Source organism: Curtobacterium sp. GD1 (assembly GCF_020882855.1).
Classification (GTDB): Bacteria; Actinomycetota; Actinomycetes; order Actinomycetales; family Microbacteriaceae; genus Curtobacterium.
In genome coordinates, this window is sequence record NZ_JAFEVQ010000018.1 from 1 (window position 1) to 86,471 (window position 86,471).

Here is an 86,471-nt window from a genome sequence, read left to right on the forward strand (position 1 = left end):
GGGGGCGACGGGGGTGGTGGCGCGCATCAGAACCACGTCGCGATCGTGTCGAGGACGGTCTCGTCGTCGTCGATGACGGTCACCTGGCGCCACTTGTCGAAGACGGTGCACGGGTGCGAGATGCCGAACACGACGACGTCGCCGGGCGTGAGCCCGGGTGCCCCGTCCGCCAGCGCGAGGTAGCAGTGCTGGTCGTCGAGGCGGGTGACGGTGACCGCCCCGGGGTCGGGTGCGACGGGGACGACGCCAGCCGCGCCTCCTGGGCCGACGTGCCGGACGGAACGGACGGAACGGACGGAACGGACCACCGGCAGCCCCTCGTCGAACGAGATGTCCCGCTTGCCGACCGCGACGAGCGCGAGCCCGGGCTCGGGGCACGACGTGACGCGTCCCCAGACCTCGATCGCGGCCAGGAGCGAGCCCTCGTCGGGGTGGCGGCCGAAGGGGGTGCGCTCGGCGTAGAAGCCGTCGTCGTGCGTGAGGGACGCGCCGGACCGGAGCAGCACGTCGAGGTCGTCGGGGCGGGTGGCGACCGCGTGGACCACGCCGTCGAACCAGGCGCTGCCGCCCATGCTGAGCAGGGCGCGCGGGGCCTCGACCAGCGGGCGGACGGCCGCCGCGACGGCGAGCACCCCCTCGACGTAGGCGCGGGCGGCGTGCACGTCGGGCAGGCCGCCCTCGTACCCGGCGACGCCGCGGAGGGAGAGCCCCCGGTCGTGGGCGAGCTGTGCGAGGTCCCGTGCCTGCTGCGCGGTGCGGACGCCGGTGCGACCGCCGGGGAAGCCGACCTCGACGACCACGTGCAGGGCGCCGTCGACCGCGTCCTGTGCCGCGCGGCCGGCCTCGACCCCGGCGGGGGAGTCGACCCAGCAGAGGACGTCGGCGTCCGGGTCGGCGGCGCGGCGGGAGGCGAGCCAGGCGAGACCGGCGGGGTCGAGGACCTCGTTCGCGACGACGATCCGGTGGACGCCGTGCTCCCACGCGACCATCGCCTGCTGGACCGAGGCGACCGTGACGCCCCAGGCGCCGGCGGCGATCTGTCGTGCGGCCAGCGCCGGTGCCATGTGCGTCTTCATGTGCGGCGCGAAGAGCAGATCGTGCCGCTCGACGTACGCCTGCATCACGGCGGTGTTGTTCGCCAGTGCCGACTCGCGGAGGGTCATCACCGGCAGGTACGCGTGCTCGAGGACGTGCCGGCGTGCCGGTGCTGCCGGGTCGGGCGCGCCCTTCGTGGTGACCGTGCCGGGTGTGGTCGTCATCGATCCTCCTGTGCGTCTGCGGTGCCTCCACGCTCCCGGTGGCCGGGTGTCGGGGGCAATGCGCTCGTCCTCCTCATTCTGCGGTGCAGAACACCATCCCGTCAGCGCCGTCCCCGGACGTTGCGGAAACCGATCGGGCATAGCATTTGTCCTGCCATGACGACGACGATGACGACACGACGACGGGGGAGCACCGCGGTGGCCGTGCTCGTCGCAGGGACCTTCTTCATGGAGCTCCTCGACGGCACCATCCTGGCCACGGCCGCTCCCGCGATGGGCCGGGACCTCGGCGTCGACTCGGCGGCCATCGGCGTGGCGATCACGGCGTACCTGGTCACCCTCGCGGTGTTCATCCCCGTGAGCGGATGGTTGACCGACCGGATCGGCTCGCGGACGGTGTTCGCCGGCGCGATCGTCCTGTTCACCGTGGCGTCGGGGCTGTGCGCCCTCTCCACCGGGCTCGTCGACCTGACGATCTGGCGCATCGTGCAGGGGCTCGGCGGCGCGCTGATGGTCCCCGTCGGGCGGCTCGTCGTCCTGCGGAGCGCCGGACGCGAGCAGCTCGTCACGGCCATCGCGATCCTGACCTGGCCGGCCCTCGCCGCGCCGATCATCGCGCCGTTCGTGGGCGGCGTGCTCGTCGACACCCTCACGTGGCACTGGATCTTCCTCATCAACATCCCGCTCGGGGTCATCGCGTTCGTCGCCGCGCTCGTCCTCGTGCCGCAGGAGCGGGCGTCCGAGCGGGTGCCGTTCGACTGGTTCGGGTCGCTGCTCGCCTGCTTCGGCCTCGGGTCGCTCGTGGTCATGGCGTCCCTGCTCGCCCTCGACCGCGTGCCCGTCCTGGCGGTCGTGCTCTCCGGCGTCGTCGGGGCGGTCGGCTGCTGGCTGGCGATCTGGCACTTCCGCCGGGCACCGCACCCGATCATGGGGCTCGACTCGTTCCGGCTCGAGACCTTCCGGGTGTCGCACGCCGGCGGCAGCCTGTTCCGCCTGGCCGTCTCCGCCGTGCCGTTCGTCCTGCCGCTGCTGTTCCAGGACGCGTGGGGGTGGAGCGCCGTGCTCGCCGGGTCCGCCGTGCTGTGGGTCTTCGTCGGCAACCTCGGCATCAAGCCCATGACGACGCCGTTCCTCCGCTGGTTCGGGTACCGGCCGGTGATCATCGTGTCGAGCGCGGTCGCGGCGCTGAGCGTCGTCGCGATGGTGTTCATGACCGAGGACACCCCGTTCTGGCTCCTCGCCGTGCTCCTCGTCGTCAGCGGTGCGGCGCGGTCGGTGGGCTTCACGGCCTACAACACGATCGCGTTCGCCGACGTCGAGCAGGCGGACATGACCCCGGCGAACACGCTCTCGTCGACCCTGCAGCAGACCGCCGCCGGGTTCGGTGTCGCGGTCGGCGCCGTGGTCATCCGGGCCGCGTCGGGCCTCGGTGGATCCGGTCCGTACGACGCCGCGTTCTGGGTCATCGCCGCCCTGCTCCTGGTGGCCTGCGTCGAGGGCGTCCTGATGAGCCGTACAGCCGGCGAGACCGTCCGCCCCGCCCGTCGCGTCCGGGCCTGAGCGCGCATCGTCCGTTTTCCCCGCGGTCACACGCACGAAACCGAGGCCGCGCTACAGTCTCAGCAACAGTCCGCGAACGCCGAGTACGGTTGCCGCGGCAGGGCGACCGGAAACGCCCGGAACAGGAAGGCAGCATGGCCGCGCCAGAGCAGCAGGGGACGATCACAGCCGAGACGGCCGTGGAACCGACCGGGTTGCGCGTCGTCAGCTACAACCTCCGCGAGCACACCGCGAACGGCGAGCTCGCCTCCCTGGCTGAAGCGTCCCAGGCCGACGTCATCTGCGTGCAGGAGTGCGACAGTAACGACCTCGCCCCCTCGATCGCCGGCCTCTCCCTCGCCGCGTCGACCAAGGCGAACCGGCTCGGCCTCGCGATCTACAAGCGCGACGACCGGTTCGAGGTCGAGGACTTCAGCATCCACTCCCTGCAGAAGTCGCTGCACGACCGCGTCCTCGCACCCGCGCACGAGCGCCTGATCGCGATGCACCTGCGCGACAAGGAGGTCGACGCCGAGGTCATCGTCGCGTCCTTCCACGCCTCACCCCTCACCGCCACGAACTCGCTGCGCCGCAAGCAGATCGAAGCAGCGCACCAGTTCGTCCGCGAGCTCTCGAACGACGCCCCGGCGATCATGGTCGGCGACTTCAACTACCCCTGGTTCCAGACGAACCTGCGCCGGAAGATCGAGCAGCACGGGTTCGCGCTGTCGCTCTCCGACCAGCCGACGTACCTGCGCTACCGCAAGTTCACGGGGCACTTCGACTTCGCCACGAGCGTGGGGCTGCACATCGCCGGCGTGGAGACCCTGCCCGCGGGCATCTCCGACCACCGTCCGATCCTGGTGCGTGCGCACTACGAGCACCCGGGTGCGACGGGCACCGTCGCCACCGTGGAGTCCCCGGCCGCCTGACGCGCCCGCCGAGGTCGCGCGACACGCCGCAGATGGGTCGCCGAGGTCGCGCGACACGCGGCACGTGGGTCGCCGAGGTCGCACGAACCGCCGCGCGCTCGAGGCAGGGACGGCAGAACGTGCGACCTCGGCCCGCGCGGTGACGGACGCATGCACAGGAGGCGCGGTGCCGGTCTCGTGGACCGGCACCGCGCCTCCAGGCTGTCGCAGTCGCAGGACATGCCGCCAGCGTGACGCCGAAGTCGCACGACGTGCCGCTGCGCGGCGCGGACGGCGGCACTTCGTGCGACCTCGGCCCCGCCCGGCGCGCGCGGGCGCGCGCGCCGGGCGCGGGCGCGCCCGCGCGTCAGCGACGCAGGGTCGCCCGCGCCAGCCGGTTGCCGATGAACTGGCCGAGCTGCACGATGATGACGATCGCCGCCACCGACACGTACACGATCCACCAGTCGTACCGCTGCGACCCGTACGTGATCGCGTACTCGCCGAGCCCACCGCCACCGATCAACGCCCCCTGCGCCGTCATGTCGACGATGCCGATGTAGATGAACGTGTAGCCGAGGATGAGCGGTCCGAGGCCCTCGGGGATGAGGACCGTGAGCAGGATCGACAGCGGGTGCGCTCCCGATGCCCGTGCCGCCTCAACGACGCCGGGGTCCACCGACAGCAGGTTCTGCTCGACGATCCGGGACACCGCGAACGACGCCGCGAGCGAGATCGCGAAGGTCACCGCGGGGACGCCGATCGTGGTCTGCACGACCACGCGGGAGAGCGGGGCGATCGCCGCCAGGAAGATCACGAACGGGATCGGCCGGACGAGGTTCACGACCACGTTGATGATCGTGTACGCGGCCCGGTTCCCGAGCAGGTTGCCCGGGCGGGTGGCGTACAGCGCGAGGCCGAGCGCCAGACCGATGATGCCGGCGATGACGAGCGACACCAGGGACATCACGATCGTGTCGCGGATGGACGCGACGAAGACGTCGAACGTGTCGATCACGCTCTGGAACGAGTTGTTCACGCTGCGCCCTCCTCGTCGGTGGTGATGCGCGCGGCACGGAGGGCCGCGACGGCCGCGTCGATCTCGGACGGACGGGCCGCGGTCAGCTCGTAGGTGAGCGACCCGATCCGGCGTTCCCGGATCTCGCCGACCCCGCCGTAGACGAGCTCGGCGGTCACCCCGGCGGAGCGGAAGACCTGGTCGATGCGGTTCTGCAGCCCGGCCTCGTCGGTGATCTGGACCGTGACGAGGCGACCGGGGTGCCGTTCGCGGAGCCGTGCGACGGTCTCCGCAGAGGGCCGGTCGTGCAGGGCGGTCCGGACGAAGCGCTGGGCCGCGCCGGTCTGCGGGTTCGCGAACACGTCGTAGACGTCCCCGACCTCGACGACACGCCCCTGCTCCATGACGGCGACGCGGTCGGCGATCTGTCGGACGGCGTCCATCTCGTGCGTGATGACGATGATCGTGACGCCGAGCTCCTTGTTCACCCGGCGGAGGAGCCCGAGGACCTCGGACGTGGTCTCGGGGTCGAGCGCGCTGGTCGCCTCGTCGGCGAGGAGCAGGTCGGGCGACGCCGCGAGCGCCCGGGCGATCCCGACGCGCTGCTTCTGCCCGCCGGAGAGCTGTTCGGGGTAGGCGTACGCGCGGTCGAGGAGCCCGACGAAGTCGAGCAGCTCGGCGACCCGGCGGTCCCGTTCCTCCTTCGGCACGCCCGCGACCTTGAGCGGGTACGCGACGTTGCCGGCGATGGTGCGGGACCGGAAGAGGTTGAACTGCTGGAAGATCATCCCGATGTTGCGCCGTGCCGTCCGGCGGTCCCGCTCGGGCAGCGCCGTGAGCTCGTTGCCGGCGACCGTCACCGACCCGGACGAGGGCAGCTCGAGTGCGTTGACGAGCCGGACGAGCGTGGACTTGCCGGCACCGGAGTACCCGATGACGCCGAGGACCTCTCCCTGGTGCACGTCCAGGGAGACGTCCTCGACGGCCACCACGGTCTCGCCGGTGTCGGCGCGGCGGTAGTGCTTCGAGACGCCGCGGAGTTCGACGAGGACCGGCACTACTGCTTGGCCGCCTTCGCGTCCTGCTCGACCTTCGCGAGTTCCTCTTGCAAGGAGGACGCGCTCTCGTCGCGGCTGACCGCCTCGGGCAGGTCCTTCTTGAAGACCTTCTGCACGGACTCGTCCTGGAAGAGCTTCGCGAGGTCGAGGTAGGTCGTGTTGTCCTTGTCGGCGTTGCGCACGGCGAAGACGTTGACGTACGGTGCCGCGCTCGCGCTCGAGGGGTCGTCCTGGTAGATCGCGTCGGAGATCGGCAGGCCGGCGGCGGTGGCGTAGTTGTTGTTCACCACGGCGGCCGCGACCGAGCCCTGCTGCAGGGCGTTCGCCGTCTGCGAGGCGTTGAGCGGCTGGACGTCGACCTTCGACGACTCGATGTCGGTGGTCGTCGAGAAGGCCGACCCGCCGTCCTTGAGCGTGACGAGCTTCGCCGCCTGCAGGATGAGCAGCGCGCGGGCCTGGTTGATCGAGTCGTCCGGGATCGCGACCTTGGCGCCCTCGGGCAGGTCGGCGACGTCGTCGTACTTCGTCGCGTAGAGCGGCAGCGGGTAGACGGCCGTCGAGCCGATCGGCTGCAGGTCGTCGTTCGAGGTGACGTTGTAGTCGGCCAGGTACTGGATGTGCTGGAACTGGTTGAGGTCCAGCTGCTTGTCCTTGAGCGCCGGGTTCGGCAGCGAGTAGTCCGAGAAGTTCGTCAGCTTGACCGTCACGTTGAGCTTCGACTTCGCGAGCTTCGTGTAGGTGCTCCAGTAGGAGAGCGACTTGTCCGCGACGCCGATCGTGACGGTCTTCGGCGAACCACCGGCGGCAGCGCCGTCGTCGGACCCGCCGGAGCGGACGGCGCCGACGATGAGGGCGACGACGATCGCGACGACGACCACCGCGGCGGCGATGATCCAGCCGATCGGGCGCTTGCCCTTCGGCTTCTCGGGCAGAGCGGGTGCAGCGGACATGACGGAGCTCCTCGTGGGCAGTGCTGTGGGGGTCCGCGGTGGTCCGCGGCGTGCAGTCGAGTGTGACGGGCCGCCCGGCACGGTGCGAGTTCCGTTCCGCCGTGTTACATCGCTGTCACACGGTTCATTGGTTCACTCGGTACGTGCGCAGTCTCGAACTCGTCCTCGATCCGTCGTCGGACGCCGCCGTGCGCGCCGCGTGGGACGCGCTGGTCCGTGCGGACCTGCCGAGCCTCGGACGGTCGGACACCAACAGCCCCCACGTCACGCTGGCCGCCGGCGACGACCTCCGGATCCCGAGCGGGTTCGGCGTGCCGGTGCCGTCGCGGCTCCGGCTCGGTGGCGTCCTGCTGTTCCCCGCGGGACCCGGGCGCTCGGTGCTCGCCCGGGCGGTGGTCGTCGACCCAGCGCTCGCCGCGTTCCACGAGGCGGTGCACCGGGCGTCCCCTGGAGGCGTCGAGACCACGTCGCCGGGCGCGTGGTCGCCGCACCTGACGTTCGCGCGACGGGTCCGGGACGAGGACCTCGGTGCGGCCGTCGCGGCGCTCCGCGGGACCCCGCTCCCCGATCTCGTGGTCGGTGGCGTGCGGTTCTGGGACGGAGAGTCCAGGACGGTCACGCCGGTCGGGTGACGCGGCACGGCTCACGTCAGCGTCGTGACGATGGTCCAGGAGGCATGGCTCACGTCCCCAGGACCCGCTCGCCGAACGACGACGCGAACGTCCGCTCCGGGTCGGCCGCCGCGACCAGGTCGCGGAAGTCGCCCAGCCGCGGGTACAGCCCGGCGATGGCGGCCGCGTCGAGGGAGCTCATCTTGCCCCAGTGCGGTCGTCCGTCGAACGGTGCGAGGAGCGCCTCGAGGTCCGGGAGCAACGCGGCCACCTCGACCGGGTGCTTCTGCCACGTGAACGCGATGCAGAGCACGTCCTCGCCCTGCGTCGGGCTCAACCAGAACGGGTCCGCCGCCATCGTGCGGAGCTCGCAGACGTGCAGGTGCGGCTGGATGCGGGCGGCCATGGTCCGGACGGCGTCGAGCGCCGCACCCGCGTACCGGAGGGGGACGAAGTGCTCGCTCTGCACCTCGGAGCCGTGACTCGGCACGGAGTCGATCGGGAAGTGCGGCAGCCGGTCCCACCACGGCCCGACCGAGCCGTCCCGGGCGGTGTGGTGTCCGTCGCCGGGCGAGCCGGGCAGCCGGGGCGCGCCGAACAGCTCGTCCGGGACGGCCACGTCCTCGTCGCCGTCCGGCACGCGCGACTTCAGCAGGACCTCGCTCACCGTGTCGCCGAACACCGTGTACGAGCAGACGGACGTCGCAGCGGCGTGGACCTCGGCGACGTGGGCGGTGAAGGTGTCCCACGGGATCGGCCCGTAGGTGTCCTGACGCATCCGGTAGCTCGGCTGGACGTCGAGCGTGACCCGGGTGAGGACACCGAGCAGGCCGAGGTGGAGCACGGCGCCGTCGAACGCCGGGTCGTCGCGGGCGATCGTCCGTGCGGACCCGTCGGGCCCGAGCACCTCGAACGACCGGACCGCGGTGCTCAGCGACCCGAGTGCGGTGCCGGAACCGTGCGTCCCGGTCGCGATGGCGCCGGCGATCGAGATGTGGGGGAGCGACCCCGTGTTGTGCAGCGCGAACCCGGCGCGGTCGATCTCGGGCGCGACGACGCCGTAGCGGGTGCCGGCGCCCATCGTGACCGTCCGCCGCTCGGCGTCGACTGCGAGGTCGGTCGGGATCCCGGTGAGGTCGAGCAGCACGCCGGGGGCGTCCGGCGCGTCGTTGAACGAGTGCCGGGTGCCGAGGCCGTGCACCCGGGGCGACCGGGCGACGATCTCGGCGGCCTCGTCGATCGACGACGGGCGGAGGACCCGTTCGGCCGTGTAGGTGACCGTGCCGGACCAGTTCAGCTCGCTCATCGTCGACCGCATGACGCCCACGATGCCACGCGCACCCCGGCGCGTGCGGTTCCGGTCAGTGCATCGACGGCGCGGGGGCACCGTCCGGGGTCGCCGGGCGACGCACGAGGGAGCACATCACGATCCCGAACAGCGAGATCACGGCGCCGACGAGGAACGCCGTCCGCACGCCGGAGGCCGTGGCCTCGGCGAGGCCCGCGGCGCCGCTGCCGGCCGCCGCGCCCGAGGCACCGATGGTGAGGAGCGTGACGAACAGCGCCGTGCCGGCGGCTCCGGCCAGCTGCTGCGCCGTGCCGAGGACCGCGCTGCCGTGCGAGTAGAGCTTCGGGGGCAGCCCGCCGAGCGCCGCGGTGAACAGCGGCGTGAAGGTGAGGGCGAGCCCGATGCTCAGGACGACGTGGGCGCCGAGGACGAACCACACGCTGGTGTCGACGCCGACGGTCGAGAGCGCCCAGAGGACGGCGCTGACGATGATCGAGCCCGGGATGAGCAGCACCCGCGGACCACGGCGGTCGTAGACGCGACCGACGATCGGGGACAGCAGGCCCATGATGAGGCCGCCGGGCAGCAGGAGCAGGCCGACGTTCAGGACGTCGAGCCCGAGGACCCGCTCGAGGTAGATCGGCAGCAGGATCAGCGTGCCGAACATCGCCATGAAGCTCAGGCCCATCGCGACGATCGGGACGGTGAAGCCCTTCGTCTGGAAGGTGCGGAGGTCGAGCAGGGCGCGGTCCGCACGCTGCAGCCGGGTCTGTCGGAACACGAACAGGGCGAGGGCGAGGGCGCCGACGACGAGGGAGACGATCGGCACGAGCGGCCCGGTGGTGCCGGCCTCGCCGATGCTCGAGAGGCCGTAGACGATGCCGCCGAACGCGAAGGCGGACAGCACGACCGAGAGCACGTCGAGCGGGGCCTTGCGGGGCGTCGACACGTTGCGGACCTTGACCATGCCGAGGATCAGCGCGGCGATGGCGATGGGCAGCACGAAGCCGAAGAGCCAGCGCCACGAGAACGCGTTGAGGATGAGCCCGGAGATGGTCGGGCCGATCGCCGGGGCGACGGAGATGACGATCGAGATGTTGCCCATCACGCGGCCGCGGTGCGCCGGTTCGATGAGCGTGAGGACCGTCGTCATGAGCAGCGGCATCATGATCGCGGTCCCGCTGGCCTGCACGATGCGCCCGAGCAGCAGCATCGAGAACCCGGGCGCGAGCAGCGCGATCAGGGTGCCGGCCGAGAACAGGCTCATCGCCCAGACGAACACCGGCCGGGTGTTGAAGCGCTGCAGCAGGAACCCGGTGATCGGGATGACGACCGCCATGGTGAGCAGGAAGCCCGTGGTGAGCCACTGCCCGGTCGCGGCGCTGATGTCGAGGTCGTCCATGAGCCGCGGGAGCGCGACACCCATGATCGTCTCGTTGAGGATGACGACGAACGCCGAGACGAGCAGCAGCCCGATCACGAGTCGGGTCTCGCCGGCGGAGGGCTGCGCGACGCTCCCGGTGCGGGGTGCGGAATCGACGGCCTGGGTCATGCGGGGCTCCTGGTGGATCACGACTGGTGGAACGAGGGGGCGCCATGGGCGCAGACAGGGCAACCGCCTGAGTGGATTCGATTATTCCGCTTCGGTCCGACATCCGTCGACGTCGGGCGGCGACCGGGTCAGTGCAGGATCGCGAAGCCGTCGACGTCGCCGTGCGGCACCACCGCGCGGCAGGTCACGTCGGTGACCTCGGCGGACGGCGGGCCGGTCCGGATGAACGTCATCAGGGCGTCGACCGCGGGGGCCGGACCCTCGGCCTCGACCTCCACCGTGCCGTCGAACAGGTTCCGGGCGTACCCGGCGAGTTCGAGCCCGTCGGCCTTCCGTGCGGTCCAGTACCGGAAACCGACCCCCTGGACCGTCCCCGACACGACGGCGTGCATCCTCGTCACCGTAGTCATGCGGCTCAATGTAGGCGCGCGGTCCGACCAGGAGTTTTCGACGCTGTTTCCGTCTCGTGAAACCCGGTGATAGTGTCATCCCAACCCGAACACTTCGAGTCATCATGACACTTACTCCCGAGCTCCCCATCCGCGTCGCGGTCTCCACCGTGATCGTGGCGCTGCGCCCGCACCCGGACACCGGGGCACCGGCGCTGTGGATGCCGCTCGTGCGTCGGGTGGCCGAGCCGTACGAGGGGGCGTGGGCGCTCCCGGGCGGTTGGGTACGGCCGGACGAGGGGCTCGAGGACTCCGCCGCGGCCCGCCTCCGCGAGACCACCAACGTCCAGCCGCGCTACCTCGAGCAGCTCTACGCCTTCGGCGACGTCGACCGCTCGCCGAGCCGCGTCGTGTCGATCGTGTACTGGGCCCTCGTCCACCCGGACGAGGCGAGTTCGGTCCCCGACGACTGGAACGTGCGGTGGTTCCTCGCCGACGAACACCCGCCGCTCGCCTTCGACCACGACCGGATCGTCGCGTACGCGCTCTGGCGGCTCCGCAACAAGATGTCGTACTCCCGGATCGCCCAGGCGTTCCTGGGGGACCGGTTCACCCTCGCCGAACTCCGCGGGGTGTACGAGGCGGTGCTCGGGCGTGCGCTCGACCCCGCGAACTTCCGTCGCCAGGTCGAGAAGACCGACGCGATCCTGCCGACGGACGAGACCACGAGCGGGGACCGGCACCGGCCGGCCCGGCTGTACCGCTCGAACCCCGACCTGGCCTACGCGGACAACGGTCCGCTGCAGCAGGGCAAGAAGCCGTAGAACCGAAGGAACACCCGTGTCCATCGCCACCACCATCGAACTGATCTCCAACGGTCAGGCCGCCGGCAGCACCTGCACGCCCGACCTGGCGATGCCGACGTGGGACTTCGACTCCCGGCCCGGCTACGGCCCCGGTTCGTCGATGTCGGACGTCATCCCGACCTCGGCGCCCCGGCAGGGCGTCATCCCGGACGAGTACCGGAACGCCCCGGACGACGAGCTGCACGAACGCATCGAGCGGGCGAAGGCCACCCTCGGCGACCGCGTCGTGGTCCTCGGGCACTTCTACCAGCGCGACGAGGTCGTGCGGCACGCGGACTTCCTCGGCGACTCGTTCCAGCTCGCGAACGCCGCGCTGACCAAGCCCGACGCCGAGGCCATCGTGTTCTGCGGCGTGCACTTCATGGCCGAGACCGCGGACATCCTCGCCCGCGACGACCAGCGCGTGATCTTGCCGAACCTCGCCGCGGGCTGCTCGATGGCCGACATGGCCGACATCGACAGCGTCGAGGCGGCGTGGGCCGAGCTCGAGCAGGTCTACGGCACCGAGCCCGACGCCGACGGCCGCGTGCCGGTCATCCCCGTCACGTACATGAACTCCGCCGCCGACCTCAAGGCGTTCTGCGGGCGGCACGGCGGCATCGTGTGCACGTCGTCGAACGCCGCGACCGTCCTCGAGTGGGCGTTCGAGCGGGGGCAGCGCGTGCTCTTCTTCCCCGACCAGCACCTCGGCCGGAACACCGCCAAGGCGATGGGCATCAGCACCGACCTCATGCCGATGTGGAACCCGCGGAAGCCCCTCGGCGGCAACGACGAGCAGACCCTGCAGGACGCCAGGGTCGTCCTCTGGCACGGCTTCTGCTCGGTGCACCGCCGCTTCACCGTCGACCAGATCGACCAGGCCCGTCGCGAGCACCCCGGCGTGCAGGTCATCGTGCACCCCGAGTGCCCGATGGCCGTCGTCGACGCCGCCGACCACGCCGGCAGCACCGACCTCATCCGGAAGACCGTCGCAGCCGCCACCGAACCGACCACGTTCGCGATCGGCACCGAGATCAACATGGTGAACCGGCTCGCCGCCGAGTACCCGCAGCACACGATCTTCTGCCTCGACCCCGTGGTGTGCCCCTGCTCGACGATGTACCGCATCCACCCCGGCTACCTCGCCTGGGTCCTCGAGGCGCTCGTGCGCGGCGAGGTCCTCAACGAGATCGTCGTGCCGGCCGACGTCCAGGCCGACGCCAAGGTCGCACTCGAGCGCATGCTCGCCGCCCGACCCACGGTCTGACCGTGCACGTCGTCATCGTCGGCTCCGGCATCGCCGGACTCACCGCAGCGATCCGCGCGAGTGCTCGTCACGACGTCACCCTGGTGACGAAGGGCGCGCTCGCCGACGGCGCGACGGCGTACGCGCAGGGAGGCATCGCCGTCGCGCTCGGCGCCGACGACTCCGCGTCGCTCCACCAGGCGGACACCCATGTGGCGGCAGCGGGCAGCGCCGACGCCCGCGCCGTCGAGGTGCTCTGCACCGACGGCCCCGCGCGGGTGCGGGACCTGCTGTCGCTCGGCGTCCCGTTCGACCGCACCACCGACCCGACGAGCCTCGACCGGTACGGCGACGACCTGGCCCGCGGGCGCGAGGCAGCGCACGGCCGGTGGCGCGTCGTCCACGCGGACGGCGACGCGACCGGGGCCGCCATCGAGCGCACCCTCATCGCCGCCCTGCACCGCCGGCACGTCACGATCCTCGAACGGACCTGCCTCGTCGACCTCGTGGTGCGGGACGGCTCGGTCGTCGGGGTCGACGTCCTCGACCTGCTCGGCGAGCCCCGACGGATCGACGCGGACGCCGTCGTGCTCGCGTCCGGTGGCGCCGGACACCTGTTCCGCGAGACCACCAACCCGCTCGTCGCGACGGGCGACGGGCAGGCAGCCGCCTGGCGTGCCGGTGCCGTGCTGGCCGACCTCGAGTTCGTGCAGTTCCACCCGACCCGCCTCGCGGTCCCCGGCGGCGGGCTCGTCTCCGAGGCGGTCCGCGGCGAGGGAGCGGTGCTCCGTGACGCACGAGGGCACCGCTTCATGGTGGACGTCCACCCCGACGCCGAGCTCGCCCCCCGCGACGTCGTCGCCCGGGGCATCGCGGCCGCCGTCCGGGAGCAGGGAGGCGAGCCCGTGCTCCTCGACGCGACCGGCCTCGACCCCGCCTTCCTCGTCCGGCGCTTCCCCGGGCTCACCCGTGCCACCCGGACCGCCGGCTTCGACTGGACCCGCGAGGGCGTCCCCGTCTCCCCGGCCGCGCACTACTCGATGGGCGGGGTCGCCACCGACGCCGAGGGACGGACGAGCCTGCCCGGCCTCCTCGCGATCGGCGAGGTCGCCTGCACGGGCGTCCACGGCGCCAACCGGCTCGCGTCGAACTCGCTGCTCGAAGGACTCGTCTTCGCGGTCCGCGCAGCGGACGCGCTCGACGTGCCGCGACCCGGCAGACTCCGCCTGCGCGGCGACGCGGGTCTCCCCGTCACCAGCGTGCCGAGTGCGACCGACGCGAGCCGCGCCTCCCGTCCCCTGCTGCCAGGAGGCGCGGCTCGACCCACCGACGACGCCGACGTCCGCCAGGCGGTCCAGTCCGTCATGACGGACCGGGTCGGGCTCCTCCGCGACGCGAGCGGTCTCGCGAGCGCACGACGCGACCTGGCCGCCCTCGTCGCGCCCGAGCCGACCGGCGTCCGTGACCTGGAGGACCGGGCACTGCTCGACCTCGCCCGGGTCACGGTGCTCGCCGCCGAGGCCCGGACCGAGTCCCGTGGGGCCCACGCCCGCACCGACCACCCCGACACCGATCCAGCAGCCCCCGCGTCGACCGCGTGGGTCGCCCAGCACACCGCCGTCCCGCAGGAGGTACCCGCATGACCGTCGACCCCGGAACGATCCCCCCGCACGCCCTCCGACGCGTCATCGACACCGCGCTCGAGGAGGACGCCCCCTGGGGCGACGTCACGAGCGAGACGCTCATCCCCGCAGACGCCACGGCGACCGCGACCCTGGCGGCGCGCGAGCCCGGCGTCCTCAGCGGGGGCGACGTGTTCGTCGCCGTGATGCACGCGGTCGACCCGACGATCGACGCGGTCCTGCACGTGCCGGACGGCAGCCGGTTCACCGCGGGCGACGTCCTCGCGACCGTGAGCGGTCCCGCCCGGTCGGTCCTCCGTGCCGAGCGGGTCGCACTGAACCTCGCCCAGCGGATGTCCGGCATCGCCACGGCGACCGCGACCTACGTGGCGGCCGTCGCCGGCACCCGTGCCCGGATCGTCGACACCCGCAAGACCACGCCCGGTCTGCGGGCCCTGGAGCGGTACGCCGTGCGGTGCGGCGGCGGGCACAACCACCGGACCTCGCTGTCCGACGCCGTGCTCGCGAAGGACAACCACCTCGCCGTGCTCCTCGCCGGCGGGATCGGCATCGGGGACGCGATCGTCGCGGCCCGCGAGCGGCTCGGGCACACCGTCCACCTCGAGGTCGAGGTGGACCGCATCGACCAGATCGAGCCCGTCGTGGCGGCCGGCGTCGACACGATCATGCTCGACAACTTCACCACCGACCAGCTCGAGGCCGGCATCCAGGTCGTCGCCGGGCGAGCCCTCGTCGAGGCCTCCGGCGGGGTGTCCCTCGACACCGTCGCCGCGATCGCCGCCACCGGTGTCGACGTGATCTCCGTCGGGGCGCTCACCCACTCGGCGCGGGCACTCGACCTCGGGCTCGACGTCGACGTGGCCGTCGGTACCGGCGTCTGACGTGTTCTACCTGGACCGCGCGGCCACGACGCCCGTGCGCCGCGAGGTGCTCGAGGCGATGTGGCCGTACCTCACCGGGACCTTCGGCAACCCGTCCTCCACGCACGGGGTCGGCGGCGCCGCAGCCCGGGGCCTCGCCGACGCCCGGGCCAGCGTCGCCGCGGTGCTCGGGTGCCGCCCGGCCGAGGTCGTGTTCACCACCGGCGGGACCGAGGGTGCGAACACCGCGGTGAAGGGCATCGCCCTGGCGTCCCCCCGCGGTCGCCACGTCGTCACCAGCGCGATCGAGCACGAGGCGGTGCTCGAGAGCTGCCGGTACCTCGAACGGTTCCACGGGTTCGACGTCACGGTCCTGCCGGTCGACCGCGACGGTGTCGTCGCCCCGGACGTCCTCGCGGCAGCGCTCCGACCCGACACCACCCTCGTCTCGATCGCGCACGCCGACAACGAGATCGGGACGGTGCAGGACGTGCCGGCGCTCGCCGCGGTCGCGCACGCCGTCGGGGTGCGGTTCCACACGGACGCCGTCCAGTCGGCGCCGTGGCTCCCGGTCGGGCTCGACGTGCTCGGCGTCGACGCGGTGTCGGTGTCCGGGCACAAGCTCGGCGCACCGAAGGGCACCGGCGTGCTCGCCGTCCGGTCCGGCGTGGCGCTCGAACCGCTGCTGCACGGTGGGGGACAGGAGCGGGGGAGACGCTCCGGCACCGAGGACGTCGCGGGTGCCGTCGGCGTCGCCACGGCCTTCGCGCTCGTCGCCGCGGGCCGGGACGACGCGGTCCGGACCGCGACCGCCACCCGGGACGCCGTGCTCGACGGGGTGCTCCGGTCGGTGCCCGGGGCGTTCGTCACCGGGTCGCGGACGTCGCGGCTGCCCGGCCACGCGTCGTTCTGCTTCCCCGGGGTGAACGGCGAGACGGTCCTGCTCGAGCTCGAGGAGCGCGACGTCGTGTCGTCGTCCGGGAGCGCCTGCGCGGCCGGCAGCACCGAGGCCTCGCACGTGCTCACGGCGCTCGGCCTGTCCGACGAGGTCGCCCGGACGGCGCTGCGCCTGACGTTCGACGCCGGCCTGACCGCGGCGGACGTCCCGGTGGTCGTCGATGCCGTCGCCGCAGCCGTCGCGACCGTCCGCGCGCTCGCCTGACACCCGACGCGGGTGTACTAGACGTTCTACTCCATGAGTGGGGTCGTGTCCCCCCTTTTGCGGACCGGCGAAGTGCGCCAGAGTGTTCACATGGCAAACGCGATGACGACTCGGGTCCGGCAGGAGGACCACTTCCGGGCGGTCCAGCTCCTCCCCGCACCCGCGACCGTCCTCGCGCTCGTCCTGGCCGCGCAGCACGACCTCGGCACCGCCCCGCTCGGGCTCATCGCCGTCGTCGGAGCACTGGCGACCATCGGGAGTGCCCTGCTCCCCATGGTCCGACCCGCCGCGGCCCGACGGTCGATGCCCGCACCGACCGAGACGGACCGGTACCGAGAGGACACCGAACACCCTTGAGGACCAGCACCGTCGAGTCCGACCCCTGCGGACTCGCCGGTGCGACGAGCCGGACCAGGTTCCCTGACCTGCGTCCGGCGCGGGGCACGACACCCCCTGATCCGTCGTGCTCCGCAGCACCTGTGACCCGTCGTGGGCGCGGGCGTCGCTTCCCCTGTGCGATGCCCGAACCCCCTGTGCCCACGGCGGGTCCCGGTGCGCTGCTCCGCGCCCACGAGCCCGGGCGCTCGCACTAGCGTGGGACCGTGCCCTCCTACCGTGTGACCCTCGCCGTCGGAGCGCTCGCACCCGGCACCGCCCCGGACGCCGTGCTCCCCGAGGCCGCCCGGCTCGTCGCCGAGCTCGTGGTGGTCGAGGCGCGGGACGTCCGGCTGCTGGGCGGTGTCCCGTGCCCAGTGGTCCGGTTCGAGTCGCCGTCGGACGACGTGGCCGATGCCGTCGCCGAGCACGCGGCCACCGGGCTGCGAGCGACGGCCGAGGTGCGGTCCGTCGTGGTCACCCGCCGTGACGGCGGTCGATGGACCCCGATCGCCTGAGGCGACGAGGAGGACGCGTCGTCAGCGCGGCACCGGCGCGACCGTCCCCGGCCAGACGTAGTCGAGGTCGTCCGGCACGTCGGGGAACAGCGGCCGGTAGTGCTCCGGCGCCTTCTGCACGAGTTTCGACCGGTGCGAGCGGTGCACGGCGGGGTCCGCGTTCCACGGCGGCACCGGGTAGTCGGCCCGCTCGTACGCGTCGAGGTCCTCGGGGACGAGCGCGAGGTCGGCGAGCGTCTTCTCCAGACAGGTGTCGGCGTACCCGCGCTCGGTCCACGCGCGGCACGTGGCCTGCTGGTACGCCATCAGCGCCGGACGGTACCCACGCCACATCGCCACGACGGGGTGGTGCTGCCAGCCGTAGTCCGGCAGCGTCAGTGCCCGCATCACCTGCAGCGTCTCGACCCGTTGCTTGCCGAGCCGCCGGTCGTCGAGCACCTCGGCCGAGGCGCGGAAGTCCGGGTACGGCAAGAACGTCTGCATGGCGCGGACGGTACGCGGCGGCGCTGGAACCCGACACATGCCGTCACACGCCGACCGCCGGGAGTCCAGGCGTGTGAGCATCGAGCACATGAGCGGAGAACTCGTCGTCGGCGTCAGTGGCAGCCCCTCGGACCCCTCGCGGACGTCCACCCTGGTGGCTGCGACGGTGGCGCGCCTCGGGCAGGAGATCGACGACGCGCGCACCGAGACCGTCGAGATCGGGCCGCTGCTCGCCGACCTCGGCGCGGCACCGTCCCGCGAGGCGATGTCGGACCGCACGCGACGCGCGCTCGAGACGGTCGAGGCGGCGGACGTCCTCGTCGTCGGCAGCCCGGCGTTCCGTGCCGCGTACTCCGGTGCGTTCAAGCTCTTCTTCGACTGGATCGGGCAGTACGACCTCGTCGACACCCCGGTGCTGCTCACCGCGACCGGCGGGAGCGATCGGCACGCCCTGCTCGTCGAGCACCAGATGCGCCCGCTGTTCGGCTTCTTCCAGTCGACGACGCTGCCGCTCGGCGTCTTCGGCAACGAGCGGGACTTCGCCAAGCGCGAGGGCGGCTACGACATCGCGAACGTCGACCTCGAGCTCCGCATCGACCAGGCCGTGCAGCGGGCGCTCCCGATCATCCGCGGGGGCTTCGCCACCGCTGCCACCACCGAGGTCCGGCGCCCCGCCGACTTCTGACCCGGAGCCCGCCGTGCGGCGGCGCAGCGCACGCGTCAGGGCGCGGGGACCGCGATCGTCTCGCCCGATGCCGCCGAGCGACGCGCTGCGTCGAGGACGTCCACCACGTGCACGGCGTCATCCGCGGGCACCGGTACCGGCCCGAGTCCCCGGACCGCACGCGCGAACCGCTCGTAGTAGTCGGTGTACGAGCTCTGCGACGACGGGACCTCGACCGATCCCGCCGCCGTCGTGAGCGTCCCGCCGGCCGGCTCGACGCCCCACCCGGCACGGTCGTCGGCCGGTGCGTGCCCCGCGACCGCGGCCTGCGCCTGCACGTCGGTGCTCGAGGCCTCGTACGTCCCGTCGACCCCGTCCACGCGCAGGCGACGAGTGCCCAGCCAGCCCGCCTTGTTCGACGTCAGGACGGACTCCACGCCGGAGCCGTGCGTCGCCGCCAGGGTGAACCCGGCATCGATGTCGCCGTCCTGGTCGCGTCCGAGCGCGCGGGCGTGCCGGACGTCGAGCGTGCACGACACCCGCGAGATCGGTCCGAACAGCGACACCGCCTGGTCGACCAGGTGCGACCCGATGTCCGAGAGCACGCCGCCCCCGACGCCGGTCGCGATGCCCTCGCGTTCGACCAGGTCGAACCGCGACCAGAACCGCAGCGGCGTGCCGACCCGTCCGTCCTCGAGGACCCCGCGCAGCGTCACGAGGTCGGTGTCCCACCGGCGGTTGTGGAAGGGCGCGATGACGACCCCGGCCTGCGCGGCGGCGTCGCGGAGCTCGCGTGCGGTCGACGGATCGGGTGCGAACGGCTTGTCCGCGACCACGGCGACGCCGGCCGCGACCGCTTCGAACACGAGGTCGCGCCGGGTCGACGGGGGAGTGGTGATCACGACGGCGTCGACCCCGGCCGCCAGCAGGTCGCCGAGCGAGTCGTGCACGGGGACGCCGGGCAGGTCGGACGCGAGCTGTTCCCGCTTGTCGGACGAGCGGGCCACGACGCCCACCAGGTCGGTCCCATCGGCGTCCGTCAGGAACGGCCGGTGGAAGGCCCGCCCGCCGATGCCGTAGCCGACGAGCCCGATGCGCACTTTGTCCATACATACGAACATAGCGCGCGGTCCGCACGGAAGGAACGTTCCAGCGCTCGGACAGGAGGCGCGGTGCGGGCCCGACCCGCGCCTCCTGGAACTGACTCAGCCAAGCAGGGACGCGACGTGCGCGACCGCCAGGCGGTAGCCGTCCGCACCGGCGCCGGCGATGACGGCCGTCGCGGCCGTCGCGACGTGGTCGACGTGCCGGAACGGCTCCCGCTTCCACGTGTTCGAGAGGTGCACCTCGACGACCGGCACCGACAGTGCCTCGACCGCGTCGTGCAGTGCGACCGAGGTGTGCGCGTATGCGGCGGGGTTGATCACGACGCCCACGAAGTCGTCGAGTGCCTCGTGCAGCCACTCGACGAGCTCGCCCTCGCGGTTCGTCTGCCGGAAGTCCGCCTCGAGCTCGTGCACCGCGGCCTCGGTGTGCACGATCGCCTCGATCTCAGCGAGCGTCACCGTGCCGTACTGGTCCGGGTCGCGCCGTCCGAGGATGTCGAGGTTCGGGCCGTTGAGGACGAGGATGCGCGGCTGCTCGGTCATGCCAGGAGCCTACCGAGCGCCCGCAGTCGCATTGCGGGTGCGATGCATACCTCGGCTATGTGAACGGTCACAATTCGGTGTAACGTTCCCGTCCGGGTCGGCGGAGTTGTCGATCGCAACACACTGACGTGGAGTTTGAATGGTTCTCGCTGCAGCGAACAACGGGATCCGGCTCGATCTGGGCTGGGTCGACTACCTGATGATCATCGTGTACTTCGCGGTCGTCATCGGGATCGGTTTCACCGCCCGGAAGCAGGTCCGGACGAGCATGGACTTCTTCCTGTCGGGCCGCTCGATGCCCGCGTGGATCACGGGCCTCGCGTTCGTGTCCGCGAACCTCGGCGCGACCGAGATCCTCGGCATGGCCGCCAACGGTGCCCAGATCGGCATGGCGACCCTGCACTACTACCTGGTCGGTGCCGTGCCAGCCATGGTGTTCCTCGGGCTCGTGATGATGCCCTTCTACTACGGGTCCAAGGTCCGCAGCGTGCCGGAGTTCATGCTCCGCCGCTTCGGCAAGGCCCCGCACCTGGTGAACTCGATCGCGTTCGCGGTGTCGAACGTGCTCATCGCCGGCATCAACCTCTACGCCATGGCCATCGTCATCGAGGCGATGCTCGGCTGGCCGGAGTGGCTCGCGATCATCGTGTCCGCGGGCTTCGTGCTCGTCTACATCACCCTCGGCGGGCTCTCCAGCGCGATCTACAACGAGGTCATGCAGTTCTTCGTGATCATCGCCGGCCTCATCCCGCTGACGATCGTCGGTCTGCACCGCGTCGGTGGCTGGAGCGGCCTCTCGAAGGCCATCACCGAGACCCAGGGCGTGCAGCACCTGCAGGCGTGGGCCGGCACCGGCTTCGGCGACGTCACGAACCCGATCGGCGCGAACTGGCTCGCGATCGTGCTCGGCCTCGGGTTCGTCCTCGGCTTCGGCTACTGGACGACGAACTTCACCGAGGTGCAGCGCGCGTTCTCGGCGAAGAACATGTCCGCCGCCCGCCGCACCCCGCTCATCGCCGCGATCCCGAAGCTCTTCATCCCGGCGATCGTCGTCATCCCCGGCCTCATCGCCGCGGCCGTCGTGGGCAACCAGTTCGCCTCGGGCGCCCTCGACTACAACGACGCGATCCCGAAGCTCATCCAGATGTACCTGCCGACCGGTGTGCTCGGCGTCGCGGTCACGGGCCTCCTCGCCTCGTTCATGGCCGGTATGGCGGCGAACGTGTCGTCGTTCAACACCGTCTTCACGTACGACATCTGGCAGCGCTACATCAAGCCGAACATGCCCGACGTGCACTACCTGAAGACCGGGCGCTGGGTCACCGTCGTCGGCGTGCTCGTCGGCATCGCGACCGCGTTCATCGCCGCGCAGGCGTCGAACATCATGACGTACATGCAGACGCTGTTCTCGTTCTTCAACGCGCCGCTGTTCGCCGTGTTCATCCTCGGGCTGCTCTGGAAGCGGATGACCACCGCCGGCGCGCTGTGGGGCTACATCCTCGGCATCGTGACGCCGACGATCACGTGGATCGCGTACCTCGTCAACCCGGACCTGTTCGCCACCGCGACCGCCGAGACCCTCTACGGCGCGATCATCTCGTTCGTCACCGTGCTCGTCGTCGGGTTCGTCGTGTCGATGGTCACGAAGCCGAAGGACGAGAAGGAGCTCGGCGGGCTGGTGTACGGCGTCGGCAAGATCGACCTGCACAGCGACTCCGTCGCGACCGACACCGCCTGGTACCGCTCCCCGGCGCTGCTCGGCACCGTCGCACTGATCCTGTGCGTCGTCCTCTACCTCCCGTTCCTCTAGGCCCGCGAAGACCCGCGAAGGAGATCTCCCATGAGCGACACCAACACCGCCATGACCGAGGAGCAGAAGGCCGCCCTCGTCCGCTCCACCCGCCGACTCGACCTGCGTCGCATCCTCGGTGGCCTGTTCGTCCTGTACGGCGTCATCGTGACCATCGTCGGCATCGTGCACTGGAACACCGACCCCGAGAAGACCGGTGGCATCCACATCAACCTGTGGGTCGGGCTGTCGATGCTCGTCGGCGGGCTGCTCTTCTTCCTCTGGGACCGGCTGAACCCCGTCCCGGCGGAGGACATCATCGGCCAGGCCGAGGCCGAGGAGCACCAGAAGGCGGCCGGCGAGGGCCGCGAGCTCGCGTGACCAGCTGAACAGACCGACGGACGGGAGGCGCGGTGCCGGCTGGCACCGCGCCTCCCGTCCGTCTCGGTGCCGGTTGACGGCAGATCCGCGGCGGTCCTAGTATTGATATGTCGACCGCGTGCTGCTCGGTCGGAAGTGAGCCCCGGAGCATCCTGCAGCCAGCGCGGGACCGGGGTTTTGCGCTGTCCGGCTGCGTTCACGGCACGCGGACGACCGATCCGTCGAACTCGTGGTCGAGCGCGGCGACGTGTGCGCCGCACGCCAGGTCGGCCAGCGCGACCAGCGGCTCGTCGTCCGGGCGCACGTGCTCGTGGCGGACCGAGCGCCCGACCCCTCGACGTCGGAGCGCATCGAACATCGATCGGTCTGCGTCGTCGTGGGCCCGTCCGCGGGACTCGATGACGATCTCCCCGACGCCGCGTTGTTCGAGTTCCCACACCAGGCGTTCGAGACAGTGGCGCCGTCGGCGTTCGACGCGCGCGGCCGCCCCGTCGTAGCGGACGACGACGACCGCGACCGCGCGACGCAGGAGTTCGAGCCACGAGATCCGCTGCGCGTGCAGCGCTTCGTACCAGTGCAGCTTCCGCATCCGACGGGGCGTCGCGGCTCGGATCCCGGCGCGGACGTCGTCGCGCTCCCGGTCGCGCACGACCACCGCGGCCATCACGTACGCGGTGTGGTCGCGACCGCCGCCGGGCTCGGACTCGTCGACGTACGCCGTCTCCATCGGCCCAGTATATTGCGTACCGGTTGCTTCGCCGATGAAACGGTTGCGCTCCGTCCGCGGGCGCGCCAGGTTGAGCACGACGAAAGGATCCTCCCCATGGACACGATGGTCTTCATCAACCTGCCCGTCGCCGACCTCGAGCGCTCGAAGGCGTTCTACGAGGCCCTCGGCTACTCGATCAACCCGGCGTTCAGCGACGACACCGCGGCGTGCGTCGTGGTGAGCGACACGATCTACGTCATGGTGCTCACCCACGCCAAGTTCGCGGAGTTCACCACGAAGACCATCGCCGACGCCGACACGATCGAGGTCATCAACTCGCTCAGCGCCGACTCCAAGGACGAGGTGCACCGGATCGTCGACGCAGCGGTCGCCGCCGGTGGCTCCGAGGACCGCCCCGAGATGGACCTCGGGTTCATGTACCAGCGGAGCTTCGTCGACCCCGACGGGCACCGCTGGGAGTACGTGTGGATGGACCCGCAGGCAGCGCAGGACGGTCCGCCCGCCGAGTGATCGACGACGGGTGTCGGCGGCGGGTGTCTGTGGCGACGGCCAGGATGGTGCCATGAGCTCCGAGCCCGTCGCCGCTGCCCCGTCCGACCTCGTCATGGGTGACGACGGCCTCGCCCGGCCCGTGTGGGCATCGAGTGACGAGCTGTTGCGCGACTACTACGACACCGAGTGGGGCATGCCCGTGCGCGACGAGCGCGGAGTGTTCGAACGCCTGTCGCTCGAGGCGTTCCAGTCCGGGCTGTCGTGGCGGACGATCCTCGCGAAGCGTCCGGCGTTCCGGGCAGCGTTCGCGGACTTCGACGCCGACACGGTCGCGGCGTTCGGCGAGGACGACGTCGCACGGCTCATGGCCGACGCCGGCATCGTGCGGAACCGGGCGAAGATCCTCGCGACGATCACCAACGCGAACGCCACGATCGCCCTGCGCGAGGACGGCGGCCTGGCCGACTTCGTGTGGTCGTTCCGGCCGGCGACGACGCCCGAGCCGGTCACGTACGCCGACGTCCCGACGAAGTCGGACGAGTCCGTCGCACTGTCGAAGGCGCTCCGGAAGCGGGGCTTCGCCTTCGTCGGGCCCACGACGATGTACGCGCTGATGGAGGCGCTCGGCATCGTCGACACGCACCTCGTCGGCAGCCACCGCCGGGGGACCTCCGGCGTCTGGAGCTGACCCCGACGGTGCCGACGGTGCAGGGCTAGGGTCGCGGCATGAGCTCCGAGAACCCGCGCGTCCGCCCCGTCCACCCGGTCGAGGCCGAGGTGGTGGAGGTGCCCCTCGACGCCGAGGTGCCGACGCCCGAGCCGTCCGACGACCCCGGTGCCGGCACCCCCGAGCACGACCCGGCCGAGATCCGGATCGCGTTCCTGTTGTTCCCCGGCCTGACGCAGCTCGACCTGACCGGGCCGGCGCAGGTGCTGTCCCGCGTCCCGGGAGCCCGCGTCGAGTACGTCGCGGCGACGCTCGACCCGGTACCGAGCGACTGCGGGCTGTCCCTCGTACCGACCACGACCATCGCTGATGCCAGCCCGGCCGACGTACTCGTCGTCCCCGGCGGCGACGGCGCCTTCGACGCGATGCTCGACCCCGCAGTGATCGCGTTCGTCCGGCGCGAGGCCGAGCGCGCCACCTGGGTGACCTCGGTGTGCACCGGCGCGTTCGTCATCGGCGCGGCGGGGTTGCTCGCCGGCAAGCGCGCGACGACGCACTGGGCGTCGAAGCCGATGCTCGCGGCGTTCGGCGCGCAGCCGGTCGACGACCGTGTCGTGGACGACGGGGCCGTCGTCACCGCGGCCGGGGTGAGCGCCGGCATCGACATGGCGCTCTGGCTCGCGGCCGAGCTGGCCGGGCAGCCTGCAGCCGAGGCCATCCAGCTCCAGATCGAGTACGACCCGCAGCCCCCGTTCGACGCGGGTTCGGCCGTCCGGGCGGACACCCGGATCGTGACCGAGGCGCGTGCCGCAGCGGAAGCGGCACGTGGTGACCGGGTGGCGCGGGCGGCCGCGGCCGTGATGCGCTGAGTCAGTCGAGCGGGAGCTGCATCTGCGTCGCGGTGACGCCGTAGCCGAGTCGCTCGTAGAGGTCCTGCGCGCCCGTGTTGTACCCGAACACGTTCAGGCCGATGGTCCGGGCACCGTTCGCGCGGGCGACCTCGTGCGCCTGCTCGAGTGCTCGGCGGGCGTGCCCCCTGCGTCGGTTCGGCTCGTCGATCTCGACGTCGAACACCCACCAGTCGGTGCTGCCCGGTGCGAACGGGCCGATCCAGAGGTACCCGACCACGGCGTCGGCGTCGTCGAGGACGTCCCAGACGAAGTGCTCGGGCAGCGGCGTGCCGTCAGGGAACCACTTGTCGAGGGACTGCTGCTTGTTCGCCTCGGCGCGCTCCCGCGTCTCGCCCGCCCGGATGCGTGACTCGACGTACTCCGCCATCGTGCGGTCGAGCCACCCGGGCAGTCGCTCGGCCGGCATCGCGACGAGGTGCGTGTCCGTCACCGGTTGCCCTTCGACCCGCGCTTCGGCTTGCCCTTCATGCCGCGCTGCACACGCCCGCGACCGGTCGAGTTCTTCCCGCCGCCGCTCTTGCCACCGGTGCCCTTGGTGGCGCCGCGCTTGGCGACCGTCTTCGCGTTCGACGGTGCGGCCTTGCCGCCGCCCTTCGCCGGACGCGACCCGTCCTTCGGGTCGGGAGCCGCGCCTCCTGGCTGGTCCTGGTCACCCCGCGAACTGTTCGCGGTGCGCCCGCGGACCACGCCGATGAACTCCTCTGTGGTCTCGGTGGCGTCCTCGGAACGCCAGACGAGCACGATCCGGGTGCCGGGCGAGCCCGCGAGCGTGCGGCTGACGAGCTCCTTGCGGCTCGCGGCACGGAAGAGGGACTGGGGGAGGACGGCCACGCCGACGTTCGCCTCGACCAGGTCGAGCGTGGCGTCGACGTCCTCCGGGACCGGGCCGGGGTCGACGACGTGCACGTCGGTCGCGGCGAGGTCGACCTCGGCGAGGTCCGCGAGCGGGGAGTCCTTCGGCATCGCGACGACGGCGGTCTCGGTCCAGAGCGGGATGGCGTTGTGCGCGTCGGAGACGGGGACCCGGGCGAACACCATGTCGGCCTCGCCGGCGAGTGCGTCGTCGACCTCGTCCGCTCCGATCGGGCGGAGTCGGAGCTCGGTCGTGGGGAAGCGCTCGCGCCAGACGCGGGCCCACTTCGCGGGGGACACCCCCGGCACGAAGGCGATGGTGAGTGCCGCGGTCATGCAACCGAGCATAGGGGCCGTACCCTTGTGTCCATGGCGCAGGAACAGACCATGAAGCCCGAGACGGCCGCGAAGAAGCTCGGCATCCTGCTGGCGGCCGCCCCGGAGACCTTCCGGGACGCGCCGATCAGCCGGACCGCGTTCGACGAACTCCGTACGGAACCCCCGACCTGGCTCGAGGACCTCCGTCGCGACGGACCGCACCCGCGACCCGTCGTGGCGCAGAAGCTCGGCGTGTCGATCTCGGGGCTGACCCGTGCGGGCATCGACGAACCGCTCACGACGGCGGAGATCAAGACGCTGCTCGAGCAGAAGCCCGAGTGGCTCGTCCGCGAGCGCGCGACCCAGGCCGCGGTGCACGCCGAGAACGCCCGCGTGAAGCAGGAGCGTGCCGCGAAGGCCGCTGGCCGCACCGAGGACTGACCCCGACCCGCACCACCCCGCCGCCCGAGGACACCCCGTGCACGAGACCGTCGCCGACGCCATGCTCGTCGTGCCGCAGTTCGCGTCGGTGTGCTGCATCGTGGGGGACCGGTACCGGCCCCGCCCGGGCGTGATCGTCCCCGCGGCGGTGATGCTCGTCGCGATGCTCATGCCCGTCGTGCACGCCGGAGCGGTGTGGACGCTCCTCGCCGCCACCGTGCTCCTGCTCCTCGCGCCGCTGCCCGTCATGCGGCGGCGCCGCGCCGACGGTCGCCGTGCCGAGCCGATGGACGTCCACCGGGCGCTGTCGGCGGTCGTGATGTCCGGGATGCTCCTGATGGGGCACGCCACGGGCATCGCCGACGGACACGCGGGCCACAGCATCGCCCTGACCGCGGTGCTCGGCGCCGGAGTGATCGGCTACGCCGCGTTCAGCGGGTGGCTGCTCCGCCACGAGTGGGCACGAGAGGACCGGCGTGCCGTCCGGAGCGGCGAGGTCTTCGCGATGACGGTCGCCGTCGTCGGCATGACGCTCGCGATGTAGTCAGCGGTTCGCCACGCGCTCCTGCACCTCGTGGATCGTGTCGGACGGCACCGGCGGCACACCCCGACGGATGCCGGCGATGCCGACGACCGCGAGGACCGCGGTGACGACGCCGAACACGACGAGCGTGATGCCGGTCGCCGCCCAGAGCGGGAGCACGAGCGCGAGCAACACCACCACGAAGCCGGCGAGCAGGACGAGCGTCGTCAGCGCGAACGCCACCGCGACACCGGTGAGCACGAGCCCCGTCTTCGCGCCGCTGACGCGGTCGCCGATCTCGCGTCGTGCGGAAGCGACCTCGTCGCGGACGGCGCGGAGCACCGGCTCGAGCGCCTTCTGCACGAGCCCGGCGGTGACGGTGTCACGGAAGGACGGCTTGCCGGTCGTGGTGTCGTCGTGGTCGGTGCTCATGGTGTCTCCTCTTCCTCGGGCGCGGTCGTCCGCACCCACCAGGGTGACGCGTCGGGGACGGGAGTCGTCACGCCTGCGACGCGCATGCTCGGCGGGTTCCCAGGACCGCCGGCGACGAGCAGGTTCCGTCCGGCGCGTGACCGTTCTGGTTCGCGGATGCCGGGGATCGCGAACCGGAACGGTCACGCGCCGAGAAGAACACGGGCTTCGGCGCGTCCGCCGCGGGGACGAGCGGGTGACGGACTGGAGGCCCGGCTCGCGTCGACGACGCGGGCCGGGCCTCCGGAGACGGTCGGGTCTCGACCGCCGTGGTGCGCTAGGACGCGATCTCGTCCAGGTCGTCGATCCCGCGTGCGGCGGCAGCGGCCCGCCGCGCGCGCATCGACGGTGCCGCGACGGCGGCGAGGACCGCGAGGACGGCCACGCCCGTGCACGCCCAGAACCCGATCGTGAACGCGTCGTCGGTCGGCAGCCCCTGCGCGGTGGTGTGCGACGTGATCAGTGCCGCGATGACCGCGGTGCCGACGCTGGAGCCGATCGTGCGGACGACCGTGTTGGCGCTGATGGCCTCGCCGGTCTGGTTCGCGGGGACGCTCTCGATGATCGCGTTCGAGCACGCGGCGAGGGCGAGGCCGATGCCGATGCCCGTCAGGACGCCGGAGACGACGACCTCGGCGATCGCGGCGTGCGAGATCGCGGGGATGAGGAACGCGGCGACGATGGCGACCCCACCGAGCAGCATCGGCGGCTTCGGGCCGACCTTGCGGACGAGGATGCCGGCGATCGGCCCGGCGATGATCATCATGACGACGGTCGGGAGCAGGAAGAGCCCTGCTTCGGTCACGTCCTTGCCGAACCCGTACCCGACGGCGGTCGGGAGCTGGAGGAGCGTCGGGACGAGGACGAACGTGCCGAACATCGCGAAGCCGAAGACGAGCGCGACCACGTGGGCCGTCCAGACGCCGCGGACCGCGAACAGCCGGACGTCGATGAGCGGTTCGGCGACGCGGAGCTCGACGAGCACGAAGGCGACGAGTGCGACCGCGCCGAGGATCAGCAGACCGACTGTCTTGCCGTCGCCCCAACCCCAGGTCTCGCCCTCGCTGATCGCCAGCAGGATCGCGACCAGGGAGACCGCGAGCACACCGGTGCCGAGCATGTCCAGGCGACCGGGCTTCCGGACCGGGGACTCGGGCATGCCGAAGACCGCGCCGAGCAGAGCGATGACGACGAGCACGGCGGGGAGCCAGAACAGCCAGTGCCACGAGAGGTGTTCGACGATCGGGCCCGCGGCGACGATCCCGACGCCCGCGCCGATGCCGAAGATCGCCGAGAGCAGGCCGATCGTGACGCTCACCTTCTCCTTCGGGAGCTCGTCGCGCACGATGCCGATCGACAGCGGCATCACGGCACCGGCGGCACCCTGGAGCGCGCGACCGACGATCAGCGTGCCGAGGTTCGGTGCGAGAGCGGCGAGGACGGCGCCGACGAGGAGGATCGACAGGACGACGATGAGCACCTTGCGCTTGCCGACCATGTCCCCGAGCCGGCCGAGGATCGGCGTGAGCACCGACGCCGACAGCAGGTACGCCGTGAGCACCCAGCTCGTCGCGCTCGTGGAGGCGCCGAGGTCCTGTCCGATGGTCGACAGCGCCGGTGCGACGAGCGACTGCAGGACGGCGAAGGACAGGCCGCCGAGCGACAGGTAGACGATGATCGCCGTGCTGTTCGGTCGGCGCGCACCGGTGGTGGGGTGGGACCCGGTCCGCGGGGTCTCCATGGTCTCGGTCATCGTGCTCCGTACGCTCGGATGTAAACAGTTGCTGACTTGACGAGGGTACGCGGTTCCGGGCTGATGTCAACACTTGCTTACATCCGTCCCCGAACCGCTACGCTCGGAGCATGAGCAAGGACGCCGAGGCAACCCGCCGACTGCTCGTGCAGGCCGCGCGACGTCGGTTCGCCTTCGACGGCTACCGGGCCACCACCGTGCGCGACATCGCCGCGGACGCCGGCGTGAACGTCGCCCTGATCAATCGGTACTTCGTGTCGAAGGAGGGGCTCTTCCGGGAGTGCCTCGACCGCGTCGCCCGCGACCTCGGCGCCGAGGAGCGGCCCGTGCCGGACCTCGAGCGGTCCCTCGCCGGCATGATCGAGCACGCCGTCCGGTCCCCGACCGACGACGACTCGCTCCAGCTCATGCTGCTGCTGCGCTCCTCGGGGGACGACGGCGCGGACGCCATCCGCCGCGAGACACTGCGCCGCTACGCCGAACGACTCGCCGGGGCCGTCCACGACGAGGTCACCGACGACCTGCTCCTCCGCGCCGAGATCGCCCTGGCGGTGGTGCTCGGCATGACCATGCTCCGGACGTCCACGAAGGTCGAGCCGCTCGCGTCGGCCGACCACCAGGCGGTCTCGGACGCGCTCACCGGGGTCCTGCGGCAGCTCCTCGCCGGGCCGCGGTAGCGTCGAGCCGTGTCCGATCGCCACGTCCGTCGCCCCGATCCCGCGCCGCGCCTCGACGAGGTCGACGAGCGGATCCTCTGGACCCTCGCCGCCGACGCCCGGATCCCGAACAACCGCCTCGCCGCTGCGGTCGGCATCGCCCCGTCGACGTGCCTGACGCGCGTCCGTGCACTCGAGGACGCCGGGGTCATCCGTGGCTACCGGGCCGACGTGGACGTCGCGCGGCTCGGCTTCGCGATCGAGGCGATGGTCTCGGTCCGGGTGCACGCTGCAGCACGCCACGAGCTGCGCGACTTCGCGAAGCGGCTGCTCCGGGTGCCCGTCGTGCAGGACGTGTCGTTCCTGGCCGGCGACAAGGACTTCCTCGTGCACATCGCGTGCACGTCCACCGAGCAGCTCCGCGACTTCGTGGCCGACGAGCTCAGCGGCGACCCCTCGGTGGCGACGACGCAGACGAACATCGTGTTCGAACGGCTCGTCGCCGACCGTGCACAGCAGGGGCGGTCGTTCGACGAGCTCCGGCGCTGGCGGGCCTGACTCAGCGCGTGCGGGTCATCGGGAGGTGGGGGATCCCGTCCTCGTTGAAGTCCTCGCCCGAACGCACGAACCCGAACCGGGCGTACCACTGCTCCAGGTGCGCCTGGGCGTCGATCGCGATGCGCGGGGAGCGTGCCTCGGCGATCGCGGCTTCCATCAGCAGCGACGAGAGTCCCTGCCCCCTGGCGGCCTTCGCGGTGGCGACGCGGCCGATGCGCTCGGTGCCGTCGCCCTCGCGGAGGAGCCGGAGCGTGGCGTCGACCGAGCCCTGCCCCGCCCAGAACTGCAGCGTGCCGGGCTCGAGGTCGCGCCCGTCGATGTCCGGGTAGGCGGCTGCCTGCTCGACCACGAACACGTCCTGCCGGAGTCGCAGGATCTCGTGCAGGGTGACGACGTCCAGGTTGCGCGTCGGGGCGTTGAAGATCGAGACCAAGACCGGCCTTTCCTGACGATTTCTTCCGAAACAGGGTGCGTTCCGGAACGGAGCGGCGTACATTGCCGGACAACCACTCTACGTGCGCAGCCGAGATCAGGAGGTGAGCGCATGGACCAGCCGTTGCGCGCACCCTGGCGCGCGATGATCCGGTACGTCGTGTTCGGCGTCGGCATCGCCGCTGCCCTCGTGCTGCTCTCGTTGGTGCTCGGCGCTCGTCCGGCCGCGGCGGCCCCCGCGGCGGCACCCGCAGCGACCAGCGCGACCCCCGCAGCACCGCAGGCCGGACCGGCGGAGGCGAGCAGCGCCTCCAGGCCCGTCACCGGCACGGTCGCGACCGTCCTCCGTCCCGTCACCGGCGCCGTCCAGACCTTCACCGACGCTCGCCCCGTGACCACCGTCGTGCACTCGCTCGACCAGGTGGTCGGCGGCCTCCCGGTCGTCGGCACGGTCCTCGGCGACGACACCCTCGGCACCGTGACCGACCCGGTCAGCGGGCTGGTGGACGACACCCTCGGCGGCGTCGGCACGGTCGTCGGATCGGTGCCGGACGTGCTCACCGGCCTGCCGCCGACGGTCGGCGGCGACCTGCCAGGAGGCACGGATCCCGTCGTCGGCCTCCCCACCGCTCCGGTGGGCGGCACGTCCACGGCCCCGGTCGCGTCGACACCGTCGCTCACGTCCCCGGGCGCCGCCAGCGCTGTCGCGCCGGCAACCGTGGCGCCGGGCAGCGCTGCCGAGCGGACGGACGCCGTCGCCACCGTGCGGGCCTCCGTGCTCGCCGGAGGCGCGAGCGCCGCCGCTGCACCGGGCGTGCAGGACGCGACGTTCGGCGGCCGGGCACTCCTCGTCCCCGAGGGCCACGGCGTCACGTTCGGCGGCCCCGCGGACGGTTCCGCCACCGGTGCCCTCGGTGGCAGCGCTGCCGGTTCCGCCGGGTCGGCAGCAGCCGTCGGCATCGTCGGTTCCGACGACCAGGTCTCCCTCGCCGCGGGGTCACGCGGCACCATCGCCGACGACACGGTCCCCGCGTCGATCGTCGGCGAGCACGACGTCGCCCCTGACTGAGATCGGTGCGCCTGTCCGACACGGCAGGCACGCACCACCGGCCGCCATCGCGGTCGGTCCGCATCTCATCTCGATCAGGGAGCAACGATCATGAACAAGTACGTCTCGAGAGGGCTCTGGTTCGCCCTCTTCGTCGGCGGTCTGACGCTCGGGGGTGCAGTCGCGGCGAACGCGGCGACGACCTCCGGAGCGGACGGCACCGCCTCGGGCACACAGGTGGCGCCGTCGATCGACGCGCCGGTGTCCGCGACCGGCAACGCACTCGGGGTCCTCGGCGACGCGGTGTCGTCGGTCACCCGTCCCGCAGCGCCCGCGGCTCCGGCAGCACCGTCGTCCTCGGCTCCGGCCGCGACACCGTCCACGTCGGGTGCCGACGGCATCGCCTCGGGGACGCAGGTCGTGCCCGACGTCGCGGCGCCCGTGCAGGTCGCGGGCAACGCGATCGCGGTCGGTGGCGACGCTGCCGCGGCATCCGCACCGGCACCGGCCCCGGCAGCTTCGGCTGCTCCGGCGGCCCCTGCTGCTGCGCCCGCTGCGGCGCCGACGACCTCCGGGTCGGACGGCGTCGCCTCGGGGACCCAGGTCGCCGGTTCTGTGACCGCGCCGGTCTCCGCCACGGGCAACGCGGTGGCGGTCGGCGGCGACGCCGTGTCCGCTGCCGCCACTCCTGCCGCGTCGGCGCCCGCTGCCTCGACGCCTGCTGCTCCGGCCGCTGCGCCGACGACCTCCGGGTCGGACGGCACGGCCTCGGGCACGCAGGTGTCCCCGGTGGTGTCGGTTCCGGTGACGGTGTCGGGCAACGGTATCGGGCTGCTCGGTGACGGCACCTCGACGGGGGCAGCTGCCCCGGCGACGGGGCCGGCCGCGGGTGGTTCGACCTCCGGCAGTGACGGACTGCTCTCGGGGACGCAGGTCCTCGGTGCGGTCTCGGTGCCGGTGACGGTGTCGGGCAACGGCATCGGGCTGCTCGGTGACGGTGCCAGCTCGGGGTCGACGGCCCCGGCGACCGGCACCACGACGCCGGCCGCGGGTGGTTCGACCTCGGGGTCGGACGGCACGGCCTCGGGCACGCAGGTGTCCCCGGTGGTGTCGGTGCCGGTGACGGTGTCGGGCAACGGCATCGGGCTGCTCGGTGACGGCACCTCGGCGGGGGCAGCTGCCCCGGCGACCGGCACCACGACGCCGGCCGCGGGTGGTTCGACCTCGGGGTCGGACGGTACGGCCTCGGGCACGCAGGTGTCCCCGGTGGTGTCGGTCCCGGTGACGATCGGTGGGAACGGCATCGGCCTCGTCGGTGATGGCACGAGCACCGGTTCCACGGCCCCGGCGACCGGGACCACGACGCCCACCACGGGCGGCTCCACCTCGGGTGACGGGGGACTGCTCTCGGGCAGCCAGATCACACCCGTGATCAGCCTCCCGATCACCATCGGCGGCAACGGGATCGGCATCGTCGGCGACGGCACCAGCTCGACGACGACGCCCGGTGGCGGCACCACTCCCGGTGACGGCACCGATCCCGGCGACGGCACGGACCCGGGCGACGGCACCACCCCTGGTGACGGCACCGACCCCGGTGACGGCACCACCCCTGGTGACGGCACCGACCCCGGCGACGGGAACGGCGCCGGCGACGGCACCACGCCCGTCTCGGTGACCACCCCGGCCACCGGGGCCGGCGCGGCCGTGGCGACCAGCGCCTCCCGGCCCGCGACGGTCGTCGCGACGACCGCCGGCGCCTCGACGGCCGTCCAGGCCGCCGTCCGCACGGTGGCTGCGTCGAGCAGCCAGCCGGCCCTCGCCTACACGGGAGCGTCCTCGCCGGTCGTCCCCGCCGGCATCGCCCTTCTGCTGCTCCTCGCCGGAGCGGGGACCCTGGTGCTGCGCAAGCGGCACTGAAGTCCGACGGGCTCGAGGGGCACCGCGCCGCGGTGCCCCTCGCACCCGTGCCCGCCGTCGGCCGGACCTGTGTCCGCCGTCCGCCGTCCGCTGGACGAACGCCGAAGGCTCTCTGGGAGCCGACCATGGCGAACCTGTGCGGAGCAGAAGCGCCTCCGAGGCCGCCCGGCAGCAGGGCAGCGCCACGATGAGAGCGTGCTCCACGACCTCCTGCGCATCCCCATCACGGGCTCGACCGTCCTCGTACCGGTCGACGTGCTCGCCGCCGTCCTCGTCGTGTGGGCGCTCCTCGTCCGGCCGCGGTCGCTCGGCCGCGTCCTCGTCCGGATCGCCGCCCTCGGCGTCGGTGCGGTCGCCGGCCTGGCGCTCGTCTGGTGGTTCGGCGACGTCCAGGACGCGTTCGGTGTCGCGTTCACCTCGGTGACCCGGATGTGGGTCGCCCTGGCGTGCGCCGGGATCCTGCTGCTGGTCGTGCTGCTCGTGCAGGGCGGCTGGACGGGCCGGGTGGTCGCCGGGGCCGCTGCCGCGAGCCTGCTGCTCGCAGCGGGTCTCGGCATCAACGTCGACTTCGGCTTCTACAAGAACGTCGAGCAGGCCATCGCCACGAACCCCTACAAGACGCGGACCCTGGCGGAACGGGACCCCGCGGTCGAGCGGCTCGTCGACCTGCACGACTGGCACGCCCCGGCGGACATGCCGAAGGCGGGCGAGACGTTCAGCGTGACGATCCCCGGCACGATCTCGCATTTCCACGCCCGGAAGGCCGTGGTGTGGCTCCCGCCGGCCGCGCAGGTCCGGAACGCCCCGGCGCTGCCCGTGCTCGTCGCACTCTCCGGGCAACCCGGCGAACCGGCCGACCTCTTCCAGACCGGCGACATCGGCCGCTACCTTGACCGGTATGCAGCAGCGCACGACGGCCTCGCCCCGATCGTCGTCGCCCCGGACCAGCTCGGCGCTCCGAACCGCAACCCGATGTGCGTGGACTCCCGGCGGCTCGGGCGCAGCGAGACCTACGTCATGACGGACACCGTCGACTGGATCCGGAAGCACCTCGCGGTCGCCACGGCACCGACGGGCTGGGGCGTGCTCGGCTTCTCCGAGGGGGCCACCTGCGCGATGCAGTTCTCGTCCGCCCACCCCGACGTCTTCGGGTCCGCGCTGGCGATCTCGAGCGAGATCGCCCCGAAGAACGGCAGCCTGCAGCACACCATCGCCGTCGGCTTCGGCGGTTCCCGCTCCGCCTACGACGCCGCGACGCCGGTCGCCGAGATGCGTGCCCACGGCCGGTACGCCGACCACCTCGTCGTGTTCGGGGTGGGCGGGGACGACGCCCCGTACAAGGCGTCCACCGCCACGCTCCGTGCGGCGGCCGCGCGGGAGGGCATCGCCACGCAGCTGGTCGTCTCCCCAGGGTCGGCGCACGACTGGAACACGGTCCGCTACGTGCTCGCGCACGGCCTCCCACCGGTGCTCGAGCACCTCGGGCTCCCCGCGAGCGGACCGCTGTGAGCGGCGTCGCATCGGCAGTGGCGACGGTCCGCCGGGTCGTCGTCACCCGCCCGGTCACCACGGCGATCGTCCTGCTCGTGCTGGCGACCTCGACGCTCGCGTTCGTCCTCCGGCTGGAACACGGGGCGCACGCGACCGTGTTCGGTCCGTTCCGGGTCTTCGCGGCGTCGACCGGCGTGCTCGCCCTGCTGCTGACGCTCGCCGGGGTGGTCGTGCTCGTCGGGGCCTCGGAGCGGCTCATGGGGTCCTGGCGCACGGCACTGGCCTTCGTGGTCACGACCGTCGTCGGCACGGGCATCGCCGCGTTCGCCGTGCTCGTCGACCTCGACGGCAAGGGCGCCGTGCCGATGGTGCTCGGCCGGGCGACGAGCTTCGACCCCTGGACCGCCATCGTCGGCACGGTCGTCACCGCCAGCGCCTTCGCGGGGACGCTGTGGCGGCGGCGGATCCGGGTGAACGCCCTCGCCGTGGTCGCCGCCCTCCTGCTCTACGCCGGGCACGTCTCCGACCTGTCCGCCGTCCTCGCCGCGGCCGCCGGGTGGCTGCTCGGCGAACTCCTGCGCCGCACGCCGAAGCGGCAGGGCTGGGTGCGCAGCTCGCACCGCGAGATCCGGGTGCTGCTCGGTACCGCGGTGCTGGTGTCCGCCGTCGGCCCCGTCATCGCGCTGGTGTCCCGCGCGCGGGTGGGACTCCTCGCACCGATCGCCGCGGTCGTCGGCGCCGGCCCCGTCACCCCGGTGCGGGGCTGCCGTGCGGACGCGGTCGCGGGGGAGTGCCTCCGCGGGCTCCTGTCCTTCCGTGCGACCGACCCGTGGACCCTCGTGCTCGCCGTCGCGCCCCTGCTCGTGCTCGTCGTCGGCGGACTCGGACTCTTCCGCGGCAGTCGCTTCGCGGTGTGGCTCGTGGTCGTCGTCGACACGGTGACGGCGATCGCCGCCGCGATCACCTACGGCCTCGTCCAGGGGCGCGTCGTCGCGCAGCACGGCCTCGAGGACCAGTTCGTCACCGACGTGTCCATCGTCGCGTCGATCGTCGTCCCGCTCGGGACCGCGGTCGTCCTCGTCGTGCTGCGGCGGTCCTTCACGGTGCTCACCAGCCGCCGCCGCGTCGTCGCCTTCGCGGTCACCGTCGGTGCGGCCGCGGTCGGCATCGTCGTGGTGGTGCTGGTCGTCGCCGCGTCCTCGGCGCACCACGTCGAGGACCCCCTGCGGTTGGCGCTCGCCGCCCTCGGCCCGCTCGCACCGGTGAGCTTCTGGGACCGGCTCCCGTCGCTCGACCACGCGCTCCGGCTCGTGCTCGGGCTGAGCGGACCGGTGCTCTGGCTGGTCGTGGCGATCGCCGCCGTCCGGCCGACCGGGGCCGTCGAACCCGACACCGACGCCGACGCTGCACACGCCGACCGCGAGCGCGCCCGCGCCCTGCTCGTCGCCGGTGGCGGGGACGCGTTCGGCTGGATGACGACCTGGCAGGGCAACGCCTACTGGTTCGCCGAGGACGGTCGCGCCGGCGTCGCCTTCCGCCGGAACGGCCGCGTCGCGGTGACGGTCGGCGGGCCCTTCGGCTGGCCCGACGCCCGCACGGCGGCGATGACCGCGTTCGCCCGGTGGTGCGACGACAACGGCTGGACGGCGGTCTTCTACGGCATCGGCGCGGAGACCGCCGGGGTGCTCACCGCGCAGGGCTGGGCGACGCTCCCGGTGGCCGAGGACGCCGACTTCGACCCCCGGACGTGGACGACGAGCGGGAAGAAGAAGCAGGACGTCCGGACCTCGGTGAACAAGGCGGCGCGCGAGGGCCTCACCGCGACCTGGTCGAGCTGGCAGCAGCTGCCCGCGTCCACCACCCGGCAGATCGAGGCGATCTCCGAGGAGTGGGTCGCCGAGCGCGAGCTGCCCGAGATGGGGTTCACCCTGGGCGGGGTCGACGAGATGCGCGACCCGGCGGTGCGGACCCTCGTCGCGCAGGACCCCGAGGGCACGGTGCTCGCGGTCACGAGCTGGTTGCCGGGGTACCGGGACGGCCGGGTCGTCGCCTGGACGCTCGACGTCATGCGACGCACGCCCGCGGCACCGAACGGCGTGATGGAGTTCCTCGTCGCGAGTGCGGCCGACCGGATGCGCGAGGACGGCGTCGAGCGACTCAGCCTGTCCGCGGCCCCGCTCGCGCAGGCCGCCGAGGGCCCGCAGGCGAACGACGGCGTGCAGAGCCTGCTGGACCTGGTCGGCGGGGTCCTCGAGCCGGTGTACGGGTTCCGGTCGCTGCTGCGGTTCAAGCAGAAGTTCGGCCCCGAGCTGCACCCGCTGGTGCTCGCCTACCCGGACCCGGTCGCGCTGCCGGCGATCGGGATCGCGGTGGTGCGCGCGTACCTGCCGGACCTGTCGCTCCGGCAGGCGGTGGCGTTGGCGCGCGGGCGCGGCTGAGCAGACGGACCGACGGACGGTTCGGGAGGCGCGGCGCACCTCCGCCCCGCGGCCAGCGGGACCGGGTGGCGGACGCGGGTCGCGGGGTCGGCCGCACCGCGCCTCCTGGCCCGCAGCGCGGTCACGCGACGTCCGGTTACGCCCACGGAACCGGCGCAACGTGTCCGTCACCTGGGTGGGGTATCGTTCCCGGTACGCAAGCGCTCCGGGGTCGGTGCAAGTCCGAACCGGTGGTGACAGTCCACGAACTGATGACGGGTGCGAACCCGGCAGAGGTTGACCCGGTGGAACTCCGGGACCGACGGTGAAAGTCCGGATGGGAGGCGCGCTGGCGGACGAGACGTCCCACGATCCGTGGGCGCGACCCGTCCGTCGATGCCGACGATCGTCGAACGCCCCCGGAGTCCCGTTGAGAGGACACCAGTGTTCACCGGCATCATCGAGGAACTCGGCACCGTCACCGCCGTCGAGCAGCACGGCGACTCCGTCGCGCTCACCGTCCGCGGGCCCGTCGTCGTGCAGGACGCCCGGCACGGCGACTCCATCGCGACGAGCGGCGTCTGCCTGACCGTCGTCGAGCAGACCCCGGAGACCTTCACGGCCTTCGTCATGAAGCAGACGCTCGACATGAGCGCGCACGGGTCGCTCGCGGTCGGCGACCGGCTCAACCTCGAACGCGCGGCCTCGGTCGGCGACCGGCTCGGCGGGCACATCGTCCAGGGCCACGTCGACGGCACCGCCACCGTGCTCGAGACCGCGGACGGCGACGGCTGGCGGCGCGTCCGGTTCTCGCTCGCGCCGGACCTCAGCCCCCTGGTCGTCGACAAGGGCTCGATCGCGATCGACGGCGTCTCGCTGACGGTCAGCGCCGTGTCCTCTGAGGACACCCCGACCGCGGACGCCTGGTTCGAGGTGAGCCTCATCCCCGAGACGCTCGAGGCCACCACGCTCGGCGCCCGCGTGCCGGGGGACCGGGTGAACATCGAGACCGACGTCCTGGCCCGGCACGTCCGGCGGATGCTGCGGCTCGACGCGGCGGTGCGGCCGCTCGAGGGTGCCACGGGTCCGCTCGAGGGCGACGCGCGTCCGCTCACGGGTGCCACGCTCGGCCAGGAGGCACGGTGATGGTCGCCGGGGCACGCCCCGCCGCGCAGGCGGGTGCCTCCGGTGCGGTCGTCCCGGGATCGCTCGGGTTGTCGAGCGTCGACGAGGCCATCGCCGCCATCGCCGCCGGCCGCCCGGTGATCGTCGCCGACGACGAGGACCGCGAGAACGAGGGCGACGTCATCCTCTCCGCCGAACTCGCCACCCCCGAGTGGATCGCCTGGACGGTGGCGCACTCGTCGGGGTTCATCTGCGCACCGGTGAGCGTCGAGATCGCCGACGCACTCGATCTCCCGCCGATGGTCGCCCACAACGAGGACGTCCGTGGGACGGCCTACACCGTGACCGTGGACGCCGCCGTCGGGGTCACCACCGGCATCAGCGCCCACGACCGAGCGCACACGTTACGCGTCCTCGCCGACCCGGCGTCCGTGCGCGACGACCTGCACCGGCCCGGACACGTCGTGCCCCTGCGGGCCCGTCCGGGCGGGGTCCGCGAGCGTGCGGGCCACACCGAAGCCGCGATCGACCTGGTCACCGCCGCAGGGCTCCGGCCCGCCGCGGCGATCTGCGAGATCGTCGACGAGGACGGCGGCATGATGCGTCTGCCGGGACTCCTCGGACTCGGGGCACGCGCCGGCGTGCCCGTCATCACCATCGCCGCGCTCGCCGAGTGGCTCGACGCGGCAGACCGGGCAGCGGCGGAGTCCGCGCCCACGGAAGGAACGGCACGATGAGCGGAGCAGGCGCGGCGGACCGCGACCACGTCGACGGCAGCGGCATCCGGGTGGCGATCGTCGCCGGGCAGTGGCACGACGAGATCGCCGGGGGCCTCCTCGCCGGGGCGCAGCGCGAGGTCGAGCGGCTCGGGGCCACGGCGGAGGTCATCCCCGTCCCCGGGAGCTTCGAGCTGCCCGTGGTCGCGAAGGCCGCGCTCGAGGCCGGGTTCGACGCGGCGGTCGCCCTCGGCGTGATCATCCGCGGTGGGACCCCGCACTTCGAGTACGTCTCGGACGCGGCGACGAGCGGCCTCACCCGGGTCGCGATCGACGCCGGCAAGCCCGTCGGCTTCGGCGTGCTCACCCTGGACGACGAGCAGCAGGGCCTCGACCGTGCCGGGCTGCCCGGTTCGAAGGAGGACAAGGGAGCCGAGGCCGTGCACGCCGCCGTGTCGACCGTGGTGACCCTGCGCCGGCTGCGCGTGCTCGCGTAGTCGACCCGCGCCTCCTGGGCCGCCGCGCGTCAGCGCGTCGCTCCTACGTTCGCACAACCGAAGTCACCCCGCGCCACGCGATCACGTGGTGCGGGGTGGCTTCCGTTGTGCGAACGGCCCCGCACCTCTTCAGGTGCGGGGCCGTTCGTGAGCGGTGGTGCTGACTACCGCTTGCCGAACACGTGGATCGGCAGGAAGAAGGAGAGGCACATGAGCACGAGACCGCCCATGAAGATGAACGCCTGACCCGAGCTCACCTGGAACGCGAAGCCGAACAGGTACATCGAAACCAGCAGCAGCAGGATCGAGAAAACAGCGGCGATGACGCGGCCCACAGTGGTACCTCCGGAATCAGGCGGGTGGATCGGATCCAGTCTATCCCCAGGAGCGACGAACTCGGTTCACGCGCCGGGGCGGGTGGCGATCAGCCGGTCGACCACGGCGAGGAGCGGTTCCATGTCGACCGAGGCGCGATCCGGTCGGACCTCGCTGGCGGCGCCGAGGGACGCCGCGTGGTACAGCCCGTCGCCCATGAGCTTGATCGCCTGCGCCGTGGGGACGTCTCCGAGCGAGTCGACGAGCGTGGCCAGCCAGGCGTTCTCGGTCTCGTCGAGGGTGCGGCCCGCTTCTTCGTAGCCGGCCTGCTGCAGACGGCTCGCCGCGAGGAGGGCGAGGTCGAGCTCGCTGCCCACGAACTGGCAGTTCCGCACGAAGTAGCGGGCGGCGCCGTCCTCGGCGTCACGCATGCGCTCGACGTCGATGGCGGAGAGGTCGGACAGGCGCTCGCAGAGCCCCTCGACCAGGGCGGCCTTCGAGCCGAAGTGGTAGAGCAGTCCGCCCTTGGACACCCCGGCCCGGGCGGCCACGGCGTCGAGGGTCGCCGGACGCTCTCCTTCCTCGCACACGATGGCGACGAAGCTGTCCAGGACACGATCGCGGGCGCTTGCCATGCCGGAAGTCTGCCATGGGACGCGGGCGTGCCGCGTCCGGCGGGCGCGGAGCGGGCGCGGAGCGGGCGCGAAGCGGGCGCGGCGCAGGCGCCGTGGGCCATCCTCCACGGCGCCTGCGGGTCCGGTCAGCCCTTCAGCGCCCCCGCCGCGATGTTCGCGATGAAGTGCCTTGAGCCGATGATGAACACCCCGATGAGCGGGAACACGCTGATCACGGCGCCGGCCATCACCGAGCCGAGGTCGGTCGCGTTCACCGAGCTGAGCGAGGCGAGTGCCACCTGGAGCGTCTGCCCCTTCGGGTCGATCAGCACGATCAACGGCCACACGTAGTCGTTCCACGCCGTGATGAAGGTGAAGATGCCGAGGAACGCGAGGCCTCCGCGGAGCATCGGGACCGCGATCGACCACCAGGTGCGGAAGAACCCGGCGCCGTCCACGCGCGCGGAGTCGATGACCTCGTTCGGGATCGACCCGGTGGCGAACTGCCGCAGGAGGAAGATGCCGAACGCGTTCGCCGCCCCGGGGACGATGAGCGCCTGGAGTCCACCGATCCAGCCGAGGTGCGCCATGAGCACGAAGCTCGGCACGAGCGACAGGCTGCCGGGGACGAGGAACGTCGCCAGCATGACGGTGAACAGCGAGCGCTTGAACGGGAACTCGTACTTCGCGAAGGCGAACGCGGCCAGCGAGTCGAACAGCATGACCAGGACCGCGGTGCCGCCGGCGACGATGACGGTGTTGCCGAGCGCCCGCACCATGTCGACGCTGCTGAACACCGTGGCGAGGTTCTGCATGGTGTGGTCGCTGAACCACAGCGACGGCGGGTAGCCGAAGATCTGCGCGTTCGACGACGTCGACATGACGAGCAGCCAGTAGAACGGGAAGATCGACAGCACGACGCCGACGATGAGGCACAGGTGCGTGACGAGCCGTCCGACCCAGCCGTGCCTGAACCCCCGGCGGTGGTCGTCGGGCCGGTCGGTGACGGCGTTCGGCCGGCCGAGTGCGGCGGCGGTGTTCGTGGTGCGGGGTGCGGTGTCGGCGCTCATGCGCGGGGTCCCTTCGCGCTGGTCGTGACGGTGCGCGGGGTGCGCAGTCGCCGTGGGGTCTTGAGCCCGTCGCGCTCGCTGAGCAGTCGCCAGTTGATGATCGCGAAGACCACGGAGAAGAAGAACAGCACCCAGGCGATCGCCGAGCCGTACCCGAAGTCGAACTGGTTGAACGCCTGGTCGTACTGGTAGAGCACGATCGTCATGCCGGCCTCGTCAGGGCCACCGACCGCCTGCCCGTTGAACAGGATCTGCGGCTCGGTGAAGAGCCCGAGGCCACCGATGGTCGACGTGATGACGGTGAACAGGATGACCGGCCGCAGCATCGGGATCGTGATCCGCGTGAAGATCTGCCAGGTGTTCGCGCCGTCCACCTTCGCCGCGTCGTACAGCTCGGTCGAGATCGACTGCAGGCCGGCGAGGTAGATGATCGCGTTGTACCCGGTCCAGCGCCAGATGACCATGACCGCGATCGTGACCTTGATGCCCCAGTACGACGAGAGCCAGCCGACCGGGTCGGCACCGACGGCTCGGAGCGCGGCGTTGACGAGCCCGAACCCGTCCGAGAACACCGATCCGAACACGATCGCCATCGCGACCATGCTCGTCACGTTCGGGATGAAGAACGCGACCCGGTAGAACCCCTTCGCCCGGATGTTGCCGTGCAGCAGGAACGCGAGCACGAGGGCGAGGAACAGCATCGGGACGGTCGAGATGATCCAGATGATGAAGGTGTTCGAGACGGCGTTCCAGAACCGCGGGTCGGTCAGCAGGTACTGGTACTGCGCGAGACCGACGAACGCGGGGGAGCCGACACCGTCCCAGTCCGTGAACGACAGCACGATCGAGAAGACGATCGGGAACAGCCCGAACACGAGGAACAGCACGTAGAACGGCGCGATCGCCACGTACTGCGGCCAGAACCGGCGGAGGCTGAAGCGGTGCCCGGTCGCCGCGGTGGAGATCGAGGCGGTGGGGGCGCCCCCGACGACGGGGTTCGCGGTGGTGGCGGTCTTCTCGCGGATCGGCGCGCTCATGCCGACACCCCGCGCTTCGCCAGGACGCGGTCGGTCTGGTCGATGGCGTCCTGCCAGGCGCGCTCCGGGTCCTTGCCGCCGGACTCCACGTTCGTGATCTCGGTCGCGAAGGCACCGATGAACCGCTCCGAGTTCGAGATGTACGTCACGGGGACCTCCGGTGCGGCCTTGCTGAAGAAGTCGAGCGGGTTCTGGTCCCCGAAGAAGTCGCCGGGGTTGCGCATGATGCCGTTCTCGAACGACGCGGGTGTCGACGGGAAGAGCTGGATGTCGTTGTAGGTGTGGGACTGCACGTCCGCGCCGGTGATCCACTTGGCGAACGCCACCGCGGCCTCGGGGTTCTTCGACGTCTTGGGCACGGCCAGGAACGAACCGCCGCTGTTGCCCGGTCGTTCGGGCTGCCGGGCGATCCGCCACTTCCCGGACAGGTCCGGTGCCGTGTCGTGGATGATCTGCGTCCACCACGCCCCCTCGATCTGCCCGGCGACCCGACCCGCGACCCACCCGGCGTTCTGGTCGGTCCCGGACTGCAGGTTGCCGGTGATCCCGGCGTGGATCGACTCGACCGCGTTCTCCCAGGCCTTCCGGATCGAGCTGTCGTCGTCGTGGTAGAGCGGCTGGTCGTCACGGTCGAAGTACCGCGTGGGGCTCGCGGAGACGAACTGGTTGAAGAGCTGCGTCGCGGTGATGATCGTCGCGGCACCGGTCTTCTGCTTGATCTGCTTGCCGAAGGTCCGGAAGTCCGCCCAGGTCTGGATCGCCGCGCTCACCTCGTCCGGGTCGGTGGGGAGGTCGGCCTTCTGCAGCACGTCCTGGTTGTAGAAGAAGCCGGTGGGGCCGGTGTCGACGGGCCAGAAGCACTGCCGCCCGGACGGGGTCCGGCCGAGCGAGAGCTTCCAGTCGTAGTAGGCGGACTTCTCGGTGGCGGAGGGATCGAAGTCGGTGAAGAGGTCCTCGTCGGGGAAGTAGAGCCAGCAGTTCGAGTTCACCATGAGGACGTCGGGGATGAACGCGTTCCCGGCGAGGGCGGTCCGGAACTTGGTGTCGTACGACGCCCCGCCGATGAGGTCCGGCCGCAGCCGCATCGGTTCGTGGCCGCTGATGCCCCCGGCCGCCTGCTTCAGGAACTTCGGGTCGAGGGACCGGTTCCAGTACCAGAGGACGAGTTCGTCCGGGTCCTTTGAGATCGCGGTGCCGGTGGAACACCCGGCGAGGAGGGCCGTGGTGGCGAGTGCGCCGAAGGCGCCTGCGCCGGCGAGGAACCCCCGCCGGCTGAGACTGTGCGTTGCTGCTGTCACTGGTGTGCCTGCTCTCGTCGTTGAGATGCGGAACCGTTGAGCGCTCGACCGTGAACGCTCACGAAGTGGTCAGAGCATGCCCCGGCCGACACGCCGTGTCAAGCATCTGCATCGTTGCAGGTGCGGAGACGGACGGGTACGGTCGTCGGGACCGTGAAGGTTCACGACACGATAGGGATCCGCATGTCAGCGCAGACCGCGACCACCGCCAGCAGCACCTCCTCGACGGGGCACGACGCCCCCGGCTGGGCCGTCCTCGGCCCCGGTGGGATCGCCCGCCGCTTCCTCTCCCAGCTCCCCTCGAGCGGCGTCGGGGCCACCCTCGTCGCGGCCGGCAGCTCGTCGGCGGAGCGAGCGGGAGCGTTCGCTGCCGAGGCTGCCGAGCACGGGTTCGCCGACGTCGCCGCGGCCACCTACGACGAGGTGCTCGCCGACCCGCGCGTCGACGCCGTCTACGTCTCGACGGTCCACACCGGGCACGCGGCGCTCGTCCTCGCGGCGCTCGCGGCGGGCAAGGCGGTCCTCTGCGAGAAGCCGCTCTCGCCGAACCACGGCACGTCCATGGCGCTCGCCGATGCCGCACGCCAGGCCGGCCTGCCCCTCGTCGAGGCGTACATGTACCGCTTCCACCCGCAGACCGCGGCCCTGCTCGACCTCGTCCGGCAGGGTGCGATCGGTACCGTCACGCACGTCGACGCCTCGTTCGCGTTCCGGGCGGGCAGCCGGTCCGGCCGACTCTTCGACGTCGACACGGCCGGCGGCGGGATCCTCGACGTGGGCGGCTACCCGGTGACGATGACGGCCGCGATCGTGCAGGCCGCGACCGGCGTGGCCGTCGCCGAGCCCACCGAGCTCACCGCCACCGGGACCGTCGGCCCGACCGGCGTCGACGAGTGGACGGTGGCACAGCTCAGCTACACCGGCGGGATCACCGCGAACCTCCGGACCGGCGTCCGGGTGCAGGACGACAACGCCGTGGTCGTCCACGGCACCACGGGGAAGATCACGCTCACCGACCCGTGGACCCTCGGCGACGACCCCACGATCGAGATCAGCACGGTGGACGAGGACCCGCGCACGCTGTCCTTCGCCGGGGCGCACCCCTACGCCCTCGAGGCCGACGCCACCACGGCGGCCCTCGCGGCCGGTCGTGTCGACGCCCCCGAGTTCACCCTCGACGAGTCGCTCGCCACCGCCCGGACGCTCGACAAGTGGCGTGCCGCGATCGGTCTGCGCTTCCCGTTCGAGGCCGAGACCGCCGACATCCCGACCGTCAGCGGCCGACCCCTCACGGTCGCCGCGCACGAGCCGGACCGTGCCGACAACCCGATGCGCTACGGCGAGGTCGCGGGTGTCGGCAAGCGCATGTCCCGACTGGTGATGGGTGTCGACAACCAGCCCGACCTGGCGCACGCGAGCGCGATCTTCGACCTGTTCGTGGAGCAGGGCGGCAACGTGTTCGACACCGGCTACATCTACGGCGGGGGCGTGCTCGAGGGTCGGCTCGGCAAGTGGATCCAGAACCGCGGCGTCCGCGAGGACGTGGTCGTGATCACCAAGGGCGCGCACACGCCGTACTGCGACCCGGAGTCCCTCACCCGGCAGCTGCTCGAGAGCCTCGAGCGCCAGGGCACCGACTACGCGGACATCTACATGATGCACCGCGACAACACGGACATCCCGGTGGGGGAGTTCGTCGACGTCCTCGACGAGCACCGTCGTGCCGGCCGCATCCGCGTGTACGGCGGCTCGAACTGGACCCCTGCCCGGTTCGACGAGGCGAACGCCTACGCCCGCGCGAACGGCAAGCACGAGTTCGAGGTGCTGAGCAACCACTTCGGGCTGGCCGAGGCGTACGACGTGCCGTGGGCCGGCTGCGAGCACGCCACCGACGCGGCGTCGAAGCAGTGGCTCGAGGAGCGCCAGGTGCCCCTGCTGCCCTGGTCCTCGCAGGCGCGTGGGTTCTTCACCGGCCGGGCCAAGCCCGAGGACACGAGCGACGCCGAACTCGTGCGCTGCTACTACAGCGACGAGAACTTCGAGCGGCTGCGCCGTGCGTCGGAGCTCGGCGAGCGGTTCGGCGTCCCCGCGACGGCGATCGCCCTGGCGTACGTGCTGCACCAGCCGTTCCCGACGTTCCCGCTCTTCGGACCGCGTACGATCGCGGAAGCCCGGTCGTCCATGACCGGCCTCTCCGTCGACCTCACTCCGGAACAGGTGGCATGGCTGGACCTCCGCGACTGACCGAACCCGTTCCCGCACCCGGCGGCCGGGCGACGATCATCGACGTCGCCGCGGCCGCCGGGGTGTCCCGGCAGACCGTCACCCGGGCGATGAACGGCATGTCCGGCATCAGCGCGGCGACGAAGGAACGGGTCCTCGCCGCCGCGGAGCGCCTCGACTACCGGCCGTCGCGCTTCGGCCGCGGGCTCGTCACGGGTGGCGACCACCAGCTCGGCCTCGTCGTGAACGACCTGCGCAACCCCTACACGCCGCAGCTCGCCTCGGCCGTCTTCCGACTCGCCGCCGAGCAGGGCTGGAACGTCATGCTCGCCGACGTCGACCTCGCGAGCGACGCCGACCGGATGGTGCAGGCGCTCGGGTCGCAGACGGACGTCGTCATCGGGTACCTCGGCTCCCGTCGCGACCGGTGGCGCGAGCTCCTCGGCACCGTGCCGATGGTCGAGCTCGACCCGTACTCGGAGCCACCGACCGCAGCCGTCTGGATCGACCCCGCCGACGCGATCGAGGTCCTCGCCGACCACCTCGTCGCCACCGGGGTCCGGCACCCGGTCGTGCTCGACAACTCCTCGCCGGAGCACACGAGTGTCCGCGGCATCCTCATGATGGACGCCCTCCAGCGGCGCGGGTACCTGCCCGAGCTCGTGCACGCGGAGCACGGCACGGCGGAGTGCGGCGCCGAGGAGACGACACGGATCCTCCGGCGACGCCGACGACAGGACGCGATCCTCGCCTTCAACGACGTGATGGCGCTCGGTGTCCTGCAGGCCTGTCGGCGGGCGGGCGTCGACGTCCCGCGGGAGCTCCGGGTCGTCGGCGTCGACGGCCTGCCGCTCGGCTCGCTCGTCTCGCCGACGCTCACCACGTTGGCGGTGGACCTCGACGAGGTCGCGCGTGAGGCGCTCGACCTCGCCCTCGGCATGCTCGCCGGCGAGCTGCCGCGGCAGGGTGACGCGGTGCAGCGCACGGTGCGGCACCGCCTGCTCCTGCGCGAGTCGGCCTGACGACGCGGCCCACGAGACAGCGCGACCGGAGGACGGACGGGAGGCGCGGTGCGGGCCCGCACCGCGCCTCCCGTCCGTCTTCAGTTGCATTTGCAACCATTACCGTCCAGACGGTACACTAACGGAGTCCTGACGGGATGCGTGCACACCCCGCGTCCCGTCCGGTCCGTTCGTCAGTTCCGCCGTCGACCTGGTCCGGCTCGAAGTCCCTGGAGTCACCGTGTCCGCCCTGCTCACCAGCCCGATCCCCACTGCCGCCACCGGCAGTCGCGCCCGCCGGTTCGCCGCCCTCGCGGTGCTCATGCTGCCCGTCCTCCTCATCTCGGTGGACAACACGGTCCTGAGCTTCGCGCTGCCGTCGATCTCGCGCGCGCTGAACCCGGACGCCACCACGCAGCTCTGGATCGTCGACGCGTACCCGCTCGTCCTCGCCGGCCTCCTCGTCGTGATGGGCAGCATCGGTGACCGCATCGGCCGCCGTCGGATCCTCGTCGTCGGCGCCACCGGCTTCGCGCTCTTCTCCGTCGCCGCGGCCTTCGCGACCGACGCCTGGATGCTCGTCGCCGCACGGATCGTCATGGGCGTCTTCGGCGCGATGCTCATGCCGGCGACCCTCTCGATCATCCGCAACGTCTTCGTCCACGCGGGGGAGCGGCGGATGGCGCTCGCCGTCTGGTCCACCATGTTCGCGGCGGGCAACGCACTCGGGCCGCTCGTCGGCGGCGTGCTGCTCGCGCACTTCCACTGGGGCGCGGTGTTCCTCGTCGCGGTGCCGATCCTCGTCGTGATGCTCGTCGCCGTGCCGTTCTGCGTGCCGGAGTCCCGTGACCCGAACCCGGGGCCGGTCGACGTGCCGAGCATGTTCCTGTCGCTCGGCGCCCTCGCCCCGATCGCGTGGGCGATCAAGTCCGTCGTGCACCCCGAGGAGCGCGGCTTCGCGATCGCGATGCTCGCCGTCGGCGTCCTGTGCGGCATCGCGTTCGTCCGTCGGCAGCTCCGCTCGCGGACCCCGATGCTCGACCTCCGGCTGTTCCGGAGCACGGCGTTCACCGGCAGCGTGCTCATGAACATGGCGGCGATGTTCTCGCTGACCGGGTTCCTGTTCTTCATCGCACAGCACCTGCAGCTCGTCGCCGGCCTCGACCCCTTCGCGTCCGGCATGGTGCTGGTGCCGGGGTCGGTCCTCACGATCGTGGCGGGGCTCGTCGTCGTGCCGATCGTCGCCCGGGTCGCTCCGCGCTGGGTCGTCGCCGTGTCGCTGCTGTTCTCGGCGGCCGCCTACGCGATGGTCGCGGTCCTCGGGCACCACGCCTCGATCGTGGCGCTGGCGTTCGCGTTCGTGCTGCTCGGGATCGGGATCGGTGCCTCGGAGACGGTGACGAACGACCTCATCATCTCGACGGCGCCGGCGGACAAGGCCGGTGCGGCGTCGGCGATGTCCGAGACGGCGTACGAGATCGGTGCCGTGCTGGGGACCGCGGTGCTCGGGACGATCCTGGCCACGGCCTACCGGGCGCACGTCGTCGTGCCGGACGGGCTGTCCTCGTCGGCGCACACCGCCGCGCAGGAGACCCTCGGCGGAGCGGTGTCGGCGGCGTCGTCCCTCGGCGGGTCGGCGGGGCAGGCGCTGCTCGAGTCGGCGCGGGCCGCGTTCGACTCCGGCGTCACGGTGACGGCGGGGGTGGCCGCGCTCCTGATGGTGGTCGCGGCCGCCGGTGCCGTCGTCATGCTCAAGCGCCGGTAGCGCCGCGCCGCGCCGCCGCGGGCGCCGCCGCGCCGCGCCGCGCCGCGGCGCCGCTTGGTGAGCAGAAATGGTCGGGTCGCCGCGAGCGACCCGACCATTTCTGCTCACGAAGTCGGGCCCGCACCGCCGCACCCCGCGTCACGCGGGGTCACACGGCACGCCCGGGATCGACCGAACCTGGGAATCGTTGACCTCAACCATGGTTCAGGTCATACGTTGGGACATGGCCGCGGAGCCGCGGCCCTCCCCATCGAAGGAACGACCACGACTCCCATGCCCGACGCAGCACCGGCGAACATCGCGGACGCCTACAAGGCCGCCTTCCGTGGACACCCGGCCGGTGTCGCCGTCATCACCGCCGAAGGCCCCGACGGTCCGACCGGCCTCACCGCATCGAGCGTCGCGAGCGTGGCGATCGACCCGCCCGTGCTCGTGTTCTCGCTGTCCACGAACTCCGGGTCAGCCGGGGTCGTGCTCGGCGCCCCGATCTTCGTGGTGCACCTCGTCGACTCGCTCGGCGTCGCCCTCGCCCGTCGCTTCGCCTCCACCGGCAGCCCCGCCGCGGACGACCCGATCTGGGGCACCCTGCCGTCGGGGGACCGCTACCTGCCGAGTGCCGCGAGCGCCCTGCGCTGCCGGCCCCTCTCGACCACGCCGATCGGCTCGTCGACCGTCGTCGTCGCCGAGGTCCTCGACATCGTCGTCGGCCTCGAGCGGGGCGAGCCGCTGGTCTACCACAACCGGGAATTCCACTCCCTCACCGATCGTTCCCGGCTCTCGTGAGCCGCGGAGCACCATCCGCACACCACTGATCGAAAGGAACTCACATGGCTGAGTACACCCTGCCGGAGCTGCCGTACGACTACGCCGCACTCGAGCCGCACATCAGCGGCAAGATCATGCAGCTGCACCACGACAAGCACCACCAGACCTACGTGACGGGTGCGAACACCGCGCTCGAGCAGCTCGCCGAGGCCCGTGAGTCCGGCAACCTGGCGAACGTCAACAAGCTCGAGAAGGACCTCGCGTTCAACCTCGGTGGCCACGTCAACCACTCGATCTTCTGGACCAACCTCGGCCCGGACACGAAGGTCCCCGAGGGCGAGCTCGCCGCGGCGATCGACGAGTTCTTCGGCTCGTTCGAGAAGTTCCAGGCCCAGTTCACCGCCGTCGCCACGGGCATCCAGGGCTCCGGCTGGTCCGTCCTCGCCTGGGACACCGTCGGCCAGAAGCTGACCACGTTCCAGCTGTTCGACCAGCAGGCCAACGTGCCGTTCGGTCTCGTGCCGATCTTCATGCTCGACATGTGGGAGCACGCCTTCTACCTCGACTACCTCAACGTCAAGGCGGACTACGTCAAGGCCGTGTGGAACATCGTCGACTGGGAGAACGTCGCCGCGCGTTTCGCGAACGCGAAGTCGCAGAGCTTCGTCACCCTCTGAGGCGGGCGCAGCGGGTCACGGTGGTGACCCGGTGAACGACGGGAGGCGCGGTGCCGGCTGGCACCGCGCCTCCCGTCGTTCGTCGGTGCGCGTCGACTGCTCAGGCCGACTGGAAGTGGGCCCCGGCGACCAGCTTGTGCGCGATCGCGCGCAGCGCGGCGTCGGGCGTCGCCCGCTCGCGGTCGACGATCGTGCCCCACTGCACGCCCCGAGCCGCGAGGACGGCACCGCGGGCCGCCCGTTCGGCATCCACCGCGCCGTAGCCGTGTTCGGCGCACCAGGCGGCGATCGCGCTCACCTGCGCGCGGTGGAAGGTGCGCTCGCGATCACGGCCGTCGAGCGACTCGACCGATCCGAGCTCGAAGGTGAGCCGGGCGGCGAGGGAGCGCTCGGGGTCGTCGAGTCCGCCGAACACCGCGATGAGGTAGTCGGTCAGCCCGAGGTCGTCGGCGCCGGGGTCGAGCGTGACGTCGGAGACCGATTCCGCCAGGTGGTCCACCACGGCGTCGATCAGGGCTTCGCGCGTGCCGAAGTGGTACACGATCGGGTACGCGCTCGTCCCGAGCACCCGGCCGAGGCTACGGACGGAGACGTCCTCGAGCTTGGTGTCCTGCAGGTGCTCGGCCACCTTCGCGATGATCGCCGGCTTGAGTGTCGGGTCGGGCTTGCGGGGCATGGCGTCTCCAACGAGCGTGATGGGCAGTACGCGACCGTTCACATACGATCACAGAGTATATTACTGGCGATCGCCGGGAAACAGCCGGGAATCCATAACGGGTGCAAGGGATTTGTGGCGAGAAGCGGAGTTTTACTCGATTCCACGTAGGATGGGGCCGATGTCCATGCCTCCAGAGCGCCCTGTGGCCCCGTCGCGCCCCGAGGCACCCCGTGCCGGGCGGGCGGTCGCCGGACGCCGTCGCGGGGCGGGGAAGCGCTTCCTCGTCGTCGGCGACGTCCTGGACGGGGTGCTCGTGCACACCACGGCCGCGAGCATGGGTGCACACGACCCGGCCGCGGTCATCCGGCACCGACCGGTCGGCGCCGCGGGCAACACCGCGACGTGGCTCGGCTGGCTCGGCGCCGACGTGGACCTGGTGGGGCGGGTCGGCGTCGACGACGTCTACCGGCACGAGCGATCGCTCGCCGACGCCGGCGTCCGCGCGCACATCCGCTACGACGCCCGGACCGCGACCGGCGCCGTCGTGTCCGTGCGGAACGGCAGCGGTCGGACCGCGATGTCCGATCCCGCAGCGAGCGGGGTGCTGTCGGCGGAGGACCTGCCGGTCGACCTCGTGGCGCGCGCGGACATCGTGCACCTGACCGGCTCGGCGATGCTCGGCGGAGGCGGTCCGGACCGCATCGCGGCACTCGTCGCCCGGGCCCGGTCCGGTTCCGCCCGGGTGTCCCTCGACCCCTCGTCCGCCGCGGTGGTGCGTGCGGTCGGTGCGTCGGAGTTCCTCGAGGCGCTCTCCGGCCTCGATGCCCTCTTCCCGAGTGAGGACGAAGCCCTCGCGCTGACCGGAGCCCCCACCGTCACGGAGGCGATCGAAGCGCTCGCCGACCGCGTGCCCCTGGTCGTGGTGACCATGGGGACCGAGGGCGTCCTGCTCGGGCGGCGTGGTCGGACGCCGCAGCGGGTGCCGATCACGCCGGCGACGGTGGTGGACACGCTCGGCGCCGGGGACGCGTTCGCGGCGGGGTTCCTCCGTGCGTGGGCGACCGATCCGGTGCGGGTCGCGGCGGCTGCGCGCGAGGGCACGCGGGTCGCGGCGCGGGCGCTCGGGTTCGTGGGCGGGCGTCCGCCGGTCTGACGCTCGCGCGTCAGCGCTCGCTGGGTTCGGCCCGGACCACCGGCCGCGGCGTCAGCGCTCGCTGGGTTCGGCCCGGACCACCAGGGTCTGCACGAGGCCGGCCGCGAGCGGCGCCAAGCGGATCTCGACGCGTAGCCGACCGGCCGTCCCCGGCAGCCACCAGCGCAGGTGCGACGGGGCCTGGGACTCCTCGGCCACCGGGTCCGCGTCGAGGTCGGCACCGACGGCCGCCACCGCCTCCGCGACGGCCCGGCGGCGTCGTTCGTACGGCACGTCCATCGCCACGTTCGGCGTGCAGATCGCATCGGCGAGGTCGTCGTCCCAGTGGGCCAGGAGGCGCGTCACGGCAGCCTGCGCCGCCCGCGTCGCGTCGATGGTCGGCCCGGTGCCGGGTGCTCGGTCCGCTAGTGCGCGGCCCGCGGATGCACGGTCCGCCGCGGCGGTCGCGCGGGCGGTCAGCACGAGGTCGAGCGCCCGGTCCGCCGCCGCCGAGACCTTCGCCTGCGTGGCGTTCTCGAAGGCGACGACGCCGAGGCCGTCCCGGACCGACCACCGCATGTGCGCCGAGAACCCCGGGTACCCGCCGGAGTGCGAGACGATCTCGCCGAACGCCGGGTCCTGCTCGACGAAGAGCCCGAAGCCGTACGCCGTCGGGCGACTCGAGGTCGGCACCACCGCTGCGGGCACGACCCGCATCGCCTGCTGCATGAGTCGGCGGTCGGCGGGGGCGACCGGTCCGGGCTCGGGCGCCTCGGTGAACGCCGACGCGAGGTGCCGACCCCAGCGGGCGAGGTCCGTGACCGTCGAGAACAGCCCGCCGATCGACGAGAACGCGCCGGGGCCCGACATCGGCAGCGGCTCCCACGTGCCGACGCCCGCCCCGTCAGCGGCGGGCCGCACGCCCGTGACCACGTGACCGCGGGCGTCGTCGGCGCGGAAGACGGTGTCGCGCAGGCCGAGGGTGCCGAGGACGAGCTCGGTCGCGACCTCGGGGAAGGGACGGCCGGCCACGACGGCGATCGCCCGGCCGAGCAACGCGTACCCGGTGTTCGAGTAGGCGAACCGGGTCCCCGGGACCGAGTCGAACAGGAGCCCCGCGCGCAGGACGTCGTCGAGCTCGGCGTCCGAGATCGACTCCTGCCGGTCGGCCCACGGATCGTCGGTCGGGAAGCCGCCGGCCATGGTGAGGAGCATGCGGAGCGTCGGCACGGGGGAGTCGGCGGTGGGCAGTACGACGTCCGCGAAGGCGGGCACGAAGTCCGTGATCGGGGCGTCCAGCCGGACACGGTCGTCCGCGACGAGGGCGAGCAGGGTGGCCGCCGTCACGCTCTTCGTGCAGGAGGCGATCCGGTACACGGTGTCGGCGTCGGGAGCGACGCCGTCGCCGCGGTCGCCGTGCCCGCCCGAGGCGACGAGCCCGGTGCGGTCGAAGACGCCCCAGACGCTGCTCGGAGCGACGCCGCGTTCGACTCGTTCGCGGAACAGCGCGTCGACGTCCGCGATCACCTGCGGATCGGTGCCGCTCACGACCGGCGCATCCGGTCGTACGCGTCGAGTGCCCGCTGCCGGGTCTCCTTGAGGTCGAGCATGGGCTCCGGACGGTCTTCGTCGGCGGGGACCCAGCGGTGCACGTACTCGCGGTGCGGGTCGAACCGCTCGAGCTGCCGGTCCGGGTTGAACACCCGGAAGTACGGCGCCGCGTCGAACCCGGACCCGGCGACCCACTGCCAGTTCGCCGCGTTGTTGGCGGAGTCGGCGTCGACGAGGGTGTCCCAGAACCACTGCTCGCCCACGCGCCAGTCGACGAGCATGTTCTTCACGAGGAAGCTGGCCGTCGCGAGCCGGACCCGGTTGTGCATCGCACCCGACTGCCAGAGCTCCCGCATGCCCGCGTCGACGAGGTCGAACCCGGTCGTCCCGGTCCGCCAGCGGTCGATCTCGGCGTCGGGGACGTCGAGCCAGGGGAAGGCGTCGAACTCGCGCCGGACGTTCACCGTGGTGATGTCCTCGCAGTGGAAGTACTCGTTCCAGTTGAACTCGCGCCAGGCCAGCTGCCGGAGGAACGCCGAGGCGTTCTTGCGCTGCTCGGGCTCGAGCTGGCCGTGCAGGCGGTGCCAGACCTGGTACGGACTGACCTCGCCCCACCGCAGGTGCGGGGAGAGGTCGCTCGTGGCGGCCATCGCGGGTTCGTCGCGCTGGTCGTAGTCCTCGAGCGCGTGGTGCACGAAGTGTTCGAGCCGCCGGTGCGCGCCCTGCTCGCCGGGTTCCCAGGCGTTCCGGAGGCCGCCAGCCCAGTCCGGGTGCGTCGGCAGCAGGTCCCAGTCGTCGAGATCGTCGCTCGCGACCCGGGGCGCCGCGGGGAGGTCACGCGGCTTGGGCAGCGGGTGGCGGGGCTCGGGCATCGCCTGGGCGGCACGCCAGAACGGCGTGAACACCTTGTACGGCTCGCCCTGCCCGGTGAGGACGGTCCACGGTTCCCAGAGCAGGCTCGCGGCGAAGCTGTGCGCCTCGGTCCCGCCGTCGGTGAGCGTCGACTTGATGCCGGCGTCGAGGTCCCGCTCGGCACGGCCGTACCGGCGGTTCCAGAACACCGCGTCGGCGCCGGTGTCGGACACGAGCGCGTCGACGGCCTCGGCAGCGGGCCCACGGCGCAGGACCAGTCGGGACCCGCGTTCTCGGAGTTCACCGTCGAGCGCGGCGAGCGAGTGGTGCAGCCACCACCGTGCCGCAGCCCCGATCGGGCGGATGCCGGGGGACTGCTCGTCGAGGACGTACGCGACCGTGACGTCGCCGCCGTGGTCGATCGCTGCTCGGAGTGCCGGGTTGTCCGCGAGACGGAGGTCGTCGCGGAGCCAGACCAGGGCGCCGGTCACACCGCTGCCGCGTCGACGTCGGACGCCGCCCGGGTCGCGCCACGTCGGGGTGAGGCTGCACCGGCCGCGGTCCGGAGCTTCGTGCAGAGTTCGGTGAGCGTCCGCAGCTCGGCGTCGTCGAGGCCGGCACCGACCTGGTCGGCGATGGTCTGCGCGTGCTGGACGGCGACGGCGCGGTACACGTCGAAGCCGTGCGCGGTGAGGGCCACGATGACGCCCCGGGCGTCGGTGGGGTCCGGCTGCTTCTCGACGATGCCGCGCGCGGTGAGCCGGTCGACCAGGCGGCTGACGCTCGGCTGCGTCAGGAGCAGGTGGCCGGTCAGTTCGCGCATCCGGCAGCGGCGGCCGGGCTGCGTGGAGAGGTTGAAGCAGACGTCGTACTCGTTGAACGAGATCTCGCCGCCCGGGAAGTCGGCGTTGAGCGCGCGCATCACCGTGACCTGGGCGCGGAAGAGCGCTTCCCAGGCAGCGACGGCGGTCGCCTTCTCGCTGCGGCGTGGCTCGTTCACGGTCGCGCTCCCTCTGGTCGTACGGTCATGCCACACTACCGACGGCCTCGGACACGCGATGCTGCTGACGCGCAGCCGTGTCCCCCGGGACGCAACGAGGGCCGGTCATCACGGGGATGACCGGCCCTCTCCCTTGCACCAAGAGTGTCCTGCAATCACATTCCACAGGCGGTGCCACAGCAAACACCGTCTGCACGCACGACTGTATAACGAACGGGTAACGGCGCGCTACCGGACGCGGCGGTCGTTCGCTGCGAGTTCACCAAGAACGACCGATCAGGATCAGAAGAGGTCCGGCGACGGCGTCGAGGCGTAGCGCACGGCGACGTCCGCGTGGCGGTCGAAGCGGTAGCCGACACCGCGCACGGTGCGGACGATCTCCTCGAAGGCGCCGAGCTTCGAGCGGAGGCGACGGACGTGGACGTCGATCGTGCGCTCGTTCGGGGTCTCGTCCTCGCCGTCCGACCACAGGCCGTCGATGATCGCCGAGCGGTCGACGGTCTGGCCCTCGCGGAGGACGAGGAACTGCAGGAGCTCGAACTCCTTGTACGTCAGGGGAGCGGCTTCGCCGTCGAGCGTGACGCGCTTCCGGGAGATGTCGATGACGACCCCGGTCTCCTCCGGCTCGGGCTTCTCGGCCTGCTTGCGCGCGGCCACGGCGGAGCGGTCCTGCAGGGCGAGCCGGACGACGTCGACGTCACGGCCGCCGGAACCCTCGGCGGCGACGGCCACCGCGGCGTAGGTCTCCGAGGTCGGGACGAGCTGCGCGGTCAGGGCCTTGAGCTGCTCGACGACCGCAGCGAGGGTGGTGCCCGCCGCCGCTGCCTTCGCCTCGTCGATGCCGACGTAGAGGGCGAAGCCGCGTGCCTCGGTGCCCTCGGGCAGGGCGCGGTTGCGCTGCGGGGCGACGACCGGGCTGGTCGGCACGCCGGTGGCGACGGGCGGGGCGACGGGCTCGCGACGCGGACGGATCGGGGTCACGGTGCCGAGGTCGGTCGGCGCGGGTGCGGCGGTGCGGAGGGCGGTGCGGGGCTGAGCGATGGTGAGCGACATGGCGGTTCTCCGGGCGATGTGGCTGCGGTGTCGAGGTGTGCCGCGGCCGTGTCGAATGCGTCGGTCCGGGTACGGCGAGTGCCGTGGGCCCTGCGGTCCTGCTGCGGACCGGGGCCGACCCGGGGGTACGGGGGACAGACCTCGTGACGTGATGCGCGTCGTCGACGTGGTCGTCACCCGGGGATCACGCTCGCGCGACGGGGGTGGTGTCGCGGGGGATCCGGCTGGAACGGGTGCCGATCAGGCACACATTCGACAACGCATGACGGCCGTGGCCGGCATCATCATGCCGGCGGTCCCCTGGGCCTCGGAGAGGACGCGGGTGGACACGGTTGCAGTCATGGGACGAGTATCGGTGGGATACCAACGTCGTGTCAACCGTCCGCACGGACGGTGCGTTCTGCGAACGCACCGTCACGACGGACTGGAGGCGCGGTGCCAGCTGGCACCGCGCCTCCGGTCGGAACGTGGTCGCGTCTACTCGGCGAGTCCGTAGAGGCGGTCGCCCGCGTCGCCGAGGCCTGGAACGATGTAGCCGTTCTCGTCGAGCTTCTCGTCGAGCGCGCCGAGCACGATCGAGACGTTGCGGTCGCCCACGGCGGCCTCGACCGCGGCGAGCCCCTCGGGCGCGCCGAGGATGCAGACGCACGTGACCTCTTCCGCACCGCGGTCGAACAGGAAGTCGATCGCGGCCGCGAGGGTGCCGCCCGTCGCGAGCATCGGGTCGAGGACGAAGCACTGCCGGCCGGAGAGGTCGTCGGGCAGGCGCTCGGCGTAGGTCTGCGGCTCGAGGGTCTCCTCGTTGCGCGCCATGCCGAGGAAGCCGACCTCGGCCGTCGGGACGAGCTTGACCATGCCCTCGAGCATGCCCAGCCCGGCACGCAGGATCGGCACGACGAGCGGGCGCGGCTTCGCGATCGAGACGCCCATGGTGTGTGCCACCGGGGTGTCGATCGGCGTCGCGGTGACCCGGACGTTGCGCGTCGCCTCGTACGCGAGGAGCGTGACGAGCTCCTCGGTGAGGGCGCGGAACGTGGGGGACGGCGTCGTACGGTCGCGGAGCACCGAGAGCTTGTGGGTGATGAGCGGGTGGTCGGCGACGTGGACTCGCATAGGGTCGAGCCTACCGTGCTGCCGACCGCCAGGAGGTTCCGTGGAAGCACCCGCCGCCCGCCCGTTCGTCCCCGCGATGGAACGCGCGCTCGACGAGGCCCGCGCGTGCCTCGCGACCGGGGACGTCCCGGTGGGGGCGGTCGTCCTCGACCGGGACGGCGCGGTGGTCGCCGTGGGACGGAACGAGCGCGAGGCGCGACAGGACCCCACGGCACACGCCGAGGTCCTCGCGCTCCGGGCGGCCGCGGCGGCGATCGGCGACTGGCACCTCGAGGAGCACACCCTGGTGGTGACGCTCGAGCCGTGCCCGATGTGCGCCGGTGCGGTCATGGCGGCCCGGGTGCCGCGGATCGTGTTCGGCGCGTGGGACCCGAAGGCCGGCGCGAGCGGGAGCGTCTACGACGTCGCGCGGGACCGCCGGCTGCCGCACCGGTCCGAGGTGATCGGCGGGGTGCTCGAGGGGGAGTGCGCCGCGCTGCTCGACGCGTTCTTCGCCGAGCGTCGCTGACCTGTGGGCGTCACTTCCAGAGGACCGCGACGAACACGTTGACGATCGCGAGCGCCCCGGCCGAGTGGAAGAACGGCAGGGCGGCCTTCGCCGTCGCGGTGCCGGCGTCCGCTCGCTTCTGACGCGCCCGCGCGACGAGCGCCAGCACGAGTGCGACCGCTGCGATGACGAGCTTCACGCCGAGCTTGACGTGGTTCGCGCCGCCGTCCTGCGTCGCGTCGATGATCCCCATCATCCCGAGGCCCGTGACGAGCTGCACGACGAGGCCGGTGATCGGCCAGGAGGTCTGGAAGCCGCGCTTGCGGCGGACCTGCACCAGGAAGGCACCGATGACGGCAGCGAGACCGAGGAAGTGGAGGACGAGCAGGATGCTGAAGAGCGCCGACATGTGACCATCGTGGATGACCGGCCACGGCGCTCGCCAGCAAGGTTCCCCTTAGTCTGCGGCGCGGATCACGATCGCCTCGGTCGGCGGTCGGGGGCCCGTCCGGAGCACGTCGGGTTCGACGTAGATGACGCGTGCGATCGGCACCGCCTGGCGCACCCGGTGCTCGACCGTGTCGATGCCGGCGGCGACGTCGCCGAGCCGTCGGTCGCCGTCCACCGCGACCTTCACGCCGACCATGAGCTCGTCGGGGCCGAGGTACAGGGTCTTGATGTGGATGATCGAGTCGACCTCGGGACCGTCGAGCACCGCGTGCTTGATGCGCTCGACGTCGGCCGCGGTGGCACCCTCGCCGACGAGGAGGCTCTTCGTCTCGATGCCGAGCACGACCGCCACGGCGATGAGCAGCGCGGCGATGAAGATCGTGCCGATCGCGTCGAACACGCCGTTGCCCGTGATCGCGGTGAGGCCGACGCCGAACAGGGCGAAGACGAGGCCGAGTAGTGCCGCGGTGTCCTCGAGCATCACGACGGGGAGCTCCGGGGCCTTGGCGCGGCGGACGAACTGCACCCAGCTCTGCCGGCCCTTCTGCGGTCGTGCTTCCTTCAGTGCGGTGCGGAGGGAGAAGCCCTCGAGCCCGATCGCGATGACGAGCACCACGAGCGGCAGCCACCAGTTCTCCAGCGGGTGCGGGTGGGTGAGCTTCTCGATGCCCTCGTAGAGGGAGAACACCCCGCCGACCGAGAACAGGATGATCGACACGACGAACGCGTACACGTAGCGCTCACGCCCGTAGCCGAACGGGTGCTCCTCGTCGGCGGCACGCCGGGCACGACGGCCGCCGAGGAGCAGGAGGAGCTGGTTGGCGGAGTCGGCGAGGGAGTGGACGCCCTCGGCCAGCATCGACGCGGAACCGCTGATCGCCGCGGCGATGAACTTCACGATCGCGATCCCGACGTTCGCACCGAGTGCGGCGAGGATCGCCCTCGTGCCTCCAGAAGCGCTCACAGCTGTCCCCTTCTCCCGATCTGTTGGACGATCCTAGGCGAGGGCGCTCGGTAGGGTCTGGGGCATGACAATCGAACTGCCCCGCACCGCCCTGCTCGGCGTCGGCTCCATGTCCGGCGCGGTCCTCGACGGCCTGCTCGCCGCCGGTCTCGACCGGGCCACCGTGACCCTGACGACGAAGTCGGAGCAGTCCGCCGCGGCACACCGGGAGCGCGGCCTGGACGCCACCGCCACCGACACCGATCCCGACGCGAACCGGGCAGCGGTGCGCGGCGCGTCGCTCGTCGTGCTCGGGGTGAAGCCCTACGCGATCGGTGCCCTGCTCGACGAGGTCTCGGCGGACCTCGAGCCGGGGACCGTCGTCGTGAGCGTCGCCGTGGGGACGACGACCGCGAGCATGGAGGCGAAGGTGCCGACCGGTGTCCGGGTCGTCCGAGCGCTCCCGAACACGCCGATCGGCGTCGGGCACGGGGTGACCGGGATCAGCGCCGGTGCCTCCGCGGACGCCGACGCCGTCGCGCTCGCGTCGTCGGTGTTCGACGCGTCCGGTGTCGTGATCGAGGTGCCGGAGTCCCAGCTCGACGCGCTCTCCGCCGTCTCGGGCTCCGGGCCCGCCTACGTCTTCCTCCTCGTGGAGCAGTGGCAGCAGGCCGCCGAGTCGCTCGGGTTCTCCCACGACCAGGCCGAGGCGATGGTGCAGGGCACGCTCCGCGGTGCCGTCGAACTGCTCGCCGCCTCCGGCAAGGAGCCCACCGACCTGCGGAGGGCCGTCACGAGCCCGAAGGGGACCACCGAGCGTGCCGTCGCGGTGCTGCAGGACGCCGATCTGGCGGGGACGTTCGAGCGGGCGTCCCGCGCGGCGATCGCCCGCGCCGAGGAGCTGGCGAAGGGCTAGCGACCAGCGGGCTGGTGTTCCTCGGGCCGCCCCTCGGACGCGACGCCCTCGGCAGCCGGGGACGGCGCGGTCGGTCGGGCACGTCCGGCCCGGACCATCGTCCAGACGACGAGCACCCCGGCGAGCACGGTGAGCACCGACCCACCGATCGTCACCGCGTGGTCGAACGCCACACCCTGGGCGTGGGTCCACGGCGTCGCGGTGAGCGACCCGGTGAACACGGCACCGAGCACCGTGCCGGCGATCGCCACCCCGACGGCCGAGGCCACCTCGGAGGAGGTGTCCACGAGCGCGGCGCCGATCGTCGTGCGGTCCTCCGGCAGCCCGCGCAGGACGTTCGTGCCGGCGACCACCCCCACGACCCGCATGCCCGCGGCGACGAGCACGAGCGCCAGGGCGATCCACCCGTAGCCGAGCGGCCCGAGCACCGTGTACACCGCGAGCCCGACGACCACGGCGGCCGCGCTCGACCAGGCGGCGTGCCCGAGGCCGACGCGCCGGACGAAGGGTCCGACGAAGGCGCTCCCGGCCACGAGCACGGCGACCTGCGGGAGCATGCCGATCGCGGCGAGGGCCGGCGGCCACCCCCAGGCGAGCTGCAGGTGCAGCGTCACCAGGTAGCCGAGGCCCGCGACCGCGAGGCCCGTAGCCGCCTTGTAGGCGAGGCCGCTCGAGACCAGCGGCCGGGCGACGAGCGCGAGGTCGAGCAGCGGGTGCTCGACGCGGCGCTGTCGCACGGCGAACCAGACGCCGCCGCCGATCGCGCCGGCCGTGGCCGTCCAGGCCGTCCAGTCGTCGAGCCCGCCGTCGGCGAACCGCGTCGGCGCGACGAGGGCGAGGACGATCGTCACGGTCCCCAGTGCCGCTCCGGTCCAGTCCACGGGAGCCCGGTGCAGCCCCGCCGGATCGTCCGCGGTGACGCCGACGCGGATCCCCACGAACGCGAGTCCGGCGATCGGGACGTTGACGAGCAGGAGCACCTGCCAGGGCGCGACGGCGAGGACGAGTCCGCCCACCGTCGGTCCCACCGCGAGCCCGACGAGCCCGACGGTGGAGATCACCGTGATCGCCCGGACCCGCCGCTCGTCGTCGTCGAAGAGCCGGAACGCGAGGGCCATCGACCCGGGGGTGGTCATCGCCGCCGCGATCCCGGTGGCGACCCGGACGGCGATCAGCTGGTCGGCGGTGGTGACGAACGCGGTCGCGAGGCTCGCCAGCCCGAGGAGCACGAGCCCTACGAGCATCACCTGGCGTCGGCCGTACCGGTCCGCGACGGCACCCGCAGCGAGCATGAGCCCGCCGAACACCACCGAGTACGCCGTCGTCACCCACTGCAGCCCGGTCGCGCCGACCTGCAGCTCACGACCGATCGTGGGGAGCGCGACGTTCAGGACGGAGTTGTCGAGCATCTCGAACAGGAAGACCGCGGCGAGCCCGGCGAGGGCGACACGCGATCCGCGCAGGGATCGGGGAGAGTGGGGGGACCGGACGGCGTTCATGCGTCTAGGTTAAGTCAGTAAACTGAGTGAGTCAAGCAGCGAGGAGTCCGCATGCCCAGGAGCGCGCCCCGCGGCGGGCCGGAGACCCGTGCGCGGATCGCCGAGACCGCGTCCGGGATGTTCGCCGAGCACGGCTTCGACGGCGTCACCGTCGCGCAGGTCGCGAAGGCCGCCGGGGTCTCGAGCGTCACGGTCTTCAAGCACTTCCCGCGCAAGGAGGACCTGTTCCTCGACCGCTCCGCCGAGACGGTCGCGCTGTTCGTCGCAGCCGTCGAGGACGTTCCACGTGACGAGGCGCTCGACGCGCTCGAGGCGCTCGCACTGCGCCTGGTCGACGAGCGCGCGCCGGTCTCCGGGCTGGCGCCCGGCGCACACGCGTTCTTCCGGACGATCGCCGACTCGTCCGCCCTGCAGTCGCGCGCGCTCGAGCTCGTGGCGGGGGCGCAGCGCGCGCTCGGGGACGCCGTCGGCGACCGACTCCTCGCAGCGCTCTTCGTCGCCGGCTACGCCACGGTCTTCGTCGGGACGGCACGTGCCGTCCTCGCGGGGGAGGACGACGACACCGTCGTCACGGCGCACCGCGCCGGGCTGGAACGGCTCTTCCGCGCACTCCGGGACGGCGTCGCGTCCGCGACGTGACCGGCTGACGGACTGGAGGGACGGTGCGGGCCCGCCCCGCGCCTCCTGTCCGTCCCGTCCTCACTCCAGGGCGGCGAACCGTTCCAGCGCGCTCTCGGTCCCCGAGACGATGATGACGTCGTTCTGGCCGATCACGCTCTCCGGCGTCGCCGGGACGAAGGCCTCGCCGGGGGTCTTGATGCCGAGCACGGTGAGGCCGAAGCGCGTGCGGATCACCGTGGTCGCCAGGTCCTTGCCGCGGACCGACGCCGGCGGGAACATCTTGACCACGGCGAAGTCGTCGTCGAACTCGATGAAGTCGAGCATCCGGCCGGACACCAGGTGCGCGGTGCGCTCGCCGGCCTCGCGCTCGGGGTAGACGACGTGGTTCGCGCCGATGCGGGACAGGATCGTGCCGTGCGACCGGCTGATCGCCTTCGCCCAGATCTGCGGGATGCCGAGGTCGACGAGGTTCGCGGTGATGAGCACGCTCGACTCGAGGTCGCTGCCGGTCCCGACGACGGCGATCGGGAAGTCCTGCGCACCGATCTGCCGCAGGGCGTCGATGTCGGTCGCGTCCGCCTGCACCGCGTGCGTGACGCGGTCCGACCACTTCTGCACGAGGCCGGCGTCGGTGTCGACGACGAGGACCTCGCGGTCCTGCCGCTCGAGCTGCCCGGCGGTGGCGGCGCCGAACCGTCCGAGGCCGATGACGAGCACCGGAGCGTCGTGGCTGACGGCACCGAGCGGGTGCGGACGGTTGCGGTCAGCCAACGATCGGCCTCTCCTCGGGACGGCGGAACAGTTGCCGGCTCTGGCTGGCGGCCAGTGCAGCGGCGATGGTCACTGTACCGACACGGCCCAGGAACATCGTCGCCGCGAGCACGTACTTGCCGGACTCGGGCAGGTTCGCGGACACCCCGGAGGACAGCCCGCACGTCGCGAACGCCGAGATGACCTCGAACAGCACGCGGTCGAGGGACTCGTGGGTGATCTGCAGGAGCACGACGGTCGCGACGGCCACGATGGTGGCGCCCCAGAGCACGACCGCCACGGCCACGCGCAGGACGTCGCTCGGGATGCGCCGACCGAACGCCTCCATGCTCTGGCGCCCGCGGGCCTCGGCGACGGCGGCGAGGAACAGGACCGCGAGCGTCGTGACCTTGATGCCGCCGGCGGTCGAGGCCGAGCCGCCGCCGATGAACATGAGCATGTCCGTGACGAGCAGGCTCGATCCGTTCAGCTGGTCGAAGTCGACGAGGGAGAAGCCGCCGGACCGGGTCATCGTGGAGAGGAAGAGGGCCTGGAACGCGGTGCGGCCAGCGCCCTCCTCGCCGAAGGTGGTCGGGTTCGATGCCTCGAGCGCGATGTACACCGCGGCGCCGCCGACGAGCAGGACCGCGCTCGTCGCGAGCGTGAGCTTCACGTGGATCGGCCAGCGGCGCGGCGTGCGGAGCTGCTTCGTCAGGGCACGGATCACCGGGAAGCCGATCGAGCCCGCGACCACGCCGACCATGAGGAGCGAGAGGAACCAGTAGTCGTGCGCGAACGGGGTGAGTCCGCTGGCGTTCGGCGCGAAGCCGGTGTTCGTGAACGCCATCGCCGCGTAGTAGAAGGAGTCCCCGACCGCCGTCCAGAAGGGCATCCCGGCGATGAGCACGGACGGCAGCAGGAGGAGCCCGAGGACGATCTCGATCGACAGGGTGCTCACCGCGACCGTCGCGAGCAGGGTGCCGACCTCGCCGAGACGGACCGCCTGGCCCTCGGGCACGGCGCCGTGGTGGGTCCGCAGGGGGTTCGAGTCGCCGGCCGCCATGAGCTTCGCGCGGAGGCCGAGCTTCCGGGTGACGAAGAGGCCGAGGATCGAGGCGAACGTCAGGACGCCCACGGCCCCGATCTGCGTGCCGATCACCACGAGGGTCTTGCCGAACACCGACCAGTGCGTCGCCATGTCCACGGTGGCGAGCCCGGTGACGCAGACCACCGACGCCGCGGTGAAGAGTGCGTCCGCGAAGTGCGTCGAGCGTCCGTCCGCCGCGGCCCACGGCGTCATGAACAGGCTCGTGAAGACGAAGATCAGCGCCACGAAGACGACGATCGCCAAGCGGGACGGCGACGAGCGGAGGGCGGTGCCGAGACGGGACGGCCGTCGACGGGTCGCTCCCGCCGAGCGGGACGGCGGCTCGTGTCGGTCGAGCATCGTATGCCTCCGTGGACATGGGCGGGACGGTTCGTCATGGTACATCCGTGACGCCCCGGCTAGCCTTGCCCCATGGCCGACATCTTCAGCGTCGTGGCGGACCCCACCAGGCGTGAACTGCTCGGGACGCTCCTGTCCGCGTACGGCTCGGACGTCACCGGCGGCGAGCTCAGCGTCGGCCAGCTCGTGGAACGCCTCGGCGTCAGCCAGCCGACCGTGTCGAAGCACCTGCGCGTGCTCCGCGACATCGGCCTCGTGACGAGCCGCGAAGAGGGGCAGCACCGCTACTACCGCCTCGACCCGGAGCCGCTCGTCGGCATCGAGGAGTGGGTCCTCCCGTTCACCGGCGCGGTGGACGCCGACGGCACCCCGGCCACGACGGCATGGACGCTCGACGGGCAACCGGTCTCGGTCCGACGCTCCGGCACGGCGGGCAAGGCCACGGTCGAGGTCGGCACCGAGCTCGGCCGCGTGATGGCCGAGGCGTCCTACCGCGCGACCGCGGCGCTGTCCGGCGCGCAGCAGGGCTGGGAACGGGTCGTCGACCGCAGCCGGAAGCGCTTCACGCGTCGTGGCGACGAGGACTGAACGGGACCTGGACACCGGGTCGCACCGGCCCCTACAGTTGCCAGTGACCACACAGGTCACACCGATTTCCCGAAGGCGGACCATGACCGGCAGTTTCGACGACGTGCGCTTCCTCACCGTCGCTGAGGTCGCCGAGATGATGCGCGTCTCCAAGATGACCGTCTACCGCATGGTCCACGCGGGGGAACTCCCCGCCATCCGCTTCGGCCGGTCCTTCCGCGTCCCGGAGTCCGCCGTCGCGGACGTCCTGCGCGGTGGCATCGCCGACGTCGGCTAGGCGGGTCCGAACCGGCCCGTTCGACATCGCGTCAGGCCTCCGCTAGACTCGGCGGGGTTGTTTTTCCGCGGTCTCGTTGGCCCGGTGTCCACACAACATCAGTCCGAGTGAGGTCCGTATGGGTTCTGTCATCAAGAAGCGTCGCAAGCGCATGGCGAAGAAGAAGCACCGCAAGCTGCTTCGCAAGACGCGCCACCAGCGTCGCAACAAGAAGTAGGCCCCGAGCCTGCAGCGTCACGCCCCGGTTCGCCGGGGCTTTCGCGTTTCCGGGGGCGGATATGGTGGTCCCATGCCCGCCGTGACCCTGCTGACCAAGCCCGGCTGCCACCTCTGCGACGACGCCCGTCCGGTCGTCGAACGCGTCGTGGCCGAACACCCGGGGACGACCCTGCAGGAGCTGTCCATCCTCGACGACGACGCCCTCCGCCTGGAGTACGCGGAGGACATCCCGGTCGTCCTGGTCGACGGGCGTGTCCACAGCAACTGGCACGTCGACGCCGACCGGCTCCACCGTGCCCTCGAGAAGGCCGAGGCCCGCGCATGATCCACCACGTCGTCTCCTGGACCCTGCGCGAGGACCTCGACCGCGCACAGTCCGTCGAGCGGATCCGCGAGCTCCTCGTCGGGCTGATCGGCACCGTCGGCTCGATCCGTTCCCTGCAGGTCGTCGAGAACGTCGCCTACCCGGGGAAGAACCAGGACGTCGCCGTCGTGGCGACCTTCGACGACCTCGCCGGCCTCGACGAGTACCAGGTGCACCCGCAGCACCAGGCCGCGGCAGCGGAGATCCGTGGCCTGGTCACGGGGCGGGCGGCCATCGACTGGGAGAGCTGAGCCGCGCCTCCAGGCCCGCGCCGCGCGCGCCGCGCTCGCTTCGTGAGCAGAAATGGTCGCCTCCCGACTCGGGAAGCGACCATTTCTGCACACGAAGGCCGGCGGCCGTGCCGCGGACTACGGGGTGAGGCGCGTCGGGCCGCGGAACAGGTACGTGACCTCGCGGATGGACGGCTCGTGCAGCGCGAGCATGAGCACGCGCGCCAGGCCCATGCCGAACCCACCGTGCGGCGGCACGCCGTAGCGGAAGAAGTCGAGGTACCAGCCGAGCTCCTCGGGGTCGAGGCCCTTCTCGACGGCCTGCGCCGTCAGGGTGTCGACACGGTGCTCGCGCTGTGCACCCGTCGAGATCTCGGCACCGTTGAACAGCAGGTCGTAGCTGTTCGTGAGCGTCGGGTCGTCGGCGTGACGCATGTGGTAGTACGGGCGGATCGACGCGTCGTAGTCGGTGACGAAGACGAACTCCGAACCATGCGTCTCCTTCGCCCAGGCGCTCACGCGGCGCTCGCCCTCGGGATCGAGGTCACCGTCGGCGCGGACGACCTCGTAGCCGCTGTCGGCGACGATCTTCCGGGCCTCGGCCAGGGTCACGCGGGGGAAGGGTGCGGTCGGGACGACGAAGTCGAAGCCGAAGACCGCTTCGATCTCGGTGCCGTACTTCTCCTTGACGGCGGTGAAGCCGGCGACGAGGAGCTCCTCGTGCATGGCCATGACGTCCTCGTGCGACTCGACCCACGAGATCTCGGCGTCGACGCTCGTGAACTCGGTCGCGTGGCGGCTCGTGAACGACGGGTCCGCACGGAAGGCGTCGGCGATCTCGAAGACCGCGCCGAAGCCGGCCGGCTGCGCCATCTGCTTGAAGTTCTGCGGCGACTGCGCGAGGTACGCCGTCGTCTCGAAGTACTCGAGCTGGAAGAGCTCGGCACGCGACTCGGACGCCGAGGCCATCAGCTTCGGGGTGTGGATCTCGATGTAGTCGCGCTCGACCCAGTACGTGCGGAACGCGTGCTCCATCGTCGTCTGGATGCGGAAGATGAGGTTCTGCTTGCGGTTGCGCAGGTCGAGGAAGCGCCAGTCGAGGCGCTTGTCGAGCGAGGAGTCGTCCGCGATCGGCGTCTCCGGGACGGCGGCGCTGATGACGGTCAGGTCGCCGACCTTGACCTCGAGCCCGCCGAGCTTGACGCGCTCGTCGTGCTTCAGGGTGCCCTGCACGTGCACGAAGGTGCCGTGCGCGAGGCCGGAGATCGCCTCGGTCGTCGCGAGTGCAGCAGCGGAGGCGTCGTCGCCCTCGACCGCTTCGCGCGTGGCGGGGTTGACGAGCTGTGCGGCGCCGGACTCGTCACGGAGGACGACGAACTGCACCTTCTTCTGGTCTCGGACGGTCTCCACCCATCCGGCGACGGAGACGGGGCCGTCGGGGCGTGCGGCGAGGTCGGCGATGCGGGTGCGTTCGATCACGGTGGTCGAGTCTACCGGTTGCGCCTCGGGCGCCGTCGTCGGGTGCGTTCGTTCCTCCACAGGTCGGCTGGCGTCCGGCATCGTCCACAGGGTGGGCCCGGAGGCGCGGGCCGGGTCCGATGTCTCCGGAGCGTTCCCGACGTGGCCGGGTCGCGAGCTGGAGGGAGGCCCCGCACGACGGCAGGGGTCGAGGGGCTCGCGGCCCGGCCGCCCGCGGCGGGGGAGCTGTCACGGGAGTGAAGCGCGCAGGGTGCCGAGTGTCCCGATGAACTCCTCGGCCATGCCCGCCCGCTCGACGAGCTTCGCGTGCCGCGCCCGCGCGTCCACGAGGAACTCGTCGAGCCGTGCGGCCAGCGCTGGCGCGTTCCCGGGGTCCTTCGCGGCCAGACCGTCGACGACCCGGAGCAGCTCGGCCATCTCGTCCAGCGTGAACCCGAGCGGCTTCATCCGCCGGATCACGAGCAGCCGTTCGAGGTCCTGTTCCGTGTAGACCCGGAACCCGCCGGTCGTCCGTCCGCTCGGCACGAGCAGCCCGACCTCGTCGTAGTGCCGGATCGTGCGGAGGGACATCCCGGCGCGGTCGGCCAGTTCGCCGATGTGCATCGTGGTGCTCACGGGGACGACTCTACCCTCACGTGAGGGTAGAGTTCAGGGCGATGTCCGTGACCACCCACGCTCCCACCGCTCCGAGCGTCCTCAGCGCCCTGCGTTCGCCCCGCCTCCTCACGCGCGAGGTCCTCGCCGGGATCGTCACCGCGCTCGCCCTCATCCCTGAGGCGATCTCCTTCTCGGTCGTCGCCGGCGTGGACCCGGCGGTGGGGCTCTTCTCGAGCGTCGTCATCGCCGTCGTGATCTCGATCGTGGGCGGCCGTCCGGCGATGATCTCCGCCGCTGCCGGGTCCGTGGCGCTCGTGATCGCCCCGCTCGTGCGCGACCACGGGATCGCGTACCTCGTCCCGACGATCGTCCTCGGCGGCCTCATCCAGATCGTGCTCGGCTTCCTCGGGGTCGCCCGGCTCATGCGGTTCATCCCGCGCAGCGTGAACGTCGCGTTCGTGAACGCCCTCGCCATCCTGATCTTCACCGCGCAGCTGCCGAACCTGTTCGGGCCGGACGTGCCGGCGGTGGTCTGGGCGCTCACGGCGCTCGGCGTCGCCGTCATCATCGGGTTCCCGTTCGTCACGAAGGCGGTCCCGGCACCGCTCGTCGCCGTCGTCGTGATCACCGCGATCACGATCCTGTTCGGCGTCGCCGTGCCCACGGTCGGCGACGAGGGTGCGCTGCCGAGCGCGCTGCCCGGGTTCAGCGGCATCACCACGCCGTTCTCGCTGGACACGCTGCAGACCATCGCGCCGTACGCGTTCGGCGTCGCGATCGTCGGGCTCATCGAGACGCTCCTCACCGCGCAGCTCGTCGACTCGATCACCGAGACCGGTTCGAGCAAGTGGCGGGAGTCGTGGGGCCAGGGCATCGCGAACGTCGCGTCGGCCTTCTTCGGCGGCACCGGTGGCTGCGCGATGATCGGCCAGACCGTCATCAACGTGAAGACGGCCGGGGCCCGGACGCGCATCTCCACGTTCGCCGCCGGAGCGTCGGTGCTCGTGCTGACGATCGTCCTGCACGACCTCGTGGCCGAGATCCCGATGGCCGCGCTCACCGCCGTGATGATCATGGTCTGCGTCGCCACCTTCGACTGGCACAGCATCCGCCCCCGCACGCTCCGGCGGATGCCCCTCGGCGAGACGGCGGTGATGGTGATCACGGTCGTGGTCGTCGTCGCCACGGACAACCTCGCGACCGGTGTGCTCGTCGGGGTGGTCGTCGCCGCGCTCGTCTTCGCCCGCCGAGCAGCCCACGTGGTGACCGTCGCGCGTGAGGTCGTCGACGAGCACACGGTCCGCTACCGGGTCCGCGGGGCGCTGTTCTTCGCCTCGTCGAACGACCTCGTCACCCGCTTCTCCTACGCCGAGGACCCCGAGCACGTCGTCATCGACATGTCCGACGCGCACGTGTTCGACGCCAGCACGGTCGCGGCGCTCGACGGGGTCGAGCAGCGCTTCGCCAAGCACGGGTCGACGGTCGAGGTGGTGCACCTCAACACCGGGTCCACGGCGCTCCACGGGCGGCTCTCCGGCGAACTGGGCTGAGTGGTTCCGCATCCGGTGAATCCCCTGTGCGGGCGGTGGGAACCCCTGAGCGACCTACACTGGAACCCATGCCCGCGTCCCGAATCCACCTCGTCCGTCACGGCGAGGTGCACAACCCGGACCGTGTCCTCTACGGGCGGCTCCCCGGCTTCGGGTTGAGCGACCTCGGCAAGCAGATGGCCCTCGCCTCCGCGACCGCGTGGAAGGACGCCGGCATCGACGTCCGGCGGATCGTGGCCTCGCCGTTGCAGCGCACGCAGGAGTCCGCGGCGCCCTGGTCCGAGGCCTTCGGGCTCGAGGTCGCCCTCGACGAGCGGCTCATCGAGCCGACCAACCGGTACGAGGGGCAGCCCCCGGGCTTCACCAAGCGTTCGCTCGGACGCCCGGCCGAGTGGCCCTGGATCGCGAACCCGTTCCGGCCGAGCTGGGGCGAGGCGTACGAGTCCATCGCGAACCGGATGCTCGCGGCGATCGCCACGGCGTGGGAGAGCGTCGACGACGGTGACGTCGTCCTCGTCAGCCACCAGCTGCCGATCTGGATGGTGCACCGCCGTCTCGCCGGCGAGCAGCTCTGGCACGACCCGCGCAAGCGACGCTGCGACCTCTCCAGCATCACCACCGTCGAGCGTGTACCCGCCACCTCGTCCGGTCGGTTCACCGAAGTCGGGTACGCGGACCCGGCGCAGGCCCTGCGCGCGACCGCCATCGACGAAGGAGCAGTGTGATCACCAGCAGGAGCAAGCGGTTCGCGGTGCTCGCGGCGACGGCGGTGACCGCCGCCCTCGTCCTGACGGGGTGCTCGTCCGACAACGACTCGCTGTCGAAGCAGTACGGCAGCGGCACGACCCAGAACTACATCTCCGGTGACGGCGCCGTGACCGAGGTCGCCGCCGACAAGCGCACCGACGCGGTCGACTTCGAGGCGAAGGACATCGACGGCGAGACCCTGTCGTCGAAGGAGCTCAAGGGCAAGGTCGTCGTCCTCAACTTCTGGTACGCCGGCTGCCCGCCGTGCCGTGCCGAGGCGAAGTACCTCAACACGGTCCACGACCAGTTCGCCGACGACGACGTCCAGTTCATCGGCGTCAACGTCCGTGACGAGCAGGCCACCGCCGAGGCGTTCGAGCGCACCTTCAAGGTCGACTACCCGACGGTGCTCGACCAGAAGACCGGCGCGATGCAGCTCGCGCTCTCCGGGCAGATCGCCCCGAACGCCGTGCCCGCCACGATCGTGCTCGACAAGCAGGGCCGCGTCGCCGCCCGCGTCCTCGGTGCGGTCGACGGCCCGGGCATCCTGAACACACTCGTCTCCGACGAGTTGTCGGGCAAGGCTTCCTGACCCGTGTCCAGCAACCCCTTCGCCGACGCGATCCTCAGCGGGCAGATGGCCGTGGCGCTCCCCGTCGCGGCACTCGCCGGGCTCGTGTCGTTCCTGTCCCCGTGCGTGCTGCCCCTCGTGCCGGGCTACCTCGGCTACGTCGGCGGCGTCGCCGAGGGCGGACAGCGCCGCGGTCGCGTGGTGCTCGGGGTGCTGCTGTTCATCCTCGGCTTCACCGCGGTGTTCGTGGCGTACACGACGGTCTTCGGCGCGCTCGGGTTCTGGCTCGTCCGGTGGCGCGACCTCATCACGCAGATCCTCGGCGTCGTCGTCATCGCGATGGGTCTCGTCTTCGTCGGCCGCTTCACCTTCCTGCAGCGCACGATCAAGCCCGGGTGGACGCCCGCGACCGGCCTGGTCGGTGCGCCCCTGCTGGGCATCGTGTTCGGGCTCGGCTGGACGCCCTGCCTCGGCCCGACCCTCGCGGCGATCAACCTGCTCAGTGTCCAGTCCGGCAGCGCCTGGCAGGGCATGTGGCTCGGTGTCGCGTACTGCCTCGGCCTCGGCATCCCGTTCGTCCTCGTCGCGCTCGGCGCCGGCTGGGCCACGGGTGCGATCCGCGCCGTGAAGCGCCACATGCGCATCGTCAACATCATCGGAGGAGCGATCCTGATCGTCATCGGTCTGCTCATGGTCACCGGCATCTGGTCGGCCGTCATGTCGAGCGTCGGGGCGGTGATCCAGACCTTTGTCCCCGCAGTCTGACCCCGACATCGACTCCACCGACACCTCGGCGGACCCGCAGCGACCGTCGGACCACGTCGACGGATCCGGCCCGGAGACGGCTGCAGGCGGGTCGGGCGACTCCGGCGTCAACCAGCCGAAGCTCGGGGCCGTCGGGTACCTCCGCTTCTTCTGGCGGCAGCTCACGAGCATGCGCACGGCGCTGTTCCTCCTCATGCTGCTGGCACTCGCGGCGATCCCGGGGTCCCTGGTCCCGCAGCGCACGGCCGACCCGAACGGCGTCGTCCAGTACAAGGCGGACCACCCGCAGCTCTTCCCGGTCCTCGACAAGCTGCAGGTCTTCGACACCTACACCTCGGTGTGGTTCTCGGCGATCTACCTGCTGCTCTTCGTCTCCCTGATCGGCTGCATCGTCCCGCGCACGAAGCACCACTGGCAGGCGCTGCGCACCCGACCCCCGAAGACCCCGGTCCGCCTGAGCCGTCTGGCCGGCTACCGCTCGGTCGCCGTCGACGGCGAGGGCGTCACGCCGGAGCACGCCGTCACCCGCGCGATGGCGATCCTCAAGCGCTCCGGCTACCGCGTCGAACGCTTCGGCGACTCGGTGAGCGCCGAGCGCGGCTACCTGCGCGAGACCGGCAACCTGGTGTTCCACGCGGCGCTGGTGGGCGTGCTGCTCGCGGTCGGTGTCGGCGGCGGGTTCGGGTACACCGGTCAGCGGCTCCTCGTCGAGGGCCAGACGTTCTCGAACGTGCTCGGCTCGTACGACTCGTTCAACCCCGGTCGCTGGTTCCAGCAGAGCGACCTCAAGGGCTACAACTTCACGCTCGACAAGTTCGTCACCAAGTACGAGGAGCGGAACCTCGACGCCCTCGGCCAGGCGCTCGACTACTCGGCGACGGTCACGACGCAGGAGAAGGGCGGCTCCAAGCAGACGAGCCGACTCGGCGTCAACGACCCGGTGAGCGTCGGCGGCACCAACGTCTACCTCCTCGGCAACGGCTACGCGATGGACGTCACCGTGCGCGACGGCGACGGCAACGTGGCATTCAAGGACACCGTGCCGTTCCTCCCCGAGGACGCGAACTACACGTCGACCGGCGTCATCAAGGTGCCGGACGCGCTGCCGGACCAGCTCGGCATGGTCGGGTTCTTCTACCCGACGGCGTCGAAGCTCTCGACCGGCGCGTACGCGAGCGCCTACCCGGACGACCAGAACCCGCTGCTGACCCTGCAGGTCTACACGGGTGACCTCGGGCTCGACGACGGCGTCCCGCAGAGCGTCTACACGCTCGACACGAGCGGCCTGCAGCAGATCGCGGGCCGCCAGTCCAAGACCGCCAGCGTCGAGCTGAAGCCCGGGCAGACCAAGACGCTGCCGGACGGCGCGGGGTCGATCACGTTCGACGGAGTGAAGCGCTACGTCTCGCTCGACGTCCACCACGACCCGTCGCAGCTGTGGGTCGGCGGCTTCGCCGTGCTGTCCGTCCTCGGGCTCCTCACGTCGCTCTTCGTCCCGCGCCGTCGCGTGTGGGTGAAGGTCGTGCCGCGCCGCGACGGCAGCGCCGACGCCGAGCCGGGCTACGACCTCGAGTACGCGGGCCTCGCACGCGGCGAGGACCCGAACCTCGAACGGGCCGTGGCGGACATCGCCAAGCGCCACACGTCGGACCTCGGAGTTAGGATGCCCCAGTGAACGACATGACCACGAACCTCGCGACCTACTCGGTCGTGCTGACGTACTCCGCGATGGCGGTCTACGTCATCGCGTTCATCGCGTTCGCCCTCGACATGGCGAAGCGGGCCGGCAACGTGACGGCTGCGTCCGACGCCGCTGCGGCGCCCGCCGTCGGCGCGGAGCGGACCGTCGCGACCGTCCAGGGCGGCACCGTCGTCCTCGAGCAGGTCGCCGTCACCGACGAACGAGCCGGGCGCCGCGGGACGAAGTTCGAGCGGGTCGGCATGGCGATGACGATCCTCGCGCTCGTGCTGCACGTCGCGTCCGTCGTCCTGCGCGGGATCGCGGCCGACCGCGTGCCGTGGGGCAACATGTTCGAGTTCTCCCTGACCGGCACGGCGCTGATCACCCTGATCTTCCTGCTCGTGCAGTTCTGGCAGAACCTGAAGTTCCTCGGTGTCTTCATCACCGGCCTGACGATCATCCTGCTCGGCATCGCGACCGTGAACTACTGGGTGCCCGTCGTGCCGCTGCAGCCCGCGCTGCAGTCGTACTGGCTCGTCATCCACGTCTTCGTCGCCATCGCCGGCACGGGCTTCTTCGCCCTCGGCGCCGGGCTCGCCGTGGCGCAGCTCGTGCAGACTTACCGCCAGGGTCGGACCGCCTCGGGCAAGCTCCGCTTCATGGAGACGCTGCCGGACGCCGACCGGCTCGAGGTCCTCACCTACCGTGTCCTGCTCGTCGGGTTCGTCCTCTGGACCTTCACGCTCATCGCCGGTGCGATCTGGGCCGAGCGCGCCTGGGGTCGCTACTGGGGGTGGGACACGAAAGAGGTCTGGACCTTCATCATCTGGGTGGTCTACGCCGGGTACATCCACGCACGTGCGACCCGCGGGTGGCGTGGCGCGCGGTCGTCCTGGCTGGCCCTCATCGGCTTCGCCGCGGTGATGTTCAACTTCTCGGTCGTGAACGTGTTCTTCAAGGGCCTGCACAGCTACTCCGGACTGTGAGCCGGACGGGTCGCTGATGCGGCCCAGGTCGCGACCACCACCGGACGGGAGGCGCGGTGCCAGCTGGCACCGCGCCTCCCGTCCGTCGTCGGCGCGAGTCCGAGGCGCGAGCCCAGGCGCGAGCGCGAGGTCGCGCAATCCGTCGCCCGGCGCGCGTCGGAGCGACCGAACGTGCGACCTCTGCGAACGTGAGCGGCAGGTCGTGCGACCGGGCCGACCCGGGCGGCCGGGCGGCCGGTTAGCCGGCGAGGAGCGCGTGCACCCGCTCGAGCCGCGCGAGCCACCACGCGGCACGCTCCGGCGACGCCGCGTTCCGCTCGAGCAGGTCCTGGTCGACCTCGACCCGCCGCACCGGCACCCGCCCGTCCACCGGCAGCAGCGGTGCCGCCGACACATCCGACGTGAACATCGCCGCGGTGCCGAGCCCCGCGGCGTACCCGGGCGACATCGCCTCGGCCGCGAGGAACGCTCCCATCCCCAGCCCGACCGACGTGTCGAGCGCACTCGACACCACGCAGGGGAGCCCGGCGTCAGCGACGACCGCACGCGCGGCGGTGATGCCGCCGAGGGGCTGTGCCTTCACGACGAGGACGTCGGCGGCACCGGCCCGGGCGACGGCGAGCGGGTCCGAGGCCTTGCGGACGCTCTCGTCCGCGGCGATCGGCACGCCGAGTCCGGCGATCCGCTGCCGGAGCTCGGCGAGTTCCGGCACCGTGCGGCACGGCTGCTCGGCGTACTGCAGGTCGAACGGGGCGAGGCGCTCGAGGGCCTCTGCGGCGGAGTCGACGCCCCAGAGTCCGTTCGCGTCGACGCGGACCGCGGCGGAGGGGCCCATAACCCGTCGGACCTCGGCGACGCGGGCCACGTCGTCGTCGATCGTGGTGCCCGGTTCGGCGACCTTGACCTTGGCGGTCGTGCAGCCCGGGTACCGCGCGAGGAGGTCCGCGACGCCGTCCGGAGCGATCGCCGGCACGGTGGCGTTCACGGGGACGCTGTCCGCGGCGGGCTCGTGCGTCGTCCAGCCGAAGTCGACCGCGGCGCGGAGCCACGCGGCGGCCTCGGCGTCGTCGTACTCGACGAACGGGGAGAACTCGGTCCACCCGGCCGGACCGCGCAGGACGAGGGCCTCGCGCACCGTGATGCCGCGGAACCGCACCCGCATGGGCAGTGCCACCACGTGTGCGTCGGAGAGGAGGTCGTCGAGGTCGGGGAGCACCTGGCCATCATCCCAGGAGCACCCAGGGCACCCCACGGTTCCTCGGAGCGGACCGCCAGGGCAGCGCACTAGTCTGCATCGGTCGGCCACGGTCGGCACCCCAGCACGAACGTCGGCCACGGTCGGCACCCCAGCACGAACGTCGGCCACGGTCGGCACCCCAGCACCAGCACCGAGGACGAGGGAGGACCTGTGGCGCCGGAACCGCAACAGCGCGCGTCGCAGCGATCCGCAGCACCGTCCTCGGCGCGTGCGCAGACCCCGGGCGCGCGTGCGCAGTCTCCGAGTGCGCGTGCGCAGGCCCCCGGTCGCGACACCGGCGAGTTCGCCCGGCTCATGCAGCGGAACACCGTCGACGTCCGGCAGGAAGCCCAGAAGGCGCGCAAGAAGCGCAACCCCGTGGTCGGCAAGATCGCCCTGGGGCTCGCGGTCGTCTCCGCCGCGGTCGACGCGAGCGCCTTCGCCGTCTTCATGGGCGGCGACACCGACTTCGCCTTCGGCATCTGCTTCGTGGTGGTCTTCCTCACGCTCATCGCCGCGGTGCTCGGGTTCGTCGCCGCGGTGGGGTCGTTCGGCCGCTGGTACGGCGCCGTCGGGGTCGTCGTGGCGTTCTTCGCGAACCCGGTGATCCTCATCGTGCTGCTCGTGATCGTCGCCCCCGAGCTGCTGACCGACATGGGCGGTTCGGCCGCGACGGACGGCGCGGGGCTGTAGCACGCGGCGGTAGCGTTGGAGCATGGCTGCTCCCGTCTCCGACCTGTTCGACCCCGACGTCTGGACCGAGGCTCCGATCGCGGAGCAGTTCACCGACATCACGTACCACAAGCACGTCTCCCACGGGATCGTCCGGGTCGCGTTCGACCGGCCCGAGGTGCGGAACGCGTTCCGTCCACGCACCGTCGACGAGCTGTACCGCGCACTCGACGATGCCCGGCAGGACCCGCGTGTCGGCGTCGTGCTCCTCACCGGCAACGGCCCGAGCCCGAAGGACGGCGGCTGGGCGTTCTGCTCCGGCGGCGACCAGCGCATCCGCGGCCGGAGCGGCTACCAGTACGTCGGTGACGAGGGCGCCCCGCCCGAGGGTGTCGACCCGGCGGCGGCGCAGGCGTCGATGGGGCGGCTGCACATCCTCGAGGTCCAGCGGCTGATCCGGATGATGCCCAAGGTCGTCATCGCCGTCGTCCCGGGGTGGGCGGCGGGTGGGGGCCACTCGCTGCACGCGATCTGCGACCTCACCATCGCGAGCGCCGAGCACGGCAGGTTCAAGCAGACCGACGCCGACGTGGGGTCGTTCGACGGCGGGTACGGCAGCGCCTACTACGCCAAGCAGATCGGCCAGAAGTTCGCGCGTGAGGTCTTCTTCCTCGCGCAGGAGTACTCGGCGCAGCGCGCGTACGAGATGGGCGCCGTGAACGCCGTCGTCCCGCACGAGGACCTCGAGCGCGAGGCGATCCGCTGGGGCGAGATCGTGCTCGGCAAGTCCCCGACGGCGATCCGGATGCTGAAGTACGCCTTCAACGCGGTCGACGACGGCATGGTCGGCCAGCAGGTGTTCGCCGGTGAGGCCACGCGGCTCGCCTACGGCACTGACGAGGCGGTCGAGGGTCGTGACTCCTTCCTCGAGAAGCGCGCGCCCGAGTGGACGTCCTTCCCCTGGCACTACTGATGGCCCGTCCGCTGGTCGCGACCGGCACGTCGGACCCGTCGGTCGTGCTGCGGGGCCTGGAGGCGGCGCTCGCCGGCGGCCCCGCCCTGCTCCCGGTCGCGGACGGCGCCCCGGCGTTGCCGACACCTGCTCCGGCCACCGTCCCGCAGCGGGTCGCCCTGGTCGTCGAGACGAGCGGGTCCACCGGCACCGGCAAGCGCGTGGCGCTCTCGTCGGAGGCGCTGCTCGCCGGTGCCGCCGCGGCGGACGCGGCACTCGGGGGCCCCGGCGGCTGGGTGCTCGCGTTGCCGACGCACTACATCGCGGGGCTCAACGTCCTGACCCGGTCGATCACCGCGGGGACGGCGCCCGTCGTCGTCGCTCCCGGGCACTTCGACGCGGGTGCGTTCGCCGACGCGGCCGACCGGCTCGTCACCGGTCGCGGGGCACCGCGGCGCTACACCTCGCTCGTCCCGGTGCAGCTCGCCCGCGTGCTCGACGACGACCGGGCCACCCGTGCACTCGCCGGGTTCGACGCCGTGCTCGTCGGCGGGCAGGCGACCCCGGCGTCGCTCCGTGACCGGGCCCGCGCCGCCGGCGTCCGGATCGTGACGACCTACGGCGCGAGCGAGACGAGCGGCGGGTGCGTCTACGACGGCGTCCCGTTCGGCACCGTCCGCACCGAGCTCGTGGGCGGCGAGCTGTTCCTGTCCGGGCCGATGCTCGCCGAGGGCTACCTGGACGACCCCGACCGCACGGCGGCGACCTTCACCGAGCGCGACGGACACCGCTGGTACCGCACGGGCGACGCCGCCGAGGTCGTCGACGGTGTCGTGCGGGTGCTCGGCCGACTCGACGACGTCGTGATCTCGGGCGGCGAGAAGGTCCCGCTCGGCGCCGTCGAACGGATCGTCCGCGGGCTCGACGGGCAGGAGGGCGCGGTGGTCGCGCGCCGGGCGTCGGGGGAGTGGGGCGAGGTCCCGGTCGTCGTGACCGAGCGGCCGCTCGACCTCGACGTGGTCCGCGCCGCGGTGGGCGACGCCCTCGGGCGGGCCGCACGGCCGGCCGACGTGGTCGTCGTCGAGCGGCTCCCGATGCTCGCGACCGGCAAGCCGGACCGCCGGGCGATCCGCGCGATCGCTGACCCCACCGCCTGACGGACGCGGGTCGACCGCCGATCGCGATCCGTTCCTCCTGGGCCGGCGTCCCGGACGCACGGCGGACGCGGATACGATGGACGGTCGTGGCACGCACGAAGAACACGAACCGGTCCAGGAACCGCTCCGGCAACCCGGCCAAGGCCGCGGCACCGCAGCGCACGAAGCGCCGCGCGACCGCGGGCGACTGGATCGGCGGGGCGCGCCTGCGCACCCTGACGCTCGGCGTCGTCCCCGTCGTGATGGGCACGACGGTCGGGTTCGTGGACAGCGGAGAGGCCGGTGACTTCGGCGACTGGCTCGCGAAGGGCCACCACCTGCCCATCGCGATCCTGGCGCTGCTCGTCGCGCTGTTCCTGCAGATCGGCGTGAACTACAGCAACGACTACTCCGACGGGGTGCGCGGCACGGACGAGTTCCGCGTCGGGCCGGCCCGTCTCACCGGAGCCGGACTCGCGAAGCCCCGCACCGTGCTGACCGTCGCGCTGACGTTCTTCGGGCTCGCAGCCGTCGCCGGCATCGTCATCGTGGTGCTCACCCAGCTGTGGTGGCTCCTGCTCGTGGGCGCTGCCGCCATCGTCGCGGCGTGGTTCTACACCGGCGGCAAGAAGCCGTACGGGTACAACGCGCTCGGCGAGGTCTTCGTGTTCGTGTTCTTCGGACTCGTCGCCGTCCTCGGCACGCAGTTCGTCCTCATCGACCGGGTCACCCCGAGCGGGTGGGCCGCTGCGATCGCCACCGGGTTCTTCGCCTGTGCGGTGCTGATGGTGAACAACATCCGCGACATCGACGAGGACCGTCTCGCGGGCAAGCGCACCCTCGCGGTCGTGGTCGGACGGCCGGTCGCCCGGTTGCTCTTCGGCCTGTTCCTGATGCTGCCGTACGTGGTGCTGCTCTGGTTCGTGCTGCTCTACTTCCGCACCGGGTTCACGTACTTCTCGCTGCTGCTGGCGCTGCCGGCACTCGCGATCGGCGTCTCGTCGCGGAAGCCGCGGGAGCTCATCACGGCGCTCCAGCTGTCGTCGTTCGCGTCGCTCGTGTTCGGCGTCATGCTCGGCATCACGCTCGCCGTCCAGCCGTAGCCAGGCGGGTCAGTCGTCGCGGTGCTCGCGGCGCGCTGCGTGGCGGTCGGCGTCGGAGACCGGCTGCTCGACCGGGGAGTCGCTGTCGGCCGCGTCGACGAAGCCGTCCTCGAAGTCGGTGTCGACGTCGTGCTCCGGCGCCGGTCGACGGTTCGCCAGGCTCTCGGTGACGCGACCGCGCAGCTTCGGCAGGGCGATGTACGAGATGAGCAGCGCCACGAGCGCGGCGACGATCGTCGCCCAGTAGCCGGGCATCGGCGTCAGGAGCAGGAGCAGTGCCAGCGCCGCGGCGAAGATGCCGAGGCGGGCCAGGGTGTACACGAGCCACGCTTTCACCTGCGCAAGTCTACGGATGCGCAACCGGCAGGGACCCCACAGGCTGCCGACCTAGACTCCCGGCCATGATCCGACTGTGGCTGATCGTCGTCGTGGCCGCCGTGGCGTTCACGGTCTACGCGGCCATCGACTGCGCCACGATGCCCCGCGAGCGTGTCCGTTCCCTCAGCCGTGGCGTGTGGGTCCTCCTCGTGATCGTGCTCCCCGTGCTCGGCGGCGTCCTCTGGTTCGTCCTCGGCCGGGCACCGGCGACCCGTCCCGGCGGTGGCTCCGGGTACCGTGGTCCCGAAGACGACCCGGACTTCCTCGGCGGCCCCAGCGGCCCCGAGCAGCACCGCACGGACAAGGACCAGGACGACGAGATCCTCCGAGACCTCGAACAGCAGTTCCGCGAACGAGAACGACGCGCCGACCGAGACCGCCGCGACCAGCACCGCGACGACGACGGCCGCACCGATCGCTGACGGCCTGGCCGGTTCCGGCAGCCCGGCGACCGACTTCGCCGTCGCGCTCCTGACCGAGCTCGCCCGGGCCGGTGTGACCGACGTCGTGGTGAGCCCCGGCTCCCGGTCGCAGGCGCTCGCCCTCGCTGCCGTCGCCGTCGAGCGTGCGGGCGGCATCAGCGTCCACGTCCGGCTCGACGAGCGCACCGCCGGCTTCTTCGCGCTCGGGCTCGCCGTCGAGTCCGGTCGGCCCGCCGCGGTCGTGACCACCTCGGGCACCGCGGTCGCCAACCTGCACCCCGCCGTGCTCGAAGCGCACCACTCCGGTGTGCCGATGATCGTCGTCAGCGCGGACCGCCCCGACGAGCTCCGGGGCATCGGCAGCAACCAGACCACGGTGCAGCCCGGGCTCTTCGGGCCGGCCGTCGCCGTCGTCCGCGACGTCGAGGCACCCACCGCGCACGGGGTCGACGCCGACACCGCCGCCACCGTCCGGGAACTCGTGCGCGAAGTCGTCGCCGCTGCCGCCGGCCACACGGGGCAGCCCGGGCCGGTCCAGCTCAACGTCGCCTTCCGCGAACCGCTGTCGGCCGGGCTCGGCGAGGGGACGGTCCAGCCGGTGCCCGACGACGAGGTCGACCTCGCGTTCGCCACCAGGCGCGTGCACTCCGGTCTGCCGGTCGTGGACCTCGCGCCGGACGACGAGCCCGCGACGGTCGTCATCGCGGGACACGACGCGGGGGCGGACGCCGAGCGGATCGCCTGGGAGCTCGGTGCGCCGTTGCTCGCCGAGGTGTCGAGCGGTGCGCGGTTCGGGCGGAACCTGGTCGTCACCTACCGTGAGCTCCTGCGTGACCCGGACTTCGGCGGCGCGGTCCGCCGCGCCGTCGTCCTCGGCCACCCGACCCTCAGCCGCGAGGTCCCCGCCCTCCTCCAGCGCGCCGACGTCGAGACGATCGTGGTCCGCGGACCGGGGGCCGATCCGTACGACCCGGCCCGCGCCTCCCGGTCCGACGCCGCGACCACCTTCGTGTCGGACGTCCGCGTGACGGGCCGCACCCGGCCGGAGCACCGCGCCTGGGTCGGCCGGTGGGTCGCCACGAGCCGCGCGCTGCTCGGCGGTGGCGACGCCGGCCCCGACCTCGATGCGAAGCGCTCCAGCGACCGCGCCGAGCGCAACAAGTTCCTCCGCGACGAGGTGGCGCTCCGCCGCCGCGCCGTCGACCGCACGATGCTCGCGGACGCCGTCTGGGGTGCGACCTGGCCGCACGACCGCCTCGTGCTCGGCGCTTCGCAGATCATCCGCGTGGCCGACGGGCACGTCGCGGGCAAGGCGATCCGCGTGCACGCGAACCGCGGGCTCGCGGGCATCGACGGGACGATCTCGACCGCGCTCGGGATCGCCGCCGCGCTCGAGCGTTCCACGGCCTCGGTCGGCACGACACGCGTCCTGCTCGGCGACCTCACGCTCCTGCACGACCTCGGGGCGCTCGTGACCGGCACCGAGGAGCACCCGCACCGCGTGCAGGTCATCGTCGGGAACGACGGCGGGGGAGCGATCTTCCGGGGGCTCGAGGTCGCGGCGACGACACCGGAAGCCGACATGCGCCGCATGATGACGACGCCGCAGCACGTCGACGTCGAGCCGGTGGTGACCGGGCTCGGCTGGGAGTACCGGCGCGCGGCGACCTGGGGCGACCTCGAGCGGGTCCTGACGGACCCGGCCGAGCGTGTCGTCATCGAGGTGCCGCTGGCCGACTGAGCGGCACCGGGCCGCGGCCGGCGCGCCGGGCCGGCACCGCGCCTCCTGGCAGTCGACTAGGCGAGCGCGTCGGTGACCGGACGGAACTTCAGGGCCGTCTCGGCGACCTCGCGCGCCGGGTCGGACCCGGCCACGATGCCCGCGCCGGCCCACGCCCGCACGGTGCCGTCGTCGGTGATCCGGGCGCTCCGCAACGCGAGCATCCACTCGCCGTCCCCGTTCGCCCCGAGCCACCCGACCGGCCCGGCGTAGCGCCCGCGGTCGACGCCCTCGAGCTCGGAGACGAGCCGGACGGCGACGTCGGTCGGGGTCCCCGCGACCGCGGCGGTCGGGTGCAGGGCGTCGGCGACGTCGAGCGAGGTCGTGCCGACCGGCAGCGTCGCCTGGACGTCGGTCGCGAGGTGCCACAGGTTCGGCAGCTGCAACCGGAACGGCTCCGGGTCGGCGCGGAGGTCGGACGCGATCGGGGCGAGCGCGGCCAGCAGGCTCTGGATCGCGAAGCCGTGCTCCTCGACGTCCTTCGCGCTCGCGGCGAGAGCCTCGGCGGCGGCGCGGTCGGACACCGGGTCGGTCCCACGCGCCGCACTGCCCGCGAGCACACGCGCCGAGAGTCGGGTGCCGTCGGTCCGGGCGAGGGTCTCGGGCGTCGCCCCGACGATCCCGTCGACGGCGAACGTGACGCACTGCGGGTACGCCTCGGCGAGGTCGAGCAGGATCGCTCGCTGGTCGGCGCCGTCGGGGAGGGTCCCGACGAGGTCCCGTGCGAGCACCACCTTCTCGGCGTCACCGGCGGTGATCCTCCGGACGGCGTCGGCGACCGTCGCGGCGTAGGCGTCCTCGTCGATGGCACCGGGTCGGAGCGCGACGGACACGTGCGGACCGACGTGCGGCACCGGCACCGACGTGCGCGTGAAGGTGAGGGGTTCGGGGTCGAGCGTGGTGTCGACGGCGGTGAGCCAGGCCTTCCCGCGGCGGCGGCCGATGACGACGCGCGGGACGATCAGCACGCTCGTCTCGGTCGAGTCGTCGGCGAACGCGAACGAGCCGAACGCGACGAGTCCGGTGCCGCGCAGCTGCACGGGGTCGTCGACCACGGCGTCGCGGACCAGGGACCGCCAGGCCGCCGAGGCCTCGCGCATCCGGTCCGGGCCGGTGAACGTCCACCGGACGGCCTCGCCGATGCCGACGATCCCGTCGCCGTTCCGGACGAACGCGAGCGGGCTGTCCCGGAGGGTGTGGCGGAGGACGGCGCCCGGGTCGTCGAGGATCCGGGTCGAGACCGTCAGCGGTGGGGCCGCCGTGGTGGTTCGGGTCACCCCACAGATCGTACGCGCCGCGCGGGGAACGTCCGGGCACGACCTCTAGGATGTTGTGGGTGAGCAGAGCGGACCTGAACAAGCGGCCGGACGAGGTGGCGGCCATGTTCGACGACGTCGCCGCGAAGTACGACCTCACGAACGACATCCTCTCGGCGGGCAACGCTCCGCTGTGGCGTGTCGCGACGGTCCGCGCGGTCGACCCCCAGCCCGGCGAGAAGGTGTTGGACATCGCCGCGGGGACGGGCACGAGCGCAGCAGCCTTCGCGAAGAAGGGTGCCGAGGTCACGGCGCTCGACCTCTCCGCGGGCATGATCGCCGTCGGCCGCGAACGCCACCCCGAGATCACCTTCGTCGAGGGCGACGCCGAGCAGCTGCCCTTCGACGACGACACCTTCGACGCCGTCTCGATCTCGTTCGGGCTGCGCAACGTGAACGACCCGATGCAGGCCCTCGGCGAGATGCTCCGGGTCCTCAAGCCCGGCGGTCGTGTCGTCATCTGCGAGTTCTCCACGCCGCCGCTCGCCCTGCTCCGCTTCGGGTACGGCACGTACCTCAAGCGCGTGCTCCCGGGCGTGGCACGGCTGTCCAGCAGCAACCCGGCGGCCTACCGCTACCTCGCCGAGTCGATCGAGGCGTGGCCCGACCAGCAGGTCCTCAGCCAGTGGCTGCGCGGCGTCGGGTTCTCGGTCGTCGCCTACCGGAACCTCACGGCGGGTATCGTCGCACTGCACCGCGGTCGCAAGCCCGTCGCGGGCGAGGTCCGCGAGTCCGTCGCCCGGCGTGCCAAGGCCCGTCGCGAGCACCAGCACACCGGTGAGCAGCCGAGCGTCGACCCCACCGACGCCTGACCGGTCCCTCCACCCCCGAACACGGAGCAGCACTTGAATCCGAGCGTCCCGGTCGCACGTCGCGCACCGAGTCTCCGCGCATCGCTGGGCATCGGCGAGCGACTGTTCGCCACGCCCGCGGAACGCCGGTTCATCGCCGCGGTCGACGACGGCCTCGAGCTCGTCGAGCAGGGGCTCGAGGAAGCCATGCGCTCCACCGACACCCTCGCCGACACCACGAGCCGGTACCTGCTGTCGGCCGGGGGCAAGCGGATCCGGCCGACGCTCACGCTCCTCATCGCGCAGCTCGGTGACGGGGTGACCGACGCGGTCGTGAAGGCCGCCGTGAGCATCGAGACGACCCACCTGGCGTCGCTCTACCACGACGACGTGATGGACGAAGCGCCCGTCCGACGTGGTGTCCCCGCGGCCCACGTGACCTACGGCAACAACGTGGCGATCCTCACCGGCGACCTGTTGTTCGCGCGTGCCAGCCTCATCACGGCCGACCTCGGCACCGAGGGCATCCGGATGCAGGCGGAGACCTTCCAGCGGCTCTGCATGGGGCAGCTCCACGAGACGACGGGCCCCCAGCCCGAGGACGACCCGGTCGAGCACTACATCCAGGTGCTCAGCGACAAGACCGGCTCGCTCATCGCGACGGCCGCCCGTGCCGGCGTGATGTTCTCGGGCGCCGACCGCACGTACCTCGACGCCGTCGGCACCTTCGGCGAGAAGGTCGGCGTGGCCTTCCAGCTCGTCGACGACGTGATCGACCTCGCCCCCGCGAAGGCCAAGACCGGCAAGATCGCCGGCAACGACCTGCGCGCCGGCGTCGACACCCTGCCGCTGCTGCAGCTCAAGCGCCTCGCTGCGACCGGTGCCCCCGACGCGGTGGACCTGCTCGGGCGCATCGAGCGCGACGTGAACGCCGCACCGGACGACGTCGTCGACTCGGCGCCGTACCAGTCCGCCGTGGCCGCCCTGCGCGAGCACGAGGCGACCGCCGCGACCCGTGCCGTCGCGGTCCGCTGGGCGATGGACGCCGTCGACGCCCTCGCCCCCCTGCCGGACGGCACCGTCAAGCGGGCACTCGTCCGCTTCGCCGAGTCCGTCGTCGAACGCAGCCGCTAGCGCCGGACCGCCGCGGTGACCGACGGTCCCGCCCCTCGAACCCCCTCGGGA

General features: G+C 72.0%; 92 protein-coding genes and 1 riboswitch. Of the genes, 55 read left to right on the forward strand and 37 right to left on the reverse strand.

Annotated elements, in window-relative coordinates:
- Window positions 1–26 precede the first annotated feature (26 nt).
- Window positions 27–1,259 carry an alanine racemase gene (locus JSX79_RS11240; RefSeq protein ID WP_229086282.1) on the reverse strand — a complete coding sequence of 411 codons (1,233 nt, stop codon included), beginning with the start codon at window positions 1,257–1,259 and terminating at the stop codon, window positions 27–29.
- Window positions 1,260–1,415: 156 nt separating this feature from the next.
- Here JSX79_RS11240 and JSX79_RS11245 point away from each other — a divergent pair, with 156 nt between their 5' ends.
- Together JSX79_RS11245 and JSX79_RS11250 are read left to right on the forward strand one after the other, a co-directional pair.
- Window positions 1,416–2,819 carry an MFS transporter gene (locus JSX79_RS11245; protein ID WP_229086285.1) on the forward strand — a complete coding sequence of 468 codons (1,404 nt, stop codon included), beginning with the start codon at window positions 1,416–1,418 and terminating at the stop codon, window positions 2,817–2,819.
- 134 nt (window positions 2,820–2,953) lie between these two features.
- On the forward strand, window positions 2,954–3,730 hold the full coding sequence (locus JSX79_RS11250; protein WP_083403156.1) for an endonuclease/exonuclease/phosphatase family protein: 777 nt from the start codon (window positions 2,954–2,956) through the stop codon (window positions 3,728–3,730).
- Window positions 3,731–4,076: 346 nt separating this feature from the next.
- Here JSX79_RS11250 and JSX79_RS11255 read toward each other — a convergent pair whose 3' ends face one another.
- From JSX79_RS11255 to JSX79_RS11265, 3 genes are read right to left on the reverse strand one after another with little or no spacing between them, the layout of a single operon-like run.
- Complete coding sequence (locus JSX79_RS11255; RefSeq protein ID WP_217642545.1) at window positions 4,077–4,748, reverse strand: methionine ABC transporter permease; 672 nt, start codon at window positions 4,746–4,748, stop codon at window positions 4,077–4,079.
- Window positions 4,745–5,785, reverse strand: a complete 1,041-nt coding sequence (locus JSX79_RS11260; protein WP_071294557.1) for a methionine ABC transporter ATP-binding protein — start codon at window positions 5,783–5,785, stop codon at window positions 4,745–4,747. Before JSX79_RS11260 ends, JSX79_RS11255 begins: the two co-directional genes overlap by 4 nt.
- Window positions 5,785–6,735 carry a MetQ/NlpA family ABC transporter substrate-binding protein gene (locus JSX79_RS11265; RefSeq protein ID WP_071294556.1) on the reverse strand — a complete coding sequence of 317 codons (951 nt, stop codon included), beginning with the start codon at window positions 6,733–6,735 and terminating at the stop codon, window positions 5,785–5,787. Before JSX79_RS11265 ends, JSX79_RS11260 begins: the two co-directional genes overlap by 1 nt.
- 143 nt (window positions 6,736–6,878) lie before the next feature.
- Between JSX79_RS11265 and JSX79_RS11270 the strand changes: the two genes are divergently transcribed.
- On the forward strand, window positions 6,879–7,367 hold the full coding sequence (locus JSX79_RS11270; protein ID WP_229086287.1) for a 2'-5' RNA ligase family protein: 489 nt from the start codon (window positions 6,879–6,881) through the stop codon (window positions 7,365–7,367).
- Between the two features lie 49 nt (window positions 7,368–7,416).
- On the opposite strand, the gene JSX79_RS11275 is transcribed toward JSX79_RS11270, so the two are convergent.
- The 3 genes from JSX79_RS11275 to JSX79_RS11285 all read right to left on the reverse strand — a co-directional run bounded on the left by JSX79_RS11275 (window position 7,417) and on the right by JSX79_RS11285 (window position 10,578).
- Complete coding sequence (locus JSX79_RS11275; protein ID WP_229086290.1) at window positions 7,417–8,664, reverse strand: D-arabinono-1,4-lactone oxidase; 1,248 nt, start codon at window positions 8,662–8,664, stop codon at window positions 7,417–7,419.
- A 43-nt stretch (window positions 8,665–8,707) separates the two neighbouring features.
- Window positions 8,708–10,186, reverse strand: coding sequence for an MDR family MFS transporter (locus JSX79_RS11280; protein ID WP_083295252.1), 1,479 nt, complete (start codon window positions 10,184–10,186; stop codon window positions 8,708–8,710).
- Between the two features lie 128 nt (window positions 10,187–10,314).
- Window positions 10,315–10,578 (reverse strand): acylphosphatase, encoded by a 264-nt coding sequence (locus JSX79_RS11285; RefSeq protein ID WP_083403155.1) that lies wholly within the window; start codon window positions 10,576–10,578, stop codon window positions 10,315–10,317.
- A 122-nt stretch (window positions 10,579–10,700) separates the two neighbouring features.
- Here JSX79_RS11285 and JSX79_RS11290 point away from each other — a divergent pair, with 122 nt between their 5' ends.
- The 7 genes from JSX79_RS11290 (at window position 10,701) to JSX79_RS11320 (ending at window position 17,224) form a co-directional block, all read left to right on the forward strand.
- Entirely contained in the window at window positions 10,701–11,399 is a 699-nt protein-coding gene (locus JSX79_RS11290) for an NUDIX domain-containing protein (RefSeq protein WP_070418308.1), read from the forward strand.
- 16 nt (window positions 11,400–11,415) lie between these two features.
- Window positions 11,416–12,687: a quinolinate synthase NadA gene (gene nadA, locus JSX79_RS11295; RefSeq protein WP_071294552.1), complete on the forward strand. Its 1,272-nt coding sequence runs from the start codon at window positions 11,416–11,418 to the stop codon at window positions 12,685–12,687.
- Between the two features lie 2 nt (window positions 12,688–12,689).
- Entirely contained in the window at window positions 12,690–14,309 is a 1,620-nt protein-coding gene (gene nadB / locus JSX79_RS11300; protein ID WP_229086293.1) for an L-aspartate oxidase, read from the forward strand.
- Complete coding sequence (gene nadC, locus JSX79_RS11305; RefSeq protein ID WP_229086295.1) at window positions 14,306–15,190, forward strand: carboxylating nicotinate-nucleotide diphosphorylase; 885 nt, start codon at window positions 14,306–14,308, stop codon at window positions 15,188–15,190. Before nadB ends, nadC begins: the two co-directional genes overlap by 4 nt.
- A 1-nt stretch (window position 15,191) precedes the next feature.
- Complete coding sequence (locus JSX79_RS11310) at window positions 15,192–16,331, forward strand: cysteine desulfurase family protein (protein WP_229086298.1); 1,140 nt, start codon at window positions 15,192–15,194, stop codon at window positions 16,329–16,331.
- A 90-nt stretch (window positions 16,332–16,421) separates the two neighbouring features.
- Complete coding sequence (locus JSX79_RS11315) at window positions 16,422–16,688, forward strand: hypothetical protein (RefSeq protein ID WP_070418313.1); 267 nt, start codon at window positions 16,422–16,424, stop codon at window positions 16,686–16,688.
- Between the two features lie 245 nt (window positions 16,689–16,933).
- The gene (locus JSX79_RS11320; RefSeq protein ID WP_229086301.1) at window positions 16,934–17,224 is read left to right on the forward strand and encodes a hypothetical protein; all 291 of its coding nucleotides are present in this window, start codon (window positions 16,934–16,936) and stop codon (window positions 17,222–17,224) included.
- Between the two features lie 21 nt (window positions 17,225–17,245).
- On the opposite strand, the gene JSX79_RS11325 is transcribed toward JSX79_RS11320, so the two are convergent.
- The gene (locus JSX79_RS11325; RefSeq protein WP_229086303.1) at window positions 17,246–17,707 is read right to left on the reverse strand and encodes an MSMEG_6728 family protein; all 462 of its coding nucleotides are present in this window, start codon (window positions 17,705–17,707) and stop codon (window positions 17,246–17,248) included.
- A gap of 88 nt (window positions 17,708–17,795) precedes the next feature.
- Here JSX79_RS11325 and JSX79_RS11330 point away from each other — a divergent pair, with 88 nt between their 5' ends.
- On the forward strand, window positions 17,796–18,392 hold the full coding sequence (locus JSX79_RS11330; protein ID WP_092386639.1) for an NAD(P)H-dependent oxidoreductase: 597 nt from the start codon (window positions 17,796–17,798) through the stop codon (window positions 18,390–18,392).
- Window positions 18,393–18,427: 35 nt separating this feature from the next.
- Here the strand turns inward: JSX79_RS11330 and JSX79_RS11335 are convergent, their stop codons facing one another.
- The gene (locus JSX79_RS11335; protein ID WP_267484346.1) at window positions 18,428–19,480 is read right to left on the reverse strand and encodes a Gfo/Idh/MocA family oxidoreductase; all 1,053 of its coding nucleotides are present in this window, start codon (window positions 19,478–19,480) and stop codon (window positions 18,428–18,430) included.
- Window positions 19,481–19,576: 96 nt separating this feature from the next.
- On the reverse strand, window positions 19,577–20,020 hold the full coding sequence (aroQ, locus tag JSX79_RS11340) for a type II 3-dehydroquinate dehydratase (protein ID WP_070418316.1): 444 nt from the start codon (window positions 20,018–20,020) through the stop codon (window positions 19,577–19,579).
- 139 nt (window positions 20,021–20,159) lie between these two features.
- On the opposite strand from aroQ, the gene JSX79_RS11345 reads away from it, so the two are divergent.
- Both JSX79_RS11345 and JSX79_RS11350 read left to right on the forward strand, forming a co-directional pair.
- Window positions 20,160–21,830 carry a sodium:solute symporter family protein gene (locus JSX79_RS11345; protein ID WP_071294544.1) on the forward strand — a complete coding sequence of 557 codons (1,671 nt, stop codon included), beginning with the start codon at window positions 20,160–20,162 and terminating at the stop codon, window positions 21,828–21,830.
- Window positions 21,831–21,860: 30 nt separating this feature from the next.
- Entirely contained in the window at window positions 21,861–22,190 is a 330-nt protein-coding gene (locus JSX79_RS11350) for a hypothetical protein (protein WP_071294543.1), read from the forward strand.
- 196 nt (window positions 22,191–22,386) lie between these two features.
- Here JSX79_RS11350 and JSX79_RS11355 read toward each other — a convergent pair whose 3' ends face one another.
- On the reverse strand, window positions 22,387–22,917 hold the full coding sequence (locus tag JSX79_RS11355) for a DUF3800 domain-containing protein (RefSeq protein WP_229086305.1): 531 nt from the start codon (window positions 22,915–22,917) through the stop codon (window positions 22,387–22,389).
- Between the two features lie 96 nt (window positions 22,918–23,013).
- Here JSX79_RS11355 and JSX79_RS11360 point away from each other — a divergent pair, with 96 nt between their 5' ends.
- Genes JSX79_RS11360 through JSX79_RS11370 form a run of 3 tightly spaced genes read left to right on the forward strand, consistent with a single transcriptional unit; the run spans window position 23,014 to window position 24,948 of the window.
- A complete protein-coding gene (locus JSX79_RS11360; protein ID WP_071296396.1) occupies window positions 23,014–23,430 on the forward strand; it encodes a VOC family protein in 417 nt (138 codons plus the stop codon).
- 52 nt (window positions 23,431–23,482) lie between these two features.
- The gene (locus tag JSX79_RS11365) at window positions 23,483–24,100 is read left to right on the forward strand and encodes a DNA-3-methyladenine glycosylase I (RefSeq protein WP_092386279.1); all 618 of its coding nucleotides are present in this window, start codon (window positions 23,483–23,485) and stop codon (window positions 24,098–24,100) included.
- A 38-nt stretch (window positions 24,101–24,138) separates the two neighbouring features.
- The gene (locus JSX79_RS11370) at window positions 24,139–24,948 is read left to right on the forward strand and encodes a DJ-1/PfpI family protein (RefSeq protein WP_229086308.1); all 810 of its coding nucleotides are present in this window, start codon (window positions 24,139–24,141) and stop codon (window positions 24,946–24,948) included.
- 1 nt (window position 24,949) lies between these two features.
- Here the strand turns inward: JSX79_RS11370 and JSX79_RS11375 are convergent, their stop codons facing one another.
- Window positions 24,950–25,420: a GNAT family N-acetyltransferase gene (locus JSX79_RS11375; RefSeq protein WP_229086311.1), complete on the reverse strand. Its 471-nt coding sequence runs from the start codon at window positions 25,418–25,420 to the stop codon at window positions 24,950–24,952.
- Window positions 25,417–26,178 (reverse strand): LysR family transcriptional regulator substrate-binding protein, encoded by a 762-nt coding sequence (locus JSX79_RS11380; RefSeq protein ID WP_181015095.1) that lies wholly within the window; start codon window positions 26,176–26,178, stop codon window positions 25,417–25,419. Before JSX79_RS11380 ends, JSX79_RS11375 begins: the two co-directional genes overlap by 4 nt.
- 33 nt (window positions 26,179–26,211) lie before the next feature.
- On the opposite strand from JSX79_RS11380, the gene JSX79_RS11385 reads away from it, so the two are divergent.
- On the forward strand, window positions 26,212–26,601 hold the full coding sequence (locus JSX79_RS11385) for a DUF5997 family protein (RefSeq protein WP_070418322.1): 390 nt from the start codon (window positions 26,212–26,214) through the stop codon (window positions 26,599–26,601).
- A 37-nt stretch (window positions 26,602–26,638) separates the two neighbouring features.
- Window positions 26,639–27,145 carry a hypothetical protein gene (locus JSX79_RS11390; protein ID WP_229086314.1) on the forward strand — a complete coding sequence of 169 codons (507 nt, stop codon included), beginning with the start codon at window positions 26,639–26,641 and terminating at the stop codon, window positions 27,143–27,145.
- Here the strand turns inward: JSX79_RS11390 and JSX79_RS11395 are convergent, their stop codons facing one another.
- Both JSX79_RS11395 and JSX79_RS11400 read right to left on the reverse strand, forming a co-directional pair.
- Window positions 27,146–27,556, reverse strand: a complete 411-nt coding sequence (locus tag JSX79_RS11395) for a phage holin family protein (RefSeq protein WP_070418324.1) — start codon at window positions 27,554–27,556, stop codon at window positions 27,146–27,148.
- Between the two features lie 316 nt (window positions 27,557–27,872).
- Complete coding sequence (locus JSX79_RS11400) at window positions 27,873–29,348, reverse strand: MFS transporter (RefSeq protein WP_229086316.1); 1,476 nt, start codon at window positions 29,346–29,348, stop codon at window positions 27,873–27,875.
- Between the two features lie 110 nt (window positions 29,349–29,458).
- Between JSX79_RS11400 and JSX79_RS11405 the strand changes: the two genes are divergently transcribed.
- Window positions 29,459–30,025, forward strand: a complete 567-nt coding sequence (locus JSX79_RS11405; protein ID WP_071296392.1) for a TetR/AcrR family transcriptional regulator — start codon at window positions 29,459–29,461, stop codon at window positions 30,023–30,025.
- A gap of 9 nt (window positions 30,026–30,034) precedes the next feature.
- Window positions 30,035–30,562 carry an Lrp/AsnC family transcriptional regulator gene (locus JSX79_RS18695; RefSeq protein WP_070418327.1) on the forward strand — a complete coding sequence of 176 codons (528 nt, stop codon included), beginning with the start codon at window positions 30,035–30,037 and terminating at the stop codon, window positions 30,560–30,562.
- 1 nt (window position 30,563) lies between these two features.
- Here JSX79_RS18695 and JSX79_RS11415 read toward each other — a convergent pair whose 3' ends face one another.
- Window positions 30,564–30,995, reverse strand: a complete 432-nt coding sequence (locus JSX79_RS11415; protein ID WP_229086318.1) for a GNAT family N-acetyltransferase — start codon at window positions 30,993–30,995, stop codon at window positions 30,564–30,566.
- A gap of 111 nt (window positions 30,996–31,106) precedes the next feature.
- Between JSX79_RS11415 and JSX79_RS11420 the strand changes: the two genes are divergently transcribed.
- From JSX79_RS11420 to ribH, 7 genes are all read left to right on the forward strand, one after another.
- Entirely contained in the window at window positions 31,107–32,063 is a 957-nt protein-coding gene (locus JSX79_RS11420) for a hypothetical protein (RefSeq protein WP_229086320.1), read from the forward strand.
- A 90-nt stretch (window positions 32,064–32,153) separates the two neighbouring features.
- A complete protein-coding gene (locus tag JSX79_RS11425; protein WP_229086321.1) occupies window positions 32,154–33,962 on the forward strand; it encodes a chaplin family protein in 1,809 nt (602 codons plus the stop codon).
- Window positions 33,963–34,157: 195 nt separating this feature from the next.
- The gene (locus JSX79_RS11430; RefSeq protein ID WP_229086323.1) at window positions 34,158–35,471 is read left to right on the forward strand and encodes an esterase family protein; all 1,314 of its coding nucleotides are present in this window, start codon (window positions 34,158–34,160) and stop codon (window positions 35,469–35,471) included.
- Complete coding sequence (locus JSX79_RS11435) at window positions 35,468–37,891, forward strand: bifunctional lysylphosphatidylglycerol flippase/synthetase MprF (RefSeq protein ID WP_229086325.1); 2,424 nt, start codon at window positions 35,468–35,470, stop codon at window positions 37,889–37,891. The genes JSX79_RS11430 and JSX79_RS11435 overlap by 4 nt, the downstream gene beginning before the upstream one ends.
- 197 nt (window positions 37,892–38,088) lie before the next feature.
- Window positions 38,089–38,223, forward strand: a riboswitch (FMN riboswitch).
- Window positions 38,224–38,314: 91 nt separating this feature from the next.
- On the forward strand, window positions 38,315–39,016 hold the full coding sequence (locus tag JSX79_RS11440) for a riboflavin synthase (protein ID WP_229086328.1): 702 nt from the start codon (window positions 38,315–38,317) through the stop codon (window positions 39,014–39,016).
- Window positions 39,016–39,732, forward strand: coding sequence for a 3,4-dihydroxy-2-butanone-4-phosphate synthase (gene ribB, locus JSX79_RS11445; protein WP_092386299.1), 717 nt, complete (start codon window positions 39,016–39,018; stop codon window positions 39,730–39,732). The genes JSX79_RS11440 and ribB overlap by 1 nt, the downstream gene beginning before the upstream one ends.
- Entirely contained in the window at window positions 39,729–40,208 is a 480-nt protein-coding gene (gene ribH / locus JSX79_RS11450) for a 6,7-dimethyl-8-ribityllumazine synthase (protein ID WP_070418333.1), read from the forward strand. The genes ribB and ribH overlap by 4 nt, the downstream gene beginning before the upstream one ends.
- A 164-nt stretch (window positions 40,209–40,372) precedes the next feature.
- Here the strand turns inward: ribH and JSX79_RS11455 are convergent, their stop codons facing one another.
- The 5 genes from JSX79_RS11455 to JSX79_RS11475 form a co-directional block, all read right to left on the reverse strand.
- The gene (locus tag JSX79_RS11455) at window positions 40,373–40,543 is read right to left on the reverse strand and encodes a hypothetical protein (RefSeq protein ID WP_156794867.1); all 171 of its coding nucleotides are present in this window, start codon (window positions 40,541–40,543) and stop codon (window positions 40,373–40,375) included.
- Between the two features lie 66 nt (window positions 40,544–40,609).
- Window positions 40,610–41,158 (reverse strand): TetR/AcrR family transcriptional regulator, encoded by a 549-nt coding sequence (locus JSX79_RS11460; protein ID WP_070418334.1) that lies wholly within the window; start codon window positions 41,156–41,158, stop codon window positions 40,610–40,612.
- Between the two features lie 125 nt (window positions 41,159–41,283).
- Entirely contained in the window at window positions 41,284–42,207 is a 924-nt protein-coding gene (locus JSX79_RS11465; protein ID WP_229086331.1) for a carbohydrate ABC transporter permease, read from the reverse strand.
- A complete protein-coding gene (locus JSX79_RS11470) occupies window positions 42,204–43,244 on the reverse strand; it encodes a carbohydrate ABC transporter permease (protein WP_083403485.1) in 1,041 nt (346 codons plus the stop codon). Before JSX79_RS11470 ends, JSX79_RS11465 begins: the two co-directional genes overlap by 4 nt.
- The gene (locus tag JSX79_RS11475) at window positions 43,241–44,542 is read right to left on the reverse strand and encodes an ABC transporter substrate-binding protein (RefSeq protein WP_229086334.1); all 1,302 of its coding nucleotides are present in this window, start codon (window positions 44,540–44,542) and stop codon (window positions 43,241–43,243) included. Before JSX79_RS11475 ends, JSX79_RS11470 begins: the two co-directional genes overlap by 4 nt.
- 183 nt (window positions 44,543–44,725) lie before the next feature.
- Between JSX79_RS11475 and JSX79_RS11480 the strand changes: the two genes are divergently transcribed.
- The 5 genes from JSX79_RS11480 to JSX79_RS11500 all read left to right on the forward strand — a co-directional run bounded on the left by JSX79_RS11480 (window position 44,726) and on the right by JSX79_RS11500 (window position 50,973).
- Window positions 44,726–46,786, forward strand: coding sequence for an aldo/keto reductase (locus tag JSX79_RS11480; protein ID WP_229086337.1), 2,061 nt, complete (start codon window positions 44,726–44,728; stop codon window positions 46,784–46,786).
- Window positions 46,765–47,787 carry a LacI family DNA-binding transcriptional regulator gene (locus JSX79_RS11485; protein WP_071296384.1) on the forward strand — a complete coding sequence of 341 codons (1,023 nt, stop codon included), beginning with the start codon at window positions 46,765–46,767 and terminating at the stop codon, window positions 47,785–47,787. The genes JSX79_RS11480 and JSX79_RS11485 overlap by 22 nt, the downstream gene beginning before the upstream one ends.
- 220 nt (window positions 47,788–48,007) lie before the next feature.
- On the forward strand, window positions 48,008–49,531 hold the full coding sequence (locus tag JSX79_RS11490; protein WP_229086339.1) for an MFS transporter: 1,524 nt from the start codon (window positions 48,008–48,010) through the stop codon (window positions 49,529–49,531).
- A gap of 273 nt (window positions 49,532–49,804) precedes the next feature.
- Window positions 49,805–50,314: a flavin reductase family protein gene (locus JSX79_RS11495; protein ID WP_070418339.1), complete on the forward strand. Its 510-nt coding sequence runs from the start codon at window positions 49,805–49,807 to the stop codon at window positions 50,312–50,314.
- Window positions 50,315–50,358: 44 nt separating this feature from the next.
- A complete protein-coding gene (locus JSX79_RS11500) occupies window positions 50,359–50,973 on the forward strand; it encodes a superoxide dismutase (RefSeq protein ID WP_070418340.1) in 615 nt (204 codons plus the stop codon).
- 100 nt (window positions 50,974–51,073) lie between these two features.
- Here JSX79_RS11500 and JSX79_RS11505 read toward each other — a convergent pair whose 3' ends face one another.
- Window positions 51,074–51,649: a TetR/AcrR family transcriptional regulator gene (locus tag JSX79_RS11505; RefSeq protein WP_229086342.1), complete on the reverse strand. Its 576-nt coding sequence runs from the start codon at window positions 51,647–51,649 to the stop codon at window positions 51,074–51,076.
- 160 nt (window positions 51,650–51,809) lie between these two features.
- Between JSX79_RS11505 and JSX79_RS11510 the strand changes: the two genes are divergently transcribed.
- Window positions 51,810–52,784 carry a carbohydrate kinase family protein gene (locus JSX79_RS11510; protein WP_229086345.1) on the forward strand — a complete coding sequence of 325 codons (975 nt, stop codon included), beginning with the start codon at window positions 51,810–51,812 and terminating at the stop codon, window positions 52,782–52,784.
- A gap of 51 nt (window positions 52,785–52,835) precedes the next feature.
- Here the strand turns inward: JSX79_RS11510 and JSX79_RS11515 are convergent, their stop codons facing one another.
- From JSX79_RS11515 to upp, 5 genes are all read right to left on the reverse strand, one after another.
- Window positions 52,836–54,311, reverse strand: coding sequence for a serine hydrolase (locus JSX79_RS11515; RefSeq protein WP_229086348.1), 1,476 nt, complete (start codon window positions 54,309–54,311; stop codon window positions 52,836–52,838).
- Entirely contained in the window at window positions 54,308–55,657 is a 1,350-nt protein-coding gene (locus JSX79_RS11520; RefSeq protein ID WP_229086349.1) for a deoxyribodipyrimidine photo-lyase, read from the reverse strand. The genes JSX79_RS11515 and JSX79_RS11520 overlap by 4 nt, the downstream gene beginning before the upstream one ends.
- Window positions 55,654–56,166: a MarR family winged helix-turn-helix transcriptional regulator gene (locus JSX79_RS11525; protein ID WP_229086351.1), complete on the reverse strand. Its 513-nt coding sequence runs from the start codon at window positions 56,164–56,166 to the stop codon at window positions 55,654–55,656. Before JSX79_RS11525 ends, JSX79_RS11520 begins: the two co-directional genes overlap by 4 nt.
- A gap of 282 nt (window positions 56,167–56,448) precedes the next feature.
- The gene (locus tag JSX79_RS11530; RefSeq protein WP_070418345.1) at window positions 56,449–57,219 is read right to left on the reverse strand and encodes a winged helix-turn-helix domain-containing protein; all 771 of its coding nucleotides are present in this window, start codon (window positions 57,217–57,219) and stop codon (window positions 56,449–56,451) included.
- A gap of 477 nt (window positions 57,220–57,696) precedes the next feature.
- Window positions 57,697–58,332 (reverse strand): uracil phosphoribosyltransferase, encoded by a 636-nt coding sequence (upp, locus tag JSX79_RS11535; RefSeq protein ID WP_070418346.1) that lies wholly within the window; start codon window positions 58,330–58,332, stop codon window positions 57,697–57,699.
- A 76-nt stretch (window positions 58,333–58,408) separates the two neighbouring features.
- On the opposite strand from upp, the gene JSX79_RS11540 reads away from it, so the two are divergent.
- A complete protein-coding gene (locus JSX79_RS11540; RefSeq protein ID WP_229086398.1) occupies window positions 58,409–58,840 on the forward strand; it encodes a nucleoside deaminase in 432 nt (143 codons plus the stop codon).
- A gap of 10 nt (window positions 58,841–58,850) precedes the next feature.
- Here the strand turns inward: JSX79_RS11540 and JSX79_RS11545 are convergent, their stop codons facing one another.
- A complete protein-coding gene (locus JSX79_RS11545) occupies window positions 58,851–59,228 on the reverse strand; it encodes a hypothetical protein (protein ID WP_229086353.1) in 378 nt (125 codons plus the stop codon).
- A gap of 48 nt (window positions 59,229–59,276) precedes the next feature.
- Window positions 59,277–60,233: a cation diffusion facilitator family transporter gene (locus JSX79_RS11550; RefSeq protein ID WP_229086354.1), complete on the reverse strand. Its 957-nt coding sequence runs from the start codon at window positions 60,231–60,233 to the stop codon at window positions 59,277–59,279.
- Window positions 60,234–60,297: 64 nt separating this feature from the next.
- Here JSX79_RS11550 and proC point away from each other — a divergent pair, with 64 nt between their 5' ends.
- A complete protein-coding gene (gene proC / locus JSX79_RS11555; RefSeq protein ID WP_229086355.1) occupies window positions 60,298–61,128 on the forward strand; it encodes a pyrroline-5-carboxylate reductase in 831 nt (276 codons plus the stop codon).
- Here proC and JSX79_RS11560 read toward each other — a convergent pair.
- Window positions 61,125–62,627, reverse strand: coding sequence for an MFS transporter (locus JSX79_RS11560; RefSeq protein ID WP_229086358.1), 1,503 nt, complete (start codon window positions 62,625–62,627; stop codon window positions 61,125–61,127). The two genes, proC and JSX79_RS11560, sit on opposite strands and share 4 nt — an antisense overlap.
- A gap of 51 nt (window positions 62,628–62,678) precedes the next feature.
- On the opposite strand from JSX79_RS11560, the gene JSX79_RS11565 reads away from it, so the two are divergent.
- Window positions 62,679–63,266 carry a TetR/AcrR family transcriptional regulator gene (locus JSX79_RS11565; protein ID WP_092386325.1) on the forward strand — a complete coding sequence of 196 codons (588 nt, stop codon included), beginning with the start codon at window positions 62,679–62,681 and terminating at the stop codon, window positions 63,264–63,266.
- A gap of 60 nt (window positions 63,267–63,326) precedes the next feature.
- Here the strand turns inward: JSX79_RS11565 and JSX79_RS11570 are convergent, their stop codons facing one another.
- Window positions 63,327–64,019 carry a TrkA family potassium uptake protein gene (locus JSX79_RS11570; RefSeq protein ID WP_175473676.1) on the reverse strand — a complete coding sequence of 231 codons (693 nt, stop codon included), beginning with the start codon at window positions 64,017–64,019 and terminating at the stop codon, window positions 63,327–63,329.
- Window positions 64,012–65,445, reverse strand: a complete 1,434-nt coding sequence (locus JSX79_RS11575) for a TrkH family potassium uptake protein (protein ID WP_071302595.1) — start codon at window positions 65,443–65,445, stop codon at window positions 64,012–64,014. Before JSX79_RS11575 ends, JSX79_RS11570 begins: the two co-directional genes overlap by 8 nt.
- A gap of 72 nt (window positions 65,446–65,517) precedes the next feature.
- Between JSX79_RS11575 and JSX79_RS11580 the strand changes: the two genes are divergently transcribed.
- The 5 genes from JSX79_RS11580 (at window position 65,518) to JSX79_RS11600 (ending at window position 67,144) form a co-directional block, all read left to right on the forward strand.
- Complete coding sequence (locus tag JSX79_RS11580; RefSeq protein WP_070418353.1) at window positions 65,518–66,033, forward strand: helix-turn-helix transcriptional regulator; 516 nt, start codon at window positions 65,518–65,520, stop codon at window positions 66,031–66,033.
- Window positions 66,034–66,115: 82 nt separating this feature from the next.
- Window positions 66,116–66,310, forward strand: coding sequence for a helix-turn-helix domain-containing protein (locus tag JSX79_RS11585; protein ID WP_022902482.1), 195 nt, complete (start codon window positions 66,116–66,118; stop codon window positions 66,308–66,310).
- Between the two features lie 118 nt (window positions 66,311–66,428).
- Window positions 66,429–66,527 (forward strand): 30S ribosomal protein bS22, encoded by a 99-nt coding sequence (locus JSX79_RS11590; RefSeq protein WP_003792170.1) that lies wholly within the window; start codon window positions 66,429–66,431, stop codon window positions 66,525–66,527.
- 72 nt (window positions 66,528–66,599) lie between these two features.
- Complete coding sequence (locus JSX79_RS11595) at window positions 66,600–66,854, forward strand: glutaredoxin family protein (RefSeq protein WP_071296698.1); 255 nt, start codon at window positions 66,600–66,602, stop codon at window positions 66,852–66,854.
- The gene (locus JSX79_RS11600; RefSeq protein ID WP_229086360.1) at window positions 66,851–67,144 is read left to right on the forward strand and encodes a Dabb family protein; all 294 of its coding nucleotides are present in this window, start codon (window positions 66,851–66,853) and stop codon (window positions 67,142–67,144) included. The genes JSX79_RS11595 and JSX79_RS11600 overlap by 4 nt, the downstream gene beginning before the upstream one ends.
- Before the next feature lie 117 nt (window positions 67,145–67,261).
- Here the strand turns inward: JSX79_RS11600 and aspS are convergent, their stop codons facing one another.
- Together aspS and JSX79_RS11610 are read right to left on the reverse strand one after the other, a co-directional pair.
- Entirely contained in the window at window positions 67,262–68,602 is a 1,341-nt protein-coding gene (aspS, locus tag JSX79_RS11605) for an aspartate--tRNA(Asn) ligase (RefSeq protein ID WP_229086370.1), read from the reverse strand.
- A 228-nt stretch (window positions 68,603–68,830) separates the two neighbouring features.
- Window positions 68,831–69,205: a MerR family transcriptional regulator gene (locus JSX79_RS11610; RefSeq protein ID WP_229086400.1), complete on the reverse strand. Its 375-nt coding sequence runs from the start codon at window positions 69,203–69,205 to the stop codon at window positions 68,831–68,833.
- Between the two features lie 53 nt (window positions 69,206–69,258).
- Between JSX79_RS11610 and JSX79_RS11615 the strand changes: the two genes are divergently transcribed.
- The 6 genes from JSX79_RS11615 to ccsB all read left to right on the forward strand — a co-directional run bounded on the left by JSX79_RS11615 (window position 69,259) and on the right by ccsB (window position 75,499).
- The gene (locus JSX79_RS11615; RefSeq protein ID WP_071296701.1) at window positions 69,259–70,749 is read left to right on the forward strand and encodes a SulP family inorganic anion transporter; all 1,491 of its coding nucleotides are present in this window, start codon (window positions 69,259–69,261) and stop codon (window positions 70,747–70,749) included.
- A gap of 68 nt (window positions 70,750–70,817) precedes the next feature.
- Complete coding sequence (locus JSX79_RS11620; protein WP_229086372.1) at window positions 70,818–71,474, forward strand: histidine phosphatase family protein; 657 nt, start codon at window positions 70,818–70,820, stop codon at window positions 71,472–71,474.
- Complete coding sequence (locus JSX79_RS11625; protein WP_083403531.1) at window positions 71,471–72,088, forward strand: TlpA disulfide reductase family protein; 618 nt, start codon at window positions 71,471–71,473, stop codon at window positions 72,086–72,088. The genes JSX79_RS11620 and JSX79_RS11625 overlap by 4 nt, the downstream gene beginning before the upstream one ends.
- Before the next feature lie 45 nt (window positions 72,089–72,133).
- Window positions 72,134–72,832, forward strand: a complete 699-nt coding sequence (locus JSX79_RS11630; RefSeq protein WP_070419481.1) for a cytochrome c biogenesis CcdA family protein — start codon at window positions 72,134–72,136, stop codon at window positions 72,830–72,832.
- Window positions 72,816–74,507: a cytochrome c biogenesis protein ResB gene (locus JSX79_RS11635; RefSeq protein WP_083295265.1), complete on the forward strand. Its 1,692-nt coding sequence runs from the start codon at window positions 72,816–72,818 to the stop codon at window positions 74,505–74,507. Before JSX79_RS11630 ends, JSX79_RS11635 begins: the two co-directional genes overlap by 17 nt.
- A 5-nt stretch (window positions 74,508–74,512) precedes the next feature.
- Window positions 74,513–75,499, forward strand: coding sequence for a c-type cytochrome biogenesis protein CcsB (gene ccsB / locus JSX79_RS11640; protein ID WP_071302648.1), 987 nt, complete (start codon window positions 74,513–74,515; stop codon window positions 75,497–75,499).
- A 238-nt stretch (window positions 75,500–75,737) separates the two neighbouring features.
- Here ccsB and JSX79_RS11645 read toward each other — a convergent pair whose 3' ends face one another.
- On the reverse strand, window positions 75,738–76,715 hold the full coding sequence (locus JSX79_RS11645) for an o-succinylbenzoate synthase (protein ID WP_229086373.1): 978 nt from the start codon (window positions 76,713–76,715) through the stop codon (window positions 75,738–75,740).
- Window positions 76,716–77,051: 336 nt separating this feature from the next.
- Here JSX79_RS11645 and JSX79_RS11650 point away from each other — a divergent pair, with 336 nt between their 5' ends.
- From JSX79_RS11650 to JSX79_RS11665, 4 genes are all read left to right on the forward strand, one after another.
- A complete protein-coding gene (locus tag JSX79_RS11650) occupies window positions 77,052–77,429 on the forward strand; it encodes a hypothetical protein (RefSeq protein ID WP_229086375.1) in 378 nt (125 codons plus the stop codon).
- 22 nt (window positions 77,430–77,451) lie between these two features.
- Window positions 77,452–78,381 carry a 1,4-dihydroxy-2-naphthoyl-CoA synthase gene (locus JSX79_RS11655; RefSeq protein ID WP_229086378.1) on the forward strand — a complete coding sequence of 310 codons (930 nt, stop codon included), beginning with the start codon at window positions 77,452–77,454 and terminating at the stop codon, window positions 78,379–78,381.
- Window positions 78,381–79,517 carry an AMP-binding protein gene (locus tag JSX79_RS11660; RefSeq protein ID WP_229086380.1) on the forward strand — a complete coding sequence of 379 codons (1,137 nt, stop codon included), beginning with the start codon at window positions 78,381–78,383 and terminating at the stop codon, window positions 79,515–79,517. The genes JSX79_RS11655 and JSX79_RS11660 overlap by 1 nt, the downstream gene beginning before the upstream one ends.
- 86 nt (window positions 79,518–79,603) lie before the next feature.
- Window positions 79,604–80,599, forward strand: a complete 996-nt coding sequence (locus JSX79_RS11665; RefSeq protein ID WP_229086382.1) for a 1,4-dihydroxy-2-naphthoate polyprenyltransferase — start codon at window positions 79,604–79,606, stop codon at window positions 80,597–80,599.
- A 9-nt stretch (window positions 80,600–80,608) separates the two neighbouring features.
- Here JSX79_RS11665 and JSX79_RS11670 read toward each other — a convergent pair whose 3' ends face one another.
- A complete protein-coding gene (locus JSX79_RS11670; RefSeq protein WP_229086385.1) occupies window positions 80,609–80,935 on the reverse strand; it encodes a DUF4229 domain-containing protein in 327 nt (108 codons plus the stop codon).
- A gap of 65 nt (window positions 80,936–81,000) precedes the next feature.
- On the opposite strand from JSX79_RS11670, the gene JSX79_RS11675 reads away from it, so the two are divergent.
- Complete coding sequence (locus JSX79_RS11675; protein WP_229086388.1) at window positions 81,001–81,399, forward strand: PLDc N-terminal domain-containing protein; 399 nt, start codon at window positions 81,001–81,003, stop codon at window positions 81,397–81,399.
- Window positions 81,392–83,140 (forward strand): 2-succinyl-5-enolpyruvyl-6-hydroxy-3-cyclohexene-1-carboxylic-acid synthase, encoded by a 1,749-nt coding sequence (gene menD, locus JSX79_RS11680; RefSeq protein ID WP_308061378.1) that lies wholly within the window; start codon window positions 81,392–81,394, stop codon window positions 83,138–83,140. The genes JSX79_RS11675 and menD overlap by 8 nt, the downstream gene beginning before the upstream one ends.
- A 56-nt stretch (window positions 83,141–83,196) precedes the next feature.
- On the opposite strand, the gene JSX79_RS11685 is transcribed toward menD, so the two are convergent.
- The gene (locus tag JSX79_RS11685) at window positions 83,197–84,456 is read right to left on the reverse strand and encodes an isochorismate synthase MenF (RefSeq protein ID WP_229086393.1); all 1,260 of its coding nucleotides are present in this window, start codon (window positions 84,454–84,456) and stop codon (window positions 83,197–83,199) included.
- A 59-nt stretch (window positions 84,457–84,515) separates the two neighbouring features.
- Here JSX79_RS11685 and JSX79_RS11690 point away from each other — a divergent pair, with 59 nt between their 5' ends.
- Both JSX79_RS11690 and JSX79_RS11695 read left to right on the forward strand, forming a co-directional pair.
- Window positions 84,516–85,307 carry a demethylmenaquinone methyltransferase gene (locus tag JSX79_RS11690; protein WP_070419487.1) on the forward strand — a complete coding sequence of 264 codons (792 nt, stop codon included), beginning with the start codon at window positions 84,516–84,518 and terminating at the stop codon, window positions 85,305–85,307.
- A 33-nt stretch (window positions 85,308–85,340) separates the two neighbouring features.
- Window positions 85,341–86,420: a polyprenyl synthetase family protein gene (locus JSX79_RS11695; protein WP_229086395.1), complete on the forward strand. Its 1,080-nt coding sequence runs from the start codon at window positions 85,341–85,343 to the stop codon at window positions 86,418–86,420.
- Window positions 86,421–86,471: the final 51 nt, after the last annotated feature.

Excerpts from the sequence above, each read along its gene's own strand:
- JSX79_RS11240 (WP_229086282.1), bottom strand. The coding sequence starts at position 1,259 with ATGACGACCACACCCGGCACGGTCACCACGAAGGGCGCGCCCGACCCG.
- JSX79_RS11245 (WP_229086285.1), top strand. The coding sequence starts at position 1,416 with ATGACGACGACGATGACGACACGACGACGGGGGAGCACCGCGGTGGCC.
- JSX79_RS11250 (WP_083403156.1), top strand. The coding sequence starts at position 2,954 with ATGGCCGCGCCAGAGCAGCAGGGGACGATCACAGCCGAGACGGCCGTG.
- JSX79_RS11265 (WP_071294556.1), bottom strand. The coding sequence starts at position 6,735 with ATGTCCGCTGCACCCGCTCTGCCCGAGAAGCCGAAGGGCAAGCGCCCG.
- JSX79_RS11275 (WP_229086290.1), bottom strand. The coding sequence starts at position 8,664 with ATGCGGTCGACGATGAGCGAGCTGAACTGGTCCGGCACGGTCACCTAC.
- JSX79_RS11280 (WP_083295252.1), bottom strand. The coding sequence starts at position 10,186 with ATGACCCAGGCCGTCGATTCCGCACCCCGCACCGGGAGCGTCGCGCAG.
- JSX79_RS11285 (WP_083403155.1), bottom strand. The coding sequence starts at position 10,578 with ATGCACGCCGTCGTGTCGGGGACGGTCCAGGGGGTCGGTTTCCGGTAC.
- JSX79_RS11290 (WP_070418308.1), top strand. The coding sequence starts at position 10,701 with ATGACACTTACTCCCGAGCTCCCCATCCGCGTCGCGGTCTCCACCGTG.
- nadC (WP_229086295.1), top strand. The coding sequence starts at position 14,306 with ATGACCGTCGACCCCGGAACGATCCCCCCGCACGCCCTCCGACGCGTC.
- JSX79_RS11315 (WP_070418313.1), top strand. The coding sequence starts at position 16,422 with ATGGCAAACGCGATGACGACTCGGGTCCGGCAGGAGGACCACTTCCGG.
- JSX79_RS11325 (WP_229086303.1), bottom strand. The coding sequence starts at position 17,707 with ATGCAGACGTTCTTGCCGTACCCGGACTTCCGCGCCTCGGCCGAGGTG.
- JSX79_RS11330 (WP_092386639.1), top strand. The coding sequence starts at position 17,796 with ATGAGCGGAGAACTCGTCGTCGGCGTCAGTGGCAGCCCCTCGGACCCC.
- JSX79_RS11335 (WP_267484346.1), bottom strand. The coding sequence starts at position 19,480 with ATGGACAAAGTGCGCATCGGGCTCGTCGGCTACGGCATCGGCGGGCGG.
- aroQ (WP_070418316.1), bottom strand. The coding sequence starts at position 20,020 with ATGACCGAGCAGCCGCGCATCCTCGTCCTCAACGGCCCGAACCTCGAC.
- JSX79_RS11345 (WP_071294544.1), top strand. The coding sequence starts at position 20,160 with ATGGTTCTCGCTGCAGCGAACAACGGGATCCGGCTCGATCTGGGCTGG.
- JSX79_RS11350 (WP_071294543.1), top strand. The coding sequence starts at position 21,861 with ATGAGCGACACCAACACCGCCATGACCGAGGAGCAGAAGGCCGCCCTC.
- JSX79_RS11355 (WP_229086305.1), bottom strand. The coding sequence starts at position 22,917 with ATGGAGACGGCGTACGTCGACGAGTCCGAGCCCGGCGGCGGTCGCGAC.
- JSX79_RS11360 (WP_071296396.1), top strand. The coding sequence starts at position 23,014 with ATGGACACGATGGTCTTCATCAACCTGCCCGTCGCCGACCTCGAGCGC.
- JSX79_RS11365 (WP_092386279.1), top strand. The coding sequence starts at position 23,483 with ATGAGCTCCGAGCCCGTCGCCGCTGCCCCGTCCGACCTCGTCATGGGT.
- JSX79_RS11370 (WP_229086308.1), top strand. The coding sequence starts at position 24,139 with ATGAGCTCCGAGAACCCGCGCGTCCGCCCCGTCCACCCGGTCGAGGCC.
- JSX79_RS11380 (WP_181015095.1), bottom strand. The coding sequence starts at position 26,178 with ATGACCGCGGCACTCACCATCGCCTTCGTGCCGGGGGTGTCCCCCGCG.
- JSX79_RS11385 (WP_070418322.1), top strand. The coding sequence starts at position 26,212 with ATGGCGCAGGAACAGACCATGAAGCCCGAGACGGCCGCGAAGAAGCTC.
- JSX79_RS11395 (WP_070418324.1), bottom strand. The coding sequence starts at position 27,556 with ATGAGCACCGACCACGACGACACCACGACCGGCAAGCCGTCCTTCCGT.
- JSX79_RS11400 (WP_229086316.1), bottom strand. The coding sequence starts at position 29,348 with ATGACCGAGACCATGGAGACCCCGCGGACCGGGTCCCACCCCACCACC.
- JSX79_RS11405 (WP_071296392.1), top strand. The coding sequence starts at position 29,459 with ATGAGCAAGGACGCCGAGGCAACCCGCCGACTGCTCGTGCAGGCCGCG.
- JSX79_RS11420 (WP_229086320.1), top strand. The coding sequence starts at position 31,107 with ATGGACCAGCCGTTGCGCGCACCCTGGCGCGCGATGATCCGGTACGTC.
- JSX79_RS11425 (WP_229086321.1), top strand. The coding sequence starts at position 32,154 with ATGAACAAGTACGTCTCGAGAGGGCTCTGGTTCGCCCTCTTCGTCGGC.
- ribB (WP_092386299.1), top strand. The coding sequence starts at position 39,016 with ATGGTCGCCGGGGCACGCCCCGCCGCGCAGGCGGGTGCCTCCGGTGCG.
- ribH (WP_070418333.1), top strand. The coding sequence starts at position 39,729 with ATGAGCGGAGCAGGCGCGGCGGACCGCGACCACGTCGACGGCAGCGGC.
- JSX79_RS11460 (WP_070418334.1), bottom strand. The coding sequence starts at position 41,158 with ATGGCAAGCGCCCGCGATCGTGTCCTGGACAGCTTCGTCGCCATCGTG.
- JSX79_RS11465 (WP_229086331.1), bottom strand. The coding sequence starts at position 42,207 with ATGAGCGCCGACACCGCACCCCGCACCACGAACACCGCCGCCGCACTC.
- JSX79_RS11470 (WP_083403485.1), bottom strand. The coding sequence starts at position 43,244 with ATGAGCGCGCCGATCCGCGAGAAGACCGCCACCACCGCGAACCCCGTC.
- JSX79_RS11480 (WP_229086337.1), top strand. The coding sequence starts at position 44,726 with ATGTCAGCGCAGACCGCGACCACCGCCAGCAGCACCTCCTCGACGGGG.
- JSX79_RS11485 (WP_071296384.1), top strand. The coding sequence starts at position 46,765 with ATGGCTGGACCTCCGCGACTGACCGAACCCGTTCCCGCACCCGGCGGC.
- JSX79_RS11495 (WP_070418339.1), top strand. The coding sequence starts at position 49,805 with ATGCCCGACGCAGCACCGGCGAACATCGCGGACGCCTACAAGGCCGCC.
- JSX79_RS11500 (WP_070418340.1), top strand. The coding sequence starts at position 50,359 with ATGGCTGAGTACACCCTGCCGGAGCTGCCGTACGACTACGCCGCACTC.
- JSX79_RS11505 (WP_229086342.1), bottom strand. The coding sequence starts at position 51,649 with ATGCCCCGCAAGCCCGACCCGACACTCAAGCCGGCGATCATCGCGAAG.
- JSX79_RS11510 (WP_229086345.1), top strand. The coding sequence starts at position 51,810 with ATGTCCATGCCTCCAGAGCGCCCTGTGGCCCCGTCGCGCCCCGAGGCA.
- JSX79_RS11530 (WP_070418345.1), bottom strand. The coding sequence starts at position 57,219 with ATGTCGCTCACCATCGCTCAGCCCCGCACCGCCCTCCGCACCGCCGCA.
- upp (WP_070418346.1), bottom strand. The coding sequence starts at position 58,332 with ATGCGAGTCCACGTCGCCGACCACCCGCTCATCACCCACAAGCTCTCG.
- JSX79_RS11540 (WP_229086398.1), top strand. The coding sequence starts at position 58,409 with ATGGAACGCGCGCTCGACGAGGCCCGCGCGTGCCTCGCGACCGGGGAC.
- JSX79_RS11545 (WP_229086353.1), bottom strand. The coding sequence starts at position 59,228 with ATGTCGGCGCTCTTCAGCATCCTGCTCGTCCTCCACTTCCTCGGTCTC.
- proC (WP_229086355.1), top strand. The coding sequence starts at position 60,298 with ATGACAATCGAACTGCCCCGCACCGCCCTGCTCGGCGTCGGCTCCATG.
- JSX79_RS11560 (WP_229086358.1), bottom strand. The coding sequence starts at position 62,627 with ATGAACGCCGTCCGGTCCCCCCACTCTCCCCGATCCCTGCGCGGATCG.
- JSX79_RS11565 (WP_092386325.1), top strand. The coding sequence starts at position 62,679 with ATGCCCAGGAGCGCGCCCCGCGGCGGGCCGGAGACCCGTGCGCGGATC.
- JSX79_RS11575 (WP_071302595.1), bottom strand. The coding sequence starts at position 65,445 with ATGCTCGACCGACACGAGCCGCCGTCCCGCTCGGCGGGAGCGACCCGT.
- JSX79_RS11580 (WP_070418353.1), top strand. The coding sequence starts at position 65,518 with ATGGCCGACATCTTCAGCGTCGTGGCGGACCCCACCAGGCGTGAACTG.
- JSX79_RS11585 (WP_022902482.1), top strand. The coding sequence starts at position 66,116 with ATGACCGGCAGTTTCGACGACGTGCGCTTCCTCACCGTCGCTGAGGTC.
- JSX79_RS11590 (WP_003792170.1), top strand. The coding sequence starts at position 66,429 with ATGGGTTCTGTCATCAAGAAGCGTCGCAAGCGCATGGCGAAGAAGAAG.
- JSX79_RS11595 (WP_071296698.1), top strand. The coding sequence starts at position 66,600 with ATGCCCGCCGTGACCCTGCTGACCAAGCCCGGCTGCCACCTCTGCGAC.
- JSX79_RS11600 (WP_229086360.1), top strand. The coding sequence starts at position 66,851 with ATGATCCACCACGTCGTCTCCTGGACCCTGCGCGAGGACCTCGACCGC.
- JSX79_RS11610 (WP_229086400.1), bottom strand. The coding sequence starts at position 69,205 with ATGCACATCGGCGAACTGGCCGACCGCGCCGGGATGTCCCTCCGCACG.
- JSX79_RS11615 (WP_071296701.1), top strand. The coding sequence starts at position 69,259 with ATGTCCGTGACCACCCACGCTCCCACCGCTCCGAGCGTCCTCAGCGCC.
- JSX79_RS11620 (WP_229086372.1), top strand. The coding sequence starts at position 70,818 with ATGCCCGCGTCCCGAATCCACCTCGTCCGTCACGGCGAGGTGCACAAC.
- JSX79_RS11630 (WP_070419481.1), top strand. The coding sequence starts at position 72,134 with ATGGCCGTGGCGCTCCCCGTCGCGGCACTCGCCGGGCTCGTGTCGTTC.
- ccsB (WP_071302648.1), top strand. The coding sequence starts at position 74,513 with ATGACCACGAACCTCGCGACCTACTCGGTCGTGCTGACGTACTCCGCG.
- JSX79_RS11650 (WP_229086375.1), top strand. The coding sequence starts at position 77,052 with ATGCAGCGGAACACCGTCGACGTCCGGCAGGAAGCCCAGAAGGCGCGC.
- JSX79_RS11655 (WP_229086378.1), top strand. The coding sequence starts at position 77,452 with ATGGCTGCTCCCGTCTCCGACCTGTTCGACCCCGACGTCTGGACCGAG.
- JSX79_RS11660 (WP_229086380.1), top strand. The coding sequence starts at position 78,381 with ATGGCCCGTCCGCTGGTCGCGACCGGCACGTCGGACCCGTCGGTCGTG.
- JSX79_RS11675 (WP_229086388.1), top strand. The coding sequence starts at position 81,001 with ATGATCCGACTGTGGCTGATCGTCGTCGTGGCCGCCGTGGCGTTCACG.